This window comes from Flavobacterium sp. Root420, assembly GCF_001427905.1.
Taxonomy (GTDB): domain Bacteria; phylum Bacteroidota; class Bacteroidia; order Flavobacteriales; family Flavobacteriaceae; genus Flavobacterium.
This window is the reverse complement of sequence record NZ_LMEF01000012.1, coordinates 57,672-173,014: the sequence shown is the minus strand read 5'-3', so window position 1 is coordinate 173,014 and position 115,343 is coordinate 57,672. Positions and strand designations below refer to the sequence as shown.

92 protein-coding genes, 3 tRNA genes and 2 pseudogenes (2 of these 97 cut by a window edge) are annotated in these 115,343 nt (G+C 34.4%); 50 read left to right on the top strand and 47 right to left on the bottom strand.

Annotated features, from left to right (window positions below):
* Positions 1-110: the beginning of a TlpA disulfide reductase family protein gene (locus ASC72_RS08470; protein WP_056189684.1), read on the bottom strand. The gene continues 889 nt to the left of window position 1, outside the view; the window shows 110 of its 999 coding nt (coding positions 1-110); it begins with the start codon at positions 108-110; its stop codon lies off the left edge, out of view.
* Positions 111-268: 158 nt separating this feature from the next.
* On the opposite strand from ASC72_RS08470, the gene aspS reads away from it, so the two are divergent.
* The 18 genes from aspS (at position 269) to ASC72_RS08380 (ending at position 20,601) form a co-directional block, all read left to right on the top strand.
* Positions 269-2,020: an aspartate--tRNA ligase gene (gene aspS, locus ASC72_RS08465; protein WP_056189681.1), complete on the top strand. Its 1,752-nt coding sequence runs from the start codon at positions 269-271 to the stop codon at positions 2,018-2,020.
* A 366-nt stretch (positions 2,021-2,386) separates the two neighbouring features.
* Complete coding sequence (locus ASC72_RS08460) at positions 2,387-2,581, top strand: cold-shock protein (RefSeq protein ID WP_007137066.1); 195 nt, start codon at positions 2,387-2,389, stop codon at positions 2,579-2,581.
* A 243-nt stretch (positions 2,582-2,824) separates the two neighbouring features.
* Positions 2,825-3,190, top strand: coding sequence for an NADH-quinone oxidoreductase subunit A (locus ASC72_RS08455; protein ID WP_029271569.1), 366 nt, complete (start codon positions 2,825-2,827; stop codon positions 3,188-3,190).
* Positions 3,191-3,313: 123 nt separating this feature from the next.
* Positions 3,314-3,862, top strand: coding sequence for an NADH-quinone oxidoreductase subunit B (locus tag ASC72_RS08450; protein ID WP_056189678.1), 549 nt, complete (start codon positions 3,314-3,316; stop codon positions 3,860-3,862).
* Position 3,863: 1 nt separating this feature from the next.
* A complete protein-coding gene (locus tag ASC72_RS08445; RefSeq protein ID WP_056189675.1) occupies positions 3,864-4,385 on the top strand; it encodes an NADH-quinone oxidoreductase subunit C in 522 nt (173 codons plus the stop codon).
* Positions 4,386-4,410: 25 nt separating this feature from the next.
* Positions 4,411-5,649 (top strand): NADH-quinone oxidoreductase subunit D, encoded by a 1,239-nt coding sequence (locus tag ASC72_RS08440; RefSeq protein ID WP_056189670.1) that lies wholly within the window; start codon positions 4,411-4,413, stop codon positions 5,647-5,649.
* A gap of 169 nt (positions 5,650-5,818) precedes the next feature.
* Positions 5,819-6,349, top strand: a complete 531-nt coding sequence (locus ASC72_RS08435; protein ID WP_029271565.1) for an NAD(P)H-dependent oxidoreductase subunit E — start codon at positions 5,819-5,821, stop codon at positions 6,347-6,349.
* A gap of 1 nt (position 6,350) precedes the next feature.
* Entirely contained in the window at positions 6,351-7,721 is a 1,371-nt protein-coding gene (gene nuoF, locus ASC72_RS08430) for an NADH-quinone oxidoreductase subunit NuoF (RefSeq protein WP_056189666.1), read from the top strand.
* Between the two features lie 96 nt (positions 7,722-7,817).
* On the top strand, positions 7,818-8,849 hold the full coding sequence (locus ASC72_RS08425) for a 2Fe-2S iron-sulfur cluster-binding protein (RefSeq protein WP_026982595.1): 1,032 nt from the start codon (positions 7,818-7,820) through the stop codon (positions 8,847-8,849).
* The gene (gene nuoH, locus ASC72_RS08420) at positions 8,849-9,907 is read left to right on the top strand and encodes an NADH-quinone oxidoreductase subunit NuoH (RefSeq protein ID WP_198528488.1); all 1,059 of its coding nucleotides are present in this window, start codon (positions 8,849-8,851) and stop codon (positions 9,905-9,907) included. The genes ASC72_RS08425 and nuoH overlap by 1 nt, the downstream gene beginning before the upstream one ends.
* 161 nt (positions 9,908-10,068) lie before the next feature.
* A complete protein-coding gene (locus ASC72_RS08415) occupies positions 10,069-10,614 on the top strand; it encodes an NADH-quinone oxidoreductase subunit I (RefSeq protein ID WP_056189661.1) in 546 nt (181 codons plus the stop codon).
* On the top strand, positions 10,615-11,154 hold the full coding sequence (locus ASC72_RS08410; protein ID WP_056189658.1) for an NADH-quinone oxidoreductase subunit J: 540 nt from the start codon (positions 10,615-10,617) through the stop codon (positions 11,152-11,154).
* The gene (gene nuoK, locus ASC72_RS08405) at positions 11,154-11,474 is read left to right on the top strand and encodes an NADH-quinone oxidoreductase subunit NuoK (RefSeq protein WP_026982591.1); all 321 of its coding nucleotides are present in this window, start codon (positions 11,154-11,156) and stop codon (positions 11,472-11,474) included. Before ASC72_RS08410 ends, nuoK begins: the two co-directional genes overlap by 1 nt.
* A 6-nt stretch (positions 11,475-11,480) precedes the next feature.
* A complete protein-coding gene (gene nuoL / locus ASC72_RS08400) occupies positions 11,481-13,364 on the top strand; it encodes an NADH-quinone oxidoreductase subunit L (protein WP_056190487.1) in 1,884 nt (627 codons plus the stop codon).
* Positions 13,365-13,374: 10 nt separating this feature from the next.
* Complete coding sequence (locus ASC72_RS08395) at positions 13,375-14,817, top strand: NuoM family protein (protein ID WP_056189653.1); 1,443 nt, start codon at positions 13,375-13,377, stop codon at positions 14,815-14,817.
* A 64-nt stretch (positions 14,818-14,881) separates the two neighbouring features.
* Positions 14,882-16,273, top strand: coding sequence for an NADH-quinone oxidoreductase subunit N (locus ASC72_RS08390; RefSeq protein WP_056189650.1), 1,392 nt, complete (start codon positions 14,882-14,884; stop codon positions 16,271-16,273).
* Positions 16,274-16,437: 164 nt separating this feature from the next.
* Positions 16,438-17,211, top strand: a complete 774-nt coding sequence (locus ASC72_RS08385; protein WP_056189647.1) for a Bax inhibitor-1/YccA family protein — start codon at positions 16,438-16,440, stop codon at positions 17,209-17,211.
* A 552-nt stretch (positions 17,212-17,763) separates the two neighbouring features.
* Positions 17,764-20,601 carry a T9SS type A sorting domain-containing protein gene (locus ASC72_RS08380; protein WP_056189643.1) on the top strand — a complete coding sequence of 946 codons (2,838 nt, stop codon included), beginning with the start codon at positions 17,764-17,766 and terminating at the stop codon, positions 20,599-20,601.
* Between the two features lie 82 nt (positions 20,602-20,683).
* Here the strand turns inward: ASC72_RS08380 and ASC72_RS08375 are convergent, their stop codons facing one another.
* Complete coding sequence (locus ASC72_RS08375) at positions 20,684-22,237, bottom strand: aldehyde dehydrogenase family protein (RefSeq protein WP_056189639.1); 1,554 nt, start codon at positions 22,235-22,237, stop codon at positions 20,684-20,686.
* 183 nt (positions 22,238-22,420) lie between these two features.
* Between ASC72_RS08375 and ASC72_RS08370 the strand changes: the two genes are divergently transcribed.
* Positions 22,421-23,380, top strand: coding sequence for an MBL fold metallo-hydrolase (locus ASC72_RS08370; RefSeq protein ID WP_056189636.1), 960 nt, complete (start codon positions 22,421-22,423; stop codon positions 23,378-23,380).
* Between the two features lie 207 nt (positions 23,381-23,587).
* Here ASC72_RS08370 and ASC72_RS08365 read toward each other — a convergent pair whose 3' ends face one another.
* Both ASC72_RS08365 and ASC72_RS08360 read right to left on the bottom strand, forming a co-directional pair.
* On the bottom strand, positions 23,588-24,127 hold the full coding sequence (locus tag ASC72_RS08365) for a 3-hydroxyanthranilate 3,4-dioxygenase (protein WP_056189632.1): 540 nt from the start codon (positions 24,125-24,127) through the stop codon (positions 23,588-23,590).
* Between the two features lie 131 nt (positions 24,128-24,258).
* Positions 24,259-25,355: pseudogene (locus ASC72_RS08360) on the bottom strand (endonuclease/exonuclease/phosphatase family protein); the annotation flags it as partial.
* Between the two features lie 218 nt (positions 25,356-25,573).
* Between ASC72_RS08360 and ASC72_RS08355 the strand changes: the two are divergent.
* The 3 genes from ASC72_RS08355 (at position 25,574) to ASC72_RS08345 (ending at position 27,780) form a co-directional block, all read left to right on the top strand.
* Entirely contained in the window at positions 25,574-26,473 is a 900-nt protein-coding gene (locus ASC72_RS08355; RefSeq protein ID WP_082564276.1) for an LD-carboxypeptidase, read from the top strand.
* A 159-nt stretch (positions 26,474-26,632) separates the two neighbouring features.
* The gene (locus ASC72_RS08350) at positions 26,633-27,004 is read left to right on the top strand and encodes a YraN family protein (RefSeq protein WP_056189626.1); all 372 of its coding nucleotides are present in this window, start codon (positions 26,633-26,635) and stop codon (positions 27,002-27,004) included.
* A gap of 119 nt (positions 27,005-27,123) precedes the next feature.
* Positions 27,124-27,780, top strand: coding sequence for a hypothetical protein (locus tag ASC72_RS08345; protein ID WP_008466087.1), 657 nt, complete (start codon positions 27,124-27,126; stop codon positions 27,778-27,780).
* Positions 27,781-27,972: 192 nt separating this feature from the next.
* On the opposite strand, the gene mfd is transcribed toward ASC72_RS08345, so the two are convergent.
* Both mfd and ASC72_RS08335 read right to left on the bottom strand, forming a co-directional pair.
* On the bottom strand, positions 27,973-31,338 hold the full coding sequence (mfd, locus tag ASC72_RS08340) for a transcription-repair coupling factor (RefSeq protein ID WP_056189623.1): 3,366 nt from the start codon (positions 31,336-31,338) through the stop codon (positions 27,973-27,975).
* Complete coding sequence (locus ASC72_RS08335) at positions 31,335-31,934, bottom strand: hypothetical protein (protein WP_056190485.1); 600 nt, start codon at positions 31,932-31,934, stop codon at positions 31,335-31,337. The genes mfd and ASC72_RS08335 overlap by 4 nt, the downstream gene beginning before the upstream one ends.
* Positions 31,935-32,278: 344 nt before the next feature.
* Between ASC72_RS08335 and ASC72_RS08330 the strand changes: the two genes are divergently transcribed.
* Both ASC72_RS08330 and ASC72_RS08325 read left to right on the top strand, forming a co-directional pair.
* The gene (locus ASC72_RS08330) at positions 32,279-33,217 is read left to right on the top strand and encodes an L-threonine 3-dehydrogenase (protein WP_056189618.1); all 939 of its coding nucleotides are present in this window, start codon (positions 32,279-32,281) and stop codon (positions 33,215-33,217) included.
* Positions 33,218-33,372: 155 nt separating this feature from the next.
* The gene (locus tag ASC72_RS08325; RefSeq protein ID WP_056189614.1) at positions 33,373-34,569 is read left to right on the top strand and encodes a DUF418 domain-containing protein; all 1,197 of its coding nucleotides are present in this window, start codon (positions 33,373-33,375) and stop codon (positions 34,567-34,569) included.
* 83 nt (positions 34,570-34,652) lie between these two features.
* Here ASC72_RS08325 and ASC72_RS08320 read toward each other — a convergent pair whose 3' ends face one another.
* Entirely contained in the window at positions 34,653-36,533 is a 1,881-nt protein-coding gene (locus ASC72_RS08320; RefSeq protein ID WP_056189612.1) for a M1 family metallopeptidase, read from the bottom strand.
* Positions 36,534-36,597: 64 nt separating this feature from the next.
* Complete coding sequence (locus tag ASC72_RS08315) at positions 36,598-38,232, bottom strand: S8 family peptidase (RefSeq protein WP_056189610.1); 1,635 nt, start codon at positions 38,230-38,232, stop codon at positions 36,598-36,600.
* Positions 38,233-38,532: 300 nt separating this feature from the next.
* On the opposite strand from ASC72_RS08315, the gene ASC72_RS08310 reads away from it, so the two are divergent.
* Both ASC72_RS08310 and ASC72_RS08305 read left to right on the top strand, forming a co-directional pair.
* Positions 38,533-42,942: a T9SS type A sorting domain-containing protein gene (locus ASC72_RS08310; protein ID WP_056189607.1), complete on the top strand. Its 4,410-nt coding sequence runs from the start codon at positions 38,533-38,535 to the stop codon at positions 42,940-42,942.
* 2 nt (positions 42,943-42,944) lie between these two features.
* Positions 42,945-43,640, top strand: coding sequence for a hypothetical protein (locus ASC72_RS08305; protein WP_056189604.1), 696 nt, complete (start codon positions 42,945-42,947; stop codon positions 43,638-43,640).
* A 335-nt stretch (positions 43,641-43,975) separates the two neighbouring features.
* On the opposite strand, the gene ASC72_RS08300 is transcribed toward ASC72_RS08305, so the two are convergent.
* From ASC72_RS08300 to ASC72_RS08285, 4 genes are all read right to left on the bottom strand, one after another.
* Positions 43,976-45,622 carry a hypothetical protein gene (locus ASC72_RS08300; protein ID WP_056189601.1) on the bottom strand — a complete coding sequence of 549 codons (1,647 nt, stop codon included), beginning with the start codon at positions 45,620-45,622 and terminating at the stop codon, positions 43,976-43,978.
* A gap of 6 nt (positions 45,623-45,628) precedes the next feature.
* The gene (locus ASC72_RS08295) at positions 45,629-46,762 is read right to left on the bottom strand and encodes a hypothetical protein (protein WP_056189598.1); all 1,134 of its coding nucleotides are present in this window, start codon (positions 46,760-46,762) and stop codon (positions 45,629-45,631) included.
* Between the two features lie 285 nt (positions 46,763-47,047).
* Positions 47,048-47,935, bottom strand: coding sequence for an MBL fold metallo-hydrolase (locus ASC72_RS08290; RefSeq protein ID WP_056189595.1), 888 nt, complete (start codon positions 47,933-47,935; stop codon positions 47,048-47,050).
* Positions 47,936-48,018: 83 nt separating this feature from the next.
* Positions 48,019-48,945: a hypothetical protein gene (locus tag ASC72_RS08285; RefSeq protein ID WP_056189593.1), complete on the bottom strand. Its 927-nt coding sequence runs from the start codon at positions 48,943-48,945 to the stop codon at positions 48,019-48,021.
* Between the two features lie 364 nt (positions 48,946-49,309).
* Between ASC72_RS08285 and ASC72_RS08280 the strand changes: the two genes are divergently transcribed.
* The 6 genes and pseudogenes from ASC72_RS08280 (at position 49,310) to sufD (ending at position 54,271) form a co-directional block, all read left to right on the top strand.
* On the top strand, positions 49,310-49,639 hold the full coding sequence (locus ASC72_RS08280; protein WP_007809160.1) for an iron-sulfur cluster assembly accessory protein: 330 nt from the start codon (positions 49,310-49,312) through the stop codon (positions 49,637-49,639).
* Between the two features lie 85 nt (positions 49,640-49,724).
* Entirely contained in the window at positions 49,725-51,173 is a 1,449-nt protein-coding gene (sufB, locus tag ASC72_RS08275) for a Fe-S cluster assembly protein SufB (RefSeq protein ID WP_056189590.1), read from the top strand.
* 7 nt (positions 51,174-51,180) lie between these two features.
* A complete protein-coding gene (locus tag ASC72_RS08270; protein ID WP_056189587.1) occupies positions 51,181-51,669 on the top strand; it encodes a flavodoxin family protein in 489 nt (162 codons plus the stop codon).
* A 13-nt stretch (positions 51,670-51,682) separates the two neighbouring features.
* Positions 51,683-52,429: a Fe-S cluster assembly ATPase SufC gene (gene sufC / locus ASC72_RS08265; protein WP_056189584.1), complete on the top strand. Its 747-nt coding sequence runs from the start codon at positions 51,683-51,685 to the stop codon at positions 52,427-52,429.
* Positions 52,430-52,516: 87 nt separating this feature from the next.
* Positions 52,517-52,905: pseudogene (locus tag ASC72_RS08260) on the top strand (four helix bundle protein).
* A 49-nt stretch (positions 52,906-52,954) separates the two neighbouring features.
* Complete coding sequence (sufD, locus tag ASC72_RS08255) at positions 52,955-54,271, top strand: Fe-S cluster assembly protein SufD (RefSeq protein WP_056189581.1); 1,317 nt, start codon at positions 52,955-52,957, stop codon at positions 54,269-54,271.
* Between the two features lie 153 nt (positions 54,272-54,424).
* On the opposite strand, the gene ASC72_RS08250 is transcribed toward sufD, so the two are convergent.
* Positions 54,425-55,774: a serine hydrolase gene (locus tag ASC72_RS08250; protein ID WP_056189577.1), complete on the bottom strand. Its 1,350-nt coding sequence runs from the start codon at positions 55,772-55,774 to the stop codon at positions 54,425-54,427.
* 221 nt (positions 55,775-55,995) lie between these two features.
* Here ASC72_RS08250 and ASC72_RS08245 point away from each other — a divergent pair, with 221 nt between their 5' ends.
* From ASC72_RS08245 to ASC72_RS08220, 6 genes are all read left to right on the top strand, one after another.
* The gene (locus ASC72_RS08245; RefSeq protein ID WP_056189573.1) at positions 55,996-57,210 is read left to right on the top strand and encodes an aminotransferase class V-fold PLP-dependent enzyme; all 1,215 of its coding nucleotides are present in this window, start codon (positions 55,996-55,998) and stop codon (positions 57,208-57,210) included.
* 10 nt (positions 57,211-57,220) lie between these two features.
* Positions 57,221-57,646, top strand: coding sequence for a hypothetical protein (locus ASC72_RS08240; RefSeq protein ID WP_056189570.1), 426 nt, complete (start codon positions 57,221-57,223; stop codon positions 57,644-57,646).
* A gap of 2 nt (positions 57,647-57,648) precedes the next feature.
* Positions 57,649-58,074 carry a SufE family protein gene (locus ASC72_RS08235; RefSeq protein WP_056189567.1) on the top strand — a complete coding sequence of 142 codons (426 nt, stop codon included), beginning with the start codon at positions 57,649-57,651 and terminating at the stop codon, positions 58,072-58,074.
* Between the two features lie 184 nt (positions 58,075-58,258).
* Positions 58,259-58,582 (top strand): SUF system Fe-S cluster assembly protein, encoded by a 324-nt coding sequence (locus ASC72_RS08230; protein ID WP_053472865.1) that lies wholly within the window; start codon positions 58,259-58,261, stop codon positions 58,580-58,582.
* 80 nt (positions 58,583-58,662) lie between these two features.
* Positions 58,663-59,172: a DUF2480 family protein gene (locus ASC72_RS08225; RefSeq protein ID WP_056189565.1), complete on the top strand. Its 510-nt coding sequence runs from the start codon at positions 58,663-58,665 to the stop codon at positions 59,170-59,172.
* A gap of 79 nt (positions 59,173-59,251) precedes the next feature.
* Positions 59,252-60,202 carry a DUF3078 domain-containing protein gene (locus ASC72_RS08220; RefSeq protein ID WP_056189563.1) on the top strand — a complete coding sequence of 317 codons (951 nt, stop codon included), beginning with the start codon at positions 59,252-59,254 and terminating at the stop codon, positions 60,200-60,202.
* A gap of 153 nt (positions 60,203-60,355) precedes the next feature.
* Here the strand turns inward: ASC72_RS08220 and hflX are convergent, their stop codons facing one another.
* The 6 genes from hflX to ASC72_RS08190 all read right to left on the bottom strand — a co-directional run bounded on the left by hflX (position 60,356) and on the right by ASC72_RS08190 (position 67,984).
* A complete protein-coding gene (hflX, locus tag ASC72_RS08215; protein ID WP_056189559.1) occupies positions 60,356-61,597 on the bottom strand; it encodes a GTPase HflX in 1,242 nt (413 codons plus the stop codon).
* Positions 61,598-61,754: 157 nt separating this feature from the next.
* Positions 61,755-62,621, bottom strand: a complete 867-nt coding sequence (locus ASC72_RS08210; RefSeq protein ID WP_056189556.1) for a hypothetical protein — start codon at positions 62,619-62,621, stop codon at positions 61,755-61,757.
* Positions 62,622-62,759: 138 nt separating this feature from the next.
* Complete coding sequence (locus ASC72_RS08205; protein ID WP_371258447.1) at positions 62,760-64,004, bottom strand: DUF5689 domain-containing protein; 1,245 nt, start codon at positions 64,002-64,004, stop codon at positions 62,760-62,762.
* A gap of 175 nt (positions 64,005-64,179) precedes the next feature.
* Positions 64,180-65,397: an MFS transporter gene (locus tag ASC72_RS08200; protein ID WP_082564275.1), complete on the bottom strand. Its 1,218-nt coding sequence runs from the start codon at positions 65,395-65,397 to the stop codon at positions 64,180-64,182.
* 261 nt (positions 65,398-65,658) lie between these two features.
* Positions 65,659-66,699, bottom strand: a complete 1,041-nt coding sequence (locus ASC72_RS08195) for a Gfo/Idh/MocA family oxidoreductase (RefSeq protein ID WP_056189551.1) — start codon at positions 66,697-66,699, stop codon at positions 65,659-65,661.
* A 205-nt stretch (positions 66,700-66,904) separates the two neighbouring features.
* Positions 66,905-67,984: an NADH:flavin oxidoreductase/NADH oxidase gene (locus tag ASC72_RS08190; RefSeq protein ID WP_056189548.1), complete on the bottom strand. Its 1,080-nt coding sequence runs from the start codon at positions 67,982-67,984 to the stop codon at positions 66,905-66,907.
* A gap of 201 nt (positions 67,985-68,185) precedes the next feature.
* Between ASC72_RS08190 and rseP the strand changes: the two genes are divergently transcribed.
* The 4 genes from rseP to ASC72_RS08170 all read left to right on the top strand — a co-directional run bounded on the left by rseP (position 68,186) and on the right by ASC72_RS08170 (position 70,098).
* Positions 68,186-69,529 (top strand): RIP metalloprotease RseP, encoded by a 1,344-nt coding sequence (gene rseP / locus ASC72_RS08185; RefSeq protein ID WP_056189546.1) that lies wholly within the window; start codon positions 68,186-68,188, stop codon positions 69,527-69,529.
* A gap of 83 nt (positions 69,530-69,612) precedes the next feature.
* Positions 69,613-69,686: transfer RNA gene (locus tag ASC72_RS08180), tRNA-Asn, on the top strand.
* Between the two features lie 38 nt (positions 69,687-69,724).
* Positions 69,725-69,798, top strand: a tRNA-Asn gene (locus tag ASC72_RS08175).
* A 60-nt stretch (positions 69,799-69,858) separates the two neighbouring features.
* Complete coding sequence (locus ASC72_RS08170; protein ID WP_241775662.1) at positions 69,859-70,098, top strand: GIY-YIG nuclease family protein; 240 nt, start codon at positions 69,859-69,861, stop codon at positions 70,096-70,098.
* A 373-nt stretch (positions 70,099-70,471) separates the two neighbouring features.
* Here the strand turns inward: ASC72_RS08170 and ASC72_RS08165 are convergent, their stop codons facing one another.
* The 8 genes from ASC72_RS08165 to ASC72_RS08130 all read right to left on the bottom strand — a co-directional run bounded on the left by ASC72_RS08165 (position 70,472) and on the right by ASC72_RS08130 (position 78,130).
* Positions 70,472-71,170: a hypothetical protein gene (locus ASC72_RS08165; protein ID WP_056189543.1), complete on the bottom strand. Its 699-nt coding sequence runs from the start codon at positions 71,168-71,170 to the stop codon at positions 70,472-70,474.
* Positions 71,171-71,437: 267 nt separating this feature from the next.
* Positions 71,438-72,634 carry an aminopeptidase C gene (locus ASC72_RS08160; protein ID WP_056189542.1) on the bottom strand — a complete coding sequence of 399 codons (1,197 nt, stop codon included), beginning with the start codon at positions 72,632-72,634 and terminating at the stop codon, positions 71,438-71,440.
* A 350-nt stretch (positions 72,635-72,984) separates the two neighbouring features.
* Complete coding sequence (locus ASC72_RS08155; RefSeq protein ID WP_056189540.1) at positions 72,985-73,287, bottom strand: hypothetical protein; 303 nt, start codon at positions 73,285-73,287, stop codon at positions 72,985-72,987.
* A 314-nt stretch (positions 73,288-73,601) separates the two neighbouring features.
* On the bottom strand, positions 73,602-75,032 hold the full coding sequence (gene pyk, locus ASC72_RS08150; RefSeq protein ID WP_056189538.1) for a pyruvate kinase: 1,431 nt from the start codon (positions 75,030-75,032) through the stop codon (positions 73,602-73,604).
* A gap of 5 nt (positions 75,033-75,037) precedes the next feature.
* The gene (locus ASC72_RS08145; RefSeq protein WP_056189533.1) at positions 75,038-75,526 is read right to left on the bottom strand and encodes an IPExxxVDY family protein; all 489 of its coding nucleotides are present in this window, start codon (positions 75,524-75,526) and stop codon (positions 75,038-75,040) included.
* Positions 75,527-75,651: 125 nt separating this feature from the next.
* Positions 75,652-76,392, bottom strand: coding sequence for a ribonuclease III (rnc, locus tag ASC72_RS08140; RefSeq protein ID WP_056189529.1), 741 nt, complete (start codon positions 76,390-76,392; stop codon positions 75,652-75,654).
* Between the two features lie 9 nt (positions 76,393-76,401).
* On the bottom strand, positions 76,402-77,655 hold the full coding sequence (fabF, locus tag ASC72_RS08135) for a beta-ketoacyl-ACP synthase II (RefSeq protein ID WP_056189526.1): 1,254 nt from the start codon (positions 77,653-77,655) through the stop codon (positions 76,402-76,404).
* 238 nt (positions 77,656-77,893) lie between these two features.
* Positions 77,894-78,130 carry an acyl carrier protein gene (locus ASC72_RS08130; protein WP_007137004.1) on the bottom strand — a complete coding sequence of 79 codons (237 nt, stop codon included), beginning with the start codon at positions 78,128-78,130 and terminating at the stop codon, positions 77,894-77,896.
* A gap of 175 nt (positions 78,131-78,305) precedes the next feature.
* Here ASC72_RS08130 and purN point away from each other — a divergent pair, with 175 nt between their 5' ends.
* Both purN and rnhA read left to right on the top strand, forming a co-directional pair.
* Positions 78,306-78,893 (top strand): phosphoribosylglycinamide formyltransferase, encoded by a 588-nt coding sequence (gene purN, locus ASC72_RS08125; protein ID WP_056189524.1) that lies wholly within the window; start codon positions 78,306-78,308, stop codon positions 78,891-78,893.
* A 150-nt stretch (positions 78,894-79,043) separates the two neighbouring features.
* Complete coding sequence (rnhA, locus tag ASC72_RS08120) at positions 79,044-79,526, top strand: ribonuclease HI (protein ID WP_056189521.1); 483 nt, start codon at positions 79,044-79,046, stop codon at positions 79,524-79,526.
* A gap of 64 nt (positions 79,527-79,590) precedes the next feature.
* Here rnhA and ASC72_RS08115 read toward each other — a convergent pair whose 3' ends face one another.
* Positions 79,591-79,941, bottom strand: a complete 351-nt coding sequence (locus ASC72_RS08115) for a DUF6249 domain-containing protein (protein ID WP_056189518.1) — start codon at positions 79,939-79,941, stop codon at positions 79,591-79,593.
* A 390-nt stretch (positions 79,942-80,331) separates the two neighbouring features.
* Here ASC72_RS08115 and ASC72_RS08110 point away from each other — a divergent pair, with 390 nt between their 5' ends.
* The 5 genes from ASC72_RS08110 to ASC72_RS08090 all read left to right on the top strand — a co-directional run bounded on the left by ASC72_RS08110 (position 80,332) and on the right by ASC72_RS08090 (position 85,404).
* Positions 80,332-80,919 carry an RNA polymerase sigma factor gene (locus tag ASC72_RS08110; RefSeq protein WP_056189515.1) on the top strand — a complete coding sequence of 196 codons (588 nt, stop codon included), beginning with the start codon at positions 80,332-80,334 and terminating at the stop codon, positions 80,917-80,919.
* On the top strand, positions 80,903-81,298 hold the full coding sequence (locus ASC72_RS08105; RefSeq protein WP_056189512.1) for a hypothetical protein: 396 nt from the start codon (positions 80,903-80,905) through the stop codon (positions 81,296-81,298). Before ASC72_RS08110 ends, ASC72_RS08105 begins: the two co-directional genes overlap by 17 nt.
* A 9-nt stretch (positions 81,299-81,307) precedes the next feature.
* Positions 81,308-82,216, top strand: a complete 909-nt coding sequence (locus ASC72_RS08100; RefSeq protein ID WP_082564274.1) for a S9 family peptidase — start codon at positions 81,308-81,310, stop codon at positions 82,214-82,216.
* 284 nt (positions 82,217-82,500) lie between these two features.
* Positions 82,501-83,424 carry a PfkB family carbohydrate kinase gene (locus ASC72_RS08095; protein ID WP_055097600.1) on the top strand — a complete coding sequence of 308 codons (924 nt, stop codon included), beginning with the start codon at positions 82,501-82,503 and terminating at the stop codon, positions 83,422-83,424.
* Between the two features lie 81 nt (positions 83,425-83,505).
* Positions 83,506-85,404, top strand: coding sequence for an amidophosphoribosyltransferase (locus ASC72_RS08090; RefSeq protein ID WP_056189509.1), 1,899 nt, complete (start codon positions 83,506-83,508; stop codon positions 85,402-85,404).
* Positions 85,405-86,073: 669 nt separating this feature from the next.
* Here the strand turns inward: ASC72_RS08090 and ASC72_RS08085 are convergent.
* From ASC72_RS08085 to ASC72_RS08070, 4 genes are all read right to left on the bottom strand, one after another.
* Positions 86,074-86,682 (bottom strand): superoxide dismutase, encoded by a 609-nt coding sequence (locus ASC72_RS08085; protein WP_056189506.1) that lies wholly within the window; start codon positions 86,680-86,682, stop codon positions 86,074-86,076.
* 138 nt (positions 86,683-86,820) lie between these two features.
* Positions 86,821-87,495 (bottom strand): aminoacyl-tRNA hydrolase, encoded by a 675-nt coding sequence (pth, locus tag ASC72_RS08080; protein WP_056189504.1) that lies wholly within the window; start codon positions 87,493-87,495, stop codon positions 86,821-86,823.
* A 555-nt stretch (positions 87,496-88,050) separates the two neighbouring features.
* Positions 88,051-88,662 carry a 50S ribosomal protein L25/general stress protein Ctc gene (locus ASC72_RS08075; protein WP_056189501.1) on the bottom strand — a complete coding sequence of 204 codons (612 nt, stop codon included), beginning with the start codon at positions 88,660-88,662 and terminating at the stop codon, positions 88,051-88,053.
* Positions 88,663-88,784: 122 nt separating this feature from the next.
* Positions 88,785-89,726, bottom strand: coding sequence for a ribose-phosphate pyrophosphokinase (locus ASC72_RS08070; protein ID WP_056189498.1), 942 nt, complete (start codon positions 89,724-89,726; stop codon positions 88,785-88,787).
* Between the two features lie 301 nt (positions 89,727-90,027).
* Between ASC72_RS08070 and ASC72_RS08065 the strand changes: the two genes are divergently transcribed.
* Positions 90,028-90,107 (top strand) — tRNA-Leu (locus tag ASC72_RS08065).
* 139 nt (positions 90,108-90,246) lie between these two features.
* Here ASC72_RS08065 and ASC72_RS08060 read toward each other — a convergent pair.
* The 15 genes from ASC72_RS08060 to ASC72_RS07990 form a co-directional block, all read right to left on the bottom strand.
* Complete coding sequence (locus tag ASC72_RS08060; RefSeq protein WP_056189495.1) at positions 90,247-90,711, bottom strand: OsmC family protein; 465 nt, start codon at positions 90,709-90,711, stop codon at positions 90,247-90,249.
* A gap of 9 nt (positions 90,712-90,720) precedes the next feature.
* Positions 90,721-93,999 (bottom strand): T9SS type B sorting domain-containing protein, encoded by a 3,279-nt coding sequence (locus ASC72_RS08055; RefSeq protein ID WP_056189492.1) that lies wholly within the window; start codon positions 93,997-93,999, stop codon positions 90,721-90,723.
* Positions 94,000-94,215: 216 nt separating this feature from the next.
* Positions 94,216-95,400 carry an aldose epimerase family protein gene (locus ASC72_RS08050; protein WP_056189490.1) on the bottom strand — a complete coding sequence of 395 codons (1,185 nt, stop codon included), beginning with the start codon at positions 95,398-95,400 and terminating at the stop codon, positions 94,216-94,218.
* Positions 95,401-95,509: 109 nt separating this feature from the next.
* Positions 95,510-97,018 carry an L-arabinose isomerase gene (gene araA, locus ASC72_RS08045; RefSeq protein WP_056189488.1) on the bottom strand — a complete coding sequence of 503 codons (1,509 nt, stop codon included), beginning with the start codon at positions 97,016-97,018 and terminating at the stop codon, positions 95,510-95,512.
* 92 nt (positions 97,019-97,110) lie between these two features.
* Complete coding sequence (locus ASC72_RS08040) at positions 97,111-97,812, bottom strand: L-ribulose-5-phosphate 4-epimerase (RefSeq protein WP_026982501.1); 702 nt, start codon at positions 97,810-97,812, stop codon at positions 97,111-97,113.
* Positions 97,796-99,487 (bottom strand): ribulokinase, encoded by a 1,692-nt coding sequence (locus ASC72_RS08035; protein WP_056189485.1) that lies wholly within the window; start codon positions 99,485-99,487, stop codon positions 97,796-97,798. Before ASC72_RS08035 ends, ASC72_RS08040 begins: the two co-directional genes overlap by 17 nt.
* Before the next feature lie 167 nt (positions 99,488-99,654).
* Positions 99,655-101,640 (bottom strand): alpha-L-arabinofuranosidase C-terminal domain-containing protein, encoded by a 1,986-nt coding sequence (locus ASC72_RS08030; protein ID WP_056189483.1) that lies wholly within the window; start codon positions 101,638-101,640, stop codon positions 99,655-99,657.
* Between the two features lie 356 nt (positions 101,641-101,996).
* The gene (locus tag ASC72_RS08025) at positions 101,997-103,979 is read right to left on the bottom strand and encodes a glycoside hydrolase family 127 protein (protein ID WP_056189479.1); all 1,983 of its coding nucleotides are present in this window, start codon (positions 103,977-103,979) and stop codon (positions 101,997-101,999) included.
* A 12-nt stretch (positions 103,980-103,991) separates the two neighbouring features.
* Positions 103,992-104,975 carry an arabinan endo-1,5-alpha-L-arabinosidase gene (locus ASC72_RS08020; protein WP_056189475.1) on the bottom strand — a complete coding sequence of 328 codons (984 nt, stop codon included), beginning with the start codon at positions 104,973-104,975 and terminating at the stop codon, positions 103,992-103,994.
* Between the two features lie 281 nt (positions 104,976-105,256).
* Complete coding sequence (locus tag ASC72_RS08015) at positions 105,257-106,219, bottom strand: glycoside hydrolase family 43 protein (protein WP_082564273.1); 963 nt, start codon at positions 106,217-106,219, stop codon at positions 105,257-105,259.
* A gap of 413 nt (positions 106,220-106,632) precedes the next feature.
* A complete protein-coding gene (locus ASC72_RS08010; RefSeq protein WP_056189472.1) occupies positions 106,633-108,255 on the bottom strand; it encodes an arabinan endo-1,5-alpha-L-arabinosidase in 1,623 nt (540 codons plus the stop codon).
* A gap of 11 nt (positions 108,256-108,266) precedes the next feature.
* Positions 108,267-109,814 carry an alpha-N-arabinofuranosidase gene (locus tag ASC72_RS08005; RefSeq protein WP_056190476.1) on the bottom strand — a complete coding sequence of 516 codons (1,548 nt, stop codon included), beginning with the start codon at positions 109,812-109,814 and terminating at the stop codon, positions 108,267-108,269.
* 146 nt (positions 109,815-109,960) lie between these two features.
* Complete coding sequence (locus ASC72_RS08000) at positions 109,961-110,971, bottom strand: arabinan endo-1,5-alpha-L-arabinosidase (protein WP_056189469.1); 1,011 nt, start codon at positions 110,969-110,971, stop codon at positions 109,961-109,963.
* 185 nt (positions 110,972-111,156) lie between these two features.
* On the bottom strand, positions 111,157-112,719 hold the full coding sequence (locus tag ASC72_RS07995; protein WP_056189466.1) for a RagB/SusD family nutrient uptake outer membrane protein: 1,563 nt from the start codon (positions 112,717-112,719) through the stop codon (positions 111,157-111,159).
* A gap of 30 nt (positions 112,720-112,749) precedes the next feature.
* Positions 112,750-115,343, bottom strand: the 3' portion of a protein-coding gene (locus ASC72_RS07990) for a TonB-dependent receptor (protein WP_056189463.1). 463 nt of this gene lie beyond the right edge of the window; 2,594 of the gene's 3,057 nt are visible here — the last part of the coding sequence; its start codon lies beyond the right edge, outside the window — the gene reads right to left on this strand; the stop codon is at positions 112,750-112,752.

Here is a 115,343-nt window from a genome sequence, read left to right as displayed (position 1 = left end):
TCACCGTTTCTATTCGCAATATTTGCTTCAAAAGTGACATATTTTTTAGATTGTCCAACAACATTTAATGTGCTGAAAAGAACCAAACCGGCAATAAAAAGTTTCTTCATATATAGTAAGATTTGTTTTTAGTTATTCAAATCTAAAGAAATAACAACTTCAAATTTTATCAATTAACAAAATATTTCAAATTAATAGTCATCTAGTTGCGCACTTTTCATAATTAATTTGATTTTTGTGTTTACTTTTGCAGTCTAAAATTTTGATCATGTATAGAAGTCATAATTGTGGCGAATTAAACGCCTCAAATATTAATACGGAAGTTACACTAGCGGGTTGGGTTCAAAAATCACGCGATAAAGGATTTATGAATTGGGTTGATTTACGTGACCGTTACGGAATTACACAACTTATTTTCGACGAAAGTCGTACTGATAAAACTGTTTTTGAATTGGCAAAAACACTTGGTCGTGAATTTGTAATTCAGGTAAAAGGAACTGTTATTGAGCGTGAAGCCAAAAACAAAAATATTCCGACTGGTGATATCGAAATTTTAGTTTCTGAATTGAATATTTTAAACGCAGCCTTAACACCTCCTTTTACAATCGAGGATGAAACAGATGGTGGAGAAGATATCAGAATGAAATACCGTTATTTAGACATCAGAAGAAATCCTGTAAAAAACAGTTTATTATTCCGTCATAAAGTAGCGATGGAAGTTCGTAAGTATTTATCTGATTTAGATTTCTGCGAAGTTGAAACTCCTTATTTAATTAAATCAACTCCGGAAGGAGCAAGAGATTTCGTTGTACCAAGCCGCATGAACGAAGGACAGTTTTATGCTTTACCACAATCTCCGCAAACTTTCAAACAATTGTTGATGGTTGGTGGAATGGATAAATATTTCCAAATCGTGAAATGTTTCCGTGATGAAGATTTACGTGCAGACCGTCAGCCTGAGTTTACACAAATCGACTGCGAAATGGCATTTGTGGAGCAAGAAGATATTTTGAATGTTTTTGAAGGATTGACAAGACATTTATTAAAAGAAATTAAAGGCATTGAAGTAGACAAATTCCCAAGAATTACCTACGAATATGCTATGAAAACATACGGAAATGACAAACCGGACATTCGTTTTGGAATGGAGTTTGGTGAGTTAAACGAATTTGCACAACATAAAGATTTTCCGGTATTCAATGCTGCAGAATTGGTAGTAGGAATTGCAGTTCCGGGAACTGGAAATTATACTCGTAAAGAAATTGACGGGTTAATTGACTGGGTAAAACGCCCTCAGGTTGGAGCATCAGGAATGGTGTATGCAAAATGTAATGACGATGGAACTTTCAAATCATCTGTAGATAAATTCTACGATCAGGATGATTTAGGACAATGGGCAAAAATTACAGGTGCAAAACCTGGCGATATGATTTTTGTACTTTCAGGACCAACAAATAAAACACGAGCGCAACTTTCAGCACTTCGTATGGAATTGGCAACTCGTTTAGGATTGCGTAATCCGGAAGAGTTTGCTCCATTATGGGTTGTAGATTTCCCATTATTAGAGTTAGATGAAGAAAGCGGACGTTACCATGCCATGCACCACCCATTTACATCTCCAAAACCAGAAGACATGCAATTATTGGAAACTGAACCTGGAAAAGTTCGTGCCAATGCTTATGATATGGTACTAAACGGAAATGAAATTGGAGGGGGATCAATTCGTATTCACGATAAATCAACGCAACAATTAATGTTCAAATATTTAGGATTTACTGAAGAAGAAGCAAAAGCACAATTCGGTTTCTTAATGGATGCTTTTCAATTTGGAGCGCCACCACACGGAGGATTGGCTTTTGGGTTGGATAGACTTGTTGCTATTTTAGGAGGCCAGGAAACGATTAGAGATTTTATTGCTTTCCCAAAAAACAATTCTGGTCGTGATGTTATGATTGATGCGCCTGCAACAATTGATGATGCTCAACTAAAAGAATTACACATTAAAGTTGATATAGCATAAATTCTTAGAATTTTTTAAATATAAAACTGCAATTATTTTTTAGTTGCAGTTTTTTTATTTCTTTTTTGTGATTTAGTGAAATTCTTAAAAAAAACAATAAACAAAAGCCTTCACAATAATTAATTCTAAATTATTGAACAAATTGCGATAATTGTCAAAATGACCTTAATGTGAGACATGTTTTTCTTAGTTCTATTCTTACAATTAATGATTCTCAATTAAAGCACATCTGTACATGATTTGATGCAATATAAATAGCGAAAACACTGTGAATCAATAATTTTTATAAAAAATTAACACCTTATTGTCTTTTGTATGAATTTATATCTTACATTTGCTTCATTATAAATTATTATTACAATTACAATGCGTACAGGTACAGTAAAATTTTTCAATGAATCTAAAGGTTATGGATTCATTACAGACGAAGAAACAGGAAAAGATATCTTCGTTCACGCTTCAGGAATTAACGCGGAAGAATTACGCGAAGGTGACCGTGTAAGCTATGAAGAAGAAGAAGGAAGAAAAGGGAAAGTTGCTGCTAAAGTAGCAGTAATCTAAGAAAAATATAGCAATTTATTTTTTTTGCCTCTGAATGGTTTTAAAAACGTTTCGATTTATTTCGAAACGTTTTTTTTTGCTCAAATCTTAAAATAATATTAAAATTTAAGGATGTTATTTATAATCAATAAAAATTAGATGCAAACGTCGTTTCTGAGCTTACTTAAATCATTTTTTAGCTTGTGATTTACAGAGTTGAGAACTATCTTTGTGGCTTATTTTTTAAGTAAAAACCCTAAGTTTATGCAATCTGATCAATACAGTTACATTCCTATTTTAATGCAGTTCATTTTAGCTGTTGGTTTTGTGGTAGGAACAATCATAATTTCTGGAAAATTAGGACCAAAAAGAACCTCTGAAGTTAAAGACAAAAACTTCGAGTGCGGTATCGAATCTGTTGGTAACGCTCGTATCCCATTTTCAGTAAAATACTTTCTGGTAGCTATTTTGTTCGTGTTGTTTGATGTAGAGGTTATTTTCCTTTATCCTTGGGCAGTAAACTTTAAGGAATTAGGAATTGAAGGAATGTTGAAAATGATTGTTTTCATGGCGCTTCTTTTAGTTGGTTTCTTCTATATCATCAAAAAGAAAGCACTAGACTGGGAATAACAATTTACGATTTGAGATTTCAAATTTTAGATTTCTCAAATTCAAAGATTTAATGATAATAAATTGATTTTGATTATACGATTTACCCAAATCTAAAATCTGAAATCTAAAATCTAAAATAAAATGAGCGATTCAAATGTAAATATGGTTGCGCCGCCGGAAGGAGTTGTAGGAGAAGGTTTCTTCGCTACAAAACTAAATGACGTTGTAGGTTTAGCAAGAGCCAATTCATTATGGCCATTGCCTTTTGCAACTTCATGCTGTGGTATCGAATTTATGGCTACAATGGCTTCACATTACGATTTAGCACGATTCGGATCTGAGCGTGTAAGTTTTTCTCCTCGTCAGGCAGATATGTTAATGGTAATGGGAACTATTTCTAAAAAAATGGCACCTATTTTAAGACAGGTTTACGAACAAATGGCTGAGCCTCGTTGGGTAATTGCTGTTGGAGCTTGCGCTTCATCAGGTGGAATCTTCGATACTTATTCTGTTTTACAAGGAATTGACAAAGTAATTCCGGTTGACGTTTACGTTCCGGGATGCCCGCCAAGACCAGAACAAATTGTTGATGGAGTAATGAAACTTCAGGAATTGGTAAGAAGCGAATCTGTTAGACGCAGAAGCTCTCCAGAATACCAAGAATTATTAGCTTCTTATAACATTTCATAAAATGGCTTTAGAAAATACCCTGATTCAGGATAAACTTACGGAAACATTTGACACAAGTGTTTTTAACTTTCAAGAAGAAAGAGATATTTTTTCAATAGAAACAACAGCTGATAAAATCACTGCTTTGATCCTTTTTTTGAAAAACGACTCTGATTTACGTTTTCACTTTTTAACCGATTTATGCGGTATTCATTATCCGGATAACGAAGCTGATCGTCAGTTTGCAATAGTATATCATTTACATAACTGGTACGAAAACAAACGTATTAGAATTAAAGTATATTTAAGCGGCGAAAAACCAGAGATAAAATCAATTTCAAATATTTTCCTAAGTTCAAACTGGATGGAAAGAGAAACTTACGATTTCTACGGCATCAACTTTATTGGACATCCGCAATTGAAACGTATTTTGAATATGGATGAAATGATCTCTTTCCCAATGCGAAAAGAATTCCCTTTGGAAGACAGCGGAAGAACGGATAAAGACGACAGATTCTTTGGAAGAACAACAACAAATTGCTAAAAAATAAATAATTCAACATTATAAAATGTCAGAACTATTATTACCACCAGAGCATCGATATGCTAAAATAATAAAGGAGAAACTAAACGAAGACGGAAGCGAGCTTTCAGTACTGAATTTAGGCCCAACACACCCAGCGACACACGGTATTTTTCAGAATATCTTATTGATGGATGGAGAGAGAATTCTTGAGGCTGAACCAACTATTGGTTACATTCACAGAGCTTTCGAAAAAATTGCCGAAAATCGTCCTTTCTATCAAATTACGCCTTTAACAGACCGTATGAACTATTGCTCCTCTCCTATTAATAATATGGGATGGTGGATGACTTTAGAGAAATTGTTAGGAATTGAAGTTCCAAAACGTGCTCAGTATTTAAGAGTTATCGTAATGGAATTAGCTCGTATTACAGACCACTTAATCTGTAACTCGATTTTGGGTGTAGATACTGGTGCGTATACTGGTTTCTTATACGTTTTTCAATTTAGAGAAAAAGTGTACGAGATCTACGAAGAAATTTGTGGTGCTCGTTTAACAACAAATATGGGAAGAATTGGTGGTTTCGAAAGAGACTGGTCACCAGAAGCTTTCCGCAAATTAGATGTGTTTTTAAAAGATTTTCCTGTCGCCTGGCAAGAATTTGAAAACTTATTCGAAAGAAACAGAATTTTCCTTGACAGAACTGTAAACGTTGGTGCAATCTCAGCAGAGCAAGCAATGGCCTACGGTTTTACAGGTCCAAATTTACGTGCTGCCGGTGTTGATTATGACGTTCGTGTTGCACAACCTTATTCGTCTTACGAAGATTTCGATTTTATTGTTCCTGTTGGAAAATCAGGTGATACTTATGATCGTTTTTGTGTTCGTAATGCCGAAGTTCGCGAAAGCTTAAGCATCATTCGTCAGGCTTTAGACAAGATGCCTGCCGGAAATGAATATCATGCAGAAGTCCCAGATTATTACCTGCCTCCAAAAGAAGATGTTTACACTTCAATGGAATCTTTAATTTATCACTTTAAGATTGTAATGGGAGAAGTTCCTGTACCAGTTGCAGAAATTTACCATCCTGTTGAAGGAGGAAACGGAGAGCTAGGATTTTATTTAGTTACTGACGGAAGCAGAACTCCATATAGATTACATTTCAGAAGACCTTGCTTTATTTATTATCAGGCATATCCGGAAATGATTAAAGGTGCTTTATTATCAGATGCAATCGTTATCCTTTCAAGTTTAAATGTTATTGCAGGAGAATTAGACGCCTAGAAAATTGTAGATTTTAGATTTCGGAATTTAGATTGAAATCGAAGACTATTATAAGAATTGAAGAATTCAGATTGAAAAATCTAAAACTAAAACAAAGATTGCAGAATATGGATTATGGACAAAGATTGAAAAAAATCTAAAATCTAAAATCTAAAATCTAAAATTAATAATGGAAAGAAAACATTACAAACAAGAAATAAACATGACTGAAGCATTGATGACCCGTATCAATGAATTAATCAGTCATTATCCTGAAGACAAAAGAAAATCGGCTTTGTTACCTGTTTTGCATGAAGTGCAGGACGCGCACGATAACTGGTTAAGTATCGAGTTACAGGATAAGGTTGCTGAAATTTTGCACATCAAACCAATTGAGGTTTACGAAGTGGTTACTTTTTATACCATGTACAACCAAAAACCAATTGGAAAATACATGTTCGAATTCTGTCAGACTTCTTGTTGTTGTTTAAATGGTGCTGAAAATTTAATGGATTATACTTCTGAAAAATTAGGCATTAAAATGGGGGAAACAACTCCGGACGGAATGTTTACCATTGCCGGAGTAGAATGTTTAGGTGCTTGCGGATATGCTCCGATGATGCAGTTAGGCGATTTCTACAAAGAAAAATTGACAGAAGAAAAAATCGATCAGTTAATCGCTGATTGTAGAGATGATAAAATAATATTACACGATAAATAAGATGTCACAGAAAATATTATTAGATAAAATCAATGTTCCGGGTATTAAAACCTACGAAGTATATCGCCAAAATGGTGGTTATGCTTCTGTAGAAAAAGCTTTAAAAACACTTACGCCAGACGAAGTGGTTGAAGAAGTAAAAAAATCAGGACTTCGTGGTCGTGGTGGCGCAGGTTTCCCTGCCGGAATGAAATGGAGTTTTATTGATAAAAAATCAGGTAAACCAAGACACTTAGTTTGCAATGCCGATGAGTCTGAACCGGGAACTTTCAAAGATCGTTATTTGATGGAATTTATTCCTCACTTATTGATTGAAGGAATGATTACTTCCAGTTTTGCCTTAGGCGCTAACCTTTCGTATATCTACATTCGTGGAGAATATATGTGGGTTTTCAAAATTTTAGAAAGAGCAATCGCCGAAGCTAAAGCTGCCGGTTGGTTAGGAAAAAATATATTAGGAACAGGTTACGATTTAGAACTACATGTTCACTGTGGAGCAGGTGCTTATATTTGCGGGGAAGAGACTGCACTTATAGAATCACTGGAAGGTAAAAGAGGAAATCCTCGTATTAAACCACCTTTCCCGGCGGTTTCAGGACTTTGGGCAAATCCGACAGTAGTAAACAATGTGGAGACTATCGCAGCAGTGCCTTGGATTATCAACAATTCCGGAGATGATTATGCAAAAATTGGTGTGGGCCGTTCAACCGGAACTAAATTAATTTCTGCTTCGGGACACATTAAAAATCCTGGTGTTTATGAAATTGAATTAGGATTAAGTGTTGATGAATTCATGAATTCTGATGAATATTTAGGAGGAATGTCTTCTAGCAGACCTTTGAAAGCATTTGTTCCCGGAGGTTCTTCTGTGCCAATTTTGCCAGCTGAATTAATTTTCAAAACAGCAAACGGTGAAGACCGATTAATGACTTACGAATCTTTAAGTGATGGTGGTTTTGCTACCGGATCGATGTTAGGTTCAGGAGGATTTATTGTTTACAACGACACTGCCTGTGTGGTTAGAAACACGTGGAATTTTGCACGTTTTTACCACCACGAATCTTGTGGGCAATGTACACCTTGCCGTGAAGGAACTGGTTGGTTAGAAAAAATCTTATGGAGAATTGAAAACGGTCAGGGCCGTGAAGAAGATATCGAATTATTGTGGAGTATTCAAAGTAAAATCGAGGGTAACACAATTTGCCCACTGGGCGACGCAGCTTCCTGGCCAGTAGCAGCAGCGATACGTCACTTTAGAGATGAATTTGAATATCACGTTCGTTTCCCTGAAAAAATTAAACACAGAGATCATTTTGTTGCTGAACCTTTCTCGCAAGTGAAACATTTGGTAGGCGGTAAAGTAATCGTATAAAGAAATATAAAGTAGAAAGTTATAAAGTTAATAATATAAAAAAGGACAGCAAATCTTTTTAAATATTCCGACTTTCAACATTCAAATCAATAAGAGATGAAAGTAACCATAGACGGTCAAAGTATAGACGTAGAGCCAGGAACAACGATCCTGCAGGCTGCACGTATGATTGGTGGAGATTTGGTACCGCCAGCCATGTGCTATTACTCAAAATTAAAAGGCAGCGGCGGAAAATGTCGTTGTTGTTTAGTTGAAGTTTCTAAAGGTAGTGAAGCTGACCCAAGACCAATGCCAAAATTAATGGCATCTTGTGTAACAGGATGTATGGACGGGATGGAAGTAAACAGTAAATCTTCTGACAGAGTAACGGAAGCCCGTAAATCTGTAACAGAATTTTTATTGATCAATCACCCGCTTGACTGCCCGGTTTGTGATCAGGCCGGAGAATGTGATCTTCAAAATTTAAGTTTCGAGCACGGAAATCCAAAATCGCGTTTTATCGAAGAAAAAAGAACATTTGAACCAGAAGATATTGGTCCGAATATTCAACTACATATGAACCGTTGTATTCTATGTCAAAGATGTGTACAAGTTGCAGATCAATTAACAGACAACAGAGTTCACGGAGTATTAGATCGTGGAGATCACGCTAATATTTCAACCGGAATTTCAAAAGCTATCGACAATGAATTCTCTGGAAATATGATCGACGTATGCCCGGTTGGAGCATTAACTGATAAAACTTTCCGTTTCAAATCAAGAGTTTGGTTCAACAAACCTTACAATGCACACAGAGAATGTACAACTCCTGGATGTTGTGGAAAAACTACCGTTTGGATGTTTGGAGGAGAAATTCAACGTGTAACGGGTCGTAAAGACGAGTATCATGAAGTAGAAGAATTCATTTGCAACTCTTGTCGTTTTGATCACAAAAACGTAAATGACTGGGTTATTGAAGGACCAAGAGAATTTGAAAAGGATTCTGTTATCAACCAAAATAACTACACTCAAAAATTAGAGAAAGTAGAAATTGATACTGAAAAAACTATCCTTATGGGTAGAGATATTGACCGTAAAAAAATTAGTATGGCTGAAATTCCATTAAATACTAACAACAAAATTTCTTAATGATGGTAGATGGTACGTTTATTATAGAGAAAAGTGTTGTAATTGTTGTGGTCTTTGCTATAACAATGATTATGGCGATGTATTCTACCTGGGCTGAACGTAAAGTTGCGGCTTTTCTTCAGGATCGTGTAGGACCAAACCGTGCTGGTTGGGGAGGTTTATTACAACCACTTGCAGATGGTATGAAATTATTCTCAAAAGAAGAATTTGAACCAAACACACCAAATAAATTTTTATTCGTTGTTGGTCCGGCAATTGCCATGAGTACGGCTTTGATGACGAGCGCTGTAATTCCGTGGGGCGATAGACTGCATGTTTTTGGACGTGACGTTTTATTGCAGGCAACAGATGTAAATATTGCTTTATTATATGTTTTCGGAGTAATTTCTGTGGGAGTTTACGGAATCATGATTGGTGGATGGGCTTCAAACAATAAATTCTCATTGATGGGAGCTGTTCGTGCGGCTTCGCAAATGGTTTCTTATGAAGTTGCTATGGGATTATCGATGATTGCATTATTGATGATGACTGGAACTTTAAGCTTAAAAGAAATCTCTGAACAACAAGCAGGAATGAATTGGAATGTATTTTACCAACCGTTATCCTTCTTGATTTTCCTGATTTGTGCTTTTGCAGAAACAAACAGAACTCCTTTTGATTTAGCAGAATGTGAATCTGAGTTAATTGGTGGATATCATACTGAATATTCATCCATGAAAATGGGATTCTATTTATTTGCTGAGTATGCCAATATGTTTATCTCTGCAACCATTATATCGGTATTGTTTTTTGGAGGATACAATTATCCGGGAATGCAATGGATGGTAGAAAATGTTGGAGTTAATATCGCTAACGTTTTAGGAATTGCAGTATTATTTGCTAAAATATGTTTCTTCATATTCTTTTATATGTGGGTACGTTGGACAATTCCGAGATTTAGATATGACCAGTTAATGAACTTAGGCTGGAAAATTTTGATTCCGCTTTCGATCATTAATATCGTGATTACAGGAGTTGTTATTTTAAGACATGATATCGCAGTTTACTTAGGATTTTAATACCTGAGTGTCCTAGCCCCGATAGAAGCGGTATCCTTTTATGGTGGGGTTCACCATAAAAGATACAAGCGGATAGCAGGATTAGCTTCAAATAAAAAATAAAATAGATTTTGAATTTGATTTAAACGTCAAATTGTGAATCGTAAATCATACATTAAAAAATGTCAATAGAAACTATATCATTATCGGGTAGAAAAAAGGTGGTCTCGAACAAAGAGATGACTTTTTGGGAACGATTGTATCTTGTGGCGATTGTGAAAGGATTGCTTATTACACTTAAGCACCTTTTCAGAAAAAAAGTAACCATTCATTATCCTGAACAAGTACGTGAAATGAGTCCGGTTTATCGTGGTCAACACCAGTTGAAGCGCGATGAACAAGGTCGCGAAAACTGTACGGCTTGTGGATTGTGTGCTTTATCATGCCCCGCAGAAGCCATTACTATGAAAGCTGCTGAGCGCAAGCCAGATGAAAAACATTTGTACAGAGAAGAAAAATATGCTTCGATTTATGAAATCAACATGTTAAGATGTATTTTCTGTGGCCTTTGTGAAGAAGCTTGCCCGAAAGATGCAATCTATTTGACGACTTCAAAAGTTTTGGTTCCTTCTAGTTATGAAAGAGAAGATTTCATTTTTGGAAAAGACAGATTAGTGATGCCTCTTGATGTGGCGATCAAAAATGCTCAACTTAATAATGCTAACTAAATGATACATATTCCTGATTTTGCACACGCAACAACTGTACAAATTATATTTTGTTTCTTAGCGTTTATTACGGTAATTACCGCATTTTTGACCATTTTTAGCAGAAATCCAATTCATAGTGCGATCTATTTAGTAATCTGTTTCTTTTCGATTGCTGGTCATTATTTATTATTAAACTCTCAATTTTTGGCTATCGTACATATTATAGTCTATTCGGGTGCGATTATGATTTTGTTCCTGTTTACGATTATGTTAATGAATCTAAACGAACGCCATCAGGTTCACAGGCCTAGAATTACACGTTTAGGTGCCATTGTTTCTTTTTGTTTGATTTGCATTGTACTAATTACAATCTTCATTAATTCGAAACCAATTGTAGGCGCATATGATTCAACCGGTGAAGATTTTCAGTCTATCAAAGTATTGGGTAAAATATTATTGAACGAATATATGGTTCCGTTTGAATTTGCTTCGATTTTGCTTTTAGTAGCCATGATTGGAACAGTATTATTGTCTAAAAAAGAAAAATTAAATAAATAATGGGTAATATATTAAATCAAATAGGTATTGAAAACTACATCTTTTTAAGTGTTGTACTTTTTTGTATTGGTGTTTTTGGTGTATTGTACAGACGAAATGCTATTATCGTTTTCATGTCTATCGAAATCATGTTGAATGCGGTTAACCTTTTATTTGTTGCTTTTTCAACGTATCATCAAGATGCACAGGGACAAGTTTTTGTGTTCTTTTCGATGGCAGTTGCTGCAGCAGAAGTTGCGGTAGGATTGGCCATTCTCGTTTCTATTTTTAGAAATTTAGGCTCAATTAGTATCGATAATTTAAAAAATTTAAAAGGATAAATGGAAATGGATACCAATTTAGCTTTAGTCTTAGTTTTATCTCCTTTTTTAGGATTTTTAATCAATGTTTTTTTCGGGAAAAGCTTAGGAAAAACAGTTTCGGGTATTATCGGAACAGTTGCTGTAGCAGTTTCTTTTATAGTTACACTTATATTTTTTAATCAAATTACTTCAACTGGAAAAGTCATTCAGGTAACTTTATTTGACTGGATCCAAATTAGTAATCTTCATATTAATCTAGGATTTTTATTAGATCAATTATCCGTTCTCTGGTTGCTATTTGTAACTGGAATTGGATCGTTGATTCATTTATATTCCATTAGCTACATGCACGATGACGAGAATATGCATAAGTTTTTTGCGTATTTGAATTTGTTCGTATTCTTCATGATTACATTGGTAATCGGAAGTAATTTATTAGTATTATTTATTGGTTGGGAAGGCGTTGGACTTTGTTCGTACTTATTAATTGGATTTTGGCATAAAAACCAGGATTACAATGATGCTGCGAAAAAAGCTTTCATCATGAACAGAATTGGAGATTTAGGTTTATTAATCGGAATGTTCATTATTGGTTCAATGTTCTCCACTTTAGACTATGCAACTTTAAAAACGGCAATTGCCGGAGCAACAAACCTAAACTTACCTTTACTTTCATTAGCAGCTTTATGTTTGTTTATTGGAGCTTGTGGTAAATCGGCACAAATTCCGTTATACACCTGGTTACCTGATGCGATGGCTGGACCAACTCCGGTTTCGGCATTGATTCACGCAGCGACCATGGTTACTGCAGGTATTTTCATGGTAACGAGATTAAACTTTGTTTTTGATTTAGCACCAGACGTTCAGACTGTAATTGCAATAGTTGGAGCTGTAACTTCATTAGTTGCTGCAACAATTGGTTTGGTTCAGACTGATATTAAAAAAGTACTGGCCTACTCTACCGTTTCTCAATTAGGTTTAATGTTTTTAGCTCTTGGATTCGGTGCTTATGAAGTAGCTGTTTTTCACGTAATCACACACGCTTTCTTTAAAGCTTGTTTGTTTTTAGGATCAGGATCTGTAATTCACGGATTGCACGGAGAACAGGATATGCGTAAAATGGGAGGTTTGCGTAAAGCAATGCCTATCACTTTCTGGACCATGTTGATTTCTTCATTAGCTATTTCAGGTGTTCCTTTGTTTTCAGGTTTCTTCTCTAAAGATGAAATCTTAATGACTGCTTTCCACCACAGTATTCCGCTTTACATTATTGGATCTATTGCTTCAATCATGACGGCATTTTATATGTTTAGATTGATGTTCCTTACTTTCTTTAAAGATTTTAGAGGAACTGAAGAACAAAAACACCATTTACATGAAAGTGACGGATTAATTACTTTCCCTTTAATGATTTTGGCAGTTTTAGCAACTTTTGGAGGTCTTATCAGTCTTCCTGGAAATAGCTGGCTGAACGAATATATGGCTCCTCTTTTCACGAAAGTGGCTGGAGAAGAACATCATTTAGGCACAACAGAGTATACTCTTATGGGAGTTGCTGTTTTAGGTGGATTGATCGGTACTTTTATTGCTTATATCAAATATTTCAAACAAGACAATGTTCCTGAAGCTGATGAAAATATTACTGGCGTAGCCAAAGTTTTATACAACAAATATTATGTAGATGAACTTTACGATGCAATATTTGTACGCTCTATAAATGGATTATCAAGATTCTTTAGAGACTATGTTGAAACTGGTTTATCTGCAGTTGTTTTTGGATTAGGTAAAGTAACTAATGAACTGGCTTTTCAAGGTAAAAAATTACAAAACGGAAGTATCGGATTATATCTATTTGCTTTTGTCTTGGGTCTTTGTGCCATTATTTCCTATATATTTTTAGCTCAATAATTTTATAACTATGAACGTTTCTCTCATATTAATTATTCTTTTAATTGGTGCATTTGTCACTTATTTTGTCGGTGATAAACTAGCATCAAAAGTAGCTTTGTTCTTTAGTTTGGCAGCTTTGGGCTGTTCGGTTGTATTGTTAAATCATTTTTGTGCTGGTGAAAATATCAGCGTAATCAATGCGTGGATCACACAACCTAAAATTTCATTTGCGCTAAATGCTGATGGATTGGCAATTGCTATGCTTTTATTGACTGTAGCCTTAACTCCAATTATTATATTCTCTTCTTTCGGAAATGAATATAAAAATGCTAAAGCTTTTTATGCATTAATTTTATTTATGGCATTTGCTATGACAGGAACTTTCCTGGCAGCAGATGGTCTTTTATATTATATTTTCTGGGAATTAGCTTTAATTCCGATTTACTTTATTGCGCTTATTTGGGGTAATGGAGATGCTGAAGAACGTAGAAAAGCAGTAGTTAAATTCTTTATTTACACTCTTGCCGGTTCATTGTTCATGTTGGTTGCTTTCATCTATTTGTCACAAAAAGCAAATGGAAGTTTCTTAATCGAAGATTTATACAAATTAAACTTATCTGCTACTGAGCAACTTTGGATTTTCCTGGCTTTCTTCTTAGCTTATGCTATCAAAATTCCAATTATTCCTTTCCACACCTGGCAGGCGAATGTTTACCAAAAAGCACCAACAGTTGGAACGATGCTTTTATCTGGTATTATGCTAAAAATGGGATTGTATAGTGTTATTCGTTGGCAATTGCCAATTGCACCTCTTGCTGCAAAAGAATACATGGATATTTTCATCGCTTTAGGAATTGCAGGTGTTATTTACGGATCAATTGTTGCTTTGAGACAAAAAGATCTAAAGAAATTATTAGCTTATTCATCTCTTGCTCACGTTGGATTAATCGCTGCAGGAACTTATACGTTAACTATCGATGGTTTACGTGGAGCCGTTTTACAAATGATTGCTCACGGTTTTGTTGTTGTTGGATTATTCTACGCAGCTGAAATTATTTACAGAAGATACGAAACGAGAAACATTTCAGAAATGGGTGGTATTCGTACCCAATCGCCAAAATTCACTTCTATGTTTTTAATTTTGGTTTTAGCTTCTGTAGCCTTACCAAGTACTTTTAACTTCGTTGGAGAATTTACTGTTTTGTATAGTCTTTCTCAAATCAATATCTGGTTCGCTGTTTTAGGTGGAACAACTATTATTTTAGGAGCTTATTATATGCTTAAGATGTTTCAAAATGTAATGTTGGGAGAAACAGATTCGAAAACTTTTGCAGATGTATCTGTTAATGAAGGAATTTCATTAGTTGTAATTATCGCTGTTTTAATTTTCTTCGGATTTTATCCAAAACCAATTACAAATTTGATTACACCAAGTTTAGAAACGATTTTGAACGTTATCAATAAAAATTAATATTTTAAATAAAAATAAATTAGGACATCTGTAGTTTTGGATTTCCTAAATCAAAAAAGCAAAAATGAATACATTAATAGCTATAACAGGATTGGGTATTTTCTGCCTATTATTTGAAATTCTTAATTTAAGAAAAGCCATTGTTCCAATTACCATTCTTGGTTTATTGGGCGTTTTGGCACTTAGTTTTTCTGAATTTGGATCAACAGAAAGTTACTACAATAATATGATCACAGTGAGTAAATTCTCGACTGCGTTCTCTTCACTGTTTATAATCCTGACCATTTTCTTAGTGGCATTAAGTCATAATTTCTATGAAAATCATCCAACCAAAATTTCAGATTTTGTTGCTATAAAAATATTTTTATTAGCCGGAGGAGTTGCAATGGTTTCTTTTGGAAACTTAGCGATGTTTTTCTTAGGAATCGAAATTCTATCAATTGCTTTATATGTCCTTGCTGCAAGTGAACGTTTGAACCTGAAAAGTAACGAAGCTGGGATGAAATACTTCCTGATGGGATCATTTGCTTCAGGAATTATCTTATTTGGTATTTGTTTAATTTACGGTGCAATGGGAAGTTTTGATGTTGTTGAAATTAGCGAGAGCTCTTTATCTGCTGAATTACCAATCTGGTTCCCAATCGGAATGATATTAATGACGATCGGAATGTTGTTTAAAGTAGCTGCTGTTCCATTTCACTTTTGGGCTCCGGATGTTTATGAAGGATCGCCTGCTTTGACAACTGCTTTAATGAGTACTTTGGCAAAAGTTGTAGCTATTGCAACACTTTATAAATTAGTTTCAGCATTGAATTTAATTCCATCACTTGAAAATCAGGATTTATTAGGAACATTTGAAACTATCGTGGTTATCATTTCTATCGCTTCTATGACTGTTGGAAATATAATGGCATTACGTCAGGTAAATGTAAAACGTATGTTGGCATTCTCAGGAATCTCACATGCAGGTTTTATGTTGATGACTCTGTTAACGATAGCAACTTCGGCAGGGGTATTATTATATTATACAGCAGCTTATGCATTAGCAGGAATTGCTGCATTTAGCGTTATTTTATATGTTTGCAAAAATCAGGATAACGAAGATATCACAAACTTTCATGGTTTAGGAAAAACGAATCCGTTATTGGCTGCTATATTAACTGGTTCATTATTATCTATGGCAGGTATCCCGATTTTCTCCGGATTTTTTGCTAAGTTATTCTTATTCAACCAAACAATCGAAGCTGGTTACATCGCTTTAGTAATTGTAGCTGTTATCAACTCAATCATTAGTGTTGGTTATTATTTCAAATTGATTTTAGCCATGTATTCTAAAGAACCAAATCAGGAACGTACCGGAAAACCATTCCTTATTTATGCTGTTGCGATCGTTTCAATTACATTAAATATTGTTTTAGGTTTGTTTCCATCTTTAGTTTTAGATTTATTGAACTAAAAATTCAACTACAATATAACATCAATCCATCAATATTTTTTTGATGGATTTTTTGTTTTAAGGCCAATCCTTTCAGAAGAAAATTTCATGTTAAAAATTTTACAGAAATAATTGCACTTCAAAAAAACTCCATATATTTGAGTACAATTAAATGTATTAGAAATATGAACTTCAATTCAAAAAATCCATTTTTAAGCGACAAGCGTTTTTCATCAAATGCTGTTTCAAAAGCTGAAGAAGTACACGAAGCAAAGATTATTGATTACAATCAGGAAATGACTTTGTCAGGTACTATCAATAAAACAGTTATTTTATTTTTAATCTTAACGGCTGCCGCTATGGTAACATGGTGGATGGCATTTACCGGAATGAATCCAATTATACCTGCTTTTGGAGGAGCAATTATTGGTTTAATTTTAGTTGTAGTATCTTCTTTCAAACCGCAGCTTTCACCCTATCTAGCTCCAGGTTATGCCTTATTTGAAGGTTTATTTATTGGAGGAATCTCTGCCATTTTTGAAATTAAATATCCCGGAATTGTTGTCAACGCTGTTAGTGCAACCTTAGTAACCTTCTTAGTTTGCTTAGGTTTATATAAATTTAAAATTGTGCAGGTTACTGAACAATTTAAGTCAGTAGTTATTGCTGCAACATTGGCAATTGCAACTTACTATTTATTTTCGTGGCTGGCATCACTAATTTTTAATTTTACTCCAGTACATTATGGAAACGGAATGATGAGTATTGGAATTAGTGTTTTTGTAATTATCATTGCTGCTTTAAACCTATTTTTAGACTTTGATCAAATCGAAAAAGGAGTTCAGCAAAGAATGCCAAAATTTATGGAATGGTATGGTGCTATGGGATTAATCATTACTTTAGTTTGGTTATATATTGAATTTTTAAGATTACTATCTAAATTATCAAGTAAAGACTAAGTTTTTTACTTTTAACATATTTAAAAAGCCTTTTTGAGTTTCAAAAAGGCTTTTTTTTATGTCTAAACTATTCTCAAAAACAATTAAATACTACAATAGGTAGTTGTGCTTAATCTTTTTATTTCAGCTAAAATTCTAGTAAAAAAGTAAAGCAAATTATCGTAAAAATTCATTCTTTACTTAAAAAATTTTAACTCTAAAAAATTAAAAGTAACTTTTTTCCTTCAAAATAGTATTCTCCCACAATTCTTTCATTTTTATAAAAAATTACTACCTCAGGAGTTCAATTTCTTATACTATACTTCAAAAAAATTCAGCAAAAATAATGCTTCACAGGATTTACATTTTGTATGTAATAAATTACAATTAATGCAACTTATTACATAATTACCAATATAAAATCAATATTTATACATAATGTGTTTTTTTATTCTAAAATAAATACGAATTAAGAAAAAACATTTTATTTTTGTGTAATCGATTACAATTAAATATTGAATTTGATAAACAAAAACCACTTTATTAACAATTAACCACTTAAACCAAACAATTATGAAAAAAAACCTACTTTTTCTAGCGCTCTTTTTTGCAACTTTTCAAATTTGGGCACAACAAATTAATGAAGCTTCCGGCTGGTTGGAATCAGCTTTTGTAAAATGGCAGCCCGTAAGCGGCGCCCAAACTTATAATGTCTACTACACAGGGCAAGGTGTTACAGACAAAAAAATTGACGACCAGCTCATCCGAAGTTATGGAAGTTATTTACGAGCTGATATTCCGGGATTACAAGCTGGAACATACACTGTAAAAATAAAACCTGTAATTTCTGGTGTAGAAGGAAGCGGAACAACAACTGGTAATTTGACTGTTTCAGCTCAGGACCGTAACGGTTTTGCATTTGCTGGCGGGCGCGTTCCGGGTGGATACAAAGCCGACGGAACTCCAAAAGACAATGCAGTAATCCTTTACATTACTCAAAACACTAAAAACACCATTTCGATGAATATTACTGGTGCAAGTTCAAATCCGTGTGTTGGTTTACAAAATATTTTGTATGCCATTAAAAAAGGACAAGATACTCGCCCGTTTATCATTCGTCTAATTGGAAATATTACAGATATGACCATTATGGAAGGTGGAGATGTTGTAATCGAAAATTCGAACAATGCATCAAGTTATCTAACTATTGAAGGTGTTGGAACTGATGCCGTAGCTAATGGATGGGGCGTAAGACTGAAATCGGCTTCTAACATTGAAGTTAGCAATCTTGGATTTATGAACTGCAACAGTACAGCGGGAGATAATGTTGGAATGCAACAAGATAACGATCACATTTGGGTTCATAACTGCGATTTGTTTTATGGAAATGCAGGAAGCGACGCTGATCAAATAAAAGGTGACGGTGCCTTAGACAACAAAACATCAACGTATATTACCTTGTCTTACAATCACTTTTGGGACAACGGAAAAGCCAGCCTTTTAGGTTTGAGCGAAGGAACAACCAGCGGTTTATATATCACGTATCACCACAACTGGTTTGATCACTCTGATTCTCGTCATCCTCGTGTACGCTACTATTCTGCTCACATTTATAACAACTATTTTGATGGCGTTGCAAAATATGGTTCAGGTTCGACATTAGGTTCTTCTTTATTTGTTGAAGGAAATTATTTCAGAAATAGTAAACATCCGATGCTAACATCTTTACAAGGAACCGACATTTGGGATGAAGCGAATCAGGTTAATAATGCTGGAACAATGGGAACATTTTCAGGTGAAGCTGGTGGATCAATCAAAGCTTTCAATAATACTTTTGATGCTTCAAACGGAACAAATAATATGCGTTTTGTTGCTTACAATGACCCAAATCCTTTATACAACATCTCAGGAAAAATTAGTTCAACAACTGACTTCGATGCTTATGTTCCTACCACAAGAGGTGAGACTGTAAGCAGTACCGTTAAGTCTAAATCTGGAGCAAACGTTTACAATAACTTTGATACTGATGCTGCATTCTACGTTAAAAATTTAGTAGTAGACCAACCTGCCACTGCTAAAACAAAAACAACACAATACGCAGGTCGTGTTTCCGGAGGAGATTTAAAATGGACTTTTGACAATAGTGTAGATGACACTTCTTCACTTGTAATTACAGCACTTAAATCAGCATTAACTAATTATAGCGGAACTTTAGTAGCGGTGCAGGGAGAAGGAAATCCTCCGGCAAGTTCACAAACACTAACTTCTACAAACAATAATAATCAAACCGTAACAAGTGGAACTGCAATTGCATCCATTGTATTTACATGGGGCGGCGATGCAACAGACGCAACTGTAACGGGATTACCTGCATCAGGAATTACTTTTGTAAAAAATAGTACGACTAAAACAATTACTATTACAGGAACTCCAACAGCAACATTGTCTTACTCTATTGCTACAACGGGATCTGGCACTCCTGCAACAGGATCAGGAACAATTACAGTTAATCCGGCAGGAACTCAAACCTTAACTTCAACCAGTAACAACAACCAAACTGTTGCCAGTGGTACTGCAATAAGCTCAATTGTTTTCACTTGGGGAGGAACTGCAACGGATGCAACTGTTACCGGATTGCCCGCTTCAGGAATTAGTTTCGTAAAAAATACTACGGCTAAAACAATCACGATTACAGGAACTCCAACTGCAACATTGTCTTACTCAATTGCAACGACTGGTACTGGTACTCCAGCCACAGGATCAGGAACAATTACAGTTACAACCGGAACACCAAGCGGAGACCAAAATCATAATTTTACCACTTCAGGAAAAACAAGTTCATTTTATACTATTACAGGAAATATGAATTCAACTCCGGGATCAGTAACTTATGCAGGACTGACTTTGACCGCTCGTTTAAAAATTGAATCAAGTACTTCAATTACTTATACCACTACAAGTGCTTCAACCTTAACTTTGGTTTTTGATTCTAACTTTACAGGAACAATTAAAGTAAATAATGTTTCTTACACTGCGTCAGCTGGAATCGTTACGGCTTCAATTCCTACAGGTTCAAACACGATAACTAAAGGATCTGTTGCAAACTTATTCTATATCGGCACACACTATACCGGAGGAACTGCACGTATGGCGCAAACAACAGAAGTTGTTGCAGAGCCTGAAACTGCAAAAATAATTTTATATCCAAATCCGGTTGCTGATGTTTTATATCTTACTAAGTCAACTCAAACAGTAGAAAAAGTTCAGGTCTACAATATGTCTGGTACATTAGTTAAGAGTGCTGATAAAGATGCTGAAACTATCGATTTAAGCAACCTTATTCAAGGAACTTATTTGGTAAAAGTCTATACGAATGATGGTTCATTCAACCAAACTATTCTTAAAAAATAAAGTTTTAAGACAATTCTAAAAAGTAAAAGGCTTCCAAATTTGGAAGCCTTTTATATTATAGTCTAATGTATCTTTTAAATTATTACAAATCAAATTTAATTCCCTGTGCCAGAGGCAAACTTGTCGTATAATTGATTGTATTCGTTTGACGACGCATATAGATTTTCCAGGCATCAGAACCTGATTCGCGACCACCTCCGGTTTCTTTTTCGCCACCAAAAGCACCACCAATTTCAGCACCTGAAGTTCCGATATTTACGTTTGCAATTCCGCAATCAGAACCCACTACAGATAAAAATCTTTCTGCCTCACGCAAATTATTAGTCATAATTGCAGATGATAATCCCTGTGCTACCCCATTTTGAATTTCGATTGCATTCTCCACTTCACCTGAATATTTAATCAAATATAAAACTGGAGCAAATGTCTCGTGTTGTACAATTGCAAATGAGTTTTCAGCCTCAGCAATAGCAGGTTTTACATAACAGCCGCTTTCGTAACCATCGCCTGAAAGCACTCCGCCTTCTACTAAAATTTTCCCGCCTTCCGCAACAACTTTGTTTAAAGCGATCGCGTACATTTCGACCGCGTGCGTATCAATAAGTGGTCCCACATGATTGTTTTCATCAAGCGGATTTCCAATGCGTAATTGTTTGTAGGCAGCCACTAAAGCGTCTTTAACTTTATCATAAATACTTTCGTGAATAATCAATCGGCGTGTTGAAGTACAACGTTGTCCTGCAGTCCCAACAGCTCCAAAAACAGCTCCAATAACCGTCATTTTTATATCAGCATCCGGAGTTACAATAATGGCATTATTTCCTCCTAATTCTAATAATGATTTTCCTAAACGTCCGGCCACAGCTTGTGCCACAATTTTCCCCATTCGGGTTGAACCTGTTGCAGAAATTAAGGGTATACGGGTATCTTTTGTCATTAATTCGCCTATTTTATAATCCCCATTAATCAAACATGAAATTCCTTCCGGAAGATTGTTTTCTTTAATTACCTGAGCAATAATATTTTGACATGCAATTCCGCATAAAGGTGTTTTTTCAGAAGGTTTCCAAACACAAACATCTCCTGAAATCCATGCCAAAGCCGTATTCCAGGCCCAAACTGCCACTGGGAAATTAAATGCTGAAATAATTCCAACAACTCCTAATGAATGATATTGCTCATACATACGGTGCCCTGGTCTTTCAGAATGCATGGTTAATCCGTGCAACTGACGAGATAATCCCACTGCAAAATCACAGATATCGATCATTTCCTGAACCTCTCCATAACCTTCCTGTAATGATTTTCCCATTTCATAAGAAACCAATTTACCAAGAGCTTCTTTATTCTGACGTAATTTTTCTCCAAACTGACGTACAATTTCACCACGTTGTGGCGCAGGAATCAAACGAAATGTTTTGAATGCTTCCGTTGCTGAACGCATTACTTTTTCATAATCTTCTTGTGTTGACATTTTTACTGAAGCAATCAATTTTCCGTCAACTGGTGAAAAACTATCTAAAATTTCTCCTGATGAAAAGTTTTGTAAACCTGTTGATGTTCCGTCATTAATCAATTTGATGCCCAATTTATCCAGAGCCTCATTCATTCCAAATTGTGATGCTATTGTTGTCATTGTAACTTTTTTAGTTAAAATTGTTATATTTTTTAGTAAAGATATTATTTCGAGATGAATTTCAATGAAATTGTATCGTTAAAAATAAAAGTAAATTTAGGATTAATAAATGTCTATTTCTGAAATATGGATTAATTTATTCGCATTAATTCATGAAATTTGCAGGAACAAAATTATATAAACATGTCCATTTTCAATCGGTTATTAATTTGCTTTCTTCTAATTACAGCAAATGCTTTTTCTCAAAAAGAACAAAAATCTTCCTTTCAGGTTGTTCCTTTGGGAGTTAAAGGTGGTATTGACGAAAAAAATCTATCGGCTTATCTATTAGCACCAATTAATACGAATGATTTTATCAGCCTTGATGCCGGAACTATAAATGCCGGAATTGAAAAGGCCATTGAAAATAAAGTTTTCAAAGTTTCAACAAGTGAATTTCTCAGAAAACATATAAAAGGTTACTTTATTTCGCATGCTCATTTGGATCACGTTTCGGGGTTAATAATTAATTCTCCTGCCGATTCAGCTAAAACTATTTATGCTACAAATAAATGTATGGAAATGATGGAAAACCATTATTTCAACGATCAAACCTGGGCAAATTTTGGAGACAAAGGCCCTGGAACTCCTTTGAAAAAATATCATTTTCAAACTTTAAATATTGGAGAAGAAACGCCAATCACCAATACCTCGATGACAGTTAAAGCTTATCCGTTAAGCCATGTCAATCCTTTTGAGAGTACTGCTTTTTTAATTAAAAATGGAGATTCTTACGCTCTATATTTAGGGGATACCGGACCTGATGCTGTTGAAAAAAGTAATGATTTGAAAGATTTATGGACCGCAATTGCTCCGCTTGTAAAAAGCAAACAATTAAAAGGAATTTTTATCGAAGTCTCCTTTCCCAATGAACAGCCAGACCAATTTTTATTTGGGCATCTGACACCAAATTATTTGATGAAAGAACTTCATGTTTTAGAAGAGTTAGCAGGAAAAGATACTTTGAAAGGTTTCAAAATTATTGTTACGCATTTAAAACCTCCAACTAAGAATATTGTCAAGCTTAAAGAACAGCTTAAAAATCAGAATGATTTAGGAGTTCAGCTTATTTATCCGGAGCAAGGGAAAAGATTTGAATTGTAGTTTTTTTTTGCCACAGATCATTTAGATTAAAAAGATTTTCTTTTTGATCTTTGTCAAAGTTTTGAATTTTGACAAAGATTTATGAATATTGAAAATTAAAATTTCTTTCGAAAACGGATGCACTAGCCCCGATAGAAGTGGAAATCCTTTTGTCCGCCGCGGCGGACAAAAGATTGGAACGGATAGCGGGATTAGCTCCTAATTAAACTACTTCTTCGCAACAAACCTCGGATCAGATTCCATAACAGTTCCGCAATTATCACAGGTTCTTAAATCTTCGGAATTATAGAAATGTTCAAAATGAGGTAAGAAGTCTTTTTCGATATTGTGTAACTCAAAATACACTTCGTACAATTTATGATTACAGTTATCGCAATGCCAAAGCAGTCCGTCAGTATATCCTTGTCCAGCACGTTTCCGTTCTATTACCAATCCAATTGAACCCGCAGAACGAACCGGAGAATGTGGAATTTTAGCAGGATGCAGGTACATATCACCGGCATTCAATTCCATTTCTTTACGCTGTCCGTCTTCCTGAATAATGACTTTTATACTCCCTTCAAGCTGATAAAAAAGCTCTTCGGTTTCGTTGTAATGATAGTCTTTTCGGGCATTTGGGCCTGCTACAATCATTACGATATAATCGCCGGAGTCTACGTATAGATTTTTATTTCCAACAGGTGGTTTTAATAAATGACGGTTTTCATCTATCCATTTGGTAAGGTTGAAGGGTTTTGCTATTGCCATTTTCTTGAAGTACTGAATTTATATGTAGCTAAGTTAAGGAAAAGTTTTTGTAGAGACGCACAGCAGTGCGTCTTTAGGTAAGAATTGAATATTGGAATTAAGACGCACTGGTGTGCGCCTCTACAATTTTTTTTTTTAATCAAATAAATATAAACCGGAAAATGATCGCTAAAACCAACTTCAGTTTGACTATGACGTAGTGGATATCCTTTATATTGGCCCGAAGTCTGAACCAGATACGACCTGCTAAAAATGCCGGATTTCCAGAATTTAAAAGAGGTAAAATCGGGTTGTATTAGAGATTGTGTCATCATAATTTGGTCGAAAATATCCCAGGAATCTCTAAAAGCAATAGTTCCCATGCCTTTATTAGCCATTTCCTCAAAGGGATTAAAAACACCAAATTCAGGAACTTCTGTCTTTTTTGATTTTGCTCCCAAAGCTATTTTTATACTTTTATTATAGGGGCCATCGTTCAAATCTCCCATTGTAAAAACTTTAGCATTCGGATTAATTCGCTGCAATGAATCAATAATCTTTCTGTTCAATCTTCCGGCGGCTTCACGAAATTGGCTCGAAGCTTTTTCTCCACCTGATCGCGACGGCCAGTGATTTACAATAATACTTATTTCTTCGCCTTCTAAAAATCCGGTTATTAAAAGCTGATCTCTGGTAAAAACACGATTATTATCTTTTGCAATTTCTGTTTTATCTTCAAGTTCATCATCAGGTTCTTCTTTTTCTCTTCTTTTACTATAGTTTTATTTTTATAAATTAATAATGGAATATTTGAAAATGAAGTTGGTTTGAAATATTTCTTTTGATACAGTAAAGCAACGTCGATTCCGCGTTTATCGGGTGAATCAAAATGAATGATTCCATAATCAAAAGGAAGTAATTTTGGTTCTTTAATTAGATCTTCCAAAACGCCGCGATTTTCAATTTCTGAACCACCAATAATTGTTGGTGCATTTGGGTTTTCCGGTGTTCCTATTTCAAAAATTACTCTGGCAAGATTTTTTAATTTCTCATGGTATTTTTCTTCTGTCCAATACTGTGCTCCAGTTGGTATCCACTCGTCATCATTCGTATGAATGTCGTTATTGGTATCAAATAAATTTTCGAAATTGTAAAATGCAACTGTATGAATGCTATATTTTTTGGGTTGTGCCTGAAGCGAAATTGAAAATAGAACAATTAAGCTAAAGTAAGATCTGAATAATGGCATATATTTTATTTTAAGTTACAAATTAAGAGAATTTATCACTTTGTAGGAAATTTCAAATAAAATTGTTTGCTAAAATTTCTATATTTGTTTTTTACTACTTATAAAAACAAATCATGAACACAGACAATCGACAATATAATAGCGAACACTTATTTCGTGGTACACTCCTATTTCTTATTTTTGTCTTACAATCATTCACCTGTCAATCTCAACAAAACATGATCACACCACCTTATTTACAAAAAGGAGATACTATAGCGATTTTAGCAACTGCCCGAAAAAACATTGATGACAATCTTAAACCCACTATTGATTTATTGCACAGTTGGGGTCTGGAAGCTGTTATTGGAAGTACAATTGGACTTGATGTAAACCAGTTGGCTGGAACAGATGAACAGCGTGCGGCTGATTTTCAGAAGCAATTAGACAATCCGAATATTAAGGCGATTTGGTGTGTTCGTGGTGGCTACGGAACGGTTAGAATGATTGACCTTCTTGATTTTACAAAATTCAAACAACATCCAAAATGGATTATTGGGTTTAGTGACGTGACAGTTTTACACAATCATTTGAACACTATGGGTTATAAATCAATTCATGGTATAATGCCTGTAACGATTCCGCGTGCTACTCCGGCGGCCGTTAGCTCCATGAAATCGAGTTTGTTTGGAGAACCATTATCGTATTCTGTTGGTCCGGATAAAATGAATCGTTTTGGAACGGCAACCGGTGAATTAGTTGGGGGAAATTTATCTATTTTATACAGTTTATTAGGATCACAATCGGCGATAGATTGCAAGGATAAGATTTTATTTATTGAAGATTTAGATGAATATCTGTATCATATCGATCGTATGATGATGAACCTGCGACGCAATGGATGTATCGAAAACCTAAAAGGAATTGTTGTTGGCGCCATGACCAAAATGAAAGACAACGAAGTGCCGTGGGGAAAAAACGCACTTGAAATTGTGGATGACGTAACCAAAAAATACAATATTCCTGTGATTTTTAATTTCCCTGCCGGACATATTCAGGATAACAGGGCTTTAATTATGGGAAGCACTGTTACTATTGATGTAAATGCATCCGGAAGTACACTTACTTTTAAAAAGTAATATTCCTGCCCAATATTCTTTATTTAGGGATATCTAAATACCACATAAAATAATCTCGCAAAGTCGCAAAGTTTTAATTTAATTCTTTGCGACTTTGCGTCTTTGCGTGCGCACATGACAAGCTCATAACTCATAACTTATAATTCATAACTCAAAAAAATGGCTGAACACAATGAACTAGGAAAAGAAGGAGAAAAATTGGCTGCAAAATACCTGCAAGATGATGGATATGAAATTCTGGATCGAAACTGGACTTTTCAGAAAGCCGAAATTGATATTATTGCAAAAAAAGAGAATTATTTGGCCATAGTCGAAGTTAAGACAAGATCGAGTTTAGATTTTGGAGATCCGCAGGATTTTGTGAAACCAAAAAAAATTCAATTACTCATAAAAGCAGTAAATGCCTACATAAACGATAGGGAAATGGATTTTGAAGATACGATTGAGGTTCGTTTTGACATTATCGCGATTCATAAAACCGGCGAAACATTTGCAATTGAACATCTTACCGACGCTTTTTATCATTTTTAACATAATTTTTTATTGTTATAATTGTAACAAATTGTTTTTTTATTTATATTTGCAAAGATTTTTAACATCACTATTAAACCAAACCAACACAATTAAGTTACAAAAAAAGAAAAAAAATTATGAAAACCGTTTCTTCAATCGTCGAAAATTACATCAAAACAAAGCCGTTTTTATTAAATGCGTTATCTCTCGGAATTATTAATTTAACTTCTCTGTCCCGGAATATTATGACCGAACTGGAAAGTGAATTTGGTAAAGAAGTAAAACAAGGCGCTGTTGTAATGTCTCTTAAACGACTTACCGAAGAATTAGATTTTAAATTGAACCATAAAATCAATAAAGTAATCAAGAATATTGGTGAAATTACGGTTCGCTCTGAGTTGACAGATTACACCTTTGCAGCTTCAGAAACTGTCCTGAACAAACAAGCCGATTTAATCTCTGATATTAATGCTTTATCTGATATTTTTTATACCTCATCTCGTGGTGTAAATGAAACAAATATAGTGGTCAGCAGTAGTGTAAATCATTTAGTTGAAAAACACTTTATGCGCGAAAAACTGATTCAGAAATTGGATAATTTAGCTTCAATTACAGTAAAATTACCAAAAGAAAACATTGTAGTTCCTGGTATTTACTACTTTATTTTTCAACGTTTAGCCTGGGAAGGAATTATCATAAACGAGGTAATTTCGACTTCAAATGAATTTACCATTTTAGTGGGAGAAGATCAGGTTGATGTTGCTTTTAAAGTGATTAAAGATTTGAAGAATTAATTATTAATTCAAAATATTTCTCACCCTCTAATGTTTTATAAATAAGGTCGGATGAAAATTTCATCCGGCCTTATTTATTTTTTTAGCCACAAATTTGCTTCGCCTGTTCGCTGTCGCTCGGGTCACAAATTTACACGAATTTAAATCGCTTGCTTTATAAAGAATTTGTGAAATTCGTGGCAAACTTTTTCTTTACTCTTCAAACAGCTCCATCAATTCCAATGCTCGTTTTATCGACTTCACATTATCAAAAGTCAATAACAAACGTAATCCGTTTACGGTTTGTTTTTCTTTCATTTTACAAAGTGAACTATGTTTTTGTACAAAGGTCAAAACGTTTCTGAACTTCGAAGATTGATAGTAATCGGATTGTTGATCTGAGACGAAATAACCAATCATTTTACCTTGTTTCAAAACTAATTTCTCGATTCCGACTTTCGTGGCGATCCATTTTATTCTGATGCTGTTTAATAAGGCAGTTGCTTGTTTTGGCAACGGTCCAAAACGGTCAATCAGTTTTCTTTCGTATTCCTGTAAACCAGCTTCATCTTTTATGGCACCTAATTCGTTGTATAAAACCAAACGTTCAGAGACATTATTGATGTATTCATCCGGGAATAACAACTCAAAATCGGCATCGATTTGAATGTCTTTTACGTATTCTTTAGTATCGATATTATTTTCTTCCGGATATAAATCTTTGAATTCATTTTCCTTCAATTCTTCGATGGCTTCGTTCATGATTTTTTGGTAGGTATCAAAACCAATTTCGTTAATGAAACCACTTTGTTCTCCGCCTAATAAATCCCCAGCGCCACGAATTTCAAGATCTTTCATGGCGATGTTGAAACCGCTACCGAGTTCGCTGAATTGCTCCAAAGCCTGAATACGTTTTCTGGCATCTTCGGTCATCGATGAATACGGCGGACAGATAAAATAACAGAATGCTTTTTTGTTGCTTCGTCCTACCCGACCACGCATTTGATGCAGATCTGACAATCCGAAATTATTGGCATTGTTGATGAAAATGGTGTTGGCATTTGGCACATCCAAACCACTTTCGATAATTGTGGTTGCCACCAAAACATCAAAATCTCCGTTCATGAAACCTAACATCAATTCTTCGAGTTTGGCGCCTTCCATTTGTCCGTGACCAATTCCGACTCTAGCATTTGGTACCAAACGCTGAATCATTCCGGCTACTTCTTTGATATTTTCGATTCGGTTATTGATAAAGAAAACCTGTCCGTTTCGCTGAATTTCATATGAAATTGCATCTCGAATTATTTCTTCATTAAATCCAACAACATTGGTTTCTATCGGATAACGATTTGGCGGAGGCGTAGTAATCACTGATAAATCACGCGCGGCCATTAATGAAAACTGAAGTGTTCTCGGAATTGGCGTTGCGGTTAATGTCAACGTATCAACATTCGCGGCAATCGTTTTTAATTTATCTTTCACATTTACACCAAACTTTTGTTCCTCATCGACAATCAATAAACCAAGGTCTTTAAAAACTACATTTTTGTTGACCAATTGATGTGTTCCGATGACAATATCCAGTTTTCCTTCGGCTAAATCTTTTAAAGTTTGTGCTTTTTGTTTTGCTGTTCTAAATCGGTTTAAGTAGCCAACTGAAACCGGCATATCTTTCAATCTTTCCGTAAATGTTCTGTAATGTTGGTACGCCAAAATAGTTGTTGGAACCAAAATCGCGACTTGTTTGCTATTATCAACTGCCTTGAAAGCAGCGCGAATCGCAACTTCTGTTTTACCAAAACCAACGTCGCCACAAACCAAACGATCCATTGGGCGATCGCTCTCCATGTCGGCTTTTACTTCTTGTGTTGATTTCGTTTGATCCGGCGTATCTTCATAAATAAACGAACTTTCTAATTCGTTCTGCAAATAACTGTCCGGTGCAAACTGAAACCCTTTTTCTAAACGGCGTTTTGCATACAATTGAATTAAGTTGAAAGCAATATGTTTGACACGTGCTTTGGTTTTTTGTTTTAAAATTTTCCAGGCGTTCGATCCTAATTTATAGATTTTTGGAGGGGTTCCGTCTTTTCCGTTGTATTTGGAAATTTTATGAAGCGAGTGAATGCTTACATACACGATGTCATTATCGGCATAAACCAATTTTATGGCTTCCTGCGTTTTGCCTTCTACCTGAATTTTCTGCAAACCGCCAAACTTTCCAATTCCGTGATCGATATGTGTTACATAATCGCCAACCGAAAGTGCCGTCAATTCTTTAAGCGTAATATTTTGCTTTTTAGAATAACCGTTTTTGATGTTGAATTTATGATAACGCTCAAAAATCTGGTGATCGGTATAGGCCGTAATTTGATTTTCTTCGTCAATAAAACCCTGGTACAAAGGCAATACAATAGTGTGATATTGCTTGCGAATATTCTCTGAATTCGCTTCATCAAGCGATTCGAAGATATCGTGAAAACGTTTTGCCTGTGTTTCATTTGAACAAAACAGATAATTTTTATAGCCGTTAAAATGATTGTCGCTCAAATTATTCAGCAACAAATCAAATTGTTTGTTGAAAGATGGTTGTGGCTGAAAATGAAATTCGAATTTTTTAGTTGTTTTGAAAATTGGTTTTGAAGCCAACTCTACTATCGAAAAATCCAGCGCCCGTTTGATAAACGAACTCTGATTTAAGAATAATTGCTCTGGTGTAGCGTGTTTTATTTCTCCTGAAAGTTTCTCAAAAGCTTCTTCTGCTCTTGCGAATTGTTTGTCTAGCTGACTAAAAAGTCCGTCGGTATTTTGAATAAAAAGAACTGTTTTCTCGGCAATATAATCTAAGAAACTTTCTCGGTTTTCCTGAAAAATCTTGTTTTCGACATTCGGGATAATCGTGATTTTTTTATGGGTTTCTACCGACAATTGAGTTTCAACATCAAAACTTCTGATGCTGTCAACTTCATTTCCGAAGAATTCAATTCGATACGGATGATCGTTTGAAAAAGAAAATACATCGACGATTCCTCCACGAACCGAGAATTCGCCAGGCTCTGTAATAAAATCGACTCTTTTAAATTCATATTCAAACAAAACTTCATTAATAAAATCAATTGAAATTTTGTCATTTAAAGAAACCTTCAAAGTGTTTTTATCCAATTGTTGTCGCGTTACTACTTTCTCAAAAAGAGCTTCGGGATAGGTAACAATTATGGCTGGTTTTTTACGGGAATTGATTCGGTTTAAAACCTCAGCGCGAAGCAAAACATTGGCATTGTCTGTTTCATCAATTTGATACGGACGACGAAATGATGCAGGATAAAACAATACATCCTGCTCACCAATCATTTGTTCGAGATCGTTCAGATAATAAGCGGCTTCTTCTTTATTGTCTAAAATAATCAAAAAAGGTAATTCGGTTTTTTTGAAAACAGCACGTATTATAAATGAAACTGCCGATCCTAACAAACCGCTAAGATGCATTTTTACCTGATTTTGTTCTAGCAATTCTGTGGCAATCTGCTGTGTTTTTGGCAGATTGTCATACGTTGTATATAAGGCGTTTTTACTCAATTTATTGATAAATTTGGATCTTTAACCTGATTCGGAATCGCTCGTGTTGTATCTAACATTCTTAAGAAATCAGCTTCTCCCTCTTCTTTTGGAATCTTATTTTTCTCGACAATTTTATCCATTTGTCTTTCTAATGAAACCAATTCCTTGTTGATTTCTCCAATTAAAAAAGTCACTTTTTCATCTGGAATAGTACTCAAATGAATAAACAAATCCATCATTTTGACTTTAGTAATCAAAATTGAGATTCGGCTTTTTATTTGAGGCAGATTAAATTCTGCAGGAATATTATTGTTCAGTGCAAGTGCTTTTTTTGAAATTGCAGTCGATTTTTTCTGAAATGCACCAATTGTCTTTCTTGGTTTCTCGCCTAGTTCTTCTAGAAAGTCACGCCATTCATTCCATGAAGCTGCATTTTTTTCTGAAACTTCATTAATCGGCTCATCAATAAAAATCCAGGCTTTATTAATATTATTGAAGATTTTTTCATTCTTCTTTGCTTCTTTTGCGTTTTCAGCAAGGCGTCTTTCATCATCATTCTGACATGAATTCAACACAAAGATTAAAAGCAAAAAAAGAGAGATTTTATATTTCATTTGATAAAACATTAAGCTACAAAGTTACAAAGTAAATTTACAATTACGAATTCTGTTTTTTGCCAAAGATTCTATAAATCAAGATTGTTTTTTTCTCTTCTCCCAATAACTTTCAGATAACAAATTAAGGTAATTTCTTTAGGGCTTATCATCACTAAATATGATTTTTAACAAAGACTTTTCAAAGGCACAAAGACACATCTTCATAGGCACAAAGACACACCCTTGAAAAAGAGAATTATCCAACAAACAAACTTTTTAATTATTGAATTTACAATTTATGATTCTAAAAAACGTATGTAATTGCGAAAACGTTATATTTGTATCTCTAAAAAAACTACAAAATGAATCCAAAAATCTTGATCATTGGCGCTTGCGGTCAAATTGGGACAGAATTAACCCAGAAATTGCGTAAGTTGTACGGAACAGAAAATGTAATTGCTTCTGACATCCGAAAATTAAATACTGACGTTGTAAATTCCGGGCCTTTTGAAGTGGTCAATGCTTTAGATTTTAACCAAATCGAACATCTGGTAGAGGTACATCAAATTACCGATATTTATTTAATGGCAGCACTTTTGTCTGCTACAGCCGAAAAAAATCCTGCATTTGCCTGGGATTTGAATATGAACTCCTTATTTCATGTTTTAAATTTAGCAAAAGCAAAAAAAATAAAAAAGATATTCTGGCCATCGAGTATTGCAGTTTTTGGGCCAACAACTCCAAAAGAAAATACCCCTCAATATACCGTTATGGAACCTTCGACAGTTTACGGAATTAGTAAACAAGCCGGAGAAAGATGGTGCGAATACTATCATAATATTTATGGAGTTGATGTTCGAAGCATCCGTTATCCGGGTTTAATAAGCTGGTCTACGCCTCCAGGTGGTGGAACTACAGATTATGCTGTTGATATTTTTTATAAGGCTATTGCCGATAAAAAATACGAATGCTTTTTATCATCAGAAACCAAAATGCCAATGATGTATATGGATGATGCCATTGATGCAACCATCAATATCATGAAAGTGCCTGTAGAACAAATCAAAATACATTCTTCATACAATTTGGCTGCAATGAGTTTTACTCCGACAGAAATTGCTGAAGAAATTAAAAAGCATATTCCGGAATTTGAGATTACTTACAATCCTGATTTCCGTCAGAAAATTGCGGACAGCTGGCCGGCAAGTATTGATGATACTGAGGCAAGAAAAGACTGGAACTGGAAACATACTTTTGATCTTGAAACGATGACAAAAGATATGCTGGAGCATTTAGGATAAACTCCAAAAGGAAAAATATAAGACTCGTTTAATTTTCAGAAATGAATTTTAAACGAGTCTTTTTTTGCCATTTCATTTCCCATACAGCCACTATGATTTTATTATTATTTTCTTACATTTGAAATTGCTTTTGAACCAAAAACCAGTTTAAATCTATGACAAATACATTTCAACCCATTCAGGAAGATAAGAGAACAGCAATAGTTGATATTTTAAGAGGCTGGGCTTTATTGGGAGTCGCAATAGGAAATTATGTTGATTTTCGATATATTGGATTAGAACGTTTTATTCTAAAAAAAGGTATTTTTTCTGAGGTTATAAGCTATTTTAATCTGTACTTTTTTTCAGCCAAATCATGGACATTATTAAGTATTTTATTTGGATATGGATTTGCTGTACTTATTAATAATATAGCTGAAAAAGGCAAAAATCCTGTTTACTTTTTTTGCTGGAGAATGTTTCTTCTATTTGTTTTTGCTTTTATAAATTCTGCTTTTTGGCTGGGCGATATCTTAAAAGATTATGCTTTTTTAGGCTTATTACTTTTATTCTTTTACAAAAGTTCATCCAAAACAATTCTAATAACGTGCGGAATACTTCTTTTAACCGTTCCGTTTCTTACTGCTTATATTCATTCGATAAAACAAACATTACCCGATGTACAATCTACGGCTAAATACTTGAAATTATTTTACTCTGATAACTGGCTCGATGTATTTAAATTTAATTTGCTGGGAACGTATTATCAGGAAATGATTAATCTTGCTTATGCTGTTACAGTACATGTCGTGATGTTTGCTCTTATGCTTTTAGGTTTCTATGCTCAAAAAATCAACTTTTTTAATCGTTTGCCTGAATTTAAAAACCTATTAAAAAAAACTATTATAATAACACTGATTCTGGCAATAATTTCCGGTGTTCTTTTTGAGATTGCCATTAAGCAGAAAGTAACTTTCCCATATTTTCATCCCGTTTTTTGGATCATAATTAACACGATGGTATTCATTTCATCGTCAATATGTTTACTATATACAACCGGAAAACTGAAAACAATTTTTAGCTATTTTAGGGTTAGCGGTAAAATGACATTGACGAATTATATGATGCAAAACATTATTGCTGCTTTTCTGTTTTCAGGAATGGGTTTCAAAATATACAATACCTTACCTTATTGGTTTTATTTTTTCTTAGCAATTTTTGTTTTTATTCTTCAATTATTCTTCAGTAAATGGTGGCTTTCCAAATACAATTATGGCCCAATTGAATGGCTTTGGAGATCTGCCAGTTACTGGAAATTATTTCCTTTTAAGAAAACACAATCTGAGGTTGTTACTGAAATAAAAACAGTATAATCTTGATGCATTAGATAAATTTGAAAAAAAGAAAAAGCCCTTAAAAAAATTAATAAGGGCTTTTTGTATAATGAGTATTTTGCTTATTTTACTTCAAAAACATTGTTCGCAGCTTTTATATCAGCCATTAATCCACTTGGATCAATTGTGATTTTTTTGATTGCTGTTTTGTTTTTGTTGATTGTAAAACTATAGTTTGACTGAGCCCAGGCCCAATCCTCCAAAACAGTTCTTTTTACATTTGGATTTGGATTTGGTTTAATAAAATTCATCATTCTTAACGGAATATAAAAAGTCTCAGAAGTTCCGTCAGTATATTCAACTTTCAAATCGATTGGCATTGGCATTCTACCGATTCTTTCTAATGTTACCATTGTTTTTCCTGCATTATCAACAACGTCTTTTATTCCGTAATCAATAGTATTGGCAGTTTCTGTCCAATCTATTAAATACCAATCCAATTCAGCTCCTGAAACTCTCTCAGCTGTTCTTTTGATATCATTTGGAGTTGGGTGCTTGAATTTAAAATCGTTGTAATATCTTTTTAGGGTAGCATTTAAATTTTCCTGTCCGATTACATAAGACAGCTGCGCTAAAAAGAGACTTCCTTTTATGTAAGATGAAATACTGTACGGTCTGTTTTCATCGTAACGATCACCATGTGTTGTTTGCGGTTGTTCTTTACCAGAATTTACTAATTGGTAATAAGCCGCATAATTTCCTTTAAATGGGTTTTCTTCTTTTTTATCTCCTTTCAATTCATTCAAAGCACTGTCTTCGATGTAAGTTGTAAAACCTTCATCCATCCATGGGTGTTTTGACTCATTTGAAGCCAAAATATGTTGGAACCAGGAGTGTCCTAATTCGTGGGTTGCAGTACCTAAAATTCCTTCAAGTGTACCGCTTCCTAACATTAAAGTACACATTGCGTATTCCATTCCACCATCTCCGCCCTGAATAAATGAATATTGCTTGTACGGATAAGCTCCTACTTTATGGTTGTAATAATCCATCACTTTCACCATTAAAGGCTCCAATTGTTTCCAGTTTCCAGTTGTTTTCGGATCATTTTTGTAGAAGAAATGCAAATCAACATCATTTGGTCCTTTTACAATATCGTGTGTATATTGTTTATCAGCAGCCCATGTAAAATCGTGAACATTTGGTGCGATAAAATGCCAGGTCAAAGTTTTTGCTTTTTTCGGATAAACAACAGTTATACCAGCATCTTCATAACCATGACCAATTGTATTTTTGTCCTGTAAATATCCTGAACCACCAATTGTATATTCTTTGTCAATTGTGATTTTTACATCAAAATCTCCCCAAACTCCGTGAAATTCTCTTGCGATATATGGATCTGCATGCCAACCTTCAAAATCAAATTCGGCTAATTTAGGATACCATTGTGACATCGATAATTCGACACCTTCTTTATTATTACGTCCTGAACGACGAATCTGAACCGGAACCTGACCTTCAAAATCTAATGTAAAAGTTGTTTTAGAATTAGGTAAAATTGGTTTAGCCAAAGTCACTTCTAAAATTGTACTTGAAGTTCTGGTTTGCGCTGTTACGCCATCTTGTTTGAAATTTGTAATTTTTAAAAATCCAGTTTCGTTTGGTTTTAAAGTTTCGATGCGGCTTTGTTTTACTTCTTTGCCGTCAGCATCTTTAATTTTGTTTACCATCCTTGCATCAGGATCTTTTATCGAATGCAAACGTGCATCCATCTCGCTTCCTGGCTGAAAAGCATTTGGATATAAATGGTAAAACACTTTTCTTAAAGTATCGGGCGAATTATTTGTATAGACCAATTCTTGTTTTCCTTTGTACAGATAATTTTTGACATCCATAGAAACCTCCATTTTATAATCGACATGTTGTTGCCAATAGGGAGCGTTTTGTGCAAATGCTGAGTTTAAACCAAAACTCAAAAAGGATAATAGTATAATTTTTCGCATCATTGTTTTAATAAAAATGGAAGAGTTGCCACTCTTCCATCGTGATTAGTGTTTTTATATTTTTTTATTTCTTCGACATTTTTTCAGCTATCAACAACGCGTTATAAGCGTTTACCATTTTAGCTGTTTTTGATGATTCAGCTGATGAAACCGCTATTGGTGCTACATCTGGATTTGGATTTTCTCCTAAAACTACTTGTGGAGGAAGTGCCACTCCTGAATCCATCAAAATTTGTTTTACCTGAGAAGCTTTCAATTTTGGATAATAAGAACGAATTAACGTAGCAACTCCGGCAGCATTTGGTGATGCCATTGATGTTCCTTGCAAATATTTGTATTTATTGTTCGGAACCGTTGCATAAATTTCTTCACCCGGAGCAAAAACATCTACATTTATTTTTCCGAAATTTGAGAATGGAGCTATTACATTTTCTCCGTACGTTTTATTAATTGCACCAATTGTAATTACATTGTCTGTAAACTCTTTTACATTGTCTTCAGAATCATTTGGATAATTAATGTTTTTGGTTTCATCAATATTATATCCGTCGTTACCTGCAGCATGAACAATTAAAACATCTTTTTTCTTTGCATATTTTAAAGCTTCATAAACCCATTGCTTGTGTGGAGAAAAGCTTTTTCCGAAACTTCCGTTAATTACTTTTGCGCCATTATCTACAGCATAGCGAATTGCCAATGCAATATCTTTATCATATTCATCTCCGTCCGGCACAGCTCTAACAGTTAAAATCTCAACATTATTAGCAATTCCATCCCCACCTAAATTGTTACCGCGAACTTGTGCAATAATTCCGGCAACGTGAGTTCCGTGGAGTGCTTCTTCTTTATCGGGACCAAAAACCACATTATTTCCGTAATGATCATTTTTGATGTCTTCAGGGTTATCGCCTACGATTTTTCTTCCGTCAAATTCTTTGTTTAAATTGTAATCTAACTGATCATAAACCTGTTTTCTATAATCTTTCAATTCTGCTTCAGGATCAAATGTTGGACCTGCATTAGTGAAAATTTGGGTCATGATCATTTTACTTTGCGAAACTTTTGAATCGGTTGAAGTAATCGTGCTTAAATCTTCAAGCTTATAGGTTGTTTTATTTAATGCCTTTTTAATAGTATTGTGAACATCTAATAAAAAATCTACTTGCTGTTTGTCTTTTAAAGCTTTTTCGTATTTCTCCGTATATTGTGCCAAAGCGTTTTTATACTCGGCAGAACCGTCGTCTCCTTTTTTAATGACACGTGTCATTTCAAGATTTTCATGCACGGCATCACCCAGGAAATTCCATCCGTGAATGTCATCAATAAAACCGTTTTTATCATCATCGATTCCGTTTCCTGCAATTTCTTTTGGATTTGTCCAGATCATTCCTTTCAGGTCTTCGTGTTCGATATCAACACCGGAATCAACAATACCAACGATTACTTTTACGCCGGTTTTTCCTTGTAATAATTCGGCGTAAGCCTTATCAACACTCATACCGGCAATAGTATCTTTTAGCAGATCAAGATGACTCCATCTTTTCAATTCATTTTCTGTAACCAGAGCTTTTTTTACAATAGCAAAAGGTGCAGTAATCGCTGCTTTAGGAGTTGACACCTGTGCTTGTAAGGTTACACTACAACCTGCTAAAACAAGTAATGCAAAAGCAGATAAACTATTTAGTTTTATATGACTCATGTATATAATTATGATAAAAGTTAAAATATGGGCCTAAATTATGATTTTTTGTTACAAAATACTAACCATTAACACTGTCTTATGAATATTTTGATTGCAATTTAAGAAATCGTCGAATATTGACAAGTACCTTTCCTATAATCACTTACTTCTATTTCGTACGAAAAATTACAGCAAAAATTATTTTTATTTTTCTGCTTCTATATAAAAGTAAAGAAATAACACAGCCTTTACGTCTTCCCGTAAGGAAAGTTAGTTTAAAACCTGTACACTTGCGCGACCGAATCATAAACTTATTCTATGAAAACAAAACTACTCTTATTGATTTTATTGGCAAATTTTTCTATTTATGCGCAAACTAGTTTAGTTCCGAATCCAAATTTTGAAAACTGGACGAACACTACAACAGCTGAAAATTGGACAAGTCAAAATAGTATCGCAAGATACTGGAATGGTCCTAACTCTGTAAATGTTTATAGTGCAGAACTAACATTAGTGAATGCTACTTTGCCCCCAAAGATCACTGCTCTTGTTCCACTGAAAGCTGGGGTAACCTATACAGTAAAATTTGATTACAAGTATGTAAGTGACAACTATAGTGGCGATCATCCTATTGCATTAAAAATATCACAAAACGGAAGTGCCAGTTCTATCTCTAGCAGTACTTTTGCAACAAATAATGCATGGACTGAAAAAGAAACAACTTTTACAGCAGATTCAGACATGTCGTATGAATTATCCATTTCTACCTTCAGTTTTGACAATAAACCTTTTAAAGTTTTAATTGATCACGTTGAAGTTTACGTTCAGGGTACAGAACAATACACACTAATTCCTGATTTGAATTTTGAAAAAAAACTTATTAGCTTAGGAATTGATTCAGGTACCCCGGATGGAAAAGTATTAACTAACAATGTGAATACGATAAGATCTTTAAATATTGGCGATAGTTACATTGTAGATCTTACCGGAATTCAAGATTTTACAGAGTTAACTTCATTAGGCGTATATTGGAATAAGCTTACAACTTTAAATGTTTCTAAAAACACTAAGTTAAAGTCGCTAAGCTGTGGCCAAAATTTTAATCTTGGTACTCTGGATCTCTCAAATAATCCAGAATTAACAAATTTAGATTGTTATGGTACCGGCTTAACAAATTTAGATCTTTCTAAAAATTTACTTTTAACTTCTTTAGATTGTAATAATAACAAACTAACGACTCTTGACGTTTCTAAATTAGTTAATTTACAAAATTTAGTTTGTTCTTCAAATCTCCTCACTACATTAGATACTTCAAACAATCCTGAATTATCAAAAATTGATTTCTATTCTAACAAAATTGCTAGTTTTGATGCTTCAAAACACCCAAAATTAACATCTTTAAGATGTGATGGAAACCCTATAGAAACATTAGACCTTTCTACAAATAAAGCTTTAACTACATTGAGCTGTTCAAGCACCAAGATTACCTCTTTAGATCTTTCTAAAAATACTTTGCTTACAAGTGTACAGTGCAACAATAATAATTCTTTAAAGCAATTGAACTTAAAAAACGGGCAAAACAGCATTATCACGGTAATAAATCTAAAAAGCATCGGTAACTTAAGCTGTATACTTGTTGATAACGTATCAGATGCTACTACAAAATGGGCCACTTTTAAAGATGCTACTACTAATTTTTCTGAGACTGTATGCGAAGAACCAAAATACACCTTAATACCAGACCCAAATTTTGAGAAGCATTTAGTTGCCATAGGAGTTGATGGTACAATAGATGGAAAAGTTATTACAAGTAAAATTGCTACTATTACCAGCGTATCATTATATACAGGCAGCTCTGATCCTCAAATTAGCACTCTGACTGGTATTGAAGATTTTGCTGCACTTGAAGAATTATCATTACCTCCAAACAGCAGATCTTTAATAAAAAACCTGGATCTTTCAAAAAACACAAAAATTAAAAAATTAAATTGTACAAGTGGAGTTTTAGAAACTTTAAACATTTCTAGTTGTTTGGCATTAATAGATTTAAGCCTGTCTTCAAATAATTTAACTTCTTTAGATCTTTCTAACAATACCGCTTTAACAAGTGTAAATTTAAGCGGAAATAAACTTACTTCTTTAGACCTGTCACAAAATACAAACATTACAGGATTGAACTGCTCTTTTAATCAGCTTACAACTTTAAATGTTTCTAAAAATTTAATGTTAACTAAATTAGAATTAGTTGGTAATAAAATTGCTTCTTTAGATGTTTCCAGTAATTTAAATTTAACAGATTTAACCTGTAATCAGAATTGGTTAACAAGTCTGAATATTTCTAAAAACATTGCTTTAACTACGTTAAAATGTAATAATAATAGTTTAGCTTCTTTGGATATTTCTAATTCGCCTAACTTAAAAAGCGTTATAGCTTCCAGAAACAGTCTTACTGCGTTTAATACGTCAAAAAATCCTGAATTAACAACAATTGATTTTGGATATAATAAAGTTACAAGCTTTGACGCTTCAGTCAATGCAAAATTAATCACTTTGAGTTGTTATGAGAATGCTTTAAAAACTTTAGACGTTTCAAAAAATCAAGCTTTAACTACTTTAGATTGTGGAAAAAATCAGTTTGCTTCTTTTGATCTTTCTAAAAACTATTTGATTACAACATTAAAATGTGCAGATTCGGATTATTTAACAGATTTAAATTTAAAAAACGGGAAAAACACATTGCTAGTAACTGCAGATTTAAGTTTTCTTAAAAATCCAATTTTGAATTGTATAGTTGTTGATGACGAAAATTACTCTAAAGCAAATTGGACTACAAAAAAAGACGCATCTGCTACATTTTCTATAAGCGCTTGTGCTGAACCAACTTATACCTTGATTCCTGACCCTAATTTTGAAGATCTTTTAATTGCAAGCCAAATTGATAAAGATGGTAAAAATGGAAAAATAAGGACTGGGAGTATTTCGAACCTGACTTCTTTAAGCGTTTATGCGCCAACAGCGAAAATTGCAGACTTAACAGGTATACAGGATTTCATAGCATTAGAGTCGCTTAACTGTGCTTATAATGCAATTACGACATTGGATCTTTCTAAAAATTTAAGTTTAAAAACACTAAGATGTTCTGATAACAAATTAGTCTCGTTAAACATAACAAAAAATTCAAATCTACAATCTTTAGATTGTTCTACAAATGAGATAACAGCATTGGATATTTCACAAAATATAGCATTAAACAGTGCATCTCTTTATAGAAATAAACTAGCCGTTTTAGATATTTCGAAAAACACAGCTTTAACGAAACTTTTAATTTCTAACAATTTATTAGCCACTATAGATGTATCTCAAAATACAGTATTAAAAGATTTTGATGTATCTTTTAATAAATTGACAACAATAGATGTTTCAAAAAATGCAGCATTGACTGATTTAAACGTTTCACTTAATCAATTAACAACTATTGATGTTTCAAAAAATACAAATCTAGTTAGCTTGGTAAGTACTAATAATCAGTTAACAAGTTTAGATGTTTCGAAAAACACAAACCTTACTTCTTTAAGTATTAATTATAATAAAGTGAACACGCTAGATTTATCATCAAACGTAGCATTAACATCTTTGCTGGCAGTTTCGAATAATTTAACAAGTTTAAATATTTCTAACAATAAATTATTGAACACATTGGAAGTATCATCTAACAAAATATCAAGTTTGGATGTTTCTAAAAATGCTGCTTTAAAAATTCTAAGAATATCTGAAAATACTTTAAATACACTTGATGTATCACAAAACCCAGCTTTAACATTCTTAAGTGTAACTAGTAACCAATTAACAAGCCTGAATTTAAGAAATGGTAAAAACACATTGATAAAGAACGGAAATATCACGCTTTATACAAATCCAAAATTATATTGTGTTCTTGTTGATGACATTGCATATTCTAATACCAATTGGTCAAATAGCAAAGATGCGTATGTAACTTACAACACAGAATGCACCGGAGAATTAACTTTACCGGCAAACAATTTTGCTATAGAAACCAAAGGCGAGTCTTGCCTTGGTGAAAACAATGGAGAAATAAGTATTGTAGCCAAAACAGCATTTGACTATGTTGCCACCGTTAATGACAAGCCTTATACTTTTACAAACAATAGTTTAAAAGTTACTTTAGCTCCGGGTGTTTACAAAATCAAGATTACTATTCCTAATATGATTTTCGAGCAAAACTTCAATGTAACAATTGCAAAAGGAGCTACAATTGCTGGAAAATCTAGTATTACATCTAAAAAAGTAGATATCGAAATTACTGAAGGAACTGCGCCTTTTACAGTTTTTGTTGACGGAGCAGAACAGTTTCAAACAACAGATTCTAATTTCTCATTAGAACTTAGCGAAGGAGGATTAATCGAAGTTGCAACTGCAAAAGCTTGTGAAGGAGTTTATGCTAAAAAGGTTAAAACAACAGAGATCTTAGGAACAATTCTTTCTGCTTATCCGAATCCAACTAGTGGAAGCTTTGAGATTGAAATACCAACTGACAAAAATGAAGTTGTAATTGAATTATACAATTTTGGAGGTCAATTAGTTTCAAGCAAAACCTATACTATCGAAAATGGAACTGCAAAATTAAATCTTGAAAATCAACCATCAGGAATTTATGCAGCCAAAATCTATTTAGAAACTCCAGAACACATTAAAATCATAAAAAAATAAAGATGAAGAATTTTATATACCTATCAATCATTGGTTTACTATTTTCAGCCTGCGGAAGCGGTGGCGACGACGATCCTGTTGCCCCGGTAAACACTGCTCCAACCGTACCTGTATTAGCAAGTCCGACAGATAATAAATTATGTTTAGACAATACTGTTGTTTTTCAATGGAACCAGGCCACTGATACCGAAAAAGACGCTGTTGTTTATCAAATTCAGGTTGCAAAAGATAATGGGTTTACTCAAATTGTATCCACTCTTGACGGAACATCCAGCCTTACCAATACTGCTACGTTAGATAAAAATACTGCCTATTATTGGAGAGTAAAAGCAACAGATGCTAAAGGTTTGGCAAGTGCTTATACAGCAACTTATAAATTTTATACTGCTGGTGTAGCTGTGGTAAATCATTTGCCTTTTTCACCAACGATAGGATTACCAGCAATAAACAGTGTAATAAATACTGCAACAGCAACACTAAGTTGGACAGCATCTGATGTTGATACTGTCGATATACTTACTTATGATGTTTATTTTGGAACAACCAATCCGCCAACTGCAAAAATTGGCGATAACATCTCGGCACTTACGGTCACTACCGCTGTTGAACCTACAAAACAATATTACTGGAGTGTTGTTGTAAAAGACAATAAAGGAGGAGAAACTATTGGTCAGGTTTGGAAGTTTAAGACCAATTAGAATTTAAAAATTACAATTTAGTTACAATAAAAAATCCCATTTCATTCAGTTGAAAATGGGATTTTTTTTATATTTTCCAAACCCTACAAAATAAAAGATTTCATATCGACTTTTAACCTCGGCACAAAATACGATTTACCTCTTGATTTCTACATTAAATGTTCCTTGGTTTATAATTTTGATAACAAACCTAAAGGCGGTACTCCAAAAAACAATTATGTTTTTTGGACAACAGGTGAGTCGAAATTAGAATTATTACGATCTCTTCTAATTTAAACACATAAAAAAGGGCCGTCTAAATGACAGCCCTTTCTTAAAATATTTCTGAAACAGAATTATGAGTTACCACATAATTTAGTATAATCATCAAACATTTTGATATACGTTTCTTTGTTTTCAAAGTCATAAGCACCTTTATCAATGCTTTCGATCATTTGTGGACAATCAGAAAAATATTCTCTTAATGCTTTTCTTCTTCCAAGGAAAACCGGTGGACTAAAGAATTCATCCTGAGCTGGTTTTTTCAAAGAATAATCATCCTGTGGAAAGAATTCATGATACAATGAAACTTTACCTCCTTTTTTAACTTCTTCGAACAATGAATATCTTTTTGTATTGGTTTCCACTTTATCACCTAATGATACTAGAGGCACTCCTCTTCCAGCTTTACCTACAATGTACATTCTGCCTTCATTATCTTTAATGTTAACAACCTTTTTCAAATTTGTTTTCTCAGGTTTTTTCTGTCCGTCAATATAGATTCTAACACTGCTTTTTTCTGAACCAATACCGTCCATCATAGCTCTAAAACCAGACACTGTTTGTTCTGTTCTCAAATCTACCAATTCTGGAAAATCACTGATAATTCTAACTTTACCTTTAAAAACTTTTGCATCTACGTCTAAAACTTCACCGTCAAACTCAGCATATTTAAACGCATTAGGTGATTTTTTGTAAGCAGCCAAAACTGGCTCTGCCTGAATAGCTTCAATTGTAAATGCTTTTTCAGTAATCTTTTTATATTTATCAATATCTTCGATTACACGTGTTAAGTAAGGATAATCATCTCTCATACCTAAAAAGCTTTTTTCATTTTCTTTTACTCCAAGCATATATTTATTTGCCTCATCAACATTTCCTAAAAGAATATAAGTAGCAACTAGATTATAGTTGGCACTAAATCTTATTTTTTTAGCTAAATCTTCATCTTCTTTATCTTGAAAGTTCACATATTCTAACCAATATTTTTGTGCTTCTCCAAATAAATCTGCCCAATTTTCTCTGTCTACATCAACTAAAGTTGGCAAAACCTGAACAGATTGATTGAACTCGTCTACATTAAAAGTAGATTTTGATTTTTTCTTCTTTTCAAGATCAACATATTTTAATTTGTTAATCGCCGGACCGTACAAATAGAATCCTTCAAACTCAGCAATCATCGCATTAAAATTATCACTTAATATTTTAAAGGCTAAATTGTCATAAGTATCTGATGGATTTGTAACAAACATACATACTTTAGGAGTAGTATATCTTTTGTAAATTACCTTTCCTGATTTATCTGAGATTTCTAAATTAGACTCTAAACCAATATAATAAGCCGGTGCTTTTTGGTAATAAGTTTCTAAATAATCCTCGTCGTGTATTAGCTCATAACGAGTTAAATTGTATTTGATTTTAAAATCTCCATCGTTAGATTTTTTTAAACCTGAGATTGCAAAGCTTTCATTGAATTTTTCTGCAGAAAAAGGTAGTTTTCTAAGATTAAAACTGCTTTCTAAACCTGGAGACAGGTCTAAAACCATTTGGTATGATTTATACTTTCCGTACTTAGTGTCTACTGGTGGAACAGGTCCACGTAAATTTAATCTGTTTGTAACGGCAGTCGTCTTACCAAAAGCCATTGAAGTCATCTGACCACAAACAGTTTGATTTATACCAGTAAGTACCAGTAATAAAATAATTTTTGTAATGTTTTTCATGTATTTCTATTTAAGGGCTGGGTTATGTGTGGTATTTAATTTCGACGCTTTAAAACTTGCAATTAATTTATTAGCTTTTTCGATTAAACCTTTTCCGTCGCTTTTATCATAATCATTAGCAATTAATTTTTCAGATTCAGCAATCGCTTTCTCTGGCTGATCTAACATTATATAAATCACAGCCAAATTATAGTAAGCAGAATATCTCAATTTACGAGAAGGTTTGTTGTCTTCCGGATATTTCGTTTTCAAAGAATCAAAATATTCAATTAAAGGCTGCATGTTTGATTTTAAATCATCTATTGGCTCATCAGCCTTCATAGTAGCAAACAAAGCCTTAACTGCTTGTATTGCTTCAATTTGAGCATTTCCTTCATCGCTTTTAGCATCCAAAATCCAAAGAATCTCGTTATCATTTTTAGGCTTAAATCCGTAAGTATAATTGATATTCGAATTAAAACTATTTAATGAATTGTCTGCAAATTCTCTAAGTTTTTGGTCACGGATCGCACCTCTGTTTAGACGAAATTCCTTCATTGGTGCAGAAGGATCTGTATACTCTTTTGACTTATACTCTAATGTTCCGTTAAAACTAATGTTATAACCATCAGTAACAGCTGTAGTATCTTTTTTAACAATAGCGTTTTTCAAAAATCTATTGGTTGGTGCAGCAGCTTGTATCGTTTTTTCTGCCTGAACTTTTGCATCTGTTTCGGTTGGTGTATGTGGCCCTTTTATTTTAGCATAACCTCTGGCAGCATACGTTGATGTAACAGAATAGTATTCTGTTCTGCTGGTCACTCGTCCGTCTTTGTCTTTCTTTTCATCAACTCTGGTTTGAGGAGAAGCACCACTTTCGACAAAATCTTCTAAATTAAGTTCAATGTCAACTGTCCCATTTTCCTCTACTTTTTTCCAGCCAAATATATTAATCTTGTCATTTAGACTGATTGGATCTATGTAGCTTTGTAAAGCTCCACCTAATCTTACTCTCGAAGAAAAAGTTCTTTTTTCGAAAGACACTGGCTCTTTTGGAAGAATTTGATAACTGACGTTAAAGTAAAAACGATCCAAATCTACTTTCTGGGCTTTGGAGCTAAAAATAGACATGAATAAAATAAAAGTAATGATTTTTTTCATAGGTTAATTATTAATAATTTTGAGCTACAAACCTATTTATAATATTTTAAAAAAGCAACTTTAAAACCCTGTAAAAGAATGAAGTTCGCATTAATTTTACACAATCCTAAAGCGTAATCAATCAGACAGTTATAAAAATTTATTTATTACAAATTTTAGTAGAAATTAACCTAAATAATCCTGTTAATGCATTGATGAAGTACAGATTTTACTTAAATAAAAAACAGGGCTTTTCTTCTTTAAAAACCTAAAAAAAACCCTACAATTATTTAACTCTAAAAAAATTTAGAAAATATCTTCACAAGTGAAGACCTCTTTTAATCGAACACCTTTTTCAGTATGTTCTACAGTTATGATTTGGTTATGAGCATCGTGCTCCAGAAATAAATAATAATTTTGATCAGCGGCGGCGTTTAGTAATTTTGACTTTTCAGGCATGGTCAATAAAGGTCGGGTGTCATAACCCATTACATATGGAAGCGGAATATGCCCGGCTGTCGCCAATAAATCGGCACAAAAAACAATCGTTTTATCGTTATATTGAATATGCGGAATCATCTGTTTTTCGGTATGGCCATCAACATAAAAAATTCCGAAATTCATTTCTTCAGAAAATGCTACGCCAGTTCGTCCTTCGTCCTCGGGTCCAAAATCAACATCAGGGCGTTTTATAAAATTCAATTGCCCACTTTCCTGCATCGGTAAAATATTTTCGGATAAAAAAGAAGCTTTTTCCCTTAGATTTGGTTTGGTTGCCCATTCCCAATGATTTTCATTTGTCCAATATGTAGCATTTTTAAACGCAGGCTCATATCCGGTTTTATCAGCATTCCATTGTACACTTCCGCCACAATGGTCAAAGTGTAAATGTGTCATAAAAACATCGGTAATATCATCTCGCTGAAAACCATATTTTGCGAGCGATTTATCAATCGAATGTGATCCCCAAAGCGAGTAATAACCAAAAAATTTCTCTGATTGTTTGTCTCCCATTCCCGTATCAATCAAAATCAGGCGATTTTGATCTTCAATAAGCAAACAACGTGCTGCAATATCAATTAAATTGTTCGCATCGGCCGGATTGGTTTTATTCCAAATTGTTTTAGGAACAACACCAAACATAGCACCTCCGTCTAATTTAAAATTTCCGGATTCTATTGGGTAAAGTTTCATGAGAGTAAATTTCTTATAGAACAAATCTAGGAAATCCAATTTCCTTATACTAGAAATTTTTCCCTAAAATCTTTACAAGAGTTTTATTCCAGTGTAATCGAAGTGTTTCCGAAAATTTCCTGTTTGTCGAAGAAGTTGACAAAATAAGTTCCCTTTGGAAAATGACTTTCATCACAATTCAGAATTCCATATACATTTGCTGGTTTTCCCTGGAAATCAACTGTTACTATAAAACTGTAAACTAAAGCTTTATCATTTCCAAATTCGATTAGTTTATTTTCTCCTAAAACATTATTTTTTTGATCCAAAACCTGAACATAAAAAATTCTTTTTCCAGTTTTTGCAATCGAATTTCCATTTATGGTAAAACTTACTTTGAGCTTTTGAGCATTTTTGGCTCTATCTGTTTCCAGTTCTTTTCCGGATTTTTTCTCAAGAAGTGCCACCGCCTTAAAATTATTCATTGTTAGTTTTGAAGCATCTTTTAAAGTTGATTCCAACTTTTTTTGTTTAGAAACTAAAGTGTCATTTTCAGCCTTTTGTTGATACATAACCACATTTTGATTCTCAATTTCAGTTAATAAATTTTTATTTTGAGACTTTAGTTTTTTAACTTCCACAACATTGGAAGTTAGTGAAAGCCTCAGGTCAGAAAGTTGCTTGCGATACAACACTATTTGTTCTGTCGAAGGATCCTGTGATGCTCTGATGATTTCCATCAGATTTTCAACATTTCTTTTCTCAATTTCTAATTGCTGCGATAATGATGTCTTCTCTAAAATTGCAACATCATAGGCCAATTTTAGAATATTTAAAGAATCTAGTATATCTTTTTGAGCGAGTTCGCGCTCACTTAGTATTGTATTTTGTTTTTTATCTGTTATATTTTTAGACAAATTAAAATCAAGACCTGACTCTTTACTAAAAATATAAAATGTAGCACCTAATCCAAAAACAAATAATAGTGCAAAAAGTGTTTTTACCCACCCGTTTTTATAATGTTTTTTCATAATTACTCCTAATTTTACGCAAAAATACTACAATTTTATTAGCTGAAATACGTATAAATACGGTATTTTAACTTAAAACAAACATTATTACTAAATTTCAAATAAAAATAAGAACTCATTTCAAATGCTTAAAAAAATAAGTTTTGTTTATAGTAAAATAGATTTTTATAAAACAAAATAACTTCTATCTATTTTAACATTTGTTATAATAATGTGAACCGTTATGGAAAAAGGTTTTTAAGTCGTATCTTTGCAGACAATTTCATTTGAACATTGAAACACAGTACTTTAAAAATGTAATGTTTCTTGATTACTATTTTAAAAGTGATTTAAAAATGAAAGAAAAAACAAATACTAATATACAATGATAAAAGTTTCTGATACAGCCAAAAAGAAAATCATCGACTTGATGAAAGATGATGGTTTTGATGCCGCACACGACTATGTACGCGTAGGTGTGAAAAGTGGCGGATGCTCTGGTTTGTCATATGATTTAAAATTTGATAAAACCAAAGGCGAAGACGATAAAATATTTATAGACAACGACATAACAATTGCAGTGGAGAAAAAATCATTTCTTTATTTAGCCGGAACAATCTTAGAATTTTCTGGAGGGCTAAACGGAAAAGGATTTGTATTCAATAATCCAAATGCAAGCAGAACTTGTGGTTGTGGAGAATCATTCTCTCTTTAGTCAAAAGTCGAAAGTCAGAAAATCTTAAAGACTGCAATTGACTTTCAAACTTTAGACAATAAAACTTTAAGACAATAAAAAAACAATGAGCAAATACACAGAAGACGATTTAAAAATCGAACTCGAAACTAAAGAATACGAATACGGGTTTTACACCGATATTGAATCGGAGACGTTTCCTATTGGCTTAAACGAAGAAATCGTGCGAGCTATTTCTCTTAAAAAAGAAGAACCGGAATGGATGACCGATTGGCGTATCGAAGCTTTCCGTGCCTGGAAAGAAATGATTGAGCCGGAATGGGCAAATGTTCATTATGTAAAACCAGATTTCCAAGCCATCTCTTATTATTCAGCTCCAAAACAAGTAGATCCTACTAAAACGTTGGATGATGTAGATCCGGAACTTTTAGAAATGTACAAAAAGTTAGGAATCTCTGTCGATGAACAAAAAATGATGAACAATGTCGCTATGGATATTGTTGTCGATTCTGTTTCTGTAGCTACTACTTTCAAAAAGACATTGGGAGAAAAAGGAATCATTTTCTGTCCGATTTCTGAAGCTATCAAAGAACATCCTGAATTGGTAAAAAAATATTTAGGAACTGTTGTCCCTCAAAAAGACAACTTCTACGCAGCATTAAATTCAGCGGTTTTCTCTGACGGAAGCTTCTGTTATATCCCAAAAGGCGTTCGTTGCCCAATGGAACTTTCAACGTACTTCAGAATCAATCAGGCAGGAACAGGACAATTCGAAAGAACACTTGTTATTGCTGATGCAGGAAGTTATGTTTCATACCTTGAAGGCTGTACGGCTCCAAGTCGTGACGAAAACCAATTGCACGCTGCTGTAGTTGAATTAATTGCTTTGGATGATGCAGAAATTAAATATTCTACCGTTCAAAACTGGTTCCCAGGAAACAAGGAAGGAAAAGGTGGAGTTTATAACTTCGTAACCAAAAGAGGTTTATGCGAAACAAACGCTAAAATTTCATGGACACAAGTTGAGACAGGTTCAGCTGTAACCTGGAAATATCCTTCATGTATATTAAAAGGAGATAATTCGGTAGGAGAATTTTATTCAATTGCCGTTACCAATAATTACCAACAAGCAGATACTGGAACCAAAATGATCCATTTAGGGAAAAACACTAAATCGACTATTATTTCTAAAGGTATTTCGGCTGGTAAATCACAAAACAGTTACCGTGGATTAGTGCAAATTAGCCCTAGAGCTGAAAATGCCAGAAACTTTTCGCAATGTGATTCATTATTAATGGGCAACAATTGCGGAGCACATACTTTCCCGTATATCGAAAGTAAAAATCCATCGGCTAAAATCGAGCACGAAGCAACTACAAGTAAAATTGGAGAAGATCAGGTTTTTTATTGTAACCAAAGAGGTATCCCAACTGAAAAAGCGATTGCCTTAATTGTAAACGGTTTCAGTAAAGATGTATTGAACAAATTACCAATGGAATTTGCTGTTGAAGCTCAAAAATTATTAGAGATCTCTTTAGAAGGCTCTGTAGGTTAATTAGAAAATGGAAGGTAAGAAAGTAATCATTTTAGGTTCATCCAGAAAAAACGGAAACACAACAAAAATTGTAGACGAGATTTCTAAAGAACACGAAATAGATGTAATTAATCTGAGTGATTATAATATTTCCTATTATGATTACGAAAGCAAAAACAAAGAAGATGATTTTCTTCCTTTAATAAGAAGAATACTTGAAGAGTACGACACTTTAATTTTTGCAACGCCAATATATTGGTATAATATGAGTGGAATAATGAAGGTTTTCTTTGATCGTTTTTCGGATTTAATCCGAATTGAAAAAGAAACCGGAAGAAAACTTAGAGGAAAGAAAATTGGTGTGATATCAAATTCGCACGACGATGAAATCGAAGAAAGCTTTTACATCCCGTTCAAAAAATCAGCCGATTATTTAGGCATGGAATATTTAGGACACGCGCATTTTAATGCCAACATTCTAAACCAAACAACAAAAATAGAATTGACATTTATATAAAAATTAAAAAACAATGTTATCAATAAAAAACCTTCACGCCGGAATTGGTGATAAAGAAATCCTTAAAGGAATTAATATAGAAGTTAAAGCTGGCGAAGTACACGCGATCATGGGACCAAACGGTTCCGGAAAAAGTACACTTTCGGCTGTTATTGCCGGAAACGAAAACTACGAAGTTACTGACGGACAAGTTTTCCTTGACGGAGAAGATCTTGCTGATCTGGCTCCTGAAGAAAGAGCACACAAAGGAGTTTTCCTTTCGTTTCAATATCCTGTAGAAATTCCCGGAGTAAGTGTAACTAACTTTATGAAAACGGCTATCAACGAAACTCGTAAAGCAAACGGTCAGGAAGAAATGCCGGCTAACGAAATGCTAAAAGTTATTCGTGAGAAGTCGGAATTATTAGAAATTGACCGTAAATTTTTATCTCGTTCTTTAAACGAAGGTTTTTCCGGAGGAGAGAAAAAAAGAAACGAGATTTTTCAAATGGCAATGTTAGAACCAAAATTGGCTATCCTTGACGAAACCGATTCTGGTCTAGACATCGATGCTTTAAGAATTGTGGCTAACGGAGTTAACAAATTGAAAAGCGAGAAAAACGCGATTATCGTGATCACACACTACCAACGTTTGTTAGATTATATCGTTCCTGATTTCGTTCACGTTCTTTACAACGGAAGAATCGTAAAATCAGGCGGAAAAGAATTGGCTTACGAATTGGAAGAAAAAGGGTACGACTGGATTAAAGCGGAAAACTAAATTTTTTGTTTCAAGTTTCATGTTTTTTTTAGTTTCAAGTTAAACTGTATTTTGTAAGTTTAAACTTAAAATAATAAAACAGAAATTATAGCAACAATTAATAGATTTGAAGATTTAGAAATCTGGAAAGAAGCTCGACGATTAGCAAAGAAATTCACTCAATTGCTATTGAGACAGAATTAAAATCAGATTTAAGATTTAAAAATCAAATAAAAGATTCTTCTGGTTCAGTAATGGATAATATTGCTGAAGGTTTTGAAAGAGATGGAAATTTAGAATTTCGACAATTTTTATCAATCGCAAAAGGTTCGGCCGGAGAAACAAGATCTCAACTTTATAGAGTTTTTGATTTTGAATACATTTCAGAACAAAAATTCGAAGTTTTAAAAACAGATTATGAAAACTTAAGTGGTAAAATAAAAAACTTTATCACTTATCTCAATAAGAAAGAGTTCAAAGGAAATAAGTTCCAGTAGATCAACCTGAAACTTGAAACCTGAAACTCCGAAGGAAACAACTACGAAAATGGATTTAAAAGAAAAATTAGTATCGTCTTTTATGGCTTTTGAAGAGCGTGTCGATGTACATTCAGATTTACATGACATTCGCACCAATGCCTTAAAAAACTTCGAAAATAAAGGTTTCCCAACCAAAAAAGAAGAAGCCTGGAAATATACATCCCTAAACGCCATCTTAAAAAATGACTTTACGGTTTTTCCTAAGCAGGAAAATGCAATCGAATTTAACCATGTAAAAAAATACTTTTTACACGAAATTGACACTTATAAATTAGTGTTTATTGATGGTGTTTTTAGTTCACACTTGTCTTCTACAACACATGACGGAATTGATGTTTGCTTGATGTCATCGGCATTGACCAAACCAAAATATAAAATGATTATTGATAAATACTTCAACCAAATTGCAAGCAAAGACGAAAGTTTGACTACGTTGAATACTGCATTTGCAAGTGAAGGGGCTTTTATCAATATTCCGCAAAAGAAAGTCGCTGACAAACCTATTGAGATCATGTATTTCTCAACAGGAAATGAATCTGCTTTATTAGTTCAGCCTAGAAATTTGATTATTGTGGGTGAGAATTCACATGTTCAAATTATCGAACGTCACCAAAGTTTGAATGAGAATCCGGTTTTAACCAATTCGGTTACAGAGATTTTTGCTCAAAAACGTGCAATTGTAGATCACTACAAAATTCAAAACGACAATCTTGAAGCAAATTTAATTGACAACACTTACGTTTCGCAACAACAGGAAAGCCACGTTTATGTGCATACCTTTTCTTTTGGAGGAAATCTGACTCGTAACAATTTGAACTTTTATCATTTTGGAGAGAGATTGACAAGCACACTAAACGGAATCACAATCATTGGCGAAAAACAACACGTTGATCATTATACTTTGGTAAACCACGCAACGCCAAATTGCGAAAGTTTCCAGGATTATAAAGGAATTTTCTCTGATCGTTCAACTGGAGTTTTCAACGGAAAAGTTTTGGTAGAAAAAGAAGCTCAAAAAACAAATGCTTTCCAAAAAAGCAACAATATTTTATTGAGCGACAAAGCCACTATCAACGCAAAGCCACAATTAGAAATTTTTGCTGACGACGTAAAATGTTCTCACGGTTGTACTGTTGGACAATTAGACGAAACAGCAATGTTCTACATGCAATCTCGTGGTATTCCTAAAAAAGAAGCTAAAGCTTTATTGATGTACGCATTCTCAAATGCCGTTATCGAAAGCATCAAAATACCGGAATTAAAACAAAGAATTACTAAAATCATTGCCATGAAATTGGGCGTGAATTTAGGATTTGATTTGTAGAAAATTCTATTCTTAAAAAATAAAAACCGATAAGCTTTTTTAAGTTTATCGGTTTTTTTATGCTCTCCTGCAAGGTTTCCGTAACCTTGTAGGCATCGAAACGCAAACATAAAACCTACAAGGTTTTGGAAACCTTGCAGGAATAAAACAATCTTATTTCTTCACACTATCAATTACCCCCTTCAAAAACCCATTAAAATCAAAACTTTTATCACCCTCTCTCACTCCCATTCTCACAATTACCATATCCAATGACGGAATAATCGCTACCATTTGTCCTTGGTAACCACTGCAGTAAAACATATCACGAGGAACGTCCGGGAATTTCCCTCCGGCATTTAACCAAAACTGTGCTCCATATTTTCCTTCAGAAGTATTCGTTGGTGTTGCCGTATATTTAACCCAGCTTTCATCTAAAATTTGTTCTCCGTTCCAGTTCCCTTTATGAAGATATAACAATCCAAATTTTGACCAGTCTCTTGGTGTTGCCCATCCGTAAGATGAACCAACGAAAGTTCCTGACATATCTTGTTCGACTATCATCGAGTTCATTCCAATTTTATCAATTACAGCACTGTACCAAAAATCAAGATATTCTTGTTGCGTTTTAAACTGGCTTCTTAAGATTCGGGATAATAAATTGGTTGTTCCAGACGAGTAATTCCAATGTGTGTTGGGTTTAAATTGTGCCGGTTTATCCATTTGCACTTTTCCCATATCTTCTGCCTGAAAAAGCATTTTTGTCGCATCGCAAATCGTGCTGTAATTCTCTTCCCATTCTAAACCAGAATTCATATGCAATAAATCATTAATCGTAATAATTTTACGATCGTCTTTTTGCCATTCTGCAATTGGAGCCGGTTTATAAATATCAATTTTTCCTTGTTTGGCTAAAACACCAAAAGCAGAACTTGTGATACTTTTTGTCATTGACCAGCCTAAAATTTTACTGTCTTTATTAAAACCCGTATCATACTTTTCAGCGATCAATTTGTCTTTATATAAAACCACAACGGCGCGTGTTCTCTTTGCTTTTCCTCCACTTTTATCAAATGAATCATCGACAGCGCTTTTCAATTTTGTATAATCAACATTTGAAAATACTGTGTCTTTTGGTTCATTGTTACCGTAAGGAAAAGGAAGATTATTGGTTAACTTGGTTCTTTTCGGAAGTAAATAAGGTTTCGAAACATCGAACCCATCATTAATTAAAGTTGCTCCTAAACCTTCTCTGTAAATCGCTTTTCTTTCTTTTAAACCATAAACAGCAGAAGTAGCAAACTTCCCGGCCTCATCGATTGAATTCGTTGCCAAATCAATCATATCAATATCATTGTCGGTTTTCTGAATTAAATCTAACGATCGATTATCCATAAAATGACCGGAAGCGACACTTTTAGCAGAAAAACCAGAAATCAAATCCAGTTTCGGATAAGTCGTAAATCCGAAATACAAAAATGCCAGAGCTAAGACAAGCACAAGTAATTTGAGAAATTTTTTCATAATGATAACAGCTATTTTTTATGCAATATAAATAATTTATGTTCACGATATTACTATCTAATTTAGATTTCCATTTCAGATAATTTATAAAATCAAATCTAATTTTAAAGAATCAATATTTAAGCCTGCAATTGATGGCACTATAAAAGGAAATTATCGAATTGCCGTAGAAACAAATTTAGTTTTAGTACTTTTGTAAATAGAATTTTTCTAAATAAGACATGCTAGATATCCAAAAAATAAGAGCTGAATTTCCAATACTTTCACAAAAAGTAAACGGAAAACCATTGGTATATTTCGACAACGGAGCAACTTCGCAAAAACCACAAATTGTGATCGACGCTGAAGTGAAATATTATCAGGAAATAAATGCCAACATTCATAGAGGTGTTCATACATTAAGTCAATTAGCTACTGATGCTTACGAGGTGTCTCGCGGTAAAGTGCAACAACATATTAATGCGAAATTTGCTCACGAAGTACTGTTTACTTCAGGAACAACATTTGGAATCAATTTAGTAACGAACGGTTTTGCTTCGATTTTAAAATCGGGCGATGAAGTAATTGTTTCGTCTTTAGAACACCATAGCAATATTGTGCCCTGGCAAATGTTATGCGAAAAAACCGGAGCCACTTTAAAAGTGATTCCGATGAACGAAAATGGTGAATTGATCATGGAAGCTTTTGATGCTTTGTTATCAGAAAAAACAAAAGTCGTAACGGTAAATCATATTTCGAACGCATTGGGAATCATAAATCCGATCAAATATATTATTGATAAAGCACATGCCGTTGGTGCTGCCGTTTTGATTGATGGCGCACAGGCAGTTCCGCATTTAAAGCCAAATGTTCAGGAATTAGATTGTGATTTTTATGCTTTTTCAGGACATAAAATGTGTGGTCCAACCGGAACCGGAATTTTATACGGAAAAGAAAAGTGGTTAAACAAACTTCCTCCTTATCAGGGCGGTGGTGAAATGATCAAAGAAGTGACTTTCGAGAAAACGACTTATGCTGATCTTCCGCATAAATTTGAAGCCGGAACTCCAAATATCGCTGGTGGAATTGTGCTTGGAACCGCTATTGATTATTTAAATAATATTGGTTTTGAAAATATTCAGCAATATGAAAACGAATTATTAGCATACGCGACAAAAAGTTTATTAGAAATCGAAGGCCTGAAAATTTACGGAACCGGAAAAAATAAAGCTTCTGTCGTTTCGTTTAATATTGATGGAATTCATCCTTACGATGTCGGCTCTATTATTGATAAGTTAGGAATCGCCGTTCGTACAGGACACCATTGTGCGCAACCTATTATGAACTTTTTCTGCATTCCGGGAACTATTCGTGCTTCTTTCTCTTTTTACAACACTAAAGAAGAAATTGATGCAATGGTTGAAGCCGTTAAGAAAGCAAAAACCATGTTAAGCTAAAACACATTTTATGAGAACGATATCTTTATTACTCCTGATTCTTTTTATTGGAACGAGCTGTTCAAGCCAAAAAAAAACAGATATGACAGGAACTCAAATTGAATACACAGCCATGTCTCGAGGACTTTACAAAAGAATTGTAGTTAAAGATCAAAAAGTGACGGTAACAAATGGAAGAGATACCGAAGCAATTGTAAGTGAAATAGATAATGCAAAATGGAATAAAATTGTATCTGAATTTGAGAAAATAAATTTAGATAGTCTTTCTACTTTAAAAGCGCCAACTGAAAAACGATTTTATGATGGAGCGGCAATTGGAAATTTAAAAATAATTCAGAATCCAAAAACATACGAAACGACAGGTTTCGACAATGGTTTTCCTCCAAAGAAAATCGAAAAATTGGTAAATTTGCTGACGGATTTTGCTAAAAAATAATTATGACAATAAAAGAGATACAAAACGAAATAATAGACGAATTCTCAATGTTCGATGATTGGATGCAACGTTACGAGTACATCATCGAATTAGGAAAAAGTCTTCCGTTAATCAATGAAGAATACAAAACTGACGAGAATTTAATCAAAGGATGCCAATCGAAAGTTTGGTTGCATGGTGAGCAAAAGGACGATAAAATTATCTTTACCGCAGACAGTGATGCAATTTTAACCAAAGGAATAATTGCGATTTTAATCCGTGCATTCTCGAATCAAAAGGCGGAAGATATCATAAATGCCGACACTCAATTTATTGATGAAATTGGTTTAAAAGAACACTTATCTGCAACACGTGCAAACGGATTGGTGTCGATGATTAAAAACATTAAAATGTACGCTTTGGCTTTTAACTCAAAGAATAAAAATTAATTTAAACCATTAAGATATTAAGTTTCATTAAGAAGTAAACTTAATTTTCTTAACATTCTAAAAATTAGAATTAAGCATCATTAAAATAAAACTTAATTTTTCTTAATATCTTAATGGTTAGAAAAAAACACCGTATTTAAATGAACTTATAATCACTTATATGGTGAAAGAAAAACAAAACAAAATGGAACAAGAAATTGACACAAACGAATTAGGAGAATCTATTGTAAAAGTTTTAAAAGGCATTTACGATCCGGAGATTCCTGTAGATATTTATGAATTAGGATTAATTTACGACGTAATGGTTAACACAGATTATGAAGTAAAAATCTTAATGACATTAACCTCTCCAAACTGTCCGGTTGCGGAAAGTTTACCCAGAGAAGTGGAAGAAAAAGTAAAAACAATCGAACATATTAAAGATGTGGATGTTGAAATTACTTTCGATCCGCCCTGGAGCAAAGATTTAATGAGCGAAGAAGCAAAATTAGAATTAGGAATGCTTTAAATTAGTCATAAAGTCAAAAGTCATAAAGTCTACAAGTAAAGACTTTATGACTTTCGACATTGGACTTTAAGACTTCATTTATGGAAGAAATCATCAATAAAGTTGCCAATAGCGCCTTAGAAGTGTTTGATTTGGAAGATTATTATCCAAAGGGAATGCGAGTGCAAATTGACATTTCGCAATGGCTTTTAGAAGGTTTTTTATTGAAAGAAAAAGACTTTAGAGAGCATTTAAAAAATCATAATTGGTCGCAATATCAGGATCAATATGTAGCTGTAAATTGCAGTACTGATGCTATTGTTCCGGCTTGGTCTTTCATTTTAGTAGCCGTTCAGTTGGCGCCTTATGCTAAGAAAGTAGTCAACGGAACTATCGAAGATTTAGATGCAAGTTTATACGAAGAGCTTTTAAGCAAGCTTGATTATTCTATCTACAAAAACAAACCTGTTATCGTAAAAGGCTGTTCGAGAAAACCTGTACCAATGCGTGCGTATATATTAGCGACAACCTATCTGCAACCTTTTGCCAGAAGCATTATGTACGGAGAGGCTTGTTCAGCGGTTCCTTTGTACAAAGAAACTAAGAAATAACTTTCTTTTACGATCAATTAATACCGAACCTTTTAACGGTTTTTAGTATATTTGTTAATACACTTCTAAACTAAAGACTATGAGAAAGCTAACGTTATTACTTTTCATTTTAGTAAACTTTACTTTTGTACAAGCCCAAAATTCCGAAAAAGAATTAATTCAGAATACTGAAAAAGCAGTAAAAAAAATTAACGATACTATTGAAGGAGAAGGTTGGAAGACAAAGGGAACTGTTTCACTTTTATTAAATCAATCGAGTTTTAACAACTGGATTTCCGGAGGTGAAGACAGCTTTTCAGGAACTCTCGGAATCAATTACGATTTCAATTACAAAAAAAACGATATAACTTGGGACAATAAAATTCTTGCTTCCTACGGACTTTTACAGACCAAGAATGATGACTTCACAAAAAAAACAGATGACCGTTTAGAATTCAACTCAATAGTAGGGAAAAAAGCATTTGGACAATGGTATTACTCTTATTTTCTGAATTTTAGAACTCAGTTTTCAACAGGTTACATTTATAGTCAGGATCCTAACGGAAAAGAAATCAGAACCGAGCGCACCAAGTTTATGTCTCCGGGTTATCTAACAACTGGTCCGGGAATTTACTGGACAAAAGATGCTAATCTAAAAATTAACTTTGCACCACTTACTTCAAAATTCACTTTTGTAGACAGCGCTTATACAACAGGAATAAATCAACTAACTGGATTGCCTTATGTAGACGGAGAGTATTTTGGCGTTGATGAGGGTAAAAGTATGCGTTACGAACTGGGTTTCTATGCTTCCTTATATTACAAACTCGCGATTATGACTAACGTAACAGCCGAAAATACTTTGAATTTATATTCTAATTATTTAGAAGATCCTCAAAATGTTGATATCGATTACTCACTGAATATTATCATGAAAGTCAACAAATTTTTGTCCGCTAATTTATCCTTTCAGGCCATTTATGATGACAATGCCTATAAGGGTCTTCAAACCAGAGAAGTATTTGGTTTAGGGCTTAATTTCGGATTTTAATATTAAATTTTACCGCAAAGAGCGCAAAGATTTCTTTTTGCAAAGCTTAATTTATAAAAAAAGTTCGCAAAGCTGGATGTTGATCTAGCTTTGCGAACTTTGTGTTTATGATACTTGTATAAAAACTTTGCGCTCTTTGCGGTAAGGTTTTATTTATTCCTCGTCTTTTTCGTCATCTTTTTCGATTGCATCTTTATAATCCGGATACAAAAACTTATTATAAGGGAATCTGGTAATATGAATCTGGCGAACTGCTTCGTAAACTCTTTCTCTAAATTCCTCAAAATTTTCTTTATTGGTAGCCGAAATAAACAATGCATTTTCTTCTCCCAAACGATGCATCCAGGTTGCTTTCCATTCGTCAAGCGTATAATGTCTTGGCGTTTTCTCCGTCATTAAATCATCTTCATCGATCGTCAAATGCTTATAGGCATCAATTTTATTAAAAACCATAATTACAGGTTTCTCATGTGCCTTGATATCTTGTAAAGTCTGATTTACAGATGCAATATGGTCCTCAAAATCAGGATGCGAAATATCTACAATATGCAATAGTAAATCGGCTTCACGAACCTCATCTAATGTACTTTTGAAAGAATCTACCAATTGCGTTGGCAATTTTCTAATAAAACCTACAGTATCTGAAAGCAAAAACGGCAAGTTTTTAATCACTACTTTTCGAACTGTTGTATCCAGTGTTGCGAATAATTTATTTTCAACAAAAACATCACTTTTTCCAACCGCATTCATCAAAGTCGATTTTCCAACATTGGTGTAACCAACCAGAGCCACACGTACCATCGCACCACGATTGCTACGCTGAACACCCATTTGTTTATCGATCGTTTTGATTTTTTCTTTCAGTAACGAAATCCTGTCACGGACAATACGTCTATCTGTTTCGATTTCCGTTTCCCCGGGTCCACGCATACCAATACCTCCTTTTTGACGCTCAAGGTGTGTCCATAACCCAGAAAGCCTTGGCAATAAATAGATACATTGCGCCAACTCAACCTGAGTTCTGGCATAAGAGCTTTCGGCTCTTTGCGCAAAAATATCCAGAATCAAATTGGTTCTGTCTAAGATTTTACAATCTATAATTTTAGAGATATTTTTTTGTTGTGAAGGCGACAATTCATCATCAAAAATTAAAGTCGATATATCGTTTTCTTTTACAAAAAGATTGATTTCTTCAATTTTTCCCGTTCCCATAAAAGTTTTTGGATTCGGGCGTTCCATTTTTTGTGAAAAGCGCTTGATAACTTTACCTCCAGCGGTGTAAGTTAAAAACTCCAATTCGTCAAGATATTCGTTAAGTTTTTCCTCACTTTGATTTTGAGTTACAATACCAACAATGGCCGTTCTCTCAAAATTTATAACTTCTTTTTCTAACATAGCTTTGAATAAGGTGCAAATTTAATGATTTGTAGGACACTAACCCTTATAGAATTCTGTTTTTAAGTTCTATTTAAGAATTTTACCCATTCTAAAAAACAAAACCATTTAGAAAGTTAATTTCTAAATGGTTTTAAGAAAAACTGAAAGTACAGTTTTATTCGTAAATAAATGTTTTCTCTGTTTTTACAATTCCGTTCTCTTCAATTTGAGTACAGAAAATTGGAAAATTCAATTTGTTGTATTTATACTTTCTGCTTACAGCAACCAAAGCTGTAGACGAAGGGCTAAAATTCACTTCGTTATTATAGGATATTGCTTCAAAGCTAAACTCATCTTCGTGATACGAAATCATTGGTACAATTACTTTATAATTATCGCCAAACAAGCTCTGAACAATAAGTTGATCTACCGATTTTTTATCATCAAAAGTATAGGTTTTAGAGATTTTATCTCCCACCAGACCTTTGTGTCTTACCACATTATCATTCGTATAAACATACTCTATTTTACCAATAATCTGTTTGTTTTTATCACGTGAAGTACGTCTTACAATAATACCGTTTTCAACAATATATTCAATATCATCAAGTAAATTTTGATGGTTGGTACTTTTTTTAGTTGTTACTTTTATTCTCGCTCCTTCATAGCCAAAAGTCACTACTTTAGTAATGTAATCCGGCCCTTCCTGGTATTTTTTTACAAATTTTGTAATATTATTGTCTGCATCATAAGTGTAGTTTACAACTTCTTTCCAGTCGCTTCCAACTTTATCTTTTACGGTCATGTCTAGCAGTCCGGCTTTATTGTAAAAAAAATGCTGTACAACATCTGAAGTGGTAATGGTTTGTATTTTTCCATCTTTAAACACTACAGTTTTATTTATAATTTCACCATCTGTAGAGTTCTGGTAATTTGTTTTTACAATATTGATTTGTTTTAAACGAACAGGAGCAGTGTCGTCCTGGCTATGCACTAAGCATGGAAGTACCATCATCATGATGGCGATAAAGTAGGTTTTCATAATTTTAAGTATCAATTTGGGATGACCAAAATACAAAATTCCATCAAATTTTAATAGCTTAAATCTCAAAAAAAATACACTATTAAATTATCGCCCAAAAAACCAACACTTTAAATTCATTTTAAAAAAAAACACAACCTACTTTTCGCCAAAAATTTTAATGTCATCAACCATGAAAGCACCATTTAAAGTTTTGTCTTTCCCTGAACCAATATATTTAAATACAATATGAATATTTCCTGAATAAGCAGATAAATCAATTGCTCCGGAACTTATAAAAGCGCGGGGCGGCGTTGATAAAGAAGGAAATTTTGCTTCTAATTTTTTCCAATTTGCCTTCGTAACATTCGAGCCGTCGAAATTGGTAGAAACATAAACTTCCAATGCATTCAATGGAGAATCCATCTTCAAATCATGTTGTGCACTTCTAAAAGATAATACTGCATTTTTATAACTTGTCATATTAATTTTAGGAGAAACCAGCCAGGCAATATTCTCAGCAGCTGTTGTACTTGTCGTATTAAACTCTGCATAACCATTCCCTCCATAAACCATGCTTTTCCATAATTTTGATGCTTTTTCTACAATATTGCTCCAACCGGGTAATGTAAAATTTACATTGTTCTTTACCATTTGAAAATCTTCGGCAAAAAACGGAACATTTCTCTTTCTATTCATGACAACATCTTCTTTTGACCGAATCACCATTTGATAATCAGAACCAAATTTTGTCAAAATACCACGTACCGTCCCACTTCCTTCGGGAACCAATTGATCTGAAAAACTGGCAAAACTACTGGTCCTGAAAATAATCTGATTGCCTGTTTTATCCCTTAAATTCCAATTTGTCGAACCTCCAACATTATTAGTTTCTTCAAAATAATGACGACCCAACGCCGCTTCTGTAAATTCTACATCGGTAAGTTCTATCAACGTATTTAATTTATTATCATCTAATGCTTCTTCAATAGAAATTTTCTTAACCAATAGCTTTTTATCAACAATTGTACAAGAAGCATTCAATACATTTTTATAATCATTCTGCGAAATTCTGCCAATAGTAGGATCTCCGGCATTACTCACATTCAGACTACCTATTCGCAGTCCGCCATAAAATAAATCTGTAAACTGATTTTTAAGTTTTACAAATACTTTATTTCCCACACGATAATCAATGTAAGTGTTTGAAGCATCTACGGGAACACTAAAACCGATTGCAGAAATTCTTTCTTTTGCCAAAGTCTGAAACGAAATGGTCTTGAAAAAATTACCATCCTCATCACTTGACACTACATAAGCTTCTATAATATCATCATAGACATATTGTTTTGCAACCGTACCTGCAAAATCATGCACTTTTTCTACTGTTTTATTGACTGTCAAATCAGGTTGCGTACAATCTAATTTGGGAGTTTCAATATCATTATTACAGCCATAAATAAGTAATAATGAAAGTAAAATATTTATAAATATAAATAAATTCCTACTAATGTTTTAATTGAAATTTGAAATTAATTATGTAGCTTTGCCTATTTTTTGTTTTTTTAGGAGCTAAATTTTAAGCTGTCGTTCTAATTTTAGATACCATAAAAGCGATCAGAACGCCAAAGATTCCGATAAAAGCAAACGAAAACTGAAGTCCGAAATTTTGAGCAATATGTCCAATTACCGGAGGTCCCATTAAGAAACCAAGAAAGCTAACACTTGAAACTATCGTTAACGCTTCACCGGGTGGTACTGTAGGATTTTTTCCTGCTATGCTATAAACCGTAGGAACAATAGTCGCAACTCCCAAACCAACAGCCATAAAAGCAATCGTACACGGAATAATATAAGGAAGAAAAACAGCTGTAAAAAGTCCGGCAGAAATCATAACCCCACTGATTTGCATTACGCGTTCGCGGCCAAATTTGTTAATAAGATTGTCTCCTAAGAAACGTCCGCTGGCCATCATAATCATAAACGAAGTATATCCTAAAATTACTAACGCTCCGGGCGCTTTTACAATATCTTTAAAATATACACCACTCCAGTCAAACATTACACCTTCACTCGCCATACTGCAAAAACCAATAACACCAAGCCATAATAGGGTTGTGTCTGGCTTTACAAATATTTTTTTCTTCTCTGTTTTATGCTTGATTTTTTCTTTGGCTCTGACCAAAAAATTAAAATTAAATGCAACCATCAAAAGCACAATGGCACCTACAATTATAAAGTGATGCAACGGCGACAGTTTTAAAGCTAACATTCCTAAACCTACCAAAGCTCCGGTAAATCCGGCAAAACTCCACATACCGTGAAAAGCTGACATTATCGTTTTTTTGAAAAGTACTTCTGTATAGACACCCTGCGTATTTACGGCAATGTTCGCCAAGTTTCCGAACAGGCCAAACAAAAATAAACCTAAAGATAATTGTAATGCTGTTGTTGCCAAGCCTAAATTGGCTAAACAAAAAACATACATTATTAGGGAGAAAACCAAAATGCGGTGGCTTCCAAATTTGGTTACCATTTTTCCTGAAAAAGGCATAATGGCTAATTGTCCCATCGGTAGTGCAAAAAGTATAGATCCTAAATCTCCTTCGGTCAAATGCAAAGCGGTTTTTATATCCGGAATTCGACTTGCCCAGGTTGCAAAACTTAACCCCATTCCGAAATAAAACATTCCAACAGCAAAACGAATTCGGTTTAAATAAGAAGCTTTTGCTTCTCTATAGACTTTCTTAATTTTTCCTTTAGTTTGGAAAAGTGATAACGGATTGAAGTTGATCAAAATAATGCTTTTTTGGATTTCTACTATAAAAATACAAAAAATGACTTTACCCACTAACGAAGACCACCAGTTCCTCAATTTATAACGTTATATGTTTATAAGTTACAACGCTACAAAAGTTTTAAACACATAGAAACATAGATTTATTCTCCAACTATAAAAAAGGCGTTTCACTTGTCAAAAAGACACATAGCTATGTGTTTTTAAGCAAGCGAAACGCCTTCTGTAGACACAGAAAACTATGTCTCTATGTGTTTAAATCTATAAGTTAATTAACCTCTGTTGTGCATTACTCGCAATAGCCGCTTCGATAATCTGCATTACTTTTACGCCATCCTGTGCGGTAACGGGTTCTGTTTTATTGTTTACAATACAATCATAAACACCATCAAAAAATGAGAAATAATTTCCCTGAAGCGTTGGTATTTTTTCTCGGATTACTTCCCCATTAATTTCTGTATGCAAAAGCCCCTGAAGGTCTTCAGGTTCTGTTCCCCACGATTCTAAATTTGGTTTTTTACCAATTTTTAATTCATCTTCCTGAACATCACCTCGCGGTTTTAGGAAAGAACCTTTTTTACCGTGAATTGTATACGCAGGATAGGCTTCTCTCACAAAGAAACCTGCTTTTAAACGTACTCTGAAATTTTCATAAATCAATACTAAATCGATCCAGTCATCAACCAAAGAATTTTCTCTGGTGTAACGAATATCTCCAAAAACAGATTTTGGCGAACCAAACAAACAAACTGCCTGATCGATTAAATGCGGCCCTAAATCTTTTAAGATTCCGGCACCATCATTGGCTGTTTCTTTATGGGCTTTCGGACTCAATATTGGGTTATATCTGTCAAAATGGAATTCGGCTTCAACCAAATCTCCCAAGACACCATCTTGAATTATTTTCTGAATGGTTTTAAAATCACTGTCCCATCTTCTGTTTTGGAAAACGGCTAATTTTAATCCTTTTTCTTTTGCAATTGAAGCTAATTCTTCAGCTTCAGCAACCGTTGTTGTGAAGGCTTTTTCGACAACGGCATGTTTTCCGGCCAAAAGCACTTTTTTAGCATATTCATAATGTGTTCCAACTGGCGTGTTTATGATTACCAAATCGACATCGTCTGCTAATAAATCATCGATTGTTGGATAACTTTTTACATAAGGATAATCTTCCTGAATGAGATTTTTACTTCTTTCCCAGGAACCTAATAATTCAAATCCGGGATGAATATCTAAAAATGGAGCGTGAAAAACTTTCCCCGACATTCCGTATGATAATAGTGCTGTTCTAATTTTTTGCATTGTTCTGTATTTATTAAAATAAATTTTAATTTTTTTTTTACCATTAAGATATTAAGAAAATTAAGTTTAGCTGCTTAATGAAACCTAATATCATTGTGATTTGAATTAATTTCACATTTTATTGTTTTCTAACCGTTAAGAGATTAAGAAAAATTAAGTTCAAAGCTTAATGAAACTTAATGTCTTAATGGTTCAAATAAAAACCTTATGGTTTATTTATTTTAGCTCGTTCGTATTGTTTTGGCCATTGAATATCTTCGTTTAAATCTCTGGCGAAATCTAACGGCAAGTTAGGATTTCTTAAAGATTCTCTGGCAAATAAAATCAAATCGGCCTGATTGTTATTTAAAATTTCTTCGGCTTGTATGGCATGCGTTATTAAACCAACTGCTCCTGTTAAAACATTTGCTTCTTTTTTGATTTTCTCAGCAAACGGAACCTGATAATTTGGATGTAACGGAATTTGCTGATGCGAAACTAATCCGCCTGACGAAACATCAATTAAATCTACTCCTTTTTCTTTTAAGATTTCGGAAAGTTTTACTGATTCCTCCGGATTCCAGCCACCTTCTGCCCAATCAGTAGCTGAGATTCGGACAAATAAAGGTAAGTCTGAAGGCCATTCTGACTGAACTACTTGTACAATTTCTAAAGTAAAACGGATCCTGTTTTCGAAACTTCCTCCGTATGCATCGGTTCTGTTATTAGTTAAAGGAGAAAGAAACTGATGCAACAAGTAGCCGTGCGCACCATGAATTTCTAAAACCTGATATCCCGCTTCAACGGCTCTTTTGGTTGCCGATTTAAAATCGGAAATTACTTTTTGGATTCCGTTTTCATCTAAAGCTGTTGGAAGAAACGGTTCATCATCATGATACGGAATCGCACTTGAAGAAACCGTCTGCCATCCGCCTTGAGCGAAATCTAACTTTTTATTGCCTTCCCAAGGAGCTGAAACACTCGCTTTTCGTCCTGCGTGTGCCAATTGAATTCCGGGAATCGAATTTTGAGAAACGATAAATTTGTTGATTTGTTTTAGTTTTTCGATGTGTTCGTCTTTCCAAATTCCAAGATCTGAAGGAGAGATTCGCGCTTCAGGAGAAACGGCTGTGGCTTCCTGAATGATTAAACCCACGCCTCCACTGGCACGGCTTCCGAGATGCACCAAATGCCAATCATTTGCAAATCCGTCAACGGAAGAATATTGACACATTGGCGAAATAACGATTCTATTTTTTAATGTAATTTTTTTTATAGTAAGTGGAGAAAATAATAATGAAGCCATATAATGTAACTTTTGATGGTTTTACACTACCAATTGAGTGAGATAGTGCTTAAAAAAGTAAAGTTAAAGCTTCTTGTTAAAAGTAGAAATCTAAATGTTTATTAATTAACAAACATTTAAAACCTTATGTCTTATATTGCACTATCAAATTAAAATAGAAACGTTACTTTTGTGCGTTAAATTACGAACTAAAAATACAAAATGGATATAGTTATCAAACTCTCTCAATTTCTATTGAGTTTATCTTTACTTATTATTCTTCACGAATTAGGGCATTTTATCCCTGCAAAATTATTTAAAACCAGAGTCGAAAAATTTTACTTATTTTTTGATGTTAAATATTCTCTGTTAAAAAAGAAAATTGGAGAAACAGAATACGGAATCGGATGGCTTCCATTGGGAGGTTATGTGAAAATTTCAGGGATGATCGACGAAAGTATGGACAAAGAACAAATGGCATTACCACCTCAACCGTGGGAATTCCGTTCTAAACCAGCCTGGCAACGTTTGATCATTATGTTGGGTGGTGTTACAGTAAACTTTATATTGGCTTTCATTATTTATATCGGAATGGCGTTTGTTTACGGTGAAACTTACGTTGCAAATGCTGATTTAAAAGATGGTGTTTGGGTAACCAATCCTGCAATTGAAAATGTTGGAATAAAAACTGGCGATAAAATAATTTCTATCGATGGTCAAAAAATCGAAAATTTTGACGACGACACTAACATGAAAGTCATCATGGCTAAAGAAATTTTGATTGACAGAAACGGACAACAGCAAACTGTCAAAATACCTACAGATTTTGTTGACAAGTTATCAAAACATGAAAAAGGTTTATTGATAAGCCCTAGAATGCCTTTCGCTGTTGGAGGTTTGGATGAAAGTTCTAAAAACACTTCTCTGAAACCAAAAGATTTATTTGTAACATTAAATGGTCAGGAAGCAAAGTATTATGATCAGGTAAAAGTGATTTTAAACGCTAACAAAGGAAAAACGATTCTTGCAGTTGTTTTGCGTGATTTAAAACAAACTACAGTTAATGTTAAAGTTTCTGCAGACGGAAAACTTGGGGTTATTCCTGGTGGTTTAGACATTAAATCATTACAAAAATTAGGTTACTATAAAATCAGTACAAAAGAATATAATTTTGCTGAATCTATTCCGGTTGGACTGACAAAAGGTAAAGACCAATTAGTAAGTTACGGAAAACAATTGAAAATGATTTTTAATCCAGAGACAAAAGCATACAAACAAGTAGGTGGATTTGCGGCGATTTTCAACATTTTTCCGAATTCATGGAGCTGGGAAACCTTCTGGTCAATCACTGCTTTATTATCAATTATGCTTGGAGTTATGAATTTATTGCCAATTCCGGCACTTGATGGTGGTCATGTGATGTTTTTATTGTACGAAATAATTAGTGGTAAAAAACCAAGTGATAAATTCCTTGAAAACGCCCAAATGGTTGGTTTCGTTCTACTTATCGCACTACTTTTGTTCGCTAACGGAAACGATATCTACAAGGCAATAATGAAGCCGTAAAAATAATTGAGAAAAAGTGTGAAAATATTTTTGGGAAATTAAAAAATCAACTATATTTGCACTCGCTAAAAAGAGCAACAACTTCCTCCTTAGCTCAGTTGGTTAGAGCATCTGACTGTTAATCAGAGGGTCCTTGGTTCGAGCCCAAGAGGGGGAGCAACTTTTTTCAGCAAACATATTTACCTTTAAGGTGATTCCTTCTTAGCTCAGTTGGTTAGAGCATCTGACTGTTAATCAGAGGGTCCTTGGTTCGAGCCCAAGAGAGGGAGCTTATAAAATACCACTTACTTTCGTAAGTGGTATTTTTTTTGTTTATAATTTACCCTAATATGAATTGTGTTTACATTCTACATTCAATTAAATTAAACCGATTTTACATTGGATACACATCTGATTTCGATGCCCGAATTGAATTTCATAAAAATGCTGAATCTCACAAATTCACAGCAAATGCTGAAGATTGGGTATTATTTCTAAAAATACCGTGCGAAAACAGAACCCAGGGCTTAAATATTGAAAATCTTATTAAGTATCCCAGACATAATTATCAAACTCAAAGAAAGATATAAGTAAACTGTTAATCAGAGCCCCGATAGCTATCGGGGTTGGTTCGGGCCCAAGAGAGGGAGCTTATTAAAAAGACTATCATTTTCATGATAGTCTTTTTAATAAGCTCCAACATTTACACAAATAGAACATACTTTGGATCGCTACGAAAACCTGTGGAGCAGTAAAAATTTTACCGCAAAGCTCGCAAAGGTTTTTTTTCTGCTGTGTTTGCAGGATCTTTAGTGAGTTCGCAAAGCTGTTCATTGCGTACGCCCTTTGCGAACATTGCGGTTAAACAGTATGTGTGTTGGAATTTAAAATGATAAATTAGAGCTTAAAAAAAGACCACCACTTTCATGATAGTCTTTTTCCTCGCTCTGGGGGCACGTGGAACTATTCTTTCGCAATTTTATTGACTATGTTTTTACTTTCAAATACTACCATCATTTCATTGGCTTTTTCTGGCTGACCAATTTCTTTTAATGATTGGGCATATCTATAATAATAGGATGGCTCTATATCTGGAGACATTTCAAGCAACTGTGCATAAAATTTTGCAGCTTCATTCATTTCTCCATCAAAATAATGTTGATCTGCCACTTTTTTGAGCATATCTGCAGACGCATAACCTTTATCTATAACTTGCATATAGGTTTTTGTGCGGTTTACAATAAGATATTTTGCTTTTTGCGCCGGAGGAATCACTTCAACTTTAACTGGCTTAATTGTCGATGGAACTGTATCTGTAATTGTTTTTGACAGCAGAGCGATTTCTGTTGGTTTTACTTTGGCTTTTCGATAAACGGCTGTAACAGTTCTGGTGTTATTTGGACCAAGATCATAGGTATTAACCATGTCTAATTTTGAAACTTCATATTTGATCACTCTTCTTCCGAATGTCATATTAATAGTTTCTTCCACATGATAATAATCCAGCACAAGATCATTATCAGATTTGTTGTCAGATTGTGAATGTGCATTTGCTATTGGTGCAATGACAGGAGTGTTAGGAGCAGCACGCTGTGCAAAACAAAAACAGCTAAAAGAAAAAACACATGCAATTAGTGTAAAATTTGCTGCATAAGTTTTCATGATGATTAGATTAATTTATTCTGAACATTAAAATATTAACTTAAAGGTACTTATAGTTCCTTTTTATATTTTATTATTCCCGTAAACGACCTTAAAAAACGTTTAAGTGCTGTTTTTTAAATAAAAACATTCATTATTAATCTAAAAATGAAAACGGATAAAAACATTGTTCTCATTTTTATTTGTCTAGTTGCCACTAAATCACAAAAAAAAGCGCTCACAATTTTACTTGCAGCGCTTTTTCTATTTTTAAAAACCAATCTAAAACTAAACTCCTAACTTCTTAGCAATGTCAGTTGGAATTCCGCCTTTATTTACCATTAAAGCAGTGGTTTTATATTTTACGAAATTTTTGGTTACAAACAAGAAACCTTTGTAGTCGTTTGTTTCCCCCCACGAATTTTTTACGATGTAATATTCTCTTCCGGTTTGATCTTTGGCTAAACCAATAATATGCATTCCGTGATCGTCTGTTGTGGTGTAATTATCAAATGCAGCCTGACGCATTTCCGGAGTAATTTCCGGTTCTGGTTTTGGCCCGTTGAACATGTCTGCTTTTTCTTCAGCGGTCATATCATCAAATTTCTTTGTCGGAACATACGCTACACCATTTTTCCAGCTAAAGCTTTTCTCGCTCACATCTGTTGCCCATGCTACTGTGTATCCTTTTTTCAATGCATTATCAATAACATCAGTCATGTCATTTACTTTTACGTTGTAAACCTGATCAAACGACCAGTTGTCCGGCACCATCATGGTTGTTTTTTGGTAATATGGAGAAGTTGTAAACGAAGACATTTCTACATATTCATCAGGATTAATTCCCACTACTTCTTTAGCGAAAGTTTGTGGCGTATAATTTTTTCCTTTGTATGTAAAGTTTTCCGGCACTTTTCCTAAATAAGAATCGATTACTGCAGCATACGCTTTTTGCCAGTTCGGAGTCAATTCTCCATTTGGATTTTTAACTACAGCACCCAAAACGCCTTCGATAAGTGCTGCCATTTCTCCAAATTTATTTTTATCAGTTCCGTAGTTTAATCCTGTGTAAACTTCTCTCGGAACTGTTCCGTATTTTTTGTACATATTGATTACGTCATGCAACGCACCTCCGTCACCAAGAGTCACAGCGCCATGCATACGCACATAATTAATTCCTTTTTCTACATATACATTTCTTGCTGAATAAATCTGAGATAATTCTACAGGTTGTTTCCCCAAACGAATCATTTCTGATTCTAAAAATGAGTTTGTAGAATAACTCCAGCATGTTCCTGAAGAACCTTGTGTTTTTACCGAAGTTGTTCCAAGGTTAATTTGCTCTGTGAATTTAAAGTTCTCTTTACTTTTATCACTCGCATTCAGCTTTAGTGAGTTTACTAAAACATCTTGTGCAAAACAGCTGCTTACACCAACCAAAAATGCTGATGCTACAAAAACTGATTTCATCGTAATTTTATACATAATCAATGATTTAAATAGTTAACTTATTAGTAACCTTTAATTAATTTTTGTTACAAATCAATTAAATATTAACTAATAAAACTAACGCTTTGCCGTTAATTTTTACACAATGTTTTTATTAATCTATAAAAACCTACAAAATATGCAAAAGAGAAATTAATTAGAAAATGGGTTAATTAGATAATAAGATAATTTTGGATGATCTTATTAAACATTCAAAAGAATGTCGTCTTCTTGCTGTAGTTATACAAGTAAGCGAATTCAAACAATAACAAATAGAAACCATTTCCCAAACAAAACCCCGACAAAATGATTCTTGTCGGGGTTTTGTTTTTATATATTCTAAAGATTTATCGCATCCAATTGCTTCCAAAAACAATATAATAAGCCCATTGTTCCGGGTCTTTTGCCACATCTACACCCATTCGTAATTTGAATTTACGAGCCAGTAAATACCTGAATCCAGATCCGTAACTGTACACAACGGGTTTCGCAAAAGCCTGATCCCAATCATTAAAAGCGCTCGCCACACCACCATAAGCCATAAGACTCCATCTTCTGTACAAATCCCATCTAAATTCGGCTTCAGTAACTATACTTGTTTTTCCCATGTATCTGGCCGCTGGAATTCCTCTTAAATTGATTCCGGGCAAAAGATAAAATGGCGGACTTCCGAAAGCTTGTTCTCCTTCGATTCTTATATTTTAGAATTTATGGAAGAAGTACAAATAAGTGTTAAAAAAACACCATTGTTGAAATCCAATTTTCTCTTCAAAATTTAAAAAAGAAGTGTGTTTTTTGATAAAATTAAACAGTTTATCGTTTTTGAGGGGAAGTAAATAAGACGGAAATGAAGATTTATGCCATATTGTTTAAAAACATACAATCAAAATTCATTAAAATTTAAACCAAAAAAAACCATTCGACGTATCGAATGGCTTTGTAAATTATAATCTTAAAAAGAAAATTATTCTATTTCAGAAACTCTCATGGTATTAACCATTCCTTTTTCTTTAATTGGCATTGCTGCAAGGTTAATTAAATAATCACCTTTTACAACGTATCCTTTTTGTTTTGCGATTTCGTTAACATCAGTTACAGTATCATCTGTACTTTCGTCTTTATCATAGAAGTATGATTTAACTCCCCATAATAAATTCAATTGCGTTAAGATTCTTTTGTTTGAAGTAAACACTAAAATATGAGAAGATGGTCTCCAAGCCGAAATCTGGAAAGCTGTATAACCGCTATTTGTTAAAGTACAAATTGCTTTTGCTTTGATTTCATTTGCTAATAAAGCTGCCTGGTGACAAACTGTTTTAGTAACAAAACGTTTTGTTTTAATTTGTGGTGTGTTTTGTGGAACCTGAATTAGCGGAGAATCCTCAACAGCCTCACAAATTTGAGTCATTTTCTGGATTACTTGTACCGGATAATTTCCTGTAGCAGTTTCTCCAGACAACATTACAGCATCAGCTCCATCCATTACAGAGTTTGCAACGTCATTTACTTCAGCTCTTGTTGGCGTTAAGCTTGTAATCATTGTTTCCATCATTTGTGTAGCAACGATAACAGGAATTCTTGCCGTTTTAGCTCTGCGAATTAAATCTTTTTGTACCAATGGCACTTCGTGTGCAGGAAGTTCAACTCCTAAATCTCCACGAGCAACCATAAGACCATCACAATATGCAATAATTTTATCGATGTTTTCAAGAGCTTCCGGCATTTCAATTTTAGCAACGATTGGAATTTTAACATCAGAATGCTTAGCAATCAATTCTTGTAAATCTTGTAAATCGCGAGGTGTCTTTACAAATGAAAGTGCGATCCAGTCTACTTTTTGTTCAATAGCAAAAATTGCATCTGCGATATCTTTTTCAGTTAAAGCTGGTAATGAAATTTTTGTGTTTGGAAGATTAACCCCTTTTTTAGATTTTAATTCTCCACCCTGAACAACCTTAGCAACAACTTCTGTTTTTTTGTCAGTAGAAATAATTTCGAAAATAAGTTTTCCGTCATCAAGCAAAATACGCTCACCCGGATTAACATCATTTGGGAAATTTTGATACTTCATGAATACTTTAGAAGCAGTTCCTAAAATATCTTCTGCAGTTGTAAATGTAATTAGATCACCATCTTGAACTACAGTTCCCTCTTCCATTACACCAACTCTAAGTTTTGGTCCCTGCAAATCTCCAAGGATTGCAGTTGTGTAACCAAACTCTTCGTTAAGGCCTCTAATAATATTAATTTTATCTTTTACTCCTTCGTAATCAGCATGCGAAAAATTCACTCTAAACACATTAACCCCCGCGTCGATCATATCCTTGATAATCTCTCTCGTACTACATGCAGGCCCTAGAGTAGCAACAATTTTGGTTTTCTTGTTTGTTAACATTTTTTTTAAAAAATTAGATTGTTTTTTGATTTTATTTTATTGGTATCCACAGCATATATTGCTGCAATACTTTCTATTGAATTTAGTTGTTGCTGAATTTCTGAAAAATCGACAACCTCATCGCTATTGTCTATTTTCAGGAAAAAATCTACCTTTTTGAATTCAGGAAGTAAATGAATTGTTGTCGAAACCTCACTTGTTTCATGAGAAAACAAATTCTGGAAATCATTCGTACTCACAGAAATGATTTCATTTTTATTCTGAATCAAATTCCAGGAAATGGCTTTTTCGAAATCATAGTAATAAAATCTGGAAAAATTTGCTTCGCCTTCCTTAGTCTGAGCATGGATCTCGTTTTTGCTCTTACTTAAGTTTATCGGAAGGTTTTTATTGATAAAATAGGCCAGTCTATAATCTTCTAATGAAGTATGAATTGCCATTAAATAATAATCAATCTCGTCAAATTCGTCTAAATCCAATCTATGAATAGCCATATCATGAAAAATCAAGGTGTAAATATACTATTTCTAACGGACCATCAATAGTTAAGATGTGCTTGTTTTTGTTAATTTATAAACGAAAACGTTATAGCTTTAAGAAAGTAACTGTATTTTTGTAGTTATTTCTTATCTATTTTTTCCTGAAATGCAAAATAAGCTCTTTGTGATGCTTTTTCTTCTGCTTTCTTTTTTGAAGTTGCTCGCGCTCTTGCGATTACTTTATCGTCTATACTTAATTTGACACCGAACAGGCGTTGTCCGTCAATACCATTATCTTCAAAAATGTCATAATGAAAGACTCTCTTCTCTTTCTGACACCATTCAATAACTAAACTTTTATAACTAATTACCTTTCCTTCAAGTCGGGCAATATCGACATAAGGAGTAACTACTCTTTTTTGTATAAATTTTTCGCAAAAAGAATATCCTTTATCCAGGTAAATAGCTCCAATAAGCGATTCAAAAATATTACCATGAATATTTTCTCCAAAATGCTGAATAGGCACTTTACTCTCTACAAAGCGCACTAAATTCAAATCTTTACCTAATTCATTCAAATGCTCACGACTTACAATTTTTGAACGCATTTTGGTCAGATAACCTTCATCACCATTAGGTGCTTTGTTAAATAAATGCGCAGCAATTACCGCACTTAACATAGCATCTCCTAAAAATTCTAATCGCTCATAATTAATTGGATGTCCAGCCTGATCTAATTTATTTGAAGATCTGTGCGTAAATGCTTTCTTATAAAAATCAATATTTGCTGGCGGAAAACCAAGTATTTTCTGAATAGTGTCAAAAAAAATCCCGTCTTCTAGAGAACGGGATTTAGAAAATATTTTTTTGATAATATTCATATACAGAAATTAGTCAACTAATTTTTTAAACAATACACAAGCATTGTGACCACCGAAACCAAAAGTATTACTCATGGCAACATTTACTTCTCTTTTTTGAGGTTTGTTTAATGTAAGGTTCAATGCAGGATCAATTTTTTCATCAACTACAGTATGGTTAATCGTTGGAGGAACAATACTGTTTTGCATTGCCAAAATAGAAGCAATTGCCTCAATAGCTCCGGCAGCACCAAGTAAGTGACCTGTCATTGATTTTGTTGAATTAATATTGATATTTTTTGCATGCTCACCAAATACGGCACTAATTGCTTTCAATTCGGCTACATCTCCTAATGGAGTAGAAGTTCCGTGTGTATTGATATGATCAACATCTTCAGGATTCATTCCAGCATCTCTTAGTGTATTTTTCATTACTGCAATAACACCAATTCCTTCCGGATGCGGTGCTGTTAAGTGGTAAGCATCAGATGACATTCCGCCTCCTCCAATTTCGCAATAAATTTTTGCGCCTCTGGCTTTAGCATGTTCATAATCTTCAAGAACCAAAGCTCCTGCTCCCTCTCCTAAAACGAAACCATCTCTGGTTGCATCAAAAGGTCTTGAAGCCGTTTCCGGACTTTCGTTTCTTGTAGATAAAGCGTGCATAGAGTTAAAACCTCCCATACCAGCAATGGTAATAGCAGCTTCAGAACCACCAGATACAATAATATCGCACATTCCTAAACGAATGTAGTTGAAAGCATCAATTAGCGCATTTGCTGAAGATGCACACGCAGAAACCGTCGTATAATTTGGACCCATATAACCATTACGCATCGAAATGTGCGCAGGAGCGATATCGGCAATCATTTTAGGTATAAAAAACGGATTGAACTTTGGAGTTCCGTCACCTTTAGCATAATAAATTACTTCTTCCTGAAAAGTTTCTAAACCTCCAATTCCTGCTCCCCAGATAACACCAACTCTTGTTTTATCGACATTATCATCTGTAAGTCCTGCATCTTTGATAGCTTCATCACTGGCAGCAATTGCATATTGAGCAAATTTATCTAATCTACGAGATTCCTTGCGATCCATGTAGTCTTCAATGTTGAAGTTTTTTACTTCGCAGGCAAATTTCGTTTTATGCTTCTCTGTATCATAATATGTTATAGGAGCCGCTCCGCTAACCCCATTCACAAGTGCATTCCAATAATCCTGGATATTATTCCCGATAGGAGTAAGTGCACCTAATCCTGTTACAACAACTCGCCTTAATGCCATAAATATGTATTTTGTACTTTAAACAAATAAAACCCACGCTTTCTTAATTGTATTGTTACTTAAGAGCCATGGGCATTACAATATAAATATATCTTTTTGATTGAAAACCAATCGAAATTTAAATTTTAAAAAAAATAATAACACCCGATCCTTAGAAATTACAAAAATCAAAAGACAAATTCCAATCGGAATATGGAATTTCAAAAATTGGTATTTTTAGAAACCGGGTGCAGTATTATTATTTTTTAGCTTCCTCGATATAAGAAATAGCTTGACCAACAGTAGCAATGTTTTCTGCTTGATCGTCTGGAATTTGAATATCAAATTCTTTTTCGAATTCCATAATAAGCTCAACAGTGTCTAATGAGTCAGCTCCTAAATCATTAGTGAAGCTTGCTTCTGTTACAACTTCGTTTTCGTCAACACCTAATTTGTCTACGATAATCGCTTTTACTCTTGATGCAATGTCTGACATAATCTTTAATTTTAGAATTTAATTTGTTGGCAAAAATAAAAAACTTTATTTTAAAACAACGATTTAGTTTATAAATGTAACACTAATTTATAAAATTAATTTCAAGAAAGCCCTTTTAATACTATTTATTTTCGATTTTTATTCCGTTTTTTGCATTCTCAAAATAAACTCGATTATGAAAAAAATTATCGTTTTTGCCTCAGGATCAGGAACTAATGCAGAAAACATTATAAAATATTTTGCAAAAACTAAAATTGCAAATGTGGTTTCAATATTTACTAACAATGCTTCGGCAAAAGTTATCGAAAGAGCAAAAAATCATCAAATTCCAGTCGAAATCTTTTCAAAAAACGAACTTTTAGAACGAAACGTCTTACAAAAAATACAAGAAATCGACCCGGATCTGATAGTTCTGGCTGGTTTTTTATTAAAGTTTCCTGAAAATATAATTGAGAAATATCCTAATAAAATTATCAACATCCATCCGGCACTTTTACCTAATTATGGAGGTAAAGGAATGTACGGAATGCACATACACAGGGCTATAGTCAATAATAAGGAGAAAGAAACCGGAATTTCAATTCATTATGTAAATGAAAATTATGATGAAGGCGGTATTATTTTCCAGAAAAATGTAGCCTTAACAGAGGAAGACACCCCGGAAACAGTAGCCGAAAAGATTCATGAACTGGAACAAAAATATTTTCCGGAAATTATTCAGGCTGTATTGGAAGACTCGATAAAAGAAAATTCCAAAAAATAAATTCCAAATTCCAAAAAAATTAAGCCATATAAGTGATATCAGTAAATATAATAGCATGTCTAATCTTGTTTTTCTTATATGACGAACAAAGGCTGGTAGAGAAAGTTTAAAATGAACTTATATCACTTATATGGTGAAAAAAAATAAAACATGACCCAACACGAAGTACACATATATACTGATGGCGCTGCAAAAGGAAATCCCGGAAACGGAGGTTATGGTGTGGTAATGGAATTGGTTGGAACATCTTATAAAAAAGAATATTACGAAGGTTTTCGTCTGACTACTAATAATAGGATGGAACTGTTGGCTGTGATTGTTGGTTTGGAGAAACTGAAAAACCCAAATATGAAGGTTTTAGTTATTTCAGATTCAAAATACGTTGTAGATTCTGTTTTGAAAAGCTGGGTTTTAGGCTGGGAAAAAAAGAAATTCGCTGGCAGAAAAAATCCTGATTTATGGAAACGATTTTTAATTGTTTATCGCAAACATCAGGTCGATTTTAAATGGATTAAAGGCCACAACAATCATCCACAAAACGAACGCTGCGATCAACTGGCGGTTATGGCGTCCATGCAGCCCAATCTTTCTATTGATGAATATTACGAAACCATAGATTCAAAAATGGAATAAAAAAATAACGTATCGGGATACTATTTCCTGATACGTTATTTAACGATATTAACTTAAAAAAAACTTATTGTTCTTTATCCAGATCTTTAGCTCTGTTAAACCCTACCAGTAAACCTACCCCTGACATTGTAATAATTGTTGCAGGATAAACAACATCTGAATTCATTTCTGTGTAAGTGGAAATAAATAAGGCAATAAAAAATCCAAGTCCAATTCCGATTAAAAGAAAAGCAGTATTTAAAATAATGATTTTCCACGATGGAACCCCATTACTTCTTCCTTTTAAAAAGATACTCGCATCGACTCCTTTTTCTATAAGAGCTAAACGTTCTCTGTTTCGTGTTGAATAAATAAGATAGAAAACCCCGAAGATCATTAAGAAAAGGCTAATTGGTATTAAAATTTGTGCTCCCATAATTTTTTATGTTTTTAATTGATTGATACTCCATATGACGACACCTTTTTTATTTAGGTTACAGGAAATTGAAAATAAATTCCAAATTTTAAATTCCAAACTCCAAAAGTTGCTGATTATCAGTTAATTTTAGTCTGTAAATCTTTTTAATCTTTACAAAGTTGCTATTGCCATTTTTGTCATCTCGACGAAGGAGAGATCACACTAGAAGCTCCGCAAAGTAAATCGCCAATCGTTGTCGAGTTTCGCGTGTGATCTCTCCTTCGTCGAGATGACAATATTGTGGCTAAGCTAGTATCCGAAAATTGGAATTTGATTTTTTTTTATTGGAATTTCATTTTTTTAAAAATTTCTTGTAACCTAAACAAACAAACCATCGTCCTATATAATATGAGTGCAATCAGTGATCAACATTATATCGATAAAATTCTGCAGGGCGAGACCAATTCTTTTGCCGTGCTGGTCGATCGTTATAAGGATATGATTTTTACTTTGGCTTTGAAAATGATTAAAAACAGAGAAGAAGCTGAAGAGGTTGCACAAGACACTTTTATCAAAATTTATAGTTCTTTGAATAAGTTTAAAGGCGATTCGAAATTTTCTACATGGATTTATAAAATAGCATATAATACGTGTTTAGATCGTTTGAAGAAAAATAAAAAAGAAGATCTTAATATATCGATAGATGAATTTTCGGCACATTTAATTAAAACGATGGACAACGCTTTGAGTGCTTTAGAAGATAAGGAACGAAAGCAGACCATTCAGAATTGTTTGAATTTGTTGCCGAGCGAAGAGAATTTCCTGCTCACTTTATTTTATTTTGAAGATCAGAGCCTGGAGGAAATCGGGAAGATTATGAATATTAATGCCAACAATGTCAAAGTAAAATTATTTAGAAGCCGACAAAAATTAGCTGTAATTTTGAAAAAGCAATTAGAACCAGAAATAGTAGCATGTTATGAAAGAGAGCGATAAAAATATAGAAAATCTTATTGATAAAATGATGGTCGAAAATACTTTGGAGTCGCCATCTATTGATTTTACTTCAAAAATAATGGCGCAGGTTTTAGTGGCCGAAAAGAGCAAAATTAAAAGCTATCAACCTTTGATCTCTAAATCTACCTGGATTTTCATTGGTATTTGTTTAATAGCTATCGCAATTTATACCTCTCTTTTTTCAGGGCCTGAAAACAATTTGGAAATCGGAAAATCATACGCAGACAATCTTTTCGCATTTTTCTCCGGAATTCATATTTCAAAAAACATATTGTATGCTTTTTTGGTTGTTCCTTTTATGATTCTGATTCAGATTGGGTTGTTGAAGAATTATTTTGATAAGAGGTATCAGCTATAAAATTTAAAAATGAAAAATAAAACAGTGATTTTTAAACACATTTTAAGAGCAAAAATAACATGTAGATATTCTCTCTTAATATTGTTGTTTTTTGTCACTAGTTATGCATCAGCAGTCCCACCAAGTTTTACTACTAAGGAAATAAAATTTGTCACTGAAGGAATTTCACTCGCAGGAACTATTTTCACACCTAACAACATACAGGCAGCGGTTGTGATTGTTCATGGATCTGGACAAGAAAAAAGAATGACAAACTTTGCTACGATCCTCGCCAATAATGGAATTGCAGTTTTAACGTATGATAAACGTGGAGTCGGAGAATCAGCTGGTGTATATGCAGGACCTGAAGTAGGAACTAACAATGTTGATTTTTCAAATCTAAATCTTTTGTCTTTAGATGCCAGTGCTGCAGTAAATACTTTATCTAAATATTTATCAAATGATCAAATAACAATAGGTTTAATCGGAGGTAGTCAAGCTGGATGGATAATTCCATTGACCGCAGAGAAAAATAAGAAAGTCAAATTTATGACGATATTTAGCGGAGCTCTTATAACGGTTAAAGAACAATTGAGATTCCAATTTTATACTGATGGAGATAAAAAATTTTGGGATACGCACTCAGAAGAAGATACAAGAAAACATGTATTCCATGACCCGGATAGATATGAGTTTATTGACACAGATCCCAATGATATTCTTTCTAAATTATCAATTCCGGGAATCTGGATTTTTGGAGGCAAAGACATTCAAGTGCCTGTTAAGCTATCAATCGAATATATTGATAGCTTAAAATCTAAAGGAAAACATTATGACTATAAACTGTTTCCAAACTTGGGTCACAATACAGCATTTTCAGACTCTGAAGAACCTATGGAAGATGCCATCAATTGGATTAAAAATATAGAAATAAATTAAATAAATCATACGCAAAAAATTCTTCGTGTTTTAATCGGAAGAAGAAAATCTTCTTTTTTTATAAAACTTATAAAAATTTTGACCTATTTTTCCAAAATAAGCCTTGCATCTTAAATCCAAAAAACATATTTTAATCCTTTAAAAGATTCAAATATAATACTCTCATTTACAATAGTTTTAGCCCAGCAAACGATATTGTTTTTTTATGAAAATTTTGAGAACCTAAACCGTTGCAATATTGTAACTTATGAAGTATCTTTGCACCCTAATTCGAAATTCATAAAATGAATAAATTATTGATTGTTGGAACGGTTGCTTTCGACGCGATTGAAACTCCTTTCGGAAAAACAGATAAAATATTAGGTGGTGCTGCAACATACATTGGTTTATCAGCATCATTTTTCAACTTGCAATCGGCCATCGTTTCTGTAGTTGGCGACGATTTTCCTCAAGAACATTTAGATCTTTTAACGTCAAGAAATATTGATATCTCTGGTATCGAAATTGTAAAAGGCGGAAAAACCTTTTTCTGGAGCGGTTTATACCACAATGATTTAAACTCAAGAGATACTCTTGTAACTGAACTAAACGTTTTGGCAGATTTTCAGCCGAAAGTTCCTCAAAACTATAAAGATGCTGATGTTGTGATGTTAGGAAACTTACATCCGTTAGTACAAAGCAGTGTTTTGGATCAAATGGAGAAAAAACCAAAATTAGTAGTTTTAGACACTATGAACTTTTGGATGGACTGCGCTCTTCCTGAATTATTGGACGTAATTAAACGTGTAGACGTTATTACTATTAATGATGAAGAAGCAAGACAACTTTCAGGAGAATATTCATTAGTAAAAGCAGCAAACAAAATCCAGGAATTGGGACCAAAATACGTGGTGATCAAAAAAGGAGAACACGGTGCACTTTTATTCCACAACAGAGAAGTATTCTTTGCACCGGCTTTACCATTAGAAGATGTTTTTGATCCAACAGGAGCCGGAGACACTTTTGCAGGTGGATTTTCCGGATTCATTGCACAAAGCGAAAATATTTCGTTTGGCAATATGAAAAACGCAATCATTTACGGTTCGAATTTAGCTTCATTTTGTGTGGAGAAATTTGGAACTGAAAGGATGGAAACATTAAGCAAAGCAGAAGTAGCGATTCGATTACAGCAATTTAAGTCGTTAACTCAGTTTGACATAGAAATATAATGCCCGAAAGCCTCGATAATACGGGGCTTTTTTTATTACGTTAATACACACAACTTACAACAACACAAAATACAAAACACAATGAGCGACGCTTTAAAACACGAATGTGGTATAGCCTTAGTTAGACTTCTTAAACCGCTTGAATATTACAAAGAAAAATACGGAACTGCTTTTTACGGAATACAAAAAATGTATTTGATGATGGAGAAGCAGCACAACCGCGGTCAGGATGGCGCTGGTTTTGCAAGCATTAAATTTGATGTTGAACCTGGTGAGCGTTATATCAGCAGAGTTCGTTCAAATCATGCACAGCCTATTCAGGACGTTTTCAAACAAATTAATGAGCGTATTAATGAGGAAATGACGAATCATCCTGAATACGCAAATGATGTTGCCAAACAAAAAGCAAACATACCTTATATAGGAGAACTATTTTTAGGACACGTTCGTTACGGAACTTTCGGAAAAAACAGTATCGAAAGTGTACACCCATTTTTACGTCAGAGTAACTGGATGCATCGTAATTTGATTTTGGCCGGAAACTTCAATATGACAAATGTTAAAGAACTTTTCCAAAATCTGGTAGAACTTGGACAGCATCCAAAAGAAATGGCGGATACCGTAACGGTTATGGAAAAAATTGGCCACTTCTTAGACAAGGAAGTAATGCAACTTTATCAGGACTGTAAACAAGAAGGTTATTCTAAAAGAGAAGCTTCTCCTGTAATTGCAGACCGACTGGATATTGCAAAAATATTAGCCCGCTCAGCAAAAAATTTAGATGGAGGTTATGCAATGGCCGGATTATTAGGTCATGGTGATGCTTTTGTATTTAGAGATCCTGCCGGAATTCGTCCAGCTTATTTTTATCAGGATGACGAAGTAGTTGTTGTAGCTTCTGAAAGACCTGTTATTCAAACTGTATTTAATGTACCTTTTGAAAGCGTTCAGGAAATTGATCCGGGAAATGCTTTGATTATTAAGAAAAGTGGAAAAGTTTCGATGGAACAAATCCTGGAACCAACCGTTAAAAAAGCATGTTCTTTTGAAAGAATTTATTTTTCAAGAGGAAGTGACGCTGAAATTTATCAGGAACGTAAAAATTTAGGAAAACTAATTTTACCTGCTGTTCTTAAATCAATTGACAGCGATACCGATAATACTGTTTTCTCTTATATCCCAAATACGGCCGAAACATCCTTTTATGGTTTAGTTGAAGCTGCCCAGGATTTTTTAAATCAGAGAAAAAACAATTATATCTTAGAAAACAGAAATACGCTTACAGCTGAAACGCTTCAGGAGTTATTGGCAGTAAAAATCCGTACCGAGAAAGTGGCTATTAAAGATGCTAAGCTTAGAACCTTTATTACAGAAGACAGCAGCCGTGACGATTTAGTTGCCCACGTTTATGATGTAACTTACGGAGTTATTAAACCAACTGATAATTTGGTTATTATTGATGATAGTATTGTTCGTGGTACGACTCTTAAAATGAGTATTATTAAAATGATGGACCGTTTGAAACCAAAACGTATCGTAATTGTTTCTTCGGCACCGCAAATTCGCTACCCTGACTGTTACGGAATTGACATGGCAAAACTAGAAGGCCTTGTAGCTTTTAGAGCTGCTTTGGCTTTATTGAAAGAAAGAAATTTATATCATATCGTAGACGAAGTTTATGCTAAATGTAAGGCTCAGGAAAACTATGTTGATACCGATGTTGTAAATTATGTAACGGCAATCTATGATCAATTTACTCCGGAAGAAATTTCGGATAAAATTGCAGAAATGTTAAGTTCACCTGAAATTAACGCTGAAGTAAAAATAATTTTCCAAAAAGTAGAAGATTTACATATTGCGTGCCCTAAAAACCTGGGGGACTGGTACTTTACAGGAGATTATCCTACCCCTGGAGGAAATCGTGTAGTGAACCGTGCATTTATGAATTTTTACGAAGGAAAAGACGCAAGAGCATACTAAAAAGTATTAACAAAAGGTTAAAATATGCATTTCATCGGTTTTTTTTGCCGTTCATCCTATATGTTTGGCAAAACCGAAATGCTAAATTACTTTTGGGATACCATAACATTAGTAGGTTAAGTTTATGGTAGATTTGGGGCAAAAAGGGTGGAAGCAATTCCACCTTTTTTATTGGAATAAACTGAAATATAGTGCTTTGAAAATTTAACACACTTAATCGGATATATTTACCATTCGTCTAGAAAGTTTTTTATATAAATATAACTACCATACATTTACTGAACCATAACATTAGTAGGTTAAGTTTATGGTAGATTTGGGGCAAAAAAGGCGGAAGAGATTCCGCCTTTTTTATTGGAATAAACTGAAATATAGTCTTTTATAATTTTAACACACTTAATCGGATATATTTGCCATTCGTCTAGAAAGTTTTTTATATAAATACAACTAACATACATTTACCGAACCATAACATTAGTAGGTTAAGTTTATGGTAGATTTGGGGCAAAAAAGGCGGAAGAGATTCCGCCTTTTTTATTTTGTATTATAGAGAGGAAAGAAAATAGAAGAAAGATTGTTGCCATAATTAAAACTATAGCAACAAAAAAGACGGATAGCCATCAAGCCATCCGTCTTTTTTCTTTACTCTTTATTCTATGCTCTCTTAGACTATTTGTCTAAAGCATATCTTCTAGCTACTTCTGTCCAGTTAATTACATTGAAAAAAGCTTCGATATAATCTGGTCTTCTGTTTTGGTAGTTTAAATAGTAGGCGTGTTCCCAAACATCCATTCCTAAGATTGGAGTTCCACCGCAACCAACTTCCGGCATTAATGGATTATCCTGGTTTGGAGTTCCGCAAACGTCTAATTTTCCACCTTTTTGCACACATAACCAAGCCCATCCTGAACCGAATTGTGTAGCACCAGCTTTAGCAAATTTTGCTTTAAATTCTTCAAAAGTTCCAAAAGAAGACTCAATTGCAGCTAATAAATCACCTGTTGGTAATCCGCCACCATTTGGAGTCATTACAGTCCAGAATAAATTGTGGTTGTAGAAACCTCCACCATTGTTACGAACTGCAGCGTTTGATTTATCTAAGTTGATTAAGATGTTTTCGATTGTTTTTCCTTCCAAATCTGTACCAGCGATAGCTGCATTCAAATTTGTAGTATAAGCATTATGATGTTTAGAATGGTGAATTTCCATTGTACGTGCATCAATATGTGGTTCTAATGCGTCATATGCATAAGGTAATTGTGGTAGTTCAAAAGCCATGATATTATGATTTTTATGGTTTATAATAATTTATCCAAATTTAAACATTTAACTTTGGAATAGAAAATACTATTTCGTTATAATTGAATTTAATTAACTGATAAATTGTTTTTTTAACCTCTAAATAGTTGTAAATCTTTATTTTCCGTTAAAAGTGGTCATTGTATTTTCTAATCCGGCAGTTCCGAATGATTTAATAATTTCTGAAGATACTTCTAAACGCTCCGTTAATTTTGCTTTTTCTTCTTCATCCCAATCGCCTAAAACATAGTCAACTTGCTGTCCCTTTTTAAACTGATCGCTAATCCCAAATCTGAAACGGGTATATTGCTGCGTGTTTAAAACGAGATTGATATTTTTAAGTCCGTTATGGCCACCATCGCTGCCTTTTGGTTTGATTCTGATGGTTCCAAATGATAAGTTTAAATCATCTGTAATTACGAGAATATTTTCTAATGGAATATTTTCTTTGTCCATCCAGTATTTTACGGCTTTACCACTTAGATTCATGTAAGTATTTGGCTTAAGCAGAAAAAAACTTCTTCCTTTAAATTTATATTCGGCAAGTGCACCGAGTTTTACCGTTTCGAATGAAAGGCTTTCTTTTTTGGCAAAAAAGTCAAGGACTTTAAAACCTATGTTATGTCTTGTATTTACGTATTCGGCTCCAATATTACCAAGTCCTACGATTAAATATTTTTTACTCACGCTTTTTATATTGTTTTTTGGGTGTTCGTGAACCTCCGGTTTCATATTGTCTATGTTCTCTTTTTTTTGTGTTGATGAAAACAGTTTTGTTATCCATTTTATCATGATGTAAAAATAGGGTTAATGTTGGTAATTAGAAAATGTGGCAATTAGATAATTAGATAATTTGCTCTGTAATGTCCTTAACCGCAAGGTACGCAAAGGCTTACGCAAGGTGCGCTATTAGTGGAACGCGGATGACACGGATTAAACTGATTTTTCTTAGCGCCTTAGCAACTTAGTAGCTCAACTTATAAAAAATGAATCATTCTTGCTAGCCCTGACAGCAGCGGCATCCTTTTTCTTGCTCCTTTAGCAAGGAAAAGATATAGCGGATGGCAGGAAAGTCACATCTTGAAAAACCTTGAGCTTCTGCTTCTGAAAAATTAGATAATTAGGAAATGTGGCAATTAGATAATTGATTTGTATTGTCCTTAACCGCAAGCGCGCGATGGTTTTACGCAAAGTACCCGAAGAATGGCACGCGGAAAGAACCTTTGCAACTTTGTCCCTCTGAACCTTTGGACCTTTTCTCAGAACCTCAGAACCTTAGCAACTTAGAACCTCAAAAAAAAAGCACCAATCTTTCGATTGATGCTTTTTGTATTGATTTGAAAAAAATTATTTTTTCTTTCCTTTTGCAGGAGCTTTTGCAGCTTTTGCAGCTTCTTGAGCAGCTTTCATAGCAGCACGAGAAATTCTTACTTGTGCAACAACTGTGTTTTCAGGGTGCATCACTTTGTATTCTGGTGAACCAACTTTAGTAACGTACAATTTGTTACCCATTTCAAGTGGAGTAATGTCAGCTTCAACAAAATCAGGAAGATCTTTAGGTAAAGCTTTAACTTTTAATTTACGAGTGTTTAAACGTAAAACACCACCTGCAAGAACACCTTTAGATGTACCAACGATTTTTACTGGAACTTCCATAGTGATTTCTTTGTCATCAAATAATTGAAAGAAGTCAATGTGTAAAATTTTGTCAGACACAGGGTGAACCTGGATATCTTGTAAAATTGCATTGAATGATTTTCCTTTTCCAAGCTCAATCACAACTGTGTGTGCGTTTGGAGTGTAAACCAAGTTTTTGAACGCTGCAGCGTCTGCTGAGAAGTGTACTGCCTGATTTCCTCCGTATAATACGCAAGGAACCTGTCCAGCATTACGTAAGGCTTTAGTTGACACTTTGCCCACGCTTTCTCTTTCTGATCCTTTAATTGTAATCGATTTCATTGTAAAAAAAATATAGTTATTAATAAATATTCTATTTGCTATAAGCTTTAAGCAATAAGCTTTAGGCTTTTTCTGCACTAAGTAATAAAGCTTACAGCCTAAGGCTTAAAGCTTACTGCTTTTTACATTATAAATTTTCCACTAATGGAATTGTTGTGGTGCACCATGTGCATAACTTCAGCAAAAAGAGGTGCACAACTCACTACTCTGATTTTTTTTGATTCTCTCTTTAACGGGATTGAATCGGTAACTATTAATTCGCTTAATTTCGAATTTTCAATTTTTTCGTAAGCTCCACCTGATAAAATGGCATGTGTACAAATTGCTCTAACACTTAATGCTCCTTTTTCGATCATTAAATCTGCCGCTTTCGCTAATGTACCTCCAGTATCGATCATGTCGTCTACTAATATTACGTTACGACCTTTTACTTCACCAATTAGCTCCATAGTGTCGATAACGTTGGCTGCTTTTCTTTGTTTGTAACAGATTACTACATCTGATTCTAAAAACTTAGAGTAAGCATATGCTCTTTTTGAACCTCCCATATCTGGAGATGCAATTGTTAGATTCTCTAATTTTAAACTTTCTACATATGGTAAAAAGATTGTAGATGCAAATAAATGATCTACTGGTTTTTCGAAAAACCCCTGAATTTGATCTGCGTGCAAATCCATTGTCATTACTCTTGTCGCTCCGGCAGCATCTAATAAATTAGCTACTAATTTTGCTCCAATCGGAACTCTTGGTTTGTCTTTTCTATCCTGTCTTGCCCAACCAAAATAAGGCATAACAGCTGTAATATGTCTTGCAGATGCACGTTTTGCTGCATCAATCATTAGTAACAATTCCATCAAATTATCAGCAGTTGGAAAAGTGGAACACACGATAAAAACGCGTAAACCTCTTATTGACTCTTCGTAGGATGGTTGAAATTCTCCATCACTATACGTTGACATCGTTACTTTGCCTAGCGGAATTCCGTAATGATCGGCAATTTTTTCTGCAAGATAAACACTTTGTGAACAAGCAAAAATTTTAGCTTCTGGTTCTAGGTGCGACATTATAATTTGTTGTTTTTGCTCCGCTGCGCTCCGTACAATTCGGCTTTACCATTTTCGGTAAAACAAAACGTGTATAAATGCCTCGGGTGTAGTTAGTTGTGTGTGCGTCGTTTTAACGAGGTGCAAATTTAGAAAATTTATTGGACACTGAAAGGAAAAATTTAAGTATTTTTAGTAGAACATTTAATTTAATTTTTTACATTTGCACCGTGTTAAAGGAATAAGCACAGTTATGACCTCATAATTACTTATTCTATTGCGTTAAAATAACTGATTTATTAGTTGTTTTTTCGTCTGCTAAGCCCGGATGGCGGAATTGGTAGACGCGCTGGTCTCAAACACCTGTGGGAAACCGTGCCGGTTCGACTCCGGCTCCGGGTACAAAAACCTCTTCTTTCGAAGAGGTTTTTTTGGTTTTATAACATTTGGATTTGATTACAGACCATCGTTTCAACTTTGGGATACGGATCGAGACAATGTTTTGTGTTCCCACGGTTGAAACCGTGGGCTATATTAAAATTTAAACCTCACAACTCGCTTCATGCAAAACAGGAAAATTGCAAGAGTTAGCGATAAAACAAAGTTGATTGGCTTTCTTATGAAGTTCTAACGCCAATTCAATTTTATCCGAATTTGAAATTTTCACTTTAGGCTTTAATAGTACCTCAACAAAACGTCCGCTTCCATCCGCAGTAACTTCTAGTGTTGCTTCTGCATGATCTAAATATTCTAAAACTTCTATGCCGTTTTGAGCGCATACATATAAATAGGACATCATATGACAAGAAATCAAACTGCTCAGCAATAAATCTTCCGGATTGTATAATTCCGGATCGCCTTTGAAAGCTTTGGCTGCCGAAACATTTAAAATCGGTTTCCCTTCGATAACAATTTTATGGCTTTTATTATATCTTGAAATTATTCCTTCTTGATTTTTATTTGAAGCCCAAATTAATTCCGATTTGAATAGATGTTTGATTGCCATTTTTATATCTTATCTTTTTAATGCAAAATGCCCAGAAAATACAACATTATTACTAAAATTAGCTTTAAACCAATAATCGTCAGATGGCATTATCTTTCCGTTATAAAAACCATCCCATCCAGAATTATTTGAAGATAGTTCACTCAATAATCTACCATACCTGTCAAATATCGACACTTTAGCATTTGGAAAATTTTTTATAACACTTATTTGCCAAAAGTCATTATAACCATCATTATTTGGGGTAAAAAATTTAGGGTAATCAATCACAGTAACTGCTTTCGAATCATTACCGCAGCCTTCTTTATCTCGAACATATGTAATATAGTTTCCTCCTTGAACATCATAAAAATAATTACCATCCTGATAATTTATTCCATCAATTGAATATTCAAAATCACCATTGCCTTCTGCTATAATTTCAATAAAATTATTTTCTGACAATTCCTTATATTTTACTTCTTTGATTGTTGGAAGTACAGATCGTATTAATTCGAATTCAAAATTATTTTCGCAATAAATGTTGTTTTGAATTTTTCCAACTACAAGTGTATACTTTCCGGCGTTTATTAAAGTAGCTTCATTAGTATTTGAAATTTCACTTTCCTGAAATTTCCAACTATAGCTATCTAAATTATTATCAACGCCTATCTGTAATGAAGACTCCAAATTACATAAGAAATAAGTTTTATTTATCTTTACGCTTGGCCGTTCATTGACTATTAGGTCAAAACTTGTTTCAGAATTGCACAGACTATTTATTTCACTTTCCACCTTTACTTTTATCGTTTGGGATTTTGATTGCGTGTTTTTAAACAAAGCTGGTAAAGGATTTGATAATTGATTTCCATTACTGTCAAAATACGTTATTTTCAGACCTGATTGATTGCCAATAATTTCGGTTTCTAAATTGAACATATCGAAAGTAGCAAAACCACTACCTTCGTCGCAAGCATACTTATTGACCGGTTTATTAATTTTAGGTTGTGAACGTGTTTTTAAAACTAATGAAGTTTCTGCATAACAATTAGTCAAACTATTAATTACCCTTACAATAATTGTTTCTTGATTGGCAGTCGTGTTTGTGTATGGATTAGGCAAGGGACTTGGTAATGGAGCTCCAATGGCATTAAAATAAGAAACTTTCGTTCCTATTTGATTTCCTAAAACAACAGCTTCAATATTTGAAGTATCAAAATATTCTGAAATTCCGTCATTATTATCATCACAACCCAAAAGTTCTGGTAAAGAGTTTGCTGTTGGTAAAGGATTTACGATTAATTTAAAAGTGGTTTCGCCAGAGCAATTTGTATCTGTATTTGTTAGTTTTACAGTAATTTTTTCTTCGTTGGTAATTAAATTGGTAATGGCATTTAGTGAAGATTGTATTTGCTCACCATTTGCGTGATAAAATTCGACCTTTTTATTAGTTGCAGTTCCTATAATTGAAGCTTTTACTTGTTGTAAATTAAATACAGTAAAACCATCTGTATCATTGTCACATACATTTAAGTCATCAACAGATAACTGTGGTAATGTGTTTACAATTAAATCGAAAGTAGTTTCAGAATAACAGCAAGGATTATCATCATGAGAAACTCTTACCGTTATTATTTCTCTGTCTTTAACCGTATTCGTGAACGGATTTGGCAATGTGCCATATTTGTTTCCTTTACTGTCTGTGAAAGTAACTGTTTTTTCAGTCTGCCCTCCTAAAACTTGCTTTGTAACTGTTGAAGTATCAAAAGAGGCTGAAAATCCTGTATTAAAATTATTTTCACAAGCATAGATATTATTAATTCCATATGCTTTTGGTGGCTCTTTGGATTCAATTGTTTCTGTTAAAACCTCATGTGTTCCATCTTTTCCAGTAACCGAGGCAGTCACCGTGTATTTCTCATCTACCGAAAAATCATGAAAAGGAGACAAATCTGTAGAAATATTCTTCGCTCCTGAATCCGGATCTCCAAAATTCCATTCAATCGAAGCTACTTTTGACTGATCACTAACACTAAATTCTTTTAAAAATTCAGAACAAATGTTCGAAACGTTCATTTCAAAAATAGTATTTCTAACCTGATTTACATTTCCTGTTACGTTGATATAAAAATTAGCTTGTGGCTTTCCAAAATCAGCAGTCGAAACATAGCCACTTCCAAGATCAGGATATCCTGGTAGAGCAGTACAGCCTCGTTGCCATGATACATCATCATTTTGTGTTGTACCGGCGATAAAAGCAACTGCGTCTCCGTAAACAATTCCTTTATGAACTTCTACCAGAATTTTTTTTACACCAGCCGGAATTTTGATTGGTTTATCAAAATCTACTTGTACAATTTGAGAATTCTCATCAATACTGGGCCTAAGTTCCTGATATTGACTACTTCCTATCAGTTTTTTTTCAGAAAAAGAACAAGGGAAATTATCATCTATCTCATAGATATTAAAACTAACTTTGGACAACCAACCCGTTTTATTAATTCCAACTTGTCCTGAATTAATTACAAATTCCTCATTATTTGATATACCAAAGTCTTTCAAGTTAAAAGCTCTTGCCCAATAAATATATGTCGATGTGCAAGAATGTATACCAGTATCTATTAATTCATCATTGAGGTTATGGGATAATCTCGTAATTGGTCCTAAACTTTTTGTATTAAATACTTCACCAGTAACATTTATATAAAAATTTGCATTTGGAACAGGAATAGTTAAATCTGTAGTGCGAGAAAAAGGAAGTGTTTTATCACAACCTAAATACCAGGAATCTCCTGTATCTTCTGCTGTTCCGGCTACAAGAACTTCTGCTGTTGTATAATTAGTATAGTCTTTTCCCTTGCCTACAGTTACCAAAATTCTTTGAGTTCCAGCCGGAACAATAATTGGTTCATCAAAATCTATTTGCACAATTTCCGGATTACCATCAATAACTTTCGTTGGCTTAAGGCCTCGAGATCCTAGTAATGGTTTTGAAAAATAGGTCCTAAAGAGATCAGGAAATCTATCGTCGGCAATATAAACCGCAAAAGACAAATTTGCACCAATATCTGATTTAGCAATTCCAATCTGACCTGATTTAATAATAAACTGTTCATTTGGTTTTATACCAAAATCTGATAATTTGAATACTCTTGACCAGCTTTCATCATCCTGACAAGAATACATATCCGTCTTAACAAGTGTTGTTCCAATATTATTCGTTAAAGTTATCTGGGAATTGATATATTGATAAGACAGAAAAATAAGAAGTAAAACTGCCTTTTTAAAACTATTTTGAAATGTTGTCATTCTTGTTTATTTATTTTCTGTTTTATAACAGATTAGGACCCAAATAATTAATTGGTTATTTAAAAACTACTGTCATATCTGAAAACCAACTTTTCGAGAATCAAGATCAAATATAAGAATGAAACTGTATAAATCTTGGTTAAAATAAAAAAACCTCGAAAGGATTACTTTCGAGGTTTCTTAGAGAATTACTAACTAATTAACATAATTCCAAAACTATTTTTTTACAGAGAATTTAAAAGTAGTTTTAGTTTTATAATTTTCTCCCGGGTTTAAAACCGTTGTCGGGAAGTTTTTCTGATTTGGAGAATCAGGATAATGTTCTGTCTCTAAACATAAACCTGTTCTGTGTGCGAATGTACCGCCGTTTGGCATTGGTAAAGTTCCGTCAAGGAAATTTCCAGAATAAAACTGAATTCCAGGTTCGTCTGTTGTCATTTCCATAACTCTTCCGCTGGCTGCGTGGTATACTTTTGCGATAACTGTTTTTCCTTTTTCAGGATTATTCAGTACCCAACAGTGATCGTAACCTTTTCCTCTTTCTAATTGTTCGTTTTTCACTGCGATGTCTTTTCCAATTAGTTTTGGTTTTCTGAAATCGAAAGGAGTATTGGCAACATCTTCTAATTTTCCTGTTGGAATTAAAGTTGCATCAACCGGAACAATTTTATCTGCATTTAAAGTCAATTCGTGATCTAAGATTGTTTTAGTAAAATCTCCAGATAAATTGAAATAAGAATGCTGCGTTAAATTCACAACTGTTTTCTTATCTGTAGTCGCTTCGTACAATACTTCTAACTGATTATCATTTGTCAAGATATAAGTCACAAAAACCTTTAGGTTTCCAGGATACCCTTCTTCCATATCTTTACTTAAATAAGATAATTTTAAAGAAGCAGTATCTCCAGATTTTGCCTCATCAGCTTTCCAAACAACATTAAAATATCCTTGCGGTCCACCGTGCAAAGCATTTGGAGTATTGTTTATAGCCAATTGATAATCTTTTTCATCTAAAGTAAATTTTCCTTTAGCAATTCGGTTTCCATATCTTCCGATCAAAGCTCCAAAAAATGGATTCGCTTTTTCGTATTGAGCCAAATTATTAAATCCGATAACCACATTTTCAGAAACACCTTCTTTATTAGGTACTTTCAAATCTGTAATCCTTCCGCCAAAAGTGATGATATCAACTTCCATCCCATTTTGGTTTTTCAATTTATAACTATCGACTTTTTCTCCTTTTGCAGTTGTTCCATAAGAAGATTTCTCAATTGTAACTGTAGCTTTTTCGTCTGACGAAACTGTTGTAGCATCCATTTTTTTATCGCTTTTGCATTGAACTGAAATTGCGGCCAAACTCATAAGGCTTATCCCAAAAATACAACGTTTTAATACATTCATAAATATAGTTTTTAAGTATTGTAAAAAGTGAAATGTAAGATGTGAAAAATTTAAACAACAAATTTAAAACCTCTGAACCTTTGTCGCTTTGAACCTTTGTAACTAGAAATTATAATCCATGTTGAAACAAATGATAATAAGCTTCATTTGCATTGATCTTATCTTTAAAGTCTCTTACGGTAGTTTTTTCATCAATCACCAATAATTCAATTCCGGCGATATCAGCAAAATCTTCCATATATTCTGTTGTTAGCGACTGGCTGTAAACCGTATGATGTGCTCCACCAGCTAAAATCCAGGCCGTTGCAGCAATTTCAAGGTTTGGTTTACAATCCCATAAAACTCTCGCAACCGGTAATTTTGGCAATTCAGCCATTGGTTTAATTGCTGTAACTTCGTTTACAATCAAACGGAAACGAGTTCCCATATCTACCAAAGAAACATTGATTGCCTCTCCTGCTGGTGAATTAAACACCAAACGAGCCGGATCTTCTTTTCCGCCAATTCCTAAAGGGTGTACTTCGCAAGAAGGTTTTCCATCAGCAATAGAAGGACAAATTTCCAGCATATGCGATCCTAAAACATATGATTTTTGAGGCGTAAAGTGGTATGTATAATCTTCCATGAAAGACGTTCCTCCTTCAAGACCAACGTTCATTACTTTTAAAGCACGAACCATTGCAGCTGTTTTCCAATCTCCTTCTCCACCAAAACCATAACCATCGGCCATTAATCTTTGTGTTGCGATTCCAGGCAATTGTTTCCAAACACCTAAATTTTCAAACGTATCTGTAAAAGCTCCAAAACCTCCTTCTTCAAGGAAAGCTCTTAAACCTAATTCGATTTTTGCCGCTTCCGCTAATGAACTTCTTTGCGCTCCGCCTTCTTTTAAAGAATCGGTCAAATTATAAGACGCTTCATAAACTGCTAATAAATCATTTAATTCTTTGTCTGTAACTTTCTCAATATATTTAGTAACATCTGAAGAATCAAAACCGTTAACTGACATTCCGAAACGAATTTGAGCTTCTACTTTATCTCCTTCTGTAACGGCAACTTCACGCATATTGTCTCCAATACGGGCTACTTTTAAATTTTGAAGTTCATCCCAACCTAAAGCTACTCTTGTCCAGATACCTAATTTTTTCTGAACTCTTTCGTCTTCCCAATGTCCAACAACAACTTTGCGTTTTTTGCGCATTCTTGACATAATAAAACCAAACTCACGATCTCCGTGTGCCGATTGATTCAGGTTCATGAAATCCATATCGATAGTTCCCCACGGAATTTCAGCGTTGTATTGTGTGTGTAAATGGCACAATGGTTTTTTCAAAATACTCAATCCGCCAATCCACATTTTTGCTGGTGAAAAAGTATGCATCCAGGCAATAATTCCGATACAGTTTTTAGCCGAATTTGCCGCTAAGCATACATCTAATATTTGTGCAGGTGATTTTACTACATCTTTATAAACCACTTTTACCGGAATATTAGACGCTCCATCTAATCCTTTCGCTATTATTTGAGAATGTTCTGCTACTTTTCTTAAAGTTTCTTCACCGTATAATTCCTGGCTTCCTACTACAAACCATACTTCTTTCTGAGAGATATCAATCATATTCTTTTGTTTATTATGTTTCAAGTTTTCTTTGTTTCAAGTTTTGAAATGCTGAAAATCTTTGTTCTTTATTCTTTTATCTTTTATCTAAACTACTGTCCGTAATACGAATCTTTTCCGTGTTTACGATTGTAATGTTTTTTTATTAGGGAATCTTTTAATCTTGGCGCATTTGGGTTTATTTGTAAAGTCAGATAGGCCATTTCGGCTACGACTTCTAAAACTTTGCTGTTGTAAACCGCCTTCGCAGCGTTTTTTCCCCAGGCAAATGGACCGTGATTTCCAATCAAAATCATTTCTACTTCTTCGTATGAAAGATTTTTTTCTTTGAAGCAATCCAAAATCTGAATTCCGGTATTGTGTTCGTAATTTCCTTCTATAAGCGAATCTGCCATTGGCGGAGCACAAGGAATATCTGCTGTTAAATGGTCTGCATGGGTTGTTCCGAAAATCGGAATATCTTGTTGTGACTGTGCCCAGGCTACAGAATAAGTTGCGTGCGTATGTGCAACGCCTCCAATATTTGGCCAGTTTTTATATAAGTAGGCGTGTGTTTTGGTGTCAGATGACGGACGCATTGTTCCTTCAATAACATTGTTATCAAAATCCACGATAACAATATCTTCCGGTTTTAAATCTTCATAAGGAACGCCGCTTGGTTTAATGGCAAAAACACCATTTTTTCTGTCCACCGCACTAACATTCCCAAAAGTATATACCACCAAGTTCAATGCGTTTAACTGCATGTTGGCTTCGTAGCATTCTTGCTTTAAATCTTTATAAAGAGAACTCATGTTTTGCTGTTTTAATAGTTGGATCTTCAAAAGCACTTAATTGATCGTAAGCGATTAACAATTTGTTATACGCTGCTACTTTGTCTAATTGAGGGAAATATTCTCCATCGAAATCACTTCCTATTTTTTGGCTTGCTTCGATTACGTTTGGATAAATTCCGGCTGCAACTGCTGCATAAATCGCTGCTCCTAAAGCAGGAGTCTGATCTGAAGCTGCAATTTTGATTGGCTTGTTTAAAACGTTAGCCAAAGTCTGCATGATGAAAGGTGATTTTCTGGCAACTCCACCAATTCCGATTACGCTGTCAATTTTCACTCCTTCTTCTTCAAAACGATCCACGATTTTCTTCGCTCCAAAACAAATGGCATTTACCAAAGCTTTGAAAATATGTGGTGCTTTTGTTCCTAAAGATAAATTCGAAATCGCGCTTTTTACTTCTTGATTGGCATCCGGAGTTCTTCTTCCGTTGATCCAGTCCAAAGCAATTGGAAGACTTTCTGAAACCGGAATTTTCTCCGCTTCTTTGGTTAATTCTACAATTAATTTATCGCTGAATTCTTCTCTTAATTGTTCTTTTTGTGCCTCATTTAAAACTGTTGAAGAAGTCAATAAATGTTCTGTCGGCCAAAGCAATAATTCTTTGTACCAGGCCAATAAATCTCCAAAAGCAGATTGTCCTGCTTCTAAACCAATGAATCCTGGAATTACAGATCCATCAACCTGTCCGCAGATACCACGAACGGTTTTTGTTCCTACTTCATCATAAGAGCCAACCAAAATATCACAAGTTGAAGTTCCCATAACGCGAACTAAAGTGTTTTCGCCAATTTTAGCTCCAACCGCTCCAGAGTGTGCATCGAAAGTTCCAACGGCAATAACGGTGTCTGTTGAAAGCCCTAAACGATCTGCCCATTCTTTGCTTAAATTTCCGGCAACTAAATCTGAAGTATAGGTTTCATCATATAAATTTCCGCGAAGTGTTGCCAAATATGGATGTAATTTTTCTAAGAATTCTACTGGTGGAAGTCCGTTCCAGTCCTCGTGCCACATAGCTTTGTGACCCGCTGCGCAACGGCTTCTTTTGAATGTCTTTAAGTCTTTATTGTCAATTAACAAATACGTCATTAAATCACAGTGCTCCATCCAGGTGTACGCTGCATTTCGAACCGCCTCATCTTCTCTTGCGATGTGCAATATTTTTGCCCAAAACCATTCCGATGAGTAAATTCCACCCACATATTTAGTTACATTTTCCCCGCCCCAGCTTACTGCCAGTTCGTTGATTTCATTTGCTTCGTTGATCGAGGTATGATCTTTCCACAACACCATCATGGCATTTGGATTCTCCTCAAAACCTTTTGTCAAAGCCAGCGGAATTCCTTCTTTCGTAACCGGTACCGGAGAAGATCCGGTTGTATCAATACAGATACCACGCACTTGCGAAGGATCTACTTTGCTTTCTTTTATAACGGTTTGAATCGTAATTTCTAAACCTTCTATATGGTCTAAAGGATGCTGACGAAACTGATTAATCGACGCGTCACAATATTGTTTGTTTTTCCATCTTTTGTAATGAGAAACATTTGATGCTAACTCCTGCCCATTTTCAGTATCTATAAGCACCGCTCGAACAGAATCTGTTCCGTAGTCCAATCCTATAACGTAATTTTTCATTCGAAATACATTTATTAATGACGACAAATATAATATAAATATTTTATAAGTGTATAAAAAACACTTAACAATATGAGGCTTGCTAATTTTTACTGATAATGCATCAAAACAAGCCTTTAAGATAAAAACAAGAAATAAATTTTGGTTTTACATTTATTCTGTTGCGATTATTTCATCTTTATTTTCAAAACCGTAACCGAGTACGCCGGAAAGTCATATTGAATTTTACTTCCATTCAACTTAAATTCGCTTTCCTTCGGACTAATTTTAGTTGGAGCATCAAAAGAATTCTCATCGTTTATTCCGTCTCCTTTTAAAATTACTGCAGTTCCTTTGGTGTCTAATTTTGCTCCTTTTACATCAATTGAAACATTTTGAGCTGTTGCAGCGGTGTTCACAATTTTCAGAATTACTTCTTTTGAATTCACATCTTTTACTGCCGATGCAAACAAATCGTTTTGTCCTGTAACTGCTTTTCCGTCTTTTGTAATATTGATTAAATCGGTTCCTTTATTGTTTGAAAATAGTTTCTGAACATAATAATTTGGCGTTCCGTACGATTGTAAGTTGTTGAACCAAATCATATCCGGTGTCCATTGCCAGCCTTCTACGTGTGCCAATAAAGGTGCGTACGATGTCAAATGAACAACCTCAGCATTGCGCTCCATTCCGGTCATGAAAGCCGCTTCAGAGAACGCACATTCCCAGTTGTTTTTATTATCCGGACTTGCGATTGCTACACTTTGTGCTGCATATTCTCCTGCAAAAATCTTCGGTCCTTTACGGTCGTAATTATCATAACGGGTTACATTTTTACGAAACCAGGCCGGATCTTTATAGTAATGTTCGTCTACAATTTCTGCATTCAGTTTTTTAAGTTCTTTCATACCGTAATCAAAGAAATCTCCGTCAGGAAATGGTCCTGTTCCGGACACAATTGTAATGTTTGGGTATTTTGATTTAATGGCTTTTTGAAACACTTTAAAACGCTCTATGTAATCTGGTCCCCATTGCTCATTTCCAACGCCAATGAATTTTAAATTAAATGGTTTTGGATGTCCCATATCGGCTCTAACTTTACCCCAGGCTGTCCTTTGATCGCCATTTGCAAATTCAATTAAATCTAAAGCATCCTGTACATAAGGATCGATTTGATCCATCGGAACCAATTGCCCGGTGTTGAATTGGCACGCCATTCCACAGCTCAAAATTGGCAGTGGCGATGCTCCTATATCTTCTGAAAGCTGGAAATATTCGAAGAATCCCAAACCAAAACTTTGAAAATAATCCGGAGCCGGACGATGTGCAAATTCCATGTTCCAACGATTTACTGCAGTTTCTCTGTCTTCAACTTTTCCAACTGATTTTTTCCATTGGTAACGTTCTGCCAATGTCCTTCCTTCTACAATACAGCCTCCCGGGAAACGTAAAAATCCTGGTTTTAAATCGTATAATAATTGCACTAAATCTTTACGAAGTCCGTTTTTTCTTCCTGCCCAGGTATCCTCAGGAAATAATGAAATATTATCCAAATCAATAACGCCATTTCCTTCAAAAGTTATTCTCAGCTTCGCTTTAGCTTCTGTTGCTGTAGCTGTTAATTGAGCAGCGTAATCTGTCCAGTCTTTTGAAGTTGGAACAACCGAAGTCTCCCCAAGAACTTTACCGTCCTTATCAATAAACTGAAATACAATTTTGGAAATATTTCCAGATATTTTTGAAGCTTTTAAAGTCAGATTGTATTTCAAATCTTTTTTGATTCCCATTCCTCTGAAGCCTTCATTAACCAATTGATAACCGCTGGCATCATTAAGCGTAACTCTGCAATAATTATGATTGGTTCCTTGCTTCGAATATTGAACCACATTTGCAATTCCTGATTGCTGATTTAATTTATGACGATCGCTGTTGGGTTCATTCCATCCCATCATTGGAAACAGAAATTCAAACGATCTGTTTTTGATCATTTCAGCATACAAACCTCCATCAGCGGCAAAATTGATGTCTTCAAAAAACACTCCATACATCGTAGGTTGGATCTTGGTTACTGTTTTGGCAGCATCCACCTGAAGATTATTTTTTTGTGCCGATGCATAAAAGCCGTTAAGCAATAAACCGCAAAGGGTAATTTTGGTAATTAAATTGGACTTCATTTTTTTATAATTAAATGTGTTTTTTTTACGCGGATGACGCGGATTAAAACGGATTTTTATTTTTTTATTTTTTTATTTTGGCTTTAGTTTAAACACACAGAAACATAGTTCTGGATGTTAAAAAAAAGGCTTCTCATTTGCTTAAAGACATCCCGAAGCTTCGGGACTATGTGTGCAAATCTAGATTTGTTTAAAACTCTTTTTTATAGATTTTAAATTCTATGTTTCTATGTGTTTAAATATTTTCTCCCGCAGATTCAGCAGATTTTTTTTCTAATCTTTTTAATCCTTTAATCTGTAGCAAAATCTTGATTCTTGTTTCTTTGCTCTATTTTCTATATTCTTTGTTCTATTCTCTATTTATAATCCAACCAAACTTTCATTTTTCCAATGCCTCTATTTGACCAGCTGTAATATGGAATTGCTTTAAACTTTGAATTCTCAATAACATTTACACCTTGCAATAAATTGGCTTCTTTTTTTACTTTGAAAGTATCTCCCACTACTACATTTATTTTATCAAAATTGGTTTTATTATCAATTTCTTCAACCGCATACACGATTGGTCCATATTCTAAAGAAACTTTATTTTTATTGGTTTCTACTTTCGAATTGGTTTCTACTTCCTGAACTTCCATTGGGAAATTAAGATTGATTTTATCTCCTTTTTTCCAATTTCTGGTTACGACGAAATAACCATCTTGTGGTTGAATCGCTACTATTTCTCCGTTTACATTAATAGTGGCTTTTTGAGTGGATGCTTTTTTATAGGTATATAAATCACCTGGTAAAACTTCATTTCTCGCCCAGCCCGGAACTCTAAGTTTAATGGTGAATTGACTTTCTTTTTTTGGATTAATCCAGATCGCTACTTTTCCGTTCCAGGGATATCCGGTTTGCTGTGAAATCTGTAAATCAGTTTTTCCAACTTTGAAAGAGGCGTTGTTCGAAGCATATAAATTCACATACAAAACATCATTTGATTTGGAGTAAATCAATCCCGGAATTGAAGGTATAAAACGAATTAAATTGGTCGGACAGCAAGAACAGTCAAACCAGGCCTGACGCGTGCAGGAACCTCTGTTTGATTTAAAAACACCGTCGGCTTCTAAGGCATTTGGATAGAAAAATTCTTTTCCGTCTAATGAAATCCCCGAGATTAATCCGTTGTACATGGTTCTTTCAATCACATCAAAATATTTCGAATTTCCGGATAAATTATGCAACCTGTGATTCCAATACACATCTCCAATTGCGGCGCAGGTTTCGTTATAAGCTGTAAGATTTGGCAATTCATAATTGGCTCCAAAAGCTTCACCGTCATGTCTTGAACCGATACCGCCAGTGATGTACATTTTTTTGTTTACCATATTATTCCATAAATTATTTATGGCGTCGGTATAACCTTTGTCTTTGGTCATGGCAGCGATATCTGTCATTCCCGCGTACATATAAACCGCTCTCACGGCGTGACCTACCACTTCATTTTGCTGTACCACAGGAATGTGATCCTGTGCATATTCTCCATATAATTTATGATTGTTTGGATTACCTCGATTGTCTAGATAGTATTTCGCCAATTTCAGATACTCTTCTTTTCCGGTAATTTGATACAATTTGATCAAACCCGTTTCTACTATCTGGTGTCCCGGAACTCCCTTTACCTGACCCGGACCATCACCAAAAGTTTTCACTAACAAATCCGCATTTTTAATGGCAATATCAAGGAAATTTCTTTTTCCAGTCGCCTCATAATGGACAACAGCCGCTTCAATCAAATGACCAGAATTGTAACATTCATGACTAATTTGTAAAGATTCCCAGCGTTTTCCTTCAATAACGGGAACCCAGGACGCTGGTGGTTTTGCCGGATTTATAGTTCTCCAGGTGGTTAAATAACCGTCTTTTTCCTGACCAATTTTTACAATGGCAATCAACGAGTCTAAAACACGGTCTAATTTTGGATTTGGCGCGCTGATTAATGTATTCGAAGCGCCTTCGATAATTTTGTAAACATCGGTATCATCAAAAGGCATTTGTCCTCTAACTTCTCCTGTTTTTTGTTTTCCTGCGATTAAAAAGTTTTCAAAACGTCCTTCTTCATTGCATTTTTGAATTGCATAAGCAATCGTAATTTCCTGTACTCTTTTGATGATTGGCAACCAAAATGAATCGGATAGTTTTACGTTTTGAATGTTTACGGGTTCAATTTGATAACCCGCTTTCAAAACCGAAGTTTTATCGCTTGGCTGTACCACATTGTTTTTGGTTTCTTTACAAGAAATCAAAATCACAAGTGATAGAAAAAGGGTTACTATTGGAAAATTATATTTTTTCATTCTCTATTTATTCTATTTTAAAACGGGCCACAAATCGGCATCCCAAAGCATTTCTCTAACTACTAATCTTGGAGTTCCGTTGGTTTTCTTTTCATAAGCGTGATAAAAGATATAATCTTTACCATCAAACGTATAAGCGCTATTATGGCCTACGCCAAAGTAATTTTCATCACCCTGAACTACAATACTTCCTCCACCTTCATTTAATGGTTTTCCTTCTTTGTCCACATAAGGCCCCGTTACGTTTTTAGACCTTCCAACCACAACTTTATAGGTGCTTTTTTCTCCGCGACAGCATAAATCCCAGGAAAGAAATTGGTAATAATAACCATTTTTCTTAAAGATAAATGGAGCTTCCAATGCGCCATCTCCCGGATCAGAATCTGCCAATTCAAAAGTTCTTTTACGTTTCGAAATCGTGTGCCATTCCTGAGGCTGCGCAATTGATTTTAAATCGGGATTTAGTTTCACCAATTTTAATCCTTCCCAAAAAGAACCAAAGGATAACCATGGTGTATTATTTTCATCAAAAATTAAATTCGGATCAATGGCATTCCACATGTCACGATTGGGTTGTGACTGAATGACAATTCCCTGATCGACCCATTTGTAATTTTTATCTTTTGGATCTAAAGTAGTATTTGTCGCAACGCCAATTGCCGACGTATTTTTGGCGAAAGCCGAAACTGAATAATACAGATAATAGGTATTGTTATGAAACGAAATATCCGGCGCCCAAATATGGTTTTTGAAATCGGCTGCAACGCCATCGGCCCAAACTGGTTTTTCTGGAAAAACGGGAGGCTGCTTATCCCATTTTTTTAAATCTTTAGAACTAAAAACACTGATTCCATTTCCTGTACAATATAAATAGTACATGTCTTTTTGTTTGATGACGACGGGATCGTGTACGACAATTTCCTGTGCAAACGAAACTGAAACTATCAGCATCATTAAAACAGAAAGTGTATGTTTTATGTTTTTATAAAATTTCATATTGTGATGTTTTTTTCGCCATATAAGTGATAAGAGAATTTAAGTTTGGTTTTGTATACTGCTTATTTTTAAAGCATATACGTTTTTACGCATTTGAAACTGTGACTGAAAACTTTTTTCCCACCCATATAAGTCATGTAAGTAAATTTAAGTTTGGGTCTGTTTGGAACGTTTTTTAATTCATATAAGTTATAAGAACAGTTAAGTTTTTCTAAGCCTGGTTTAATATGGACTTATATAACTTATATGGTGAAAATTTGTTCCTCTTGTTTTGAAAAAGACTACTGAATTCCCTCAGATGTCATCACTACACGTTTCATCGTTCCGTCTTTGTTATAATATAATTTATCGACACAGACTGATCTTCTGAAACTACTTCCGTCTGGAATTGTTGCTCCGTTGTGATAGATGAAATACGATTGTCCTTTAAAATCAATTATTGACTGATGATTGGTGTTGCTGTTTCCTGCGATTTCATTCAAAATTCCTTTAAATTCCCATGGGCCAGTAATTGACTTGCTCATGGCGTAAGCAATTTTTTCAGGAAACTCATAAGCATAAGACAAATAATACCAGCCTTTGTGTTTGTGAATCCACGGTGCTTCTGTAAAATGCGGCAACTCTTTTATATGCTGAATCGGTCCGTCTAATTCGATCATATTGTTTTTTAATTTGGCATAATGGCAGGCTGTATTTCCCCAAAACAAAGAGGCTTGTCCATCTGTATCGATATAAACTGTCGGGTCGATATCGTCCCAGCTTATATCAGTAAATTTGGTCATATCGTTTGTGATTAAAGCTTTTCCAAGTGCATCTTTAAAAGGTCCGGTTGGACTGTCTGAAACTGCAATTCCAATAGCTTTTCCTTGTACAGAGTTATGTTCAACAGTTACATACCAATAAAACTTTCCATTTCTTTCGATAACCTGAGACGCCCATGCATCACCCTTCGCCCACGCAAAATCAGTTGTTTTTAAAGGCACCGGATGTGATTCCCATTTCTTCATATCCGAAGAAGAATATACCACCCATTCGTTCATCTTATAAAAATGAAAATCTTTTGGTGCTTCGTCATGACCTGCATACAAATACACTTTATCCTTGTAAACCAATGCAGCAGGATCTCCTGTATATTGATCCTTGATAATTGGGTTATTGAATTTTGCCGGATCAATTTGTGCCACTGCTGTTGTGCAGGGTACAATCAAAATTAAAAGGGATAGGCTTGTAATTAGGTTTTTCATTATGATTCTTTTAAAACGCGTTAAATATTTTTTCACGCAGATTCTGCAGATTTGAGCAGATTTTTTGATCTATTTATTCTTTGATTTTTTCTAATTTCTTTTTAAGTCATTATAAAATAAGTCCCAACGGGACGACATATTTATAGAAATCCTATTTGTTTTTTCATAAGAGCCCACCGCGGCGGGTGTCATATTAGCAATCTAAGAAGAACGTACATATCGCTCCGCTGGAGCTTTTATCAACGACAATAATAATTGGCTATAAACATTATGCTCCTCCGGAGCTTTTAACAATACCAATACAAACCACTTTTTTTAAATCTGTTCCTATTATTTTATTTTTGGGATTTAGACCCGAGCGCTAGCGAACATGCGAAGTAATTTTAAAAAATTGGAATTTTGTAATTCATTTTCTAATTCACTTTTTTACCCCAAACTGGTAAGCCTGCTGCAGTCAAACCAGAATAACTTAACGTTACCTTTCGGGTTGCTGATTCCCAATCCCAGGCATCAGTTACGTTGCATTTTACGCCATTTACGGTTAAGATTTTTTTAGTGCTTTCATACGACCAGGTTCCTGTTATATCCCCACTCACTTTTTTATCGGCAGTTAAATAAATTGTGACTGCTTTTTGAAGGGTTTTGTATTGATAATTCATGGTAATCTGTTCCCAGGTTCCAATGAAATTTGCCTCAGTAATTGAGGTTGTTGGAACTCCTGCATAACGTTCTGCTTCAACAACCGGCCAGCCATCTTCTGTCCATTCGATACCACGAACATGTCCCATCATAACGGCATTTGAAACAGCAATTCCCGGAACTCCTTCCGGCAAACGTGCCTGCGATGCGTAATACCATTTTTTGGTATCCGGATTCTGAAAAACAGCGCAGTGCGCAAAACCAACCCAGCCTGTATGATTTTTAAATTGATAAGGATGTGTCAACATTGGAAAACATTCTGCACCATTTGTAATACTGCTTCCGCTGATAGTCAAATAAGGTCCTAAAATACTTTTTGAACGTGCAACACGTGTATTGTAAGCGACAGTCAATTCATCATAAGCCAAAAACAAATAATAATATTGAGTATCTGGGTTGTACATTATTTCCGGGCCTTCAAGTGCCTGCCAACGGTTTGTGTTGACATTGCCACGGCCTGCAATTCGAACGCCATAATCATCAATGGTTTTTAACTGGTCTGGTTTTCCAGTTGTGGGATTCAGTTTTAAGGCTGCAATTCCAGAATGCCATGAACCGTAAATTAAATATTGATCGCCTTCCGGAGTCTGAATAAAACTTGGATCGATGGCGTTGAATTTAAAATAAGCGTCCCAATCATTTCCTCCGTTTCGAACATAACTTTTTACACCATCTGGTTCAGAACAAACCACCATACCTTTATCAACCCAATTGTTTGAAGCCAAATCATCTGTTTCGGCCAAGCCAATAAAAGCGCGTTCCGACCAGGAAGTATTCGTGTCTGTTCCCACAATTGGATTCGTTACAACAATGCTGTAATACATTCTGAATTTATTCCCCACTTTACGAACGCATGGTGCCCAATATCCATATGTTGGATTTGTAATAGAAGGGAGCGCTGGCGACATTCTCGCTCTTTTATTGTTCAAAGAATCTTTTACCCAAGCCGGAGCCTGTGTCATTGAAGATCCCATAAATTCCCAATTGATTAAATCTTTTGATCTTCTGTAGAAAAAATGTCCGTCGCCTTCGTGTGCATTTCCGTAAGAAGCATCGGTTTGGTACATATAATAATATTCTCCGGATTTTTCTACTGATGGATCATGAACGTTAGCTAAATTCCATTGTGATCTGCTGCCCCAACTTGAAATTGAAGTATAATTATCTGCATAAGTCGGTCCCGGAAAAGCGGGTGTTACCACTGGCGGATCAACTACTACTGGTGGACTCGGATTTTCAGGTGCTGCCGGATCATCTTTAGAACAGCTGACAAATCCAAGGGCAATTGACAACAGCCCGATGTAGGCAACTTTTATAATGGAATTTGATTTTTTCATTTTTATATTTTTTATTTTCCTTCTAACACCACAACTGAGAAAGGAGGAATCGTAATTTCAAGTTTTCCTTTTTTGTTTTCAAAACCTTTAAAAACGGTTGGAACAATTTTGTTTGGTGTATCAAATGAATTGTGATCTTGTAATTTAGCAGCCGTAAGAACGGTTCCTGTAAAGTTTTTAACACCAAGATCGTTCACGTCAATTTCTATTTTGTTTTTGTTTTTTGCATCCACATTTACTAATGAAATATGAATTGCTCCATTTTTATCTTTTGAAGCTGAAGCTGATACTGCAGGAAGTGTTTCTCCGTTAAAAGTATAATTTGGAGAAGTAAAACTTATCGGCAATAATTTTGCATCCTGATGAACGCTGTACATTTTCATAACATGATACGTTGGCGTCGTAATCATTTTAGCTTTGTCTGTTAAGATCACTGCTTGCAACACGTTAACACATTGTGCTAAGTTTGCCATTTTAACTCTGTCAGCGTGATTGTTGAAAATATTCAACGTTGCTCCCGCCAAAACCGCATCTCTCATGGTATTTTGTTGGTATAAAAATCCAGGATTTGTTCCTTTTTCTACTTCATACCAGCCTCCCCATTCGTCCACCATCATCGCTACTTTTTTCTCCGGATCGTATTTGTCCATGATCGCGCTGTGTTTAGTAACCAGCTCTTCCATTTTTAAAGCCGATTTCATAGTTTTGAAATAACCTTCTTCAGTAAAATTAACGGCATCTCCTTTTTTACCCCAGTCAATTACGGCATAATGATGTACTCCAACTCCGCCCAACATATTTAGCGGAATATTTTTCATTAAAACTTCTGTCCAATTATAATCGGCACTGTTTGATCCTGACGCGATACGGGTAATTCCACCCGTGTTTTCCCAATCAGACATGAAAGTGGCAAATTTTCTATATTCTCCGGCATAATATTCTGCCGTCATATTTCCACCGCATCCCCAGGCCTCATTTCCAATTCCCCAGAATTTTACTTTCCACGGCTCTGTTCTTCCATTTTTTTTACGCAAATCACTCATCGGACTTTTACCGCTGAAATTGGTGTATTGAACCCAGTCCGATAATTCCTGAACGGTTCCGCTTCCAACATTTCCTGATAAATACGGTTCAGCTCCAAGAAGCTCACACATATTCAGGAAATCATGTGTTCCGAAGCTATTATCTTCCGTAACTCCACCCCACCATTTATTTACAATAGTTGGTCTTTGTTCTTGTGGGCCAATTCCGTCTTTCCAGTGATAGGTATCTGCAAAACAACCGCCTGGCCATCTTAAATTTGGAATTTTCAAATCTTTTAAAGCAGCGATAATGTCATTTCTCACTCCTTTTGTATTTGGTATTTTTGAAGTATCTCCCACAAAAAAACCTCCGTAAATACAGCGCCCTAAATGTTCAGCAAAATGCCCGTAAATGTTTTTGTTGATTGTTGGGGCATCTGCATTATTTTTTATGGTTACTACTGTTGTTTCATTTTGAGCGAAACTAACCTGATTACAAAGTGTAATAAGAAATGTGATTAAAAATGCTTTTTTCATACGTGGATAATATTTGTTTTTTATTGGAATATGGTGTCGCCATTCTTTATTATTATTTTCATTTTGAATCATGGCGATTTCATAATTTGTTTTTAAAAAGATTATAAAGAGGAAGGCTTTATGAAACCTTCCTCCAAATATTAAAGTTAATAAGAAAGTGTCGGCCATCCTGATGACCATGTAAAATATACAATTTCTAGTTTTGGATTTCCATTGTCAGCGCCATCATAATAATGAACTGAACCTTTTTGTGTTCCGGTAATTCTTGACAAATGTCCTGGTCCTATATAATTTCCCTGCGTTGCTAAAACTGTTGTTCCACCACCACTTTTTAAGTTGACTCCGTTTTTATCTGTAAAAGGTCCGAACGGACTTGTAGAACGACCCACTACAATATAATAGGTACTGTTTACACCATTGCAGCAAGAACCTCTGTTTACAAACATATAGTAATAACTTCCTTCTTTAATTAAACAAGGAGCTTCCCATGAAGCGCTGTTTCCACCCGCAACAATTGTTCTTGTTCCTGTTGGTTTTCCGGTTGAAACATTAATCTGAACAACACCAATACCAGCATGCCAGGAACCATATGCCATATAAACGTTGCTTCCGTCTACTAGAATTGAAGGGTCAATTGCGTTTACATCTGAAGATGAAGAAGAAGCTACAACCAGACCTCTGTCTGTCCAGTTTGTTCCGGCACTTTGTGAAATCGAAGGTGCTGTTACGAGTCCAATTGCAGAAGTCGCAGATCCGAAAGTCGAGCAAGAATAATACATGTTCCATCGATTATTGAACCATGCTAAATCCGGTGCCCAGAAATTTTTAGTAAAACCCGGAACGTATCCGGATATCCAGCCTGGAGTTGAAGTGAACACTGATGTTCCCCAAGTCCAGCTTGTTAAATTTGTTGAATACGTCATTGGTATATTATCACCTGTTGTAAAAACATAGTAATTAACACCACTTTTTATAATTGTGCTCGGGTCATGAGACGGAACATTTCCGCTGACCGTTTTAGCTGTTAAATTTTTTACCTGAGAATTTTGAGTTGTTTCAACTGAAACTGCCTCATCATTCGAAGGGATTATAGTATCTTCATTCTGGCAACCTACTAATAATACTGCTAATAAAACCAAACTTGTAATTGTTTTCATTTGTTATAATTTTAGTTACTATTCTGATATTTTAATCTCTCTACAATCTCATTCTTTTTTAAGATAATATCACATGACAGATTTTTCGTCTGCCATATGATATTAACTAAACTAACTAATTCAAATAAATCTTAGTCTCAGTCTCAGTTTTCAGTCACACTGTGAACTGAGACTGAAAACTGTTTTTAATAACTGTCGTTTTGAACAGTTCCCGGATTGTTATCCATTTCTAATTGCGGAATTGGGAAATATTCTCTTCCTGGAGCATACGAGTTAAACTCAACATCTCTTGATTTTAACCATGCCAGTTTTGTAGCATCCTGTAACCATCCCCAACGACGAATATCATCAAAACGGTGACCTTCAAGAGGGAATTCCAAAAATCTTTCATGACCAATCTGATCTCTCATTTGTGCTTGTGTCATTCCAGGTTTTGTAGTGGCTAAATCTGGCAAATTAACTCTGTTTCTTACCATTTGAATATAAGTATAAGCTCCTGGCGTATCACCCGTTTCATTTAGACATTCTGCATACATTAATAAAATGTCGGCATATCTTAATAAACGCTCGTTGATTCCTGAACGCCAATCGTATTCGTCTGCAAATTGTCCGTCAGAGTTTTGGTATTTTCTACAAAATATATCATTTAAATCTGCTGGACTAGTTGCGTAAAAAGTCGCAAAATCTTTACCATATAATTGCATTCCACCTGGTTTGTTATAAAATATTGTAGCATCTAAACGAGGATCTACAACACCTGTTTTTGTTTTTTCCTGTTGAAATTCATTAAACAATGTCCATGAAGGCTGCACGTCTGTCCATCCAAAAGCTCTTGGCGCATAGGTAATAGCACGTGCCGAAGTTTTTCCCCATCCTGAAGCCGGAGCGCCGCCCCAACCTAAATCAACACCGCCTGCATCTCTACTGAATTGTACTTCAAAAAGAGATTCTGAATTGTTTTCATTAGTAGTCGTAAAATTGTCACGATAGTTGGATACTAAAGAGTAAACTCCTAAATCTATAACTTGTTTAAATGTTGTTTTTGCATTGGCAAAATCTTTAGTAAACAAATACGCTTTTCCTAAATATCCCAGAGCAGCTCCTTTTGTAGCGCGGCCTTTTTGACCAGCATCCAAACCTGAAACTCCAGTATATGAAGTTGGCAGTAATTCAGCAGCAGCTTTAAAATCGGCAATAACCTGAGCCCAGCCTTCTGCTTGTGTTTTTTGAGGATAGTGCACTGCCAATTCTGTTGGTAATGGTACATTTTTAAACATGTTTACCGCATGAAAAAGATACAGTCCTCTTAAAAAATAAGCCTGCCCTAATATTCTATTTTTAAGTGCCGTATCCTGAAATTGAATATTCGGCACATTTGTTAAGACTTGATTGGCACGATAAATTCCCTGATAATATGTTTCATAAGCCCATCCATAAATTGCAGCGTCGGCTACATTTGAATTAAAGTGACCTACATTGTACATTGATGGCCAAGGGCTGTTTGTACGGGAATCATCTGCTTTTGCATCTAATAAAAGAGGTGTGCTACGCATATAAGTTCCATCTGTTAACAAACTTCCATAAGTAGCATTTACTCCTTCAAGGGCTTGCTGATCTGTTTTCCAAAAGGAATCAACTGCATCATTATTGGGGTCAATTTGAGTCAAATCTTCATTTTCAACACAGCTTGTAGTTACAACAGCCAGTGAAAAGAAAACAGCTATATAATTAAATATTTTATATTTCATTTTAATACGTTTTTAATTGGTTAAACTGGTTTAGAAATTCACCTCTACTCCTAAAGAAACTGTTCTTGGATTAGGAAAAGATCCTGCATCAAATCCTCTTGAAAGCAATCCATCGCTTGTAAAATCAGGATCATATCCAGTATACTTTGTAATCGTCCATAAGTTTTGACCATTTACATAAACTCTGGCTTTTTGGATAAATTTATCTTTCAACGGAATATTGAAACCCATTTCCATAGTTTGTAATCTCACATAATCTCCACGTTGAATAAATCTGTTAGACTCTCTATTGTTTTGGTTAGGATCACCAATAACCGGAGCAGGAACATTTGTATTTGTATTAGAAGGTGTCCAATAGTTCAATTCATCCGTACTATGATTTCCGTATTGCCCGGTCATTAAATTACGATACATGTTATTGAAAATTTTGTTTCCACCAGCACCTTGCCAAAACATGGAGAAGTCAAAGTTTTCATAAGATGCACTAAAGTTCATCCCGAAACCATATTTAGGAATAGATACTCCCTGAAAAGTTCTGTCTGCGTCAGTAATAGCTCCGTCACCATTTACATCTCTAAATTTTATGTCCCCTGGTGCTGCATTTGTCTGTGTTGGAGAAGAAGCAATTTCTGTTGCATTTTGAAAAATACCAATAGCTTCCCAAGCGTACATCTCACCAACAGATCTCCCTACTTCTGTTTTTGCAACAGTTCCATAAAGTGGATTTCCTGTAGCTCCAATTCTGGTAACTTCATTTTTTAAAGTTCCAAAATTACCTGAGATATCGTATTTAAATTTATGATGGTGATTGCTGTATGATGCTGTAAACTCTAAACCATTATTTTTCATATCTCCGGCATTTGTTGTAATATTTGCTGGAAAAGCTCCTGAAGAAAATGGCAATGGAACTCCTACTAACATATCAGTAACTTTCTTTGTAAAATACTCCGCTGTAAATTGTAAGTCATTATTTAAAAATCCTAACTCCAATGCGATGTTTTTACTAGTCGTTTTTTCCCAGTGAACATTAGGGTCAAGTGCCGCAACTACAGTGGTTCCCGATGCCAGTTCATTATTAAAATCGTACCCGGCAAAACTGTTTACGGTTGAAGCAAAAAAGTATTGTGGAATTGTATTATTCCCTATAGTACCATAACCACCTCTAAGTTTTATATTGCTTATCCATTCTGGTAAATGCAGGAACTTTTCGTTACTAATTTTCCAACCACCTGAAAAGGAATAGAAGTTTGCAGAATTATTTATTTCACTAAAAAGAGATGTTCGGTCTTGTCTGAAATTAGCCTGCAATAAGTATCTGTCATCATAAGCATAATTTAATCTGCTGATGTACGATATTCCTGTAATTGTATATTTATATTCGCTTGCATTTCTGGCATCAGCATATTGAAGCATCGGAATTTCTCCAGGCGTATATCCTACACCTCTCATATTATATTTGTGATTGTCTCTTCTTTCCTGAATCCAGCCTGCAAGAGCATCAATTTTATGTTTTCCAAGTGTTACTTCATAAGTCAATAAATTATTCATGAAAGTTCTTAGCTCATTTCCAGTTTCTACATCTAAAGAAGCTTCGTCATTTGTAGTAATATAGTACCAGCCTAAATCACTTGGCGGAATAAATTTTCTATTTTCCCAGTCTGTTCTGTCGTAACTGATATCCAATTTATATTTAAGTCCTTTTACAATCTCTATTTCACCCCAGATATCACCTATAAAACGATTTCTTTTTCCGTTATTATCGATCAGATTATTATATCCGATTGGGTTCATTGAGATCGCTCTTTGTGTTAAATTATCAGTACCTCCATAACCACCCAATCTGTTGGCATCATAAACTGGCATTGTTGGCACGGCACCTAGCATATCGCTAATAAAGGTTTGTCCTGCATTATACTCGTTGAAAATCTCTTTATCAGATTGCGTATAACCGATTTTAGCTCCGTATTTGAATTTTCCTTTTTTACCATTCAAATTCAGATTGGTTGACAATCTCTCATATTCTTGTGGTGTTTTTAAATAACTGGTATTTTTAAAGTAATCAATGTTCATGCTATACGCAATACTTTCTGCACCCCCTGTAAAGGTTAAAGCCTGATTTTGCACCACACCAGTTTGCATTGATTCTTTTTGCCAGTCTGTATCTACATTATTAATATAAGAAGGACTGTTAGGATTATTTCCTGGAGCGATACTTACCGGAACTCCTGCTCTGATGTCTCTATTTCTTTCTGCTTCGCTTGTAATTTTTTGATATCCAACACGATCTGTTAAATCCCATCTTTTTGCTACATCCTGAAGCCCGACGATAGATTTAAACTTGATGTCCATTTTACCGGCTTTTCCTTTTTTAGTTGTAATAATAACAACTCCGTTTGCTCCACGCACACCATAAATTGCAGCCGAAGACGCATCTTTTAAAACCTGCATAGATTCAATTTCTCCCGGTGCAAAATCATAAGGAGCATCAACCATAATTCCGTCAATGACAAAAAGAGGATTGTTATTAGTGAATGAAGTTATCCCTCTAATTTTAACATTTACAAAACCTCCCGGCTCTCCTGAAGACTGCACCGTTACACCCGGAACTTGTCCCTGAAGCATTT

Bases quoted from the DNA above. Each gene is read 5' to 3' on its own strand.
- ASC72_RS08050 (WP_056189490.1), bottom strand. From the start codon at position 95,400: ATGAATGTATTAAAACGTTGTATTTTTGGGATAAGCCTTATGAGTTTG.
- rseP (WP_056189546.1), top strand. From the start codon at position 68,186: ATGGATATAGTTATCAAACTCTCTCAATTTCTATTGAGTTTATCTTTA.
- ASC72_RS08445 (WP_056189675.1), top strand. From the start codon at position 3,864: ATGGCTTTAGAAAATACCCTGATTCAGGATAAACTTACGGAAACATTT.
- ASC72_RS08035 (WP_056189485.1), bottom strand. From the start codon at position 99,487: ATGAAAAATTACGTTATAGGATTGGACTACGGAACAGATTCTGTTCGA.
- sufD (WP_056189581.1), top strand. From the start codon at position 52,955: ATGGATTTAAAAGAAAAATTAGTATCGTCTTTTATGGCTTTTGAAGAG.
- ASC72_RS08115 (WP_056189518.1), bottom strand. From the start codon at position 79,941: ATGGGAGCACAAATTTTAATACCAATTAGCCTTTTCTTAATGATCTTC.
- ASC72_RS08345 (WP_008466087.1), top strand. From the start codon at position 27,124: ATGAAAACCGTTTCTTCAATCGTCGAAAATTACATCAAAACAAAGCCG.
- ASC72_RS08195 (WP_056189551.1), bottom strand. From the start codon at position 66,699: ATGCAAAAAATTAGAACAGCACTATTATCATACGGAATGTCGGGGAAA.
- ASC72_RS08060 (WP_056189495.1), bottom strand. From the start codon at position 90,711: ATGGCAATCAAACATCTATTCAAATCGGAATTAATTTGGGCTTCAAAT.
- ASC72_RS08355 (WP_082564276.1), top strand. From the start codon at position 25,574: ATGATCACACCACCTTATTTACAAAAAGGAGATACTATAGCGATTTTA.
- rnc (WP_056189529.1), bottom strand. From the start codon at position 76,392: ATGAATATTATCAAAAAAATATTTTCTAAATCCCGTTCTCTAGAAGAC.
- ASC72_RS08305 (WP_056189604.1), top strand. From the start codon at position 42,945: ATGAAGAATTTTATATACCTATCAATCATTGGTTTACTATTTTCAGCC.
- ASC72_RS08415 (WP_056189661.1), top strand. From the start codon at position 10,069: ATGTCAATAGAAACTATATCATTATCGGGTAGAAAAAAGGTGGTCTCG.
- sufC (WP_056189584.1), top strand. From the start codon at position 51,683: ATGTTATCAATAAAAAACCTTCACGCCGGAATTGGTGATAAAGAAATC.
- nuoK (WP_026982591.1), top strand. From the start codon at position 11,154: ATGGGTAATATATTAAATCAAATAGGTATTGAAAACTACATCTTTTTA.
- nuoH (WP_198528488.1), top strand. From the start codon at position 8,849: ATGATGGTAGATGGTACGTTTATTATAGAGAAAAGTGTTGTAATTGTT.
- ASC72_RS08370 (WP_056189636.1), top strand. From the start codon at position 22,421: ATGTCCATTTTCAATCGGTTATTAATTTGCTTTCTTCTAATTACAGCA.
- ASC72_RS08160 (WP_056189542.1), bottom strand. From the start codon at position 72,634: ATGTATAAAATTACGATGAAATCAGTTTTTGTAGCATCAGCATTTTTG.
- ASC72_RS08300 (WP_056189601.1), bottom strand. From the start codon at position 45,622: ATGAAAAACATTACAAAAATTATTTTATTACTGGTACTTACTGGTATA.
- ASC72_RS08385 (WP_056189647.1), top strand. From the start codon at position 16,438: ATGAACTTCAATTCAAAAAATCCATTTTTAAGCGACAAGCGTTTTTCA.
- ASC72_RS08250 (WP_056189577.1), bottom strand. From the start codon at position 55,774: ATGAAAAAATTTCTCAAATTACTTGTGCTTGTCTTAGCTCTGGCATTT.
- ASC72_RS08410 (WP_056189658.1), top strand. From the start codon at position 10,615: ATGATACATATTCCTGATTTTGCACACGCAACAACTGTACAAATTATA.
- ASC72_RS08425 (WP_026982595.1), top strand. From the start codon at position 7,818: ATGAAAGTAACCATAGACGGTCAAAGTATAGACGTAGAGCCAGGAACA.
- ASC72_RS08170 (WP_241775662.1), top strand. From the start codon at position 69,859: ATGAATTGTGTTTACATTCTACATTCAATTAAATTAAACCGATTTTAC.
- nuoF (WP_056189666.1), top strand. From the start codon at position 6,351: ATGTCACAGAAAATATTATTAGATAAAATCAATGTTCCGGGTATTAAA.
- ASC72_RS08090 (WP_056189509.1), top strand. From the start codon at position 83,506: ATGAGCGACGCTTTAAAACACGAATGTGGTATAGCCTTAGTTAGACTT.
- ASC72_RS08220 (WP_056189563.1), top strand. From the start codon at position 59,252: ATGAGAAAGCTAACGTTATTACTTTTCATTTTAGTAAACTTTACTTTT.
- hflX (WP_056189559.1), bottom strand. From the start codon at position 61,597: ATGTTAGAAAAAGAAGTTATAAATTTTGAGAGAACGGCCATTGTTGGT.
- ASC72_RS08010 (WP_056189472.1), bottom strand. From the start codon at position 108,255: ATGAAAAAATCAAATTCCATTATAAAAGTTGCCTACATCGGGCTGTTG.
- rnhA (WP_056189521.1), top strand. From the start codon at position 79,044: ATGACCCAACACGAAGTACACATATATACTGATGGCGCTGCAAAAGGA.
- ASC72_RS08225 (WP_056189565.1), top strand. From the start codon at position 58,663: ATGGAAGAAATCATCAATAAAGTTGCCAATAGCGCCTTAGAAGTGTTT.
- ASC72_RS08075 (WP_056189501.1), bottom strand. From the start codon at position 88,662: ATGAAATCGATTACAATTAAAGGATCAGAAAGAGAAAGCGTGGGCAAA.
- ASC72_RS08335 (WP_056190485.1), bottom strand. From the start codon at position 31,934: ATGAAATATAAAATCTCTCTTTTTTTGCTTTTAATCTTTGTGTTGAAT.
- ASC72_RS08130 (WP_007137004.1), bottom strand. From the start codon at position 78,130: ATGTCAGACATTGCATCAAGAGTAAAAGCGATTATCGTAGACAAATTA.
- ASC72_RS08000 (WP_056189469.1), bottom strand. From the start codon at position 110,971: ATGAAAACAATTACAAGTTTGGTTTTATTAGCAGTATTATTAGTAGGT.
- ASC72_RS08460 (WP_007137066.1), top strand. From the start codon at position 2,387: ATGCGTACAGGTACAGTAAAATTTTTCAATGAATCTAAAGGTTATGGA.
- ASC72_RS08440 (WP_056189670.1), top strand. From the start codon at position 4,411: ATGTCAGAACTATTATTACCACCAGAGCATCGATATGCTAAAATAATA.
- ASC72_RS08285 (WP_056189593.1), bottom strand. From the start codon at position 48,945: ATGAAAAAACATTATAAAAACGGGTGGGTAAAAACACTTTTTGCACTA.
- ASC72_RS08435 (WP_029271565.1), top strand. From the start codon at position 5,819: ATGGAAAGAAAACATTACAAACAAGAAATAAACATGACTGAAGCATTG.
- ASC72_RS08455 (WP_029271569.1), top strand. From the start codon at position 2,825: ATGCAATCTGATCAATACAGTTACATTCCTATTTTAATGCAGTTCATT.
- ASC72_RS08100 (WP_082564274.1), top strand. From the start codon at position 81,308: ATGAAAAATAAAACAGTGATTTTTAAACACATTTTAAGAGCAAAAATA.
- ASC72_RS08450 (WP_056189678.1), top strand. From the start codon at position 3,314: ATGAGCGATTCAAATGTAAATATGGTTGCGCCGCCGGAAGGAGTTGTA.
- ASC72_RS08025 (WP_056189479.1), bottom strand. From the start codon at position 103,979: ATGAAAAAATATAATTTTCCAATAGTAACCCTTTTTCTATCACTTGTG.
- ASC72_RS07995 (WP_056189466.1), bottom strand. From the start codon at position 112,719: ATGAAATATAAAATATTTAATTATATAGCTGTTTTCTTTTCACTGGCT.
- ASC72_RS08145 (WP_056189533.1), bottom strand. From the start codon at position 75,526: ATGGCTATTCATAGATTGGATTTAGACGAATTTGACGAGATTGATTAT.
- ASC72_RS08085 (WP_056189506.1), bottom strand. From the start codon at position 86,682: ATGGCTTTTGAACTACCACAATTACCTTATGCATATGACGCATTAGAA.
- pth (WP_056189504.1), bottom strand. From the start codon at position 87,495: ATGATAAAATGGATAACAAAACTGTTTTCATCAACACAAAAAAAAGAG.
- ASC72_RS08295 (WP_056189598.1), bottom strand. From the start codon at position 46,762: ATGAAAAAAATCATTACTTTTATTTTATTCATGTCTATTTTTAGCTCC.
- ASC72_RS08380 (WP_056189643.1), top strand. From the start codon at position 17,764: ATGAAAAAAAACCTACTTTTTCTAGCGCTCTTTTTTGCAACTTTTCAA.
- ASC72_RS08110 (WP_056189515.1), top strand. From the start codon at position 80,332: ATGAGTGCAATCAGTGATCAACATTATATCGATAAAATTCTGCAGGGC.
- ASC72_RS08350 (WP_056189626.1), top strand. From the start codon at position 26,633: ATGGCTGAACACAATGAACTAGGAAAAGAAGGAGAAAAATTGGCTGCA.
- nuoL (WP_056190487.1), top strand. From the start codon at position 11,481: ATGGATACCAATTTAGCTTTAGTCTTAGTTTTATCTCCTTTTTTAGGA.
- ASC72_RS08245 (WP_056189573.1), top strand. From the start codon at position 55,996: ATGCTAGATATCCAAAAAATAAGAGCTGAATTTCCAATACTTTCACAA.
- ASC72_RS08165 (WP_056189543.1), bottom strand. From the start codon at position 71,170: ATGAAAACTTATGCAGCAAATTTTACACTAATTGCATGTGTTTTTTCT.
- ASC72_RS08325 (WP_056189614.1), top strand. From the start codon at position 33,373: ATGACAAATACATTTCAACCCATTCAGGAAGATAAGAGAACAGCAATA.
- ASC72_RS08070 (WP_056189498.1), bottom strand. From the start codon at position 89,726: ATGTCGCACCTAGAACCAGAAGCTAAAATTTTTGCTTGTTCACAAAGT.
- fabF (WP_056189526.1), bottom strand. From the start codon at position 77,655: ATGGCATTAAGGCGAGTTGTTGTAACAGGATTAGGTGCACTTACTCCT.
- ASC72_RS08395 (WP_056189653.1), top strand. From the start codon at position 13,375: ATGAACGTTTCTCTCATATTAATTATTCTTTTAATTGGTGCATTTGTC.
- ASC72_RS08235 (WP_056189567.1), top strand. From the start codon at position 57,649: ATGACAATAAAAGAGATACAAAACGAAATAATAGACGAATTCTCAATG.
- ASC72_RS08320 (WP_056189612.1), bottom strand. From the start codon at position 36,533: ATGCGAAAAATTATACTATTATCCTTTTTGAGTTTTGGTTTAAACTCA.
- ASC72_RS08280 (WP_007809160.1), top strand. From the start codon at position 49,310: ATGATAAAAGTTTCTGATACAGCCAAAAAGAAAATCATCGACTTGATG.
- ASC72_RS08030 (WP_056189483.1), bottom strand. From the start codon at position 101,640: ATGAAGTCCAATTTAATTACCAAAATTACCCTTTGCGGTTTATTGCTT.
- ASC72_RS08270 (WP_056189587.1), top strand. From the start codon at position 51,181: ATGGAAGGTAAGAAAGTAATCATTTTAGGTTCATCCAGAAAAAACGGA.
- ASC72_RS08095 (WP_055097600.1), top strand. From the start codon at position 82,501: ATGAATAAATTATTGATTGTTGGAACGGTTGCTTTCGACGCGATTGAA.
- ASC72_RS08240 (WP_056189570.1), top strand. From the start codon at position 57,221: ATGAGAACGATATCTTTATTACTCCTGATTCTTTTTATTGGAACGAGC.
- ASC72_RS08315 (WP_056189610.1), bottom strand. From the start codon at position 38,232: ATGAGTCATATAAAACTAAATAGTTTATCTGCTTTTGCATTACTTGTT.
- sufB (WP_056189590.1), top strand. From the start codon at position 49,725: ATGAGCAAATACACAGAAGACGATTTAAAAATCGAACTCGAAACTAAA.
- ASC72_RS08020 (WP_056189475.1), bottom strand. From the start codon at position 104,975: ATGAAATTTTATAAAAACATAAAACATACACTTTCTGTTTTAATGATG.
- ASC72_RS08210 (WP_056189556.1), bottom strand. From the start codon at position 62,621: ATGAAAACCTACTTTATCGCCATCATGATGATGGTACTTCCATGCTTA.
- aspS (WP_056189681.1), top strand. From the start codon at position 269: ATGTATAGAAGTCATAATTGTGGCGAATTAAACGCCTCAAATATTAAT.
- purN (WP_056189524.1), top strand. From the start codon at position 78,306: ATGAAAAAAATTATCGTTTTTGCCTCAGGATCAGGAACTAATGCAGAA.
- ASC72_RS08230 (WP_053472865.1), top strand. From the start codon at position 58,259: ATGGAACAAGAAATTGACACAAACGAATTAGGAGAATCTATTGTAAAA.
- ASC72_RS08040 (WP_026982501.1), bottom strand. From the start codon at position 97,812: ATGAGTTCTCTTTATAAAGATTTAAAGCAAGAATGCTACGAAGCCAAC.
- araA (WP_056189488.1), bottom strand. From the start codon at position 97,018: ATGATTGATATCTCTCAGAAAGAAGTATGGTTTGTAGTAGGAAGCCAG.
- ASC72_RS08005 (WP_056190476.1), bottom strand. From the start codon at position 109,814: ATGAAAAAAGCATTTTTAATCACATTTCTTATTACACTTTGTAATCAG.
- ASC72_RS08105 (WP_056189512.1), top strand. From the start codon at position 80,903: ATGAAAGAGAGCGATAAAAATATAGAAAATCTTATTGATAAAATGATG.
- ASC72_RS08310 (WP_056189607.1), top strand. From the start codon at position 38,533: ATGAAAACAAAACTACTCTTATTGATTTTATTGGCAAATTTTTCTATT.
- ASC72_RS08055 (WP_056189492.1), bottom strand. From the start codon at position 93,999: ATGACAACATTTCAAAATAGTTTTAAAAAGGCAGTTTTACTTCTTATT.
- ASC72_RS08365 (WP_056189632.1), bottom strand. From the start codon at position 24,127: ATGGCAATAGCAAAACCCTTCAACCTTACCAAATGGATAGATGAAAAC.
- ASC72_RS08190 (WP_056189548.1), bottom strand. From the start codon at position 67,984: ATGGCTTCATTATTATTTTCTCCACTTACTATAAAAAAAATTACATTA.
- ASC72_RS08290 (WP_056189595.1), bottom strand. From the start codon at position 47,935: ATGAAACTTTACCCAATAGAATCCGGAAATTTTAAATTAGACGGAGGT.
- ASC72_RS08015 (WP_082564273.1), bottom strand. From the start codon at position 106,219: ATGAAAAACCTAATTACAAGCCTATCCCTTTTAATTTTGATTGTACCC.
- ASC72_RS08375 (WP_056189639.1), bottom strand. From the start codon at position 22,237: ATGACAACAATAGCATCACAATTTGGAATGAATGAGGCTCTGGATAAA.
- pyk (WP_056189538.1), bottom strand. From the start codon at position 75,032: ATGTTAACAAACAAGAAAACCAAAATTGTTGCTACTCTAGGGCCTGCA.
- ASC72_RS08330 (WP_056189618.1), top strand. From the start codon at position 32,279: ATGAATCCAAAAATCTTGATCATTGGCGCTTGCGGTCAAATTGGGACA.
- ASC72_RS08390 (WP_056189650.1), top strand. From the start codon at position 14,882: ATGAATACATTAATAGCTATAACAGGATTGGGTATTTTCTGCCTATTA.